General features: G+C 72.7%; 107 protein-coding genes (2 of these 107 running past the window's edge). 53 read left to right on the forward strand and 54 right to left on the reverse strand.

The window, feature by feature from the left end; translation table 11 throughout:
• On the reverse strand, positions 1-605 hold the 5' portion of the coding sequence (locus QC283_RS09840; protein ID WP_279561012.1) for a response regulator transcription factor. It extends 85 nt beyond the left edge of the window; only the first 605 of its 690 coding nucleotides appear in the window; its start codon is at positions 603-605; its stop codon lies beyond the left edge, outside the window.
• Positions 606-658: 53 nt separating this feature from the next.
• The gene (locus QC283_RS09845) at positions 659-997 is read right to left on the reverse strand and encodes a hypothetical protein (protein WP_279561013.1); all 339 of its coding nucleotides are present in this window, start codon (positions 995-997) and stop codon (positions 659-661) included.
• On the opposite strand from QC283_RS09845, the gene QC283_RS09850 reads away from it, so the two are divergent.
• Complete coding sequence (locus QC283_RS09850) at positions 990-1,211, forward strand: hypothetical protein (RefSeq protein ID WP_279561014.1); 222 nt, start codon at positions 990-992, stop codon at positions 1,209-1,211. The genes QC283_RS09845 and QC283_RS09850 overlap by 8 nt on opposite strands.
• Before the next feature lie 15 nt (positions 1,212-1,226).
• On the opposite strand, the gene QC283_RS09855 is transcribed toward QC283_RS09850, so the two are convergent.
• From QC283_RS09855 to QC283_RS09875, 5 genes are all read right to left on the reverse strand, one after another.
• On the reverse strand, positions 1,227-2,903 hold the full coding sequence (locus QC283_RS09855; RefSeq protein ID WP_279561015.1) for a cellulase family glycosylhydrolase: 1,677 nt from the start codon (positions 2,901-2,903) through the stop codon (positions 1,227-1,229).
• A 171-nt stretch (positions 2,904-3,074) separates the two neighbouring features.
• Positions 3,075-4,856 (reverse strand): ThuA domain-containing protein, encoded by a 1,782-nt coding sequence (locus QC283_RS09860; protein WP_279561016.1) that lies wholly within the window; start codon positions 4,854-4,856, stop codon positions 3,075-3,077.
• A gap of 17 nt (positions 4,857-4,873) precedes the next feature.
• The gene (locus tag QC283_RS09865) at positions 4,874-7,750 is read right to left on the reverse strand and encodes a PQQ-dependent sugar dehydrogenase (RefSeq protein WP_279561017.1); all 2,877 of its coding nucleotides are present in this window, start codon (positions 7,748-7,750) and stop codon (positions 4,874-4,876) included.
• Between the two features lie 442 nt (positions 7,751-8,192).
• Positions 8,193-9,785 (reverse strand): sulfite oxidase, encoded by a 1,593-nt coding sequence (locus tag QC283_RS09870; RefSeq protein ID WP_279561018.1) that lies wholly within the window; start codon positions 9,783-9,785, stop codon positions 8,193-8,195.
• A gap of 85 nt (positions 9,786-9,870) precedes the next feature.
• Positions 9,871-11,403, reverse strand: a complete 1,533-nt coding sequence (locus QC283_RS09875; protein WP_279561019.1) for an alpha/beta hydrolase — start codon at positions 11,401-11,403, stop codon at positions 9,871-9,873.
• Between the two features lie 65 nt (positions 11,404-11,468).
• Between QC283_RS09875 and QC283_RS09880 the strand changes: the two genes are divergently transcribed.
• Positions 11,469-12,455 (forward strand): MerR family transcriptional regulator, encoded by a 987-nt coding sequence (locus tag QC283_RS09880; RefSeq protein ID WP_279561020.1) that lies wholly within the window; start codon positions 11,469-11,471, stop codon positions 12,453-12,455.
• A gap of 22 nt (positions 12,456-12,477) precedes the next feature.
• Here QC283_RS09880 and QC283_RS09885 read toward each other — a convergent pair whose 3' ends face one another.
• From QC283_RS09885 to QC283_RS09895, 3 genes are read right to left on the reverse strand one after another with little or no spacing between them, the layout of a single operon-like run.
• A complete protein-coding gene (locus QC283_RS09885; RefSeq protein ID WP_279561021.1) occupies positions 12,478-12,744 on the reverse strand; it encodes a hypothetical protein in 267 nt (88 codons plus the stop codon).
• Positions 12,745-12,780: 36 nt separating this feature from the next.
• The gene (locus QC283_RS09890; RefSeq protein ID WP_279561022.1) at positions 12,781-13,782 is read right to left on the reverse strand and encodes a phosphotransferase; all 1,002 of its coding nucleotides are present in this window, start codon (positions 13,780-13,782) and stop codon (positions 12,781-12,783) included.
• Between the two features lie 9 nt (positions 13,783-13,791).
• Positions 13,792-15,111: an MFS transporter gene (locus QC283_RS09895; RefSeq protein ID WP_279561023.1), complete on the reverse strand. Its 1,320-nt coding sequence runs from the start codon at positions 15,109-15,111 to the stop codon at positions 13,792-13,794.
• Positions 15,112-15,182: 71 nt separating this feature from the next.
• Between QC283_RS09895 and QC283_RS09900 the strand changes: the two genes are divergently transcribed.
• A complete protein-coding gene (locus tag QC283_RS09900) occupies positions 15,183-16,196 on the forward strand; it encodes a GlxA family transcriptional regulator (RefSeq protein ID WP_279561024.1) in 1,014 nt (337 codons plus the stop codon).
• A gap of 357 nt (positions 16,197-16,553) precedes the next feature.
• On the opposite strand, the gene QC283_RS09910 is transcribed toward QC283_RS09900, so the two are convergent.
• On the reverse strand, positions 16,554-18,707 hold the full coding sequence (locus QC283_RS09910) for an MMPL family transporter (RefSeq protein WP_279561025.1): 2,154 nt from the start codon (positions 18,705-18,707) through the stop codon (positions 16,554-16,556).
• Between the two features lie 504 nt (positions 18,708-19,211).
• On the opposite strand from QC283_RS09910, the gene QC283_RS09915 reads away from it, so the two are divergent.
• The 3 genes from QC283_RS09915 (at position 19,212) to QC283_RS09925 (ending at position 28,852) form a co-directional block, all read left to right on the forward strand.
• On the forward strand, positions 19,212-20,255 hold the full coding sequence (locus QC283_RS09915) for an SDR family oxidoreductase (RefSeq protein ID WP_279561026.1): 1,044 nt from the start codon (positions 19,212-19,214) through the stop codon (positions 20,253-20,255).
• A 62-nt stretch (positions 20,256-20,317) separates the two neighbouring features.
• Entirely contained in the window at positions 20,318-27,886 is a 7,569-nt protein-coding gene (locus tag QC283_RS09920; RefSeq protein ID WP_279561027.1) for a type I polyketide synthase, read from the forward strand.
• A 183-nt stretch (positions 27,887-28,069) separates the two neighbouring features.
• Positions 28,070-28,852, forward strand: a complete 783-nt coding sequence (locus QC283_RS09925; RefSeq protein WP_279561028.1) for a thioesterase II family protein — start codon at positions 28,070-28,072, stop codon at positions 28,850-28,852.
• Positions 28,853-28,920: 68 nt separating this feature from the next.
• Here QC283_RS09925 and QC283_RS09930 read toward each other — a convergent pair whose 3' ends face one another.
• The 3 genes from QC283_RS09930 to QC283_RS09940 all read right to left on the reverse strand — a co-directional run bounded on the left by QC283_RS09930 (position 28,921) and on the right by QC283_RS09940 (position 30,898).
• A complete protein-coding gene (locus QC283_RS09930) occupies positions 28,921-29,862 on the reverse strand; it encodes an acyl-ACP desaturase (protein WP_279561029.1) in 942 nt (313 codons plus the stop codon).
• A gap of 134 nt (positions 29,863-29,996) precedes the next feature.
• Complete coding sequence (locus QC283_RS09935; protein ID WP_279561030.1) at positions 29,997-30,518, reverse strand: hypothetical protein; 522 nt, start codon at positions 30,516-30,518, stop codon at positions 29,997-29,999.
• A complete protein-coding gene (locus QC283_RS09940) occupies positions 30,515-30,898 on the reverse strand; it encodes an undecaprenyl diphosphate synthase family protein (protein ID WP_336620637.1) in 384 nt (127 codons plus the stop codon). The genes QC283_RS09935 and QC283_RS09940 overlap by 4 nt, the downstream gene beginning before the upstream one ends.
• 580 nt (positions 30,899-31,478) lie before the next feature.
• On the opposite strand from QC283_RS09940, the gene QC283_RS09945 reads away from it, so the two are divergent.
• Both QC283_RS09945 and QC283_RS09950 read left to right on the forward strand, forming a co-directional pair.
• Positions 31,479-32,579 carry a DUF475 domain-containing protein gene (locus tag QC283_RS09945; RefSeq protein WP_279561032.1) on the forward strand — a complete coding sequence of 367 codons (1,101 nt, stop codon included), beginning with the start codon at positions 31,479-31,481 and terminating at the stop codon, positions 32,577-32,579.
• A 128-nt stretch (positions 32,580-32,707) separates the two neighbouring features.
• Positions 32,708-33,130: a DUF350 domain-containing protein gene (locus tag QC283_RS09950; protein WP_279561033.1), complete on the forward strand. Its 423-nt coding sequence runs from the start codon at positions 32,708-32,710 to the stop codon at positions 33,128-33,130.
• Positions 33,131-33,162: 32 nt separating this feature from the next.
• Here the strand turns inward: QC283_RS09950 and QC283_RS09955 are convergent, their stop codons facing one another.
• The 4 genes from QC283_RS09955 to QC283_RS09970 all read right to left on the reverse strand — a co-directional run bounded on the left by QC283_RS09955 (position 33,163) and on the right by QC283_RS09970 (position 36,038).
• Positions 33,163-34,323: an oxygenase MpaB family protein gene (locus QC283_RS09955; protein WP_279561155.1), complete on the reverse strand. Its 1,161-nt coding sequence runs from the start codon at positions 34,321-34,323 to the stop codon at positions 33,163-33,165.
• 46 nt (positions 34,324-34,369) lie between these two features.
• Complete coding sequence (locus QC283_RS09960) at positions 34,370-35,428, reverse strand: polyprenyl synthetase family protein (protein WP_279561034.1); 1,059 nt, start codon at positions 35,426-35,428, stop codon at positions 34,370-34,372.
• Entirely contained in the window at positions 35,421-35,705 is a 285-nt protein-coding gene (locus QC283_RS09965) for a polyprenyl synthetase (RefSeq protein WP_279561035.1), read from the reverse strand. The genes QC283_RS09960 and QC283_RS09965 overlap by 8 nt, the downstream gene beginning before the upstream one ends.
• Before the next feature lie 150 nt (positions 35,706-35,855).
• Positions 35,856-36,038 carry a hypothetical protein gene (locus QC283_RS09970; protein ID WP_279561036.1) on the reverse strand — a complete coding sequence of 61 codons (183 nt, stop codon included), beginning with the start codon at positions 36,036-36,038 and terminating at the stop codon, positions 35,856-35,858.
• Positions 36,039-36,241: 203 nt separating this feature from the next.
• On the opposite strand from QC283_RS09970, the gene QC283_RS09975 reads away from it, so the two are divergent.
• From QC283_RS09975 to QC283_RS10000, 6 genes are all read left to right on the forward strand, one after another.
• Positions 36,242-36,544 carry an urease subunit gamma gene (locus QC283_RS09975; RefSeq protein ID WP_279561037.1) on the forward strand — a complete coding sequence of 101 codons (303 nt, stop codon included), beginning with the start codon at positions 36,242-36,244 and terminating at the stop codon, positions 36,542-36,544.
• A gap of 125 nt (positions 36,545-36,669) precedes the next feature.
• Positions 36,670-36,963: an urease subunit beta gene (gene ureB / locus QC283_RS09980; RefSeq protein WP_279561156.1), complete on the forward strand. Its 294-nt coding sequence runs from the start codon at positions 36,670-36,672 to the stop codon at positions 36,961-36,963.
• Complete coding sequence (locus tag QC283_RS09985; protein WP_279561038.1) at positions 36,956-38,665, forward strand: urease subunit alpha; 1,710 nt, start codon at positions 36,956-36,958, stop codon at positions 38,663-38,665. The genes ureB and QC283_RS09985 overlap by 8 nt, the downstream gene beginning before the upstream one ends.
• A gap of 59 nt (positions 38,666-38,724) precedes the next feature.
• Complete coding sequence (locus tag QC283_RS09990; RefSeq protein WP_279561157.1) at positions 38,725-39,408, forward strand: urease accessory protein UreF; 684 nt, start codon at positions 38,725-38,727, stop codon at positions 39,406-39,408.
• Positions 39,409-39,571: 163 nt separating this feature from the next.
• On the forward strand, positions 39,572-40,168 hold the full coding sequence (ureG, locus tag QC283_RS09995; protein ID WP_443032582.1) for an urease accessory protein UreG: 597 nt from the start codon (positions 39,572-39,574) through the stop codon (positions 40,166-40,168).
• Between the two features lie 10 nt (positions 40,169-40,178).
• A complete protein-coding gene (locus tag QC283_RS10000; protein WP_279561039.1) occupies positions 40,179-41,015 on the forward strand; it encodes an urease accessory protein UreD in 837 nt (278 codons plus the stop codon).
• 29 nt (positions 41,016-41,044) lie between these two features.
• On the opposite strand, the gene QC283_RS10005 is transcribed toward QC283_RS10000, so the two are convergent.
• Positions 41,045-42,118, reverse strand: coding sequence for a polyprenyl synthetase family protein (locus QC283_RS10005; protein WP_279561040.1), 1,074 nt, complete (start codon positions 42,116-42,118; stop codon positions 41,045-41,047).
• Positions 42,119-42,278: 160 nt separating this feature from the next.
• Between QC283_RS10005 and QC283_RS10010 the strand changes: the two genes are divergently transcribed.
• The gene (locus QC283_RS10010) at positions 42,279-44,270 is read left to right on the forward strand and encodes a TerD family protein (RefSeq protein WP_279561041.1); all 1,992 of its coding nucleotides are present in this window, start codon (positions 42,279-42,281) and stop codon (positions 44,268-44,270) included.
• Between the two features lie 25 nt (positions 44,271-44,295).
• Here the strand turns inward: QC283_RS10010 and QC283_RS10015 are convergent, their stop codons facing one another.
• Genes QC283_RS10015 through QC283_RS10025 form a run of 3 tightly spaced genes read right to left on the reverse strand, consistent with a single transcriptional unit; the run spans position 44,296 to position 47,965 of the window.
• Positions 44,296-45,615 carry a M20/M25/M40 family metallo-hydrolase gene (locus QC283_RS10015; RefSeq protein WP_279561042.1) on the reverse strand — a complete coding sequence of 440 codons (1,320 nt, stop codon included), beginning with the start codon at positions 45,613-45,615 and terminating at the stop codon, positions 44,296-44,298.
• Complete coding sequence (locus QC283_RS10020; RefSeq protein ID WP_279561043.1) at positions 45,612-47,009, reverse strand: cytosine permease; 1,398 nt, start codon at positions 47,007-47,009, stop codon at positions 45,612-45,614. Before QC283_RS10020 ends, QC283_RS10015 begins: the two co-directional genes overlap by 4 nt.
• 2 nt (positions 47,010-47,011) lie before the next feature.
• Complete coding sequence (locus QC283_RS10025; RefSeq protein WP_279561044.1) at positions 47,012-47,965, reverse strand: DUF1177 domain-containing protein; 954 nt, start codon at positions 47,963-47,965, stop codon at positions 47,012-47,014.
• 155 nt (positions 47,966-48,120) lie between these two features.
• On the opposite strand from QC283_RS10025, the gene QC283_RS10030 reads away from it, so the two are divergent.
• Both QC283_RS10030 and pepE read left to right on the forward strand, forming a co-directional pair.
• Positions 48,121-48,954, forward strand: a complete 834-nt coding sequence (locus QC283_RS10030; protein ID WP_279561045.1) for an IclR family transcriptional regulator — start codon at positions 48,121-48,123, stop codon at positions 48,952-48,954.
• A gap of 35 nt (positions 48,955-48,989) precedes the next feature.
• Positions 48,990-49,715 carry a dipeptidase PepE gene (gene pepE / locus QC283_RS10035; protein ID WP_279561046.1) on the forward strand — a complete coding sequence of 242 codons (726 nt, stop codon included), beginning with the start codon at positions 48,990-48,992 and terminating at the stop codon, positions 49,713-49,715.
• Positions 49,716-49,769: 54 nt separating this feature from the next.
• Here pepE and QC283_RS10040 read toward each other — a convergent pair whose 3' ends face one another.
• From QC283_RS10040 to QC283_RS10065, 6 genes are read right to left on the reverse strand one after another with little or no spacing between them, the layout of a single operon-like run.
• Complete coding sequence (locus QC283_RS10040) at positions 49,770-50,645, reverse strand: phosphogluconate dehydrogenase C-terminal domain-containing protein (RefSeq protein WP_279561047.1); 876 nt, start codon at positions 50,643-50,645, stop codon at positions 49,770-49,772.
• Entirely contained in the window at positions 50,645-51,454 is an 810-nt protein-coding gene (locus tag QC283_RS10045) for a sugar phosphate isomerase/epimerase family protein (RefSeq protein ID WP_279561048.1), read from the reverse strand. The genes QC283_RS10040 and QC283_RS10045 overlap by 1 nt, the downstream gene beginning before the upstream one ends.
• Positions 51,454-52,233, reverse strand: coding sequence for a triose-phosphate isomerase (locus tag QC283_RS10050; protein ID WP_279561049.1), 780 nt, complete (start codon positions 52,231-52,233; stop codon positions 51,454-51,456). The genes QC283_RS10045 and QC283_RS10050 overlap by 1 nt, the downstream gene beginning before the upstream one ends.
• Complete coding sequence (locus QC283_RS10055) at positions 52,233-52,715, reverse strand: ribose-5-phosphate isomerase (RefSeq protein WP_279561050.1); 483 nt, start codon at positions 52,713-52,715, stop codon at positions 52,233-52,235. Before QC283_RS10055 ends, QC283_RS10050 begins: the two co-directional genes overlap by 1 nt.
• Positions 52,716-52,726: 11 nt before the next feature.
• Positions 52,727-54,499: a dihydroxyacetone kinase family protein gene (locus QC283_RS10060; protein ID WP_279561051.1), complete on the reverse strand. Its 1,773-nt coding sequence runs from the start codon at positions 54,497-54,499 to the stop codon at positions 52,727-52,729.
• Complete coding sequence (locus QC283_RS10065; RefSeq protein ID WP_279561052.1) at positions 54,496-55,863, reverse strand: MFS transporter; 1,368 nt, start codon at positions 55,861-55,863, stop codon at positions 54,496-54,498. The genes QC283_RS10060 and QC283_RS10065 overlap by 4 nt, the downstream gene beginning before the upstream one ends.
• Positions 55,864-56,097: 234 nt before the next feature.
• Here QC283_RS10065 and QC283_RS10070 point away from each other — a divergent pair, with 234 nt between their 5' ends.
• The gene (locus QC283_RS10070) at positions 56,098-56,853 is read left to right on the forward strand and encodes a FadR/GntR family transcriptional regulator (RefSeq protein ID WP_279561053.1); all 756 of its coding nucleotides are present in this window, start codon (positions 56,098-56,100) and stop codon (positions 56,851-56,853) included.
• Between the two features lie 201 nt (positions 56,854-57,054).
• Positions 57,055-58,281, forward strand: a complete 1,227-nt coding sequence (locus QC283_RS10075) for a cytochrome P450 (RefSeq protein ID WP_279561054.1) — start codon at positions 57,055-57,057, stop codon at positions 58,279-58,281.
• 16 nt (positions 58,282-58,297) lie between these two features.
• Here the strand turns inward: QC283_RS10075 and QC283_RS10080 are convergent, their stop codons facing one another.
• The 6 genes from QC283_RS10080 to QC283_RS10105 all read right to left on the reverse strand — a co-directional run bounded on the left by QC283_RS10080 (position 58,298) and on the right by QC283_RS10105 (position 63,966).
• On the reverse strand, positions 58,298-59,560 hold the full coding sequence (locus tag QC283_RS10080; protein ID WP_279561055.1) for a cytochrome P450: 1,263 nt from the start codon (positions 59,558-59,560) through the stop codon (positions 58,298-58,300).
• Positions 59,557-60,192 (reverse strand): GTP-binding protein, encoded by a 636-nt coding sequence (locus tag QC283_RS10085; protein ID WP_279561056.1) that lies wholly within the window; start codon positions 60,190-60,192, stop codon positions 59,557-59,559. The genes QC283_RS10080 and QC283_RS10085 overlap by 4 nt, the downstream gene beginning before the upstream one ends.
• On the reverse strand, positions 60,173-60,529 hold the full coding sequence (locus tag QC283_RS10090) for a DUF742 domain-containing protein (RefSeq protein ID WP_279561057.1): 357 nt from the start codon (positions 60,527-60,529) through the stop codon (positions 60,173-60,175). The genes QC283_RS10085 and QC283_RS10090 overlap by 20 nt, the downstream gene beginning before the upstream one ends.
• Entirely contained in the window at positions 60,526-60,945 is a 420-nt protein-coding gene (locus QC283_RS10095; protein ID WP_279561158.1) for a roadblock/LC7 domain-containing protein, read from the reverse strand. The genes QC283_RS10090 and QC283_RS10095 overlap by 4 nt, the downstream gene beginning before the upstream one ends.
• A gap of 125 nt (positions 60,946-61,070) precedes the next feature.
• Entirely contained in the window at positions 61,071-62,819 is a 1,749-nt protein-coding gene (locus tag QC283_RS10100; protein WP_279561058.1) for an ATP-binding protein, read from the reverse strand.
• A gap of 259 nt (positions 62,820-63,078) precedes the next feature.
• The gene (locus QC283_RS10105; RefSeq protein WP_279561059.1) at positions 63,079-63,966 is read right to left on the reverse strand and encodes a LysR family transcriptional regulator; all 888 of its coding nucleotides are present in this window, start codon (positions 63,964-63,966) and stop codon (positions 63,079-63,081) included.
• Between the two features lie 85 nt (positions 63,967-64,051).
• Between QC283_RS10105 and QC283_RS10110 the strand changes: the two genes are divergently transcribed.
• Genes QC283_RS10110 through QC283_RS10130 form a run of 5 tightly spaced genes read left to right on the forward strand, consistent with a single transcriptional unit; the run spans position 64,052 to position 67,754 of the window.
• Positions 64,052-64,987 (forward strand): PhzF family phenazine biosynthesis isomerase, encoded by a 936-nt coding sequence (locus QC283_RS10110; RefSeq protein WP_279561060.1) that lies wholly within the window; start codon positions 64,052-64,054, stop codon positions 64,985-64,987.
• A gap of 52 nt (positions 64,988-65,039) precedes the next feature.
• Entirely contained in the window at positions 65,040-65,498 is a 459-nt protein-coding gene (locus QC283_RS10115) for a hypothetical protein (RefSeq protein ID WP_279561061.1), read from the forward strand.
• Positions 65,499-65,553: 55 nt separating this feature from the next.
• Entirely contained in the window at positions 65,554-66,051 is a 498-nt protein-coding gene (locus tag QC283_RS10120) for a hypothetical protein (protein WP_279561062.1), read from the forward strand.
• A gap of 58 nt (positions 66,052-66,109) precedes the next feature.
• Complete coding sequence (locus QC283_RS10125) at positions 66,110-66,916, forward strand: DsbA family protein (RefSeq protein WP_279561063.1); 807 nt, start codon at positions 66,110-66,112, stop codon at positions 66,914-66,916.
• Entirely contained in the window at positions 66,909-67,754 is an 846-nt protein-coding gene (locus tag QC283_RS10130; RefSeq protein ID WP_279561064.1) for a cytochrome c biogenesis CcdA family protein, read from the forward strand. The genes QC283_RS10125 and QC283_RS10130 overlap by 8 nt, the downstream gene beginning before the upstream one ends.
• A 113-nt stretch (positions 67,755-67,867) precedes the next feature.
• On the opposite strand, the gene QC283_RS10135 is transcribed toward QC283_RS10130, so the two are convergent.
• Positions 67,868-68,812: a TIGR01777 family oxidoreductase gene (locus QC283_RS10135; RefSeq protein ID WP_279561065.1), complete on the reverse strand. Its 945-nt coding sequence runs from the start codon at positions 68,810-68,812 to the stop codon at positions 67,868-67,870.
• 169 nt (positions 68,813-68,981) lie between these two features.
• Here QC283_RS10135 and QC283_RS10140 point away from each other — a divergent pair, with 169 nt between their 5' ends.
• On the forward strand, positions 68,982-69,818 hold the full coding sequence (locus QC283_RS10140; protein WP_279561066.1) for a lysozyme: 837 nt from the start codon (positions 68,982-68,984) through the stop codon (positions 69,816-69,818).
• A 33-nt stretch (positions 69,819-69,851) separates the two neighbouring features.
• Here the strand turns inward: QC283_RS10140 and QC283_RS10145 are convergent, their stop codons facing one another.
• The 5 genes from QC283_RS10145 to QC283_RS10165 form a co-directional block, all read right to left on the reverse strand.
• A complete protein-coding gene (locus QC283_RS10145; protein WP_279561067.1) occupies positions 69,852-70,574 on the reverse strand; it encodes an FAD binding domain-containing protein in 723 nt (240 codons plus the stop codon).
• 115 nt (positions 70,575-70,689) lie between these two features.
• Positions 70,690-71,280, reverse strand: a complete 591-nt coding sequence (locus tag QC283_RS10150) for a hypothetical protein (RefSeq protein WP_279561068.1) — start codon at positions 71,278-71,280, stop codon at positions 70,690-70,692.
• Entirely contained in the window at positions 71,277-71,576 is a 300-nt protein-coding gene (locus QC283_RS10155) for a hypothetical protein (protein WP_279561069.1), read from the reverse strand. The genes QC283_RS10150 and QC283_RS10155 overlap by 4 nt, the downstream gene beginning before the upstream one ends.
• 71 nt (positions 71,577-71,647) lie before the next feature.
• The gene (locus tag QC283_RS10160) at positions 71,648-72,451 is read right to left on the reverse strand and encodes an alpha/beta fold hydrolase (RefSeq protein WP_279561070.1); all 804 of its coding nucleotides are present in this window, start codon (positions 72,449-72,451) and stop codon (positions 71,648-71,650) included.
• Positions 72,452-72,505: 54 nt separating this feature from the next.
• Positions 72,506-72,943 carry a hypothetical protein gene (locus QC283_RS10165; protein WP_279561071.1) on the reverse strand — a complete coding sequence of 146 codons (438 nt, stop codon included), beginning with the start codon at positions 72,941-72,943 and terminating at the stop codon, positions 72,506-72,508.
• Between the two features lie 111 nt (positions 72,944-73,054).
• On the opposite strand from QC283_RS10165, the gene QC283_RS10170 reads away from it, so the two are divergent.
• Entirely contained in the window at positions 73,055-73,774 is a 720-nt protein-coding gene (locus QC283_RS10170) for a hypothetical protein (protein ID WP_279561072.1), read from the forward strand.
• A 114-nt stretch (positions 73,775-73,888) separates the two neighbouring features.
• Here QC283_RS10170 and QC283_RS10175 read toward each other — a convergent pair whose 3' ends face one another.
• The gene (locus tag QC283_RS10175) at positions 73,889-74,506 is read right to left on the reverse strand and encodes a sigma-70 family RNA polymerase sigma factor (protein WP_383529782.1); all 618 of its coding nucleotides are present in this window, start codon (positions 74,504-74,506) and stop codon (positions 73,889-73,891) included.
• A gap of 236 nt (positions 74,507-74,742) precedes the next feature.
• Positions 74,743-75,489, reverse strand: coding sequence for a hypothetical protein (locus tag QC283_RS10180; RefSeq protein ID WP_279561073.1), 747 nt, complete (start codon positions 75,487-75,489; stop codon positions 74,743-74,745).
• 233 nt (positions 75,490-75,722) lie between these two features.
• On the opposite strand from QC283_RS10180, the gene QC283_RS10185 reads away from it, so the two are divergent.
• Complete coding sequence (locus QC283_RS10185) at positions 75,723-76,328, forward strand: flavodoxin family protein (RefSeq protein WP_279561074.1); 606 nt, start codon at positions 75,723-75,725, stop codon at positions 76,326-76,328.
• Positions 76,329-76,415: 87 nt separating this feature from the next.
• Here QC283_RS10185 and QC283_RS10190 read toward each other — a convergent pair whose 3' ends face one another.
• On the reverse strand, positions 76,416-76,979 hold the full coding sequence (locus QC283_RS10190; RefSeq protein WP_279561075.1) for a hypothetical protein: 564 nt from the start codon (positions 76,977-76,979) through the stop codon (positions 76,416-76,418).
• A gap of 213 nt (positions 76,980-77,192) precedes the next feature.
• On the opposite strand from QC283_RS10190, the gene QC283_RS10195 reads away from it, so the two are divergent.
• Complete coding sequence (locus QC283_RS10195; protein ID WP_279561076.1) at positions 77,193-77,756, forward strand: Dps family protein; 564 nt, start codon at positions 77,193-77,195, stop codon at positions 77,754-77,756.
• A 125-nt stretch (positions 77,757-77,881) separates the two neighbouring features.
• Here QC283_RS10195 and QC283_RS10200 read toward each other — a convergent pair whose 3' ends face one another.
• Entirely contained in the window at positions 77,882-78,238 is a 357-nt protein-coding gene (locus QC283_RS10200; RefSeq protein ID WP_279561077.1) for a PRC-barrel domain-containing protein, read from the reverse strand.
• 173 nt (positions 78,239-78,411) lie between these two features.
• Between QC283_RS10200 and QC283_RS10205 the strand changes: the two genes are divergently transcribed.
• The 3 genes from QC283_RS10205 (at position 78,412) to QC283_RS10215 (ending at position 80,669) form a co-directional block, all read left to right on the forward strand.
• Positions 78,412-78,765 carry an STAS domain-containing protein gene (locus QC283_RS10205; protein WP_279561078.1) on the forward strand — a complete coding sequence of 118 codons (354 nt, stop codon included), beginning with the start codon at positions 78,412-78,414 and terminating at the stop codon, positions 78,763-78,765.
• Positions 78,762-79,691, forward strand: a complete 930-nt coding sequence (locus QC283_RS10210) for an anti-sigma factor RsbA family regulatory protein (RefSeq protein WP_279561079.1) — start codon at positions 78,762-78,764, stop codon at positions 79,689-79,691. Before QC283_RS10205 ends, QC283_RS10210 begins: the two co-directional genes overlap by 4 nt.
• Positions 79,692-79,823: 132 nt before the next feature.
• Positions 79,824-80,669: an RNA polymerase sigma factor SigF gene (locus QC283_RS10215; protein ID WP_279561080.1), complete on the forward strand. Its 846-nt coding sequence runs from the start codon at positions 79,824-79,826 to the stop codon at positions 80,667-80,669.
• A 26-nt stretch (positions 80,670-80,695) separates the two neighbouring features.
• Here the strand turns inward: QC283_RS10215 and ku are convergent, their stop codons facing one another.
• Entirely contained in the window at positions 80,696-81,838 is a 1,143-nt protein-coding gene (gene ku / locus QC283_RS10220) for a non-homologous end joining protein Ku (protein ID WP_279561081.1), read from the reverse strand.
• Between the two features lie 218 nt (positions 81,839-82,056).
• On the opposite strand from ku, the gene QC283_RS10225 reads away from it, so the two are divergent.
• On the forward strand, positions 82,057-83,178 hold the full coding sequence (locus QC283_RS10225; protein ID WP_279561082.1) for a lipid II:glycine glycyltransferase FemX: 1,122 nt from the start codon (positions 82,057-82,059) through the stop codon (positions 83,176-83,178).
• Positions 83,179-83,238: 60 nt separating this feature from the next.
• On the opposite strand, the gene QC283_RS10230 is transcribed toward QC283_RS10225, so the two are convergent.
• Entirely contained in the window at positions 83,239-83,979 is a 741-nt protein-coding gene (locus QC283_RS10230; RefSeq protein ID WP_279561083.1) for a class I SAM-dependent DNA methyltransferase, read from the reverse strand.
• A gap of 124 nt (positions 83,980-84,103) precedes the next feature.
• Between QC283_RS10230 and QC283_RS10235 the strand changes: the two genes are divergently transcribed.
• Positions 84,104-84,802: a type 1 glutamine amidotransferase gene (locus QC283_RS10235; RefSeq protein ID WP_279561160.1), complete on the forward strand. Its 699-nt coding sequence runs from the start codon at positions 84,104-84,106 to the stop codon at positions 84,800-84,802.
• Positions 84,803-84,805: 3 nt separating this feature from the next.
• On the opposite strand, the gene QC283_RS10240 is transcribed toward QC283_RS10235, so the two are convergent.
• Positions 84,806-85,996, reverse strand: a complete 1,191-nt coding sequence (locus QC283_RS10240) for a GDSL-type esterase/lipase family protein (RefSeq protein WP_279561084.1) — start codon at positions 85,994-85,996, stop codon at positions 84,806-84,808.
• Positions 85,997-86,056: 60 nt separating this feature from the next.
• A complete protein-coding gene (locus tag QC283_RS10245; protein WP_279561085.1) occupies positions 86,057-86,626 on the reverse strand; it encodes a TetR/AcrR family transcriptional regulator in 570 nt (189 codons plus the stop codon).
• A 71-nt stretch (positions 86,627-86,697) separates the two neighbouring features.
• Between QC283_RS10245 and QC283_RS10250 the strand changes: the two genes are divergently transcribed.
• The 10 genes from QC283_RS10250 (at position 86,698) to QC283_RS10295 (ending at position 96,021) form a co-directional block, all read left to right on the forward strand.
• Positions 86,698-87,189 carry an FBP domain-containing protein gene (locus tag QC283_RS10250; protein WP_279561086.1) on the forward strand — a complete coding sequence of 164 codons (492 nt, stop codon included), beginning with the start codon at positions 86,698-86,700 and terminating at the stop codon, positions 87,187-87,189.
• Positions 87,190-87,354: 165 nt separating this feature from the next.
• Complete coding sequence (locus tag QC283_RS10255) at positions 87,355-87,936, forward strand: DUF488 domain-containing protein (RefSeq protein WP_279561087.1); 582 nt, start codon at positions 87,355-87,357, stop codon at positions 87,934-87,936.
• 24 nt (positions 87,937-87,960) lie between these two features.
• Complete coding sequence (locus tag QC283_RS10260) at positions 87,961-88,929, forward strand: hypothetical protein (protein ID WP_279561088.1); 969 nt, start codon at positions 87,961-87,963, stop codon at positions 88,927-88,929.
• A gap of 90 nt (positions 88,930-89,019) precedes the next feature.
• Positions 89,020-89,358, forward strand: a complete 339-nt coding sequence (locus QC283_RS10265; RefSeq protein WP_443032578.1) for an SCO0607 family lipoprotein — start codon at positions 89,020-89,022, stop codon at positions 89,356-89,358.
• 278 nt (positions 89,359-89,636) lie between these two features.
• Entirely contained in the window at positions 89,637-90,434 is a 798-nt protein-coding gene (locus QC283_RS10270) for a hypothetical protein (RefSeq protein ID WP_279561089.1), read from the forward strand.
• 94 nt (positions 90,435-90,528) lie between these two features.
• The gene (locus QC283_RS10275; RefSeq protein ID WP_279561090.1) at positions 90,529-91,392 is read left to right on the forward strand and encodes a DMT family transporter; all 864 of its coding nucleotides are present in this window, start codon (positions 90,529-90,531) and stop codon (positions 91,390-91,392) included.
• A gap of 124 nt (positions 91,393-91,516) precedes the next feature.
• Positions 91,517-92,266, forward strand: a complete 750-nt coding sequence (locus tag QC283_RS10280; RefSeq protein WP_279561091.1) for a GntR family transcriptional regulator — start codon at positions 91,517-91,519, stop codon at positions 92,264-92,266.
• A 42-nt stretch (positions 92,267-92,308) separates the two neighbouring features.
• Complete coding sequence (locus tag QC283_RS10285; RefSeq protein WP_279561092.1) at positions 92,309-93,073, forward strand: sulfite exporter TauE/SafE family protein; 765 nt, start codon at positions 92,309-92,311, stop codon at positions 93,071-93,073.
• Positions 93,074-93,251: 178 nt separating this feature from the next.
• On the forward strand, positions 93,252-94,706 hold the full coding sequence (locus QC283_RS10290; RefSeq protein WP_279561162.1) for a basic amino acid/polyamine antiporter: 1,455 nt from the start codon (positions 93,252-93,254) through the stop codon (positions 94,704-94,706).
• A gap of 76 nt (positions 94,707-94,782) precedes the next feature.
• The gene (locus tag QC283_RS10295) at positions 94,783-96,021 is read left to right on the forward strand and encodes an arginine deiminase (protein ID WP_279561163.1); all 1,239 of its coding nucleotides are present in this window, start codon (positions 94,783-94,785) and stop codon (positions 96,019-96,021) included.
• Positions 96,022-96,082: 61 nt separating this feature from the next.
• Here QC283_RS10295 and QC283_RS10300 read toward each other — a convergent pair whose 3' ends face one another.
• The gene (locus QC283_RS10300) at positions 96,083-96,367 is read right to left on the reverse strand and encodes a hypothetical protein (RefSeq protein WP_279561093.1); all 285 of its coding nucleotides are present in this window, start codon (positions 96,365-96,367) and stop codon (positions 96,083-96,085) included.
• 300 nt (positions 96,368-96,667) lie between these two features.
• On the opposite strand from QC283_RS10300, the gene QC283_RS10305 reads away from it, so the two are divergent.
• Positions 96,668-97,132: a hypothetical protein gene (locus QC283_RS10305; protein WP_279561094.1), complete on the forward strand. Its 465-nt coding sequence runs from the start codon at positions 96,668-96,670 to the stop codon at positions 97,130-97,132.
• Between the two features lie 12 nt (positions 97,133-97,144).
• Here the strand turns inward: QC283_RS10305 and QC283_RS10310 are convergent, their stop codons facing one another.
• Complete coding sequence (locus QC283_RS10310) at positions 97,145-99,520, reverse strand: glycoside hydrolase family 65 protein (RefSeq protein WP_279561095.1); 2,376 nt, start codon at positions 99,518-99,520, stop codon at positions 97,145-97,147.
• On the reverse strand, positions 99,517-101,907 hold the full coding sequence (locus QC283_RS10315; RefSeq protein ID WP_279561096.1) for a phosphoketolase family protein: 2,391 nt from the start codon (positions 101,905-101,907) through the stop codon (positions 99,517-99,519). Before QC283_RS10315 ends, QC283_RS10310 begins: the two co-directional genes overlap by 4 nt.
• Before the next feature lie 427 nt (positions 101,908-102,334).
• Here QC283_RS10315 and QC283_RS10320 point away from each other — a divergent pair, with 427 nt between their 5' ends.
• Entirely contained in the window at positions 102,335-103,717 is a 1,383-nt protein-coding gene (locus QC283_RS10320; RefSeq protein ID WP_279561097.1) for an MBL fold metallo-hydrolase, read from the forward strand.
• Complete coding sequence (locus QC283_RS10325; RefSeq protein ID WP_279561098.1) at positions 103,714-104,457, forward strand: sulfite exporter TauE/SafE family protein; 744 nt, start codon at positions 103,714-103,716, stop codon at positions 104,455-104,457. Before QC283_RS10320 ends, QC283_RS10325 begins: the two co-directional genes overlap by 4 nt.
• A gap of 13 nt (positions 104,458-104,470) precedes the next feature.
• On the opposite strand, the gene QC283_RS10330 is transcribed toward QC283_RS10325, so the two are convergent.
• Positions 104,471-104,749 carry a metal-sensitive transcriptional regulator gene (locus tag QC283_RS10330; RefSeq protein WP_102930309.1) on the reverse strand — a complete coding sequence of 93 codons (279 nt, stop codon included), beginning with the start codon at positions 104,747-104,749 and terminating at the stop codon, positions 104,471-104,473.
• A gap of 75 nt (positions 104,750-104,824) precedes the next feature.
• Here QC283_RS10330 and QC283_RS10335 point away from each other — a divergent pair, with 75 nt between their 5' ends.
• The 3 genes from QC283_RS10335 (at position 104,825) to QC283_RS10345 (ending at position 107,814) form a co-directional block, all read left to right on the forward strand.
• On the forward strand, positions 104,825-105,409 hold the full coding sequence (locus QC283_RS10335; RefSeq protein ID WP_279561099.1) for a rhodanese-like domain-containing protein: 585 nt from the start codon (positions 104,825-104,827) through the stop codon (positions 105,407-105,409).
• A gap of 112 nt (positions 105,410-105,521) precedes the next feature.
• Positions 105,522-106,145, forward strand: a complete 624-nt coding sequence (locus QC283_RS10340; RefSeq protein WP_279561100.1) for a TetR/AcrR family transcriptional regulator — start codon at positions 105,522-105,524, stop codon at positions 106,143-106,145.
• Between the two features lie 94 nt (positions 106,146-106,239).
• Positions 106,240-107,814, forward strand: coding sequence for an MDR family MFS transporter (locus QC283_RS10345; protein WP_443032583.1), 1,575 nt, complete (start codon positions 106,240-106,242; stop codon positions 107,812-107,814).
• Between the two features lie 153 nt (positions 107,815-107,967).
• Here QC283_RS10345 and QC283_RS10350 read toward each other — a convergent pair whose 3' ends face one another.
• A complete protein-coding gene (locus QC283_RS10350; RefSeq protein ID WP_279561102.1) occupies positions 107,968-108,495 on the reverse strand; it encodes a copper chaperone PCu(A)C in 528 nt (175 codons plus the stop codon).
• Positions 108,496-108,744: 249 nt separating this feature from the next.
• Here QC283_RS10350 and QC283_RS10355 point away from each other — a divergent pair, with 249 nt between their 5' ends.
• The 3 genes from QC283_RS10355 (at position 108,745) to QC283_RS10365 (ending at position 110,301) form a co-directional block, all read left to right on the forward strand.
• Positions 108,745-109,329, forward strand: a complete 585-nt coding sequence (locus QC283_RS10355; protein ID WP_279561103.1) for a sigma-70 family RNA polymerase sigma factor — start codon at positions 108,745-108,747, stop codon at positions 109,327-109,329.
• Positions 109,326-110,081 carry an anti-sigma factor gene (locus QC283_RS10360; protein WP_279561104.1) on the forward strand — a complete coding sequence of 252 codons (756 nt, stop codon included), beginning with the start codon at positions 109,326-109,328 and terminating at the stop codon, positions 110,079-110,081. The genes QC283_RS10355 and QC283_RS10360 overlap by 4 nt, the downstream gene beginning before the upstream one ends.
• An 85-nt stretch (positions 110,082-110,166) precedes the next feature.
• A complete protein-coding gene (locus QC283_RS10365) occupies positions 110,167-110,301 on the forward strand; it encodes a hypothetical protein (protein WP_279561105.1) in 135 nt (44 codons plus the stop codon).
• A gap of 84 nt (positions 110,302-110,385) precedes the next feature.
• Here the strand turns inward: QC283_RS10365 and QC283_RS10370 are convergent, their stop codons facing one another.
• On the reverse strand, positions 110,386-111,615 hold the full coding sequence (locus tag QC283_RS10370) for a phospholipase D-like domain-containing protein (protein WP_279561106.1): 1,230 nt from the start codon (positions 111,613-111,615) through the stop codon (positions 110,386-110,388).
• A gap of 196 nt (positions 111,616-111,811) precedes the next feature.
• Here QC283_RS10370 and QC283_RS10375 point away from each other — a divergent pair, with 196 nt between their 5' ends.
• On the forward strand, positions 111,812-111,868 hold the start of the coding sequence (locus tag QC283_RS10375; protein WP_279561107.1) for a flavodoxin family protein. It continues 396 nt past the right edge of the window; the window shows 57 of its 453 coding nt (coding positions 1-57); its start codon is at positions 111,812-111,814; its stop codon lies off the right edge, out of view.

Genomic DNA, 111,868 nt, shown 5'->3' on the forward strand with positions numbered 1-111,868 from the left:
CGGAGCGCGGAGAGGTGGACGTCCACCGTCTGGTCCTCCACGTACGGCTGCTGCCACACCTCCGTGAGTATCCGTTGCCTGGATATGACCTGGTCGGCGTTGGCGGCCAGGTAGGCGAGCAGATCGAACTCGCGACGGGTGAGGGCCAGTTCCCGGCCGGCGAGGTGCGCGGTGCGCGCGGTGGGGTCGATGCGCAGGTCGGCGACCTGGAGGACGGGACGCCGCGCCGCCCGGACGTCGGCGGGCACGGAGCGGCGCAGCACGGCGGCGAGCCGGGCCGCGAGCTGACCGCCGGAGAAGGGCTTGACCATGTAGTCGTCGGCGCCGGCGTTGAGCAGCCGGATGATCTCCGTGTCGTCGTCGCGGGCGGTGGCGACCAGCACCGGGACACGGGAGATGCCCCGGATCATGCGCAGCACGTCGAGACCGTCGAGGTCGGGCAGCCCGAGGTCGAGGACCACGATGTCCGGCGGGCTCTGGGTGATGTCGCGCAACGCCTCGAAACCCTGGTGAGCGGTCTTCACCGCGTAGCCGTGTCCGGTCAGGACCTCGATCAGCGCGGCCCGGATCACGGGGTCGTCCTCGACGACAAGTACGGAGGCCATGAGCAGGCACGTTAGCCGGTCCGTCACTATGGTGTCGTGTCCCGCCTCCTTCGCTACCTGATCATCTGGCTGTCGTGCACGGCGGCCAGTGTCACGGCTGTCATCATCACGATCCATTTCGTGGTGGGCTCGACCCGGCCGACCGCGCCGGTCGCGCAGTCGGCGCCGAAGGAGCCGCCGGTGTCCGCCCGGCCCGCACCGTCGAAGACCGCGAAGCCCTCCCCCAGCCCGTCTGCGACCAGCCGGAAGCCCAGCCCGACACCGTCCCGTACGAGCGAGCAACCGCCCGAGCCGAGGCCGACGCCGACGCCGACCGCCGGCACCACGCCCCCGCCCTCTCCGACGGGCGGGGACGCCCCGGGGTGCGAGGAGGGCGGGGCCGGTGTGTTCACGGTGCCGTCCGAGGGCGGCAAGGTGACCGTGCGGTTCGGCGACAGTGGGGTGTGCCTGGTCTCGGCGGTGCCGAACAGGGGCTTCACGGTGAGTACGGAGCAGAGCGCGCCGCAGACGCTGACGGTGACCTTCTCGGCGAGCCGTCACCGGTCGGAGGTCACCGCGACGACGCGGCCGCAGAGCCGGGCCGACGTCCGCGAGGTGTCGTGGTGAGGTCCCTCACTCCGTTCACTTCGTGGTGGTACAGGCGGCCCCGTTGAGGCTGAACCCGGTCGGGGCGGTGTTGGCGGCGCCCTTCCCGCCGGTGAACCCGAGGGTGACCGTGCCGCCGGCGGGGATGGTGGAGGTGTAGGAGGCGGGGGCGACTCGCACGGCGCCGGCGTCCTGGGTCGCGGTGCCTCCCCACATGTTCGTGATCGTCTGGCCGTCGGTGAAGGCGAAGGCCAGCGTCCACGGGCTGATGGGCGCGGTGCCGGTGTTGCGGACGGCGATCTCGCCCTGGAAGCCGCCCGGCCATTCGCCCACGACGCGGTATCCGACGGAACACGAGGCGCCGGGGGTGCTGCCGCCGTCGCGGGTGGTGACGTCCGCGGTGGCGGAACGGGCCGAGCGGTTGCCCGCCGCGTCGCGCGCGTAGACGGCGAAGGTGTAGGTGGTGTCGGCGGTGAGGCCCGTCACGGTGGCGGTGTTGGTGGCGGAGGCGGCGACCTCGGTCTCGGCGCCGTCACCGACCCGGACGACGTCGTACCCGGCGACACCCACGTCGTCGGTGGCGGCGGTCCAGCCGAGGGTGACGGAGCTGTCCGTGGTGGCGGTGGCGGTCGGGGTGCCGGGCGTCGTCGGGGCCTGGGTGTCGTCCGGGCCGCCGCCGTAGACCGTGGCCTCCTTCGAGGTCCGGGCGATGCCGTCGGCGCCGTGGAAGATGCGCTCGCCCCAGGCGCTGAGCCGGCTGGGGTCGAAGTCGAGGGCGAGGTCGAGGACCGGGTCGGTGTTACCGCTCCAGGACCAGGCCAGGTAGCCGAGGCCGAGCTGTTCGGCGGTGGCCATCATGGTGTCCTCGTCCGGGTCGCCCCACTGGTCGGCGGGGCCGCCGAACTCGCCGATGAGGATCGGCAGCCCGGCGGCGACGAAGGCGTTCAGGTAGTCGGTGATCTCCTGGGCGGTGTCGTACACGCTGTACATGTGGATCGAGAAGATCAGGTTGCCCGTGGGGTCGGCGTCGTACACGGACCGCGCGTCGGCCCGCATGATCCCCTGCCAGTCCTGACCCCAGTTGGGCGCGTCGATCATGATCGTGTGCTGGAAGCCGGCGGCGCGCAGCTTCTCGACCGCCGCGATGGTCGGCTCGGTCCAGCCGGCGGGGTCGGTGTTGCCCCAGGGCTCGTTGCCGATGTTGACGACGACGTAGTCCTCCTCGCCGGCCAGCACGTCCTTGAGGCCGATCCAGTAGTCGGCGGCGTGGTCGAGCGTGCCGGCGGCGGCGTCCTCGCCGTAGCCGGTGGTGTCGTGCACCTCCAGTACGCAGATCAGGCGGTTCGCCTTGCACTGGTCGACGACGGCGGCCACGTCCTCGGGGCTGTTCTCGCTCCAGCGGTGACCGTCGGACAGGACGACCCGGACGGTGTTGGCGCCCAGTGCCTTGACGTCCGCCAGCGACTGCGTCTCGCCGGGGTACCAGGTGTGGGCGTGGTTGACCCCGCGCATGACGAAGTCGTTGCCGTTGCCCTCCAGCAGCCGGCCGTCGCCGATGTGCAGGCCGATGGCGGCCTGGGCGCCGAGCGGCTGGGCCAGGGCCACGGCCGGGGAGAGGGCCCCGAGGACGGCCAGACCGATCAGGGCGGCCAGCGCCGTGAGCAGGCGGGCTGATAAGGGGCGCTGCCGGGATGCGCGTGGTGTCGTGTGCACGGGGCCTCCAGTGGGTGGGGGTGGGAAGCGCTTACTGCGTGGGAGCGCTCCCATGAACCCATGACGGCGCGTACACGTCAAGATGGAGGACGGAATCGAAGTCGCGGGAAACGGGTACGTCCCGCTCACGGATGAGCGGGACGTACCGGGTCTGCTGCCCTCCGGGCTCGGTCAGGGCAGGGTCCACTTCTGGTTGGCGCCGGTGTGGCAGGTCCACAGGTGGACGGGCGTCCCGTCGTTCCAGGTACCGCCCGACGCGTCCAGGCACTTGCCCGACTGCGGATTGCGCACGGTCCCGTCCGACTGCGCCGCCCACTTCTGCGCACCCGTGCCGTTGCACGTCCACAGCTGGATCCGCGTACCGTCCGCGCTGCCGCCACCGGAGACGTCCAGACACTTGCCCAGCGCCTTCAGCGTCCCGTCACCGCCGACCGTCCACTCCTGCGCCGCACTCCCGTTGCACGACCAGAGCTGCACCTCCGTACCGTCGGCCGTGCCCGCGTTGTCCACGTCAAGGCACTTGCCGGCGACGCCCTTCACCGGACCCGTTCGCGGGCCGGTCGGCGGCGTCCCGTCCTGCTTGACGCGAATGTTGCGGAAGGCCACCTCGTCGCCGTCGCCGTGGTTCTGGAGCCCGATGTGCCCCTGCCGCAGGCTGCGCGCCGGGTCGGTGTTGGTGAAGTCGTTGATCTTCACGCCGTTGAGGAAGATCTCCAGCCGCTCTCCGGTGACGCGGAGTTCGTACGTGTTCCACTCCCCCGGCGGGTTCAGCGCGGCGTCGCGTGCGGGGAGGTCCGCCGACTTGAAGCCGTAGACGGCGCCCGTCGTGCGGTCGGCCGCGTCCGTGGCGTCGATCTGGATCTCGTAGCCGTTGTTCACCGCGGACCAGGGGTCGTCGGAGGCCGGGAAGCCCACGAGGACACCGGAGTTGTCGTCCCCGGACGCCTTCCAGTCCAGCTTGAGGGAGTAGTCGCCGGTGAACTCCTCGGCGGCGTACCAGAGCATGCCCAGCCCACCGTGGGAGGTGAGGGTGCCGTCGGCGAGGGTGAACCCGCCGGGGCCGGCCTGCTGCCAGCCGGTGGTCCCGGAGCCGTCGAACAGGGACGTGTAGCCGCTCTCCGGGCGGCAGTCGGCGTTGGTCATCCCGGCCGCCCAGCGGACGCCGCCGAGCAGGTGCCGGCGGAAGGCCGGGTCGGTGTAGGACTCGTCGGTGTGGCCGCCGCCGGTGTAGAAGGCCCGGCCGCCCTCGTAGTCCTTGCACCAGGCGATGGGGTGGTCGCCGTTCATGTTCCCGCCCGCGTAGCTGGACTCGTCGAGCGAGGCCAGGACATGGGCGGTGGTGCGCGGGTTGGTGCGGTAGTTGTACCACTCGTCGGTCCGCTGCCAGGTGCCGCCCAGGTGCGCGGTGGCGTCGTGCGCCCGGTCCTCGATCTCGACGGTGGCGGACTGGATGGCCGGGTGGGAGTGGAAGAGGGCGCCGGCCAGTCCCTCGTAGAAGGGCCAGTCGTACTCGGTGTCGGCGGCCGCGTGGATGCCGACGTATCCGCCGCCGTCGTTGACGTAACTCTCGAACGCGGCCTGCTGGGCGTCACCCAGCACGTCGCCCGTGGTCGACAGGAAGACGACCGCCTTGTACTGGGCGAGATTCCCGGTGGTGAAGGTGCCCGGGTCCTCGGTGGCGTCCACGGTGAAGTTGTTCGCCGTGCCGAGGTCGCGCAGCGCCGCGATGCCGTCGTCGATCGAGGAGTGGCGGAAGCCCGCCGTACGGGAGAAGACGAGGATCTTGTACGCCGGGTCCGCCGCGGCCCGTGCCGCGGTGTCCGGTCCGCCCGCCTGGGCGGTGGTGGGGACGGTGTCGCCGGCGGCGGCACCGGGGAAGGCCGCGGCCTGCGGGGCCACGCACAGCATGGCGCCGGCGAACAGGCCGAGGGCCGCTTTCAGATGGTTGCGCATGTACGGTCGCCTCCTCTCTACGGAAGGTTCCACTTCTGGTTCTGGCCGGTGTGGCAGGTCCACAGGTGGACGGGCGTCCCGTCGTTCCAGGTGCCACCGGACGCGTCCAGGCACTTGCCCGACTGCGGATTGCGCACGGTCCCGTCCGACTGCGCCGCCCACTTCTGCGCACCCGTGCCGTTGCACGTCCACAGCTGGATCCGCGTACCGTCCGCGCTGCCGCCACCGGAGACGTCCAGACACTTGCCCAGCGCCTTCAGCGTCCCGTCACCGCCGACCGTCCACTCCTGCGCCGCACTCCCGTTGCACGTCCAGACCTGCACCTCCGTACCGTCGGCCGTACCCGCGTTGTCCACGTCAAGACACTTGCCGTCGACCCCGGTGACCGGACCCGTGCGGGTGCCGCCTCCCGTCGTGCCGAACGAGAACTCGTCCACGTCGAACAGCGATCCGGCGCCGCCCTTGAAGACGAGGTGGAGGGTCGTGGAGCCGGCCGGCTGGTTGCTCAGTGCGGCCGTCACGTCCTGGAAGGTCTCCCAGCCGCCGGTCACCGGCACCGTCGCCGTGCCGAGCAGGGTGCCGGTCGGGGATCCGGCACGCACCTCGATCGTCCCGCCGGTGCCCGCCGAGGAGACCCGGGCGGTGAAGACCGTGGTGTTGTCGAGGGCGTACGGCTGGAAGGAGATCCAGTCGCCGTTCTCGATGTGGCCGACCGTCCTGCCGCCGTGCGCGGGGGCGTGGGTGACGACCTGGACGCCCGCGGAGTCGCCGTAGTGCTCGGCCTGCCGGTGGCTGGGCTGGGTGATGTGCTGGTCGTGGGTGGTGAGGGCGGGCTGGCCGTTCGCGCCGTTGTCGGTGTACTCGGCGTCGATGACGCCGAAGATGTTGGCGTTCGGGTCGTGTTCGCCGTCCGCCAGGGTCTGGAGGGTGCCGGTGCAGCCGGTGGCGGAGGTCTGCGGGTGCCCGTGGCTGTCGTGTCCGATGATGAAGGTGACCTTCACCTTGGCGCAGTCGACGGCGCCGTCCTCGGGATCGGTCACCGTCACCTTGAACGGGATCGCGGCGCCGAAGTCGTAGACGCGTCCGTCGGTGGGCAGGTCGATCCGCACGGTGGGCGCGGTGTTGCCGACGGTGACCTGCACGGAGGCGGTGGCGGACTTGCCGGTCGTGTCCGTGACCTTGAGCGTGGCCGTGTACTGGCCGTTGGCGGTGTACGTGTGGGAGGGGTCGGCCGCGGTGGAGGTGGCGCCGTCGCCGAAGTCCCAGGCGTGGGTGAGGGCGTCGCCGTCCGCGTCGGAGCTGCCGGCGGAGGAGAAGGTCACCGCGAGGGGCGCGGTGCCGGAGGTCTTGTTCGCCTTGGCCTGGGCGACCGGGGCGTGGCCGCCGGTGACGTGCTCGATGCGGTACAGGGCGGAGTTGGCGTCGCCGTTGAAGTAGCCGGTGCCGTAGTCGAGGACGTAGAGGGCGCCGTCCGGGCCGAAGGCCATGTCCATCACCTGGGTGCCGCTCCAGGGGAAGGCGTTGATGGACTGCACGGTTCCGTCGCCGCCGGTCTCTATGCGCTTGATCCAGCGGCGGCCGAACTCGCCGGCGAAGAAGTCGCCGTCGTACGCCTCGGGGAACTTCACGTCGGAGGTGGAGTTCGCGTCGTAGCGGTAGACGGGGCCGCCCATGGGTGACTCGGAGCCGCCGCCGAACTCGGGTACGGAGCCGCCGTCGTAGGGGATCCATGCGGGCTGGGCCGGCGGCAGTTCGGTCAGGCCGGTGTTGCGCGGCGAGGTGTTCCTGGGTGCGGCGCAGTCGAACGCGGCGCCCGTGCCGCCGGTGGCGAAGTCGTGGTCGACGTAGGCGTCGTTGTCGCCGGTGCAGTAGGGCCAGCCGAAGTTGCCGGCCTTGGTGATCCGGTTGAACTCGACCTGCCCGGCAGGGCCCCGGGAGGCGCCCGCGGTACCCGCGTCGGGGCCGTAGTCACCGACGTAGACGGTGCCGGTGGCCTTGTCGACGCTCATCCGGAAGGGGTTGCGGAAACCCATGGCGTAGATCTCGGGGCGGGTCTTCGCGGTGCCGGGCGCGAAGAGGTTGCCCGACGGGATGCCGTACGAACCGTCGGCGTTCACCTTGACGCGCAGGATCTTGCCGCGCAGGTCGTTGGTGTTGCCGGACGAACGCTGGGCGTCGTAGGCGGGGTTGCGCGAGGCGCGCTCGTCGATGGGGGTGTAGCCGTCCGAGGCGAAGGGGTTGGTGTCGTCGCCCGTGGACAGGTACAGGTTGCCCGCCGCGTCGAAGTCGATGTCGCCGCCGACATGGCAGCACAGACCGCGGGAGGCGGGCACGTCGAGGATCTTCCTCTCGCTGCCCGGGTCCAGGGTGCCGTCGGTCCTCAGGACGAACCGGGAGAGGCGGTTCACCCCGTCGAACGGGGCGAAGTCGGACGCCGAGCCGTCGGCCGGCGCGTCACCGGCCGGTGTGCCGAGCTGGGGGGCGTAGTAGAGGTACACGAACCGGTTGGTGGAGAAGCCCGGGTCCGCTGCGACGCCCTGCAGTCCCTCCTCGTCGTGGCTGTAGACGTCGAGCTTGCCCGCCACCTTGGTGGTGCCCGCCGCGTCGGTCAGCCGGAGGGTGCCGTCGCGCGAGGTGTGCAGCACCGAGCGGCCCGGCAGCACCGCCATCGTCATGGGCTCGCCCGTCTCGGCCACGCCCTTGGCGAGGGTGACCTGCTGGAACTCCTCCGCGGCCGCGGCCTCGGCCCCGCCGCCCGGGTCGGCCGGGACGGCGGCGGCCGGGTCCGCCGGTGCGGCGGCGGCCGGGCTCATCGGCAGCGCCAGGGCGATGGCGCATGCCAGGGCCGGCAGTAGGGAGCGGACACGTCTGTGTCCGAGCGGTCTCGTGCGCACAGAGTTCTCCCGGGGAGTGTGGGGTGGCGGCAGGCGTGCGAGGCCTGCCGTGAGGGAGTACGGGCGCGCGCCGTCGCGCCGTCGAGCCCGGTCCGGAGAGGTCTATGACCGGTTCATTTCAAGGAAGTTAGCGGCCTTGGTCCGCACCTGTAACCCCTTTCGCGCAAGATCTCGATTCTTCTTCCGCCAGGGGGACAAAGTGTCGTGTGCATCGGTTCGGCCGGCGCGGGCGTCGTGCCGCGCGCACGCGAGCCGTTCGAAGCAGTCCGGCGACGCGGTGCATCGCCGCCCGCGGGACGCCGGGAAGTCGGCCCTACTCGGCGTGGGGGAGCGTCGCGTACACGACGATGGCGTCGGCGTACCGGCGCTCGGCGGCGGAGTGGTCACCCGCGCAGGTGATGAGCCGGCGATGACGGCGGGGCCGCGCTGGCCGGTCCGTCGCTCACTCGACCGTCACCACGACGGAGTGCCATCCGCTGGCGCCGTCGGGGACGGTGCGGGTGCGCTTCTCGGTCTGTGTCTCGCCGGTGCGGTCGGTCGCCCGCACGGTGAGGGTGTGGCCGCCCTTGGTGGCCTGCCAGGCGTAGGACCACTGGCGCCAGGTGTCCCGTGAGTCCTCGGCCGCGAGAGTGGCCTCCTGCCAGGGCCCGTCGTCCACGCGGACCTCGACCCTGTCGATGCCGCGGTGCTGGGCCCAGGCGACGCCGGCCACCATCACCGTGCCCGCCTTCGGCCGGGCGAACGGCTTCGGCGTGTCGATCCGGGACTGGGTCTTGATCGGGGCCTCGCGCGCCCAGTCGCGCTTGACCCAGTACGAGTCGTACGCGTCGAACGTGGTCAGCTCGATGTCCTCGATCCACTTGCAGGCGGACACGTAGCCGTACAGTCCGGGCACCAGCATGCGGACGGGGAAGCCGTGGTCGAACGGCAGGGGCCGGCCGTTCATGCCGACGACGAGCATCGCGTCGCGGCCGTCCATGACGTCCTCGACCGGGCTGCCGATGGTCATGCCGTCCACGGAGCGGGCCACCAGCTGATCGGCCGGTCCGCCCGCCGAGGGCGGCCGGACGCCGCACTCCTCGAGCAGGTCGGCCAGCCGGACGCCGATCCAGCGGGCGTTGCCCACGTAGGGGCCGCCGACCTCGTTGGACACGCAGGTGAGCGTGATGTCCCGCTCGATCAGCTCGCGGCGCAGCAGGTCCTCGAAGGTCAGGGTCTTCTCACGGGTGACTCCCTCGCCGTGGACGCGCAGCCGCCAGGCCGTGGCGTCCACCTTGGGGACCACCAGGGCTGTGTCCACCCGGTAGAAGTCACTGTTGGGCGTGAGGAACGGGCTGACGCCGGCCACTCGGAGCTGTGCGTTCCGGGGGATCGCGGGGGCACGTGAGTCGGGCGGCGGAAGGTCGATGTTCTTCCGGGAGGCGACGGCCTCCTGACCACTGGAACCGCGCAGGACCCGGCCCAGTACGCCGGCCCCGGCCGAGGAGGCGGCGGCGGCCGTCGCCGCGATCACGAATCCGCGCCGGTCCCAGCCGTCGCCGGGCCCCTCCGGCACGTCCCGGGGTGGCGCCGGGAGACGGCCGACCAGGACGTACAGGAGCCCCGCGCCGACGATCGCGCCCAGCACGGAGGGGAGGGCGTCGGTGACACTCGTGGAGTCGGGCCGGCTGGTGGCCGCCGCCGCGCCCACGGCCCCGAAGAGCAGTACTCCCGCGGCGCCGGCGCGCCGGTGACGGAGGGCCAGGACGCCCAGGGCCAGGGCGAACAGCGCCAGGACGGCGAGGATGCCGAGCTGGAGGATCAGCTTGTCGTTGGTGCCGAAGTTGCGGATCGCCCAGTCCTTCACGGCGATCGGCGTACGGTCGATGGCGGCCCCGCCGACCGCGACGACCGGGCCGGCCTGCGGACGTACCGCCGCCGCCACCAGCTCGGCGACGGCGAGCGCGGCGCAGGCCGCCAGGAGACCGCTCAGCGCACCGAGCCCGCCCCGTGTCACGGTCCCCGGATTCCGCGGTTTCTTCTCTTCGTCGCTCACGTTGGTGATCCGAGGCCGGGAGGCGGGCGGATTGGTCGCCCCGCCGCCCGGCCGGGCCGGGTATGTCAGGCGGGCCTTCGCGTCTTCACGGCACGTCGCGCCCGCTGACGCGCTCCAGTACCGAACGCATCGCCCGGTGCACGGCGTCGCGTGACTCGTCGGTCCGGTCGAGGGACTCGAAGCTGTGGTGGCCGTGCGGCACGTCGACCACCTCGACGTCCGCCCCGCAGTCCTCGGCCGCGGCCAGGAACTCCTCGACGGTGGCGGCGATCTCGGGCATCTCCAGTCCCACCCGGGTGAGTACGACGGGCAGCGCGCCGGCCTTGGCCACCGCGTGTGCCGGGTGGAAACGGGTGCCGGACAGCCCCCAGTTCGGCAGCGGAGCGAGGACCGGGTAGGTGGCGGCCAGGCAGCGCAGCCAGCGCGGAGGCGCCGCCAGCCAGTCGGCGGCGATGAGGCCACCGCCCGAGAAGAACCACAGCGCGATCCGGTCCGCGTCCACGCGTGGGTCGGCCCGGACCAGTTCCACGGCGGCGGCCACGTCCGCGGCGGCTCGCTCGTAGTCGGCCAGGTCGTGCAGGCGGTGGTCGAGGACCACGCCCACCGCCCCGTCGCCGGCCGCGTACCGGGCGTACCCCGTCAGGGCCGGCCAGTCCCTCGGGGTCGGCCGGGCGTCGGCGGGGACCGGGCCGCCGTGTACGAAGACGATCGCCGGCCTCGGCTCCTGGGCGTCGGGCAGGTAGAGGTCGACGTTCCCGTGCCGCTGACGGGGGACCTCGGGGACGTCCAGCAGGAACGGGCGCAGATGCGGGGGCGGTGCGGCGGCGTCGACGGGCTGGAGCCGGTGTCCCTCGCCTGCCGCGGCCCGAAGCAGGACGTCCGTGAGCTCGGCGGGGCAGGACAGCATCGGCCAGTGTCCGGTGGGGAGTTCGAAGAAGGTCACCCGGGGGTCGGTCAGGGCCCGCAAGGCGGGATCGCCGAAGCCCACCAGCATCTGGACCATCTCGATGCTCGTGCCGTTGCCGGTGCACAGCACGCCGGTGGTGGGCACCGAGGCCACCGCGCCGGTCAGCCGCAGGGGCTGGAGCAGGGTGCCCAGCGGTTGCGGTGCGGCGAGGGCGGTGAGCCGCTCCAGCGCCGCGCCCGGAACGCCCTCGGTGCTGCCCCAGAGCCGCCACTCGTCGTGGGCCGGGGGCGGCAGCACACCGTCGGCCGGCTCGTCCCGGGCCGCCCCGGCCAGCCGTTCGCGCAGGGACTGGTCGGGGACCGCGGCCAGGGCGGGGACGCCGTCCTGGGGCATGGCCGAGTCCAGGTGGACGACCCTGTCGACGCGCTCCGCCCGCCGGCCGGCGGCGCCGAGTGCCGGGTGGATGCCGTAGTCGTGTCCGACCAGCACGATCTTCCGGTCGGCCGCCGTGCCGACCGAGTCGATCACCGCGAGCACGTCCGCGATGTGGGTCTCCAGGTCGATGCCGCTCGCCGAAGTGCCGCGCGGGCCGTCGAGTCCGGTGAGGGCGACGGCGTGCGCCTCGGCGCCCGCCTCGGTCAGCCGCGCGGCTGTGTCCTGCCAGATGTGTGTGCCGGTGAACATGCCGGACACCAGGATGAACGCGGTCATGGCTTCTCCTCCGTACGCCGTTCGGTCCGCCGGTACGGTAGGAACTCCCCCTGAGGGAGGTTCAAGTGATCACGTCCCGCGACGGTCTGTGCGGCATCGGGGAACTCGCGGAGCGGGCGGGTGTCACCGTCAAGACCGTCCGTTTCTACTCCGACCGCGGCCTGCTGCCGGAGGCGTCCCGCAGCGACGGCGGGCACCGGCGGTACGGCCCCGGGGCGCTCGACCGGCTGCGTCTGATCCGCTCCCTGCGAGCCCTCGGACTGTCCGTTCCCGAGGTGCGCCGCGTTCTCGACGAGGAGGACGAGACCCGGGAGGCGGGTGGCGAGGGCGCGCCCGGCGGTGGCGCGCTGGAGGCCGCGGTCGCCGGCCGGCTGCGCGAACTCGGCTCCGAGCTGAGGGCGTTGCGCTGGCGTGAGGCGGCGCTGCGCCTGGTGCAGGAGTGTCCGCCCGGGGAGCGGGCCGGCCGGTTGCGGCTGATCGGCGCCGTGCCCGCCCCGCCCAGCACGGCCCCCCTGGTCCGGTTCTGGCGCGGCTGGCTGCCGCCGCGGATGCCGGCCCGGGCGGCCGGCGCCTTCCTGGACGTCGCGGTGCCGCAGCCGCCGGACGATCCGGCCCCGGACCAGGTCCTCGCCTTCGCCCGGCTGAACGCGCTCACGCTCGCCCCGTGCCCCGGCACCGCACAGCCCCAGCCCGAGGCGCACAGGACCGCCGGGGCCCAGGGGTCCGCCGTGCTGTACGCGGGGCTGGCGGAGGCGTACGAGCTGGCGGGCGCGCACCTGCGCCGGGGCCGGGACCCGCAGCCGGGTGAGGCGTTGGACGGCTTCGTCGCCGCGTACACGAGCGCGTACGGCGTCCGGGACACCCCGGACTTCCGTCGGCGACTGGCCGGGCAGCTCGCGGCCGACCCCCGGATCGACCGCTACTGGGAACTGGTGGCCGAGGTGCTCACCCCGCCGGGGCGGCGGCCGGAACCGACTCCCGGCTCCGCGCACGACTGGCTGCTCGCGGCCCTGGTCGCGCAGACGGGGGCGCCCCCGGTTCCCATGACGTGACGTGACGTGACGTGACGTGACGTCAGGGCACGTCACCCCGCCAGTCGAAGCGACGGGGGTCCGAGGGCCTCGGGCCGTACGCGCAGTGGCCGCCCGGGCCGTAGCGGCCCATCTCCGTCGCCAGTGACACTCCCCGGCCGCGCTCTCGCTCGGTCAGGTCGGTGATGTCGAGCAGCAGACCGTCCAGGGGGCCGCCGACCAGTTGCGCGTAGACGCGTCCGGCCCTCGGCCCGGGGTTGTCGTGGTCGGCGCCGTAGACCCTGCCCCGCATGAACTCCACCTCATCCATGACTCGCAGCCTCCCATCCGCCACTGACAACGGCGGCTAGACGGGCGGGTCGTCGAGGAGTTCCAGCAGGCAGCGGGCGCCCTCCCCGGCCACCGCGGCACCGGTGGCGCCGGACGCGCCGGGGAACAGCCTGCCGTAGGCGCCGGCACGGCTCAGGGCGCTCAGCCGCCAGGCGAGGCTCACCGCACGTCGTAGTTCCGCCGTCGTCCGGCCGGCGCCCGTCCACGGCTCCAGGTAGGCGTCACGCAGCCGCGGCAGTACGTGCGGCCCGTACCGCTCGCGGGCCCTGCGGGCGGGGACCGGCAGACTGCAGAAGGGGTGGGAGACGACCGCGTCCCCCCAGTCGAAGAACGTGTACCTGCCCGGTGCGGGGTGGAACAGCTGGCCGTCGTGCAGGTCCGCGTGGTCGAGGGAGTCCGGCACGCCCACGGCCGCGAGTTCCGCGCACCAGTCCAGGAGGCGGGGGCGGAGTTTCCTCAATCCGTCCCGTTCCTGGGGCCGCAGCGCGCTGTCGTCGAGCCGGTCGAAGACGTCGGGCAGCGCCGTGGGCCGTGCGTCGGGGACTCCCAGCCGTGCGATCTCCCGTGCGCGCGGAGTCAGGGCGTGCTGCATGGCGGCGTACTGGCGCAGGAGTTCCTCCCACGCCTTCGGGCCCACGGACTCCCGGGCGAGTACGTCCCGGAAGAGCGGCCCCCCGTCGGGCAGCAGCGACCAGCCGCGGTCGGCGTCCACCGCCAGCGGCTCCAGTACGTGTTCCGGCACCCAGCGGGCGAGCGCCGCGGTCAGCGGGCCCTCGAAGGCGCCGGCCGGCGGATTCGCCTTGAACCAGAGCGCGTCGTGCCCCTCGACGGGCAGCCGCACCAGGACGGACCACGGCCTCAGCCGCACCCGCCACTTCCCCGCCGGCCGCAGACCGCGTGCGGCGAGCCGGTCCCGTACCCAGGCGTGGACCGCGGCCCGCCAGGCCTCGTCCTCCCACGGAGTCACCGCCTCCGGGTACCGGCCCCGGTCCACGACCGCCGACGTCTCACCGCGCATCACGCCATCTCAGCATCGCGCGCCACGGGTGACCACCGCTTTTCCGCACGGCGGGGACGCCGCCGTCGTACGGGGCCCGGCACGGCGGACGGTGAGGGCGAGGAGGGCCGCGGCGGCGCATGCCGCGCCGAGGACCACCCACACCGGGTCGTATCCGGCGAAGGTGTCGCGGGCGACGCCGCCGAGGAAGGCGGCCAGGGCCGCGCCGACCTGGTGGGCCGCGCTGGTCCAGCCGAAGACGACGGCGCTGTCGGCACCGTGGAACCGGCGGCACAGGGCGATGACCGGCGGCACCGTGGCGAGGTCGAGGAGGCCGAAGAGGACGACGAAGGCCAGCATGGGCGGCGTGACGGTCGAGCTCATGATCAGGGGCAGCGCGACCAGCAGGAGGCCGCGCAGGGCGAAGACGACGGCGAGCAGCCTGCGGGCGTCGACACGGTCGGTGAGCCATCCGGCGGCGACGGTGCCGACGACGTTGAACACGCCGATCAGCGCGAGCAGGGTCGAGGCGGTGGTGACCGGCATGCCGTGGTCGTGCGCGGCGGGGGCGAAGTGGGTCCACATGATGCCGTTGGTGGAGGCGCCGCAGATCGCGAACGCGGCGGCGAGCAGCCAGAACGGGGCGGTGCGCGCGGCGGCGCTCAGGACGGTGAGGGCACGGCGCGCGGCACCGGGGACGGGTGGGGGCCTGGGGACGAACACGGGGCTGCCGTAGGGGCGTTCGCCGGTGTCGGCGGGGTGGTCGCCGAGCGCGAGCCGGACGAGGAGGGCGGTGGCCAGTGCGGCGAGCGCGAGGGTGACCAGGGCGGGGCGCCAGTCGTGGTGGTCGACGGTCCAGGACAGGGCGGGCAGGAAGACCATCTGGCCGAGGACGCCGGCCGAGGCGAGGATGCCGGTGACCAGGCCGCGTCGTTCGGTGAACCAGCGGTTGGCGACGGTGGTGGCGAGGGTCATGGCCAGGCAGCCGGTGCCCAGGCCGACGAGGAGGCCCCAGAAGAGGGTGAACTGCCAGGCCGCGTCCATGACGGTGGTGAGCAGCGCTCCCCCGGCGACGACGCCCAGTGCGGCAAGGACGACGCGCCGGACGCCGAAGCGGTCCATCAGCGCCGCGGCGAAGGGGGCGGTGAGGCCGTACAGGACCATGTTCACCGACGCGGCGAGGCCGATGGAGCCCCGGGACCAGTGGAAGTCGCGTTGCAGCGGCCCCTGGAGGACGCCGGGCATGGTGGAGAAGGCACCGGCGACGACGATCGTGGTTGCGGTGACGGCCGCCACCCACCAGGCGCGGTGTCCGGGGCGGGAGCGGGGGTTCGCGGTCGTGTGGGGCATGGACACCACTCTTCGCCGGATGCGTGGCCCGGACTACTGACCAGATGGACTACGAGTGAAAGAATCTGGCCATGAGGGTCACGGCGGGTGAGGCGGAAGAGGCGGCGGGCGCACAGGCGCCGCACCGTGTGGTGGTGTTCGTGCGTCCCGGGCTGCTGCCGATGGAACTGGGCATCGTGCACCGCCTGTTCACCACGGCCGCCGACGACAGCGGGCGACCGTTGTACTCGGTGCTGACGTGCGCGTCCGCGCCGGGCGAGGTCGCCACCGACACGGACTTCAGCGTCAACGTCCCCCACGGGCCGCAGGTTCTGCGAAGCGCCGACACGGTGGTCGTGCCGGCGGCCCTGGAGGACTACGGGCCGCAGGAACGCGGGCGGCTCGCCGCCCCGGTGCGCGCTGCCCTGGAGCTGATCCCCCCGACCGCCCGGCTGGCGTCCATCTGCACCGGCTCGTTCGTGCTGGCCGCGGCCGGCGTGCTGGAGGGGCGGCGGGCCACGACGCACTGGAAGTCCTGCGCCGAACTGGCCTCGCTCTACCCGGAGGTCGACGTCGATCCCGACGTGCTCTACACCGACGACCGGGGCGTGCTCACCTCGGCGGGTGTCGCCGCCGGGATCGACCTCTGCCTGCACATGATCCGTGACGACCACGGCGCGGACGTGGCGAACACGGTGGCGCGCGGCACGGTGGTGCCGCCGCATCGCGACGGCGGCCAGGCGCAGTACATCGACCGGCCCGTCCAGCGGGTGGACGGCTCCTCGACCGCCGCCGCACGTGCGTACGCGCTCCAGCGGCTGGGCGACTCCCTCACCCTCGAGGAACTGGCGGGCCAGGCCGCGATGAGCGTGCGGACCCTCAACCGGAGATTCCGGCAGGAGACCGGGACGACACCCATGCAGTGGCTCGCCCGGCAGCGTCTCGACTACGCCCGGCGGCTGCTGGAGCGCGGTGACGAACCGGTCGACCGCGTCGCCGCCCGCGCCGGCTTCGGCACCGGGACCGCGATGCGCCAGCACTTCCGCGAGGTCCTCGGTGTGTCACCGCGCGCGTACCGCAACACCTTCCGCGGCGGCCCGGCGTAGAACTCGGACGTAGCGTACGGGTCCCGCCGCGGTGAGCGCGTGCTGGGCCTCGTGAGCGGCCGGGACCGAGACGTGGCCGAGGCTCCGGCGAACCCCGGACGCGAGCGCCTCGGCACCGAGGTGATCGCCCTGCCGGACGGTCTCCAGCCGTGCTGGAACACGGACGGCACCGGCTACGTGCTCGAACTCGCCGCGCGGCGAACCGGGACACCGGGGGGAATCGAACGGGGTGCGGCCCAGCGTCCTGGTCAGCCACCGGCGGGTACCGCGCCGCAGTGGACCAACGCCGTCCGGGCCGGGTCGGTGGGTGAGGTACGGCGTCGGGTGCCGGGTGGAGGGCGTCCGATGCCGTACGTGTCACACCCGGGGCCGGTCGGCTGTGGGGGCGGCACCCGCCTGTGCGGGAAGACGCACCTTGGCGTCGCGGGCGGGGAGCACGCGTCCGAGCCCGCCGGGCAGCCACCAGTTGGCGCACCCCATGAGCCGCATCAGGGCGGGCGCCAGCACCATGCGGACGACGGTGGCGTCCAGCACCACGGCGGCCATCACCACGAAGCCGATCTGACGCAGGTCCTGGCGGTGGGTGCCGAGAAGACCGGTGAGGCTCACCACGAGCACGCCCGCGGCCAGGCTGATGGGCAGCGCGGTGCGGCGCAGGCCGTGCAGGACGGCCGCGGCGTTGTCGCCGTGGGCCCGGTAGTGCTCGGCGATGCGGTGGACGAGGAAGACCTCGTAGTCCATGGACAGACCGAACACCAGGGTGAGCGCGATCAGCGGGAGCAGCGGGTTGACGGCGGGGTGGCCGAGGGCGGGCGCGGCCAAGGCGAGCATCCCGAAGGCGGCGGCGACGCAGAGCAGGTTCATCGCGATCGCCTTGAGCGGCACGACGACGGACCGGAAGACCAGGAAGGTCAGCACGAAGGTGCCGCAGCAGATCACCACCAGCACCAGCCCCACCTGGTCGTCGACCTCGGCCGTCAGGTCGTGGACGGTCGCGGCCGGACCCGCGATCAGCACGGGCTGCCCGGCGGGCAGCAGGCGGGGCACCAGGTCGTCCCGCAGCTCTCGCTGCAGGGCCGCCGCGTCGGCGGTGTCCGGGGCCTGGCGCTCGCCGATCAGCACCAGTGTCAGATCGCGGCCGTTGTCGAGCGCAGTGGTGAGGAACACCCGCGGATCCCCACGCAGTTCGGCGGTCAGGGGCTGCGTGTCGACCGATCCGACGTTCCCCGGGCGGGGCAGCGCGACCAGCGTCAGGCTCGCGATTCGGTCGTCCTCCATCCGGGCCAGCCCCTCGCCGAGCGTGGTGCCCGACAGGACCGCCCGGTCGAAGTGCAGCGCCGTGCGCAGCCCGAGCACCGGGGCCGCGGCCAGCAGCAGGAGTAGCACCGCGGCCGTCGCGTAGCGGCCCGGGTGGCGCAGCAGGTGGCCGGTCCAGCGTTCCCAAGCGGTGGGACCAGCCTTCGGACGGCGCCGTCCCGGCCGTGCCCAGGGCATCGGGCCCCATTCCAGGACTCGGTCGCAGGAGGCGAGCAGCGCCGGCATCAAGGTGAGCGAGGCGAGGGTGGCGGTCGAGGCGGCCAGCACCGCGGCGAACGCCAGGGCCCGCATGTAGGCGATGTCGGTCAGCAGCAGGCCGACGGCGGTCGTGACGACGGCCGTGCCCGCCAGGACGACCGTGGCCCCGGCGGTGACGGTGGCCTGCTCGGCTGCCCGTTCCGGGGGCAGGCCGGTGGCGCGGCGCCGACGGTGACGCAGCGTCATCAGCAGGGCGTAGTCCAGGCCCACGCCGAGGCCGACGGTGGCGACCACGGTCACCGCGGTGGCGTCCACCCCGTGGGGCGGCCCGGTCAGCGTCAGGACGCCGAGGCTGAGCACGATCGCGGTGCCGGCGAGCAGCAGGACCAGCGCGGCGGCCCCCACGGAGCCGAGCCCCACCGCCAGCAGCAGGGCCGCCGCGGGCACGGCGTACGCCTCGGCGGAACGCAGGTCCTCGGTGGTGGCACGGGCCAGTTCGGACAGGACCGGGTCCAGGCCGACCAGCGCGACGGACACCGCGCCGTCCGAGTGGTCGCGGGCGGCCTCCTCGGCCCGTGCGTCCAGTTCCGGCAGCACACGGCGGGCGCTGTCCGTCGCACCGGTCACGCCGAGCATCACGTAGGCGTGGCGAGGGTGCTGGTCCTCGGTGCGGGGAACCGGCAGGGCGGCCCCCACCCTCGCGTGTTCCGACACCGCGGAGGTGACGGCCCGGGTGGTGCGCCGGTACGCCGGGGCGTCGGCGGGCAGCGTGCGGGACGTGAAGGCCAGCATCACCTGCCGACCGCCGATGTCCGGGAACCGCTCGGCGATCAGCTCGGACGCTGCGGCCGAGGCGGACCGGTCGACCGTGATGTCCGGTGGCTGCAGCATCCGGGACAGGGAGGGGAGCACGGCGAGACTCGCGACGACCAGCACCAGCCACCCGGCCATCACGGCGTACCGGTAGCGCACCACGAGGGCTCCGATTCGGCGCACCCGCGCCTCCTTTCCGCGTCGCTGTCGAGGGTCACTGGCTACCACAGGCGAACCGGGACGTTCGGGGCGCCCGGACCCTTCGCCCGGTGGCGGCAGGGGCTACGGGCCAGGGGGGAACAGGCCCATGGGGTACGCCGGGGCACTCCGCGGGGACGACTCGAAGGGGTGATGCGGCACAGCGCGCGCGTTGACGAAGGACCCGACGCGTGGGAGTGGGTCCGGGGGCGTGGGTGGCGAGCCGCGGGCACCTGCGGGCCCGTCGGCCCAGTGGCCTTTCGGGGATGTGCCGTTGGCGGCGGGGACTCCGGTGGGACCGGCGACGAGGGATCACCCCGGAGGGTGAACACCTGCGACCGGCGTCACGGTGTGCACCAGCTCGGATACTGTCCGACGCGTGATTCGTGCGATGTCCTTGGCGGCACCCCGTTCGCGTCCGGCCCGGGGCCCGACGGCCTGGGCGGTCCCCGTCTCCGGCCGGACGGGTGCCGGAACGCGGGAGCGTGTGTGCTGACCGCCGTCACCGGTGCCACCGGGCTCCTCGGCCTGCACCTGGTGCGTGAAGCGCTGGCGCGTGGCAGGCGGCTGCTGCTGCTCGCGCGTCGGCATCCGCTGCCGGCCGCCGTGCGCGTGGAACGGTTTCTGCGGGCGTGCGGCGCGGGCGCGGAAGAACTGCGGATGGCGCGTACGCGCGTGGAGACGCTGGAAATCGTGCTGGAGGACGGTCTTCTCGGGCTGGGACGCGAGGGCTTCCTGCGGCTGGCGGACCGGATCGACGTCCTGTGGCACTGCGCCGGTGACATCTCCTTCGCCGCGGACCTGCCACGGGCGCGGCGTACGAACGTCGACGGGACACGGCACGTACTGCGCCTCCTGACGGCCGGCGAGCGGGCTCCCCTGCTGTGCCACGTCAGCACGGTCGCCGTGGCTGGGGCCCGGCCCGACGGAGTCGTCGAGGAGAAGCAGCTGGACGCCTCGTTCGGCTTCAACACCCCGTATGAGCAGTCGAAGTTCGAGGGCGAGCAACTCGTGCACCGCTGGGTGTCCGAGCACGGCGGCCGGGCAGTCGTCTTCCGCCCGAGCTGCCTGGCCACCCTGCGTCCCGCGCACCCCGACCGTCCCAGCCATCCTCTTCAGGTGCTGGCGGAGCGGGTGGGCGCCGTGCTCCGTCGGCATCCCGGGCCGGTGACGCTGCCGGTGCCCGAGGACGCCAGTACCAACGTCCTGCCGGTCGAGCACGCCGCGTACGTGATGACGGAGGTCGCCGGACGGCAGTGCGGGGACCGGCCGCGCGTCTGCCACGTCGTCAACCCGCGCGACCTGCCCGTGACCGAGGTGATCGCGGCCCTCGGTGACCACTTCGGCGTCCCCGTGAACACCGACTGGCGTTCCGCGCCGGGCTCGATCGACGTGCGGCTCGCGCTGCCCGCGTACGCGTGCTGGCTGTCGTTCTCCCGCACCTACGAGGACCGCGGTCTGGCCCGGCTCGGCCTCGCCTGCCCCGGCCGGCCCGTCGTCGACCGGAACTACGTCGCGGCAGCCCTGCGCTGACCGTGCCCGCGACCGGAAACGGCCGGCCCCCACTCCTGCCCAACGACCTCAAGGAGACCGATTTGCCCACGTCCCCCGTCCCCGACCCCGTCCGCGCTCCCGGGCACGACACGCCGATCGCCCTCGTCGGCGCCGCCTGCCGCCTTCCCGGGGGCATCACCTCCCTGGACGGCCTGTGGACGGCCCTGAGCGAGGGCCGGGACCTGGTCACCGAGGTCCCCGCGGACCGCTTCGACACGTCCCGGTTCCTCGACCGGGACCCCCGCCGCCCCGGCAAGACGTACACCGTCGCGGGCGGGTTCCTCCCGGACTACGACCGGTTCGACGCCTCCTACTTCGGCATCTCGCCGCGCGAGGCCGCCCACATGGACCCGCAGCAACGGCTGCTGCTGGAGATGGCGGTCGAGGCGCTGGACGACGCCGGGCTGGACGCCGACCGGCTCGCGGGGACGGACACCGCCGCCTTCGTCGGCTGCGCCGGGTCGTCGGCGCTGGCCCTGATGGGTACCGTCCCGGACGGAACCGGCCCCTACACCATGACCGGCGGAGCCAACTCCATCGTCTCCAACCGGTTGTCGCACGTCTTCGACCTGCGGGGCCCGAGCATGACGGTCGACACCGCCTGTTCGTCGGCCCTGACGGCGGTGCACCAGGCGTGCGAGACGCTGCGCACCGGCCGCAGCCGCACGGCCTTCGCGGGTGGCATCGGTCTGCTGCTCGATCCCCACCCCTACGTCGGGTTCTCCAAGGCGTCGATGCTGTCCCCGACCGGCCGGTGCCGGACCTTCTCCGCCGACGCCGACGGCTTCGTACGGGCGGAGGGCGGGGCACTGGTCGTCCTCAAGCCGCTCGCCGACGCGCTCGCCGACGGCGACCGGGTGCACGCGGTGATCCGGGCCTCCGGTGTCAACAGCGACGGGCACACCCAGGGGATGGCCCTGCCCAGCAGCGAGGCGCAGGAGGAACTGCTGCGCACGCTCTACCGCGACGCCGGGGTGTCCCCGGACGAACTGGTGTACTTCGAGGCGCACGGCACCGGAACGCGGGCCGGGGACCGCGCCGAGTGCCGGGCGGTCGGACGGGCCCTCGCCACGGCCCGCACCAGGGGGCCGCTGCCCATCGGCTCGGTCAAGAGCAACCTGGGGCACCTGGAGGCGGCGTCGGGCATGCCGGGGCTGCTCAAGGCGTGCCTGGTGCTGCGCCACGGGCACATCCCCGCCAGCTTGCACGCCGAACCGCTCGCCACCGATATCGACTTCGCCGGGCTCGGGCTGGAACCGGCCGTGACCGCCAGGCCGGTGCCGCCCTGTGAGGGCCGGGGGGCGGTCGGGGTCAGCTCCGCCGGGTTCGGCGGCGCGAACGCGCACGTCCTGCTCGGAGCGGCACCCGCTCCCGCCCCCACGCGGGCGGAGGCCGCCCGGCCGCGGGGCGGGGCGCTGCCCGTGCTGGTCTCGGCCCGTACCGAGGAAGCCCTGACGTCCGCCCTGCACGGGACGGCCGACCACCTGGAGACCGTCGGGCCCGACGCGTTCTACGACACCGCCTGGACCGCCTGCCGCCGACGGCACGCGCACCCGCACCGCGCGGTGGTACTGGCCCGCACACCGGAAGAGGCCACCGACCGGCTGCGGGACCGGGCCGCCTCCCCGGCCGTACCGCCGCCGCCCGTCACCGGGCAACCCGGAAGCGCGAAGGTGGTGTTCGCGTTCTCCGGGAACGGGTCGCAGTGGCACGGGATGGGCGCCGACCTGATGGCCGCGGTGCCCGCCTTCCGCGCCGCCGTCACGGAGGCGGACGCCGCGCTGACCCCGCTGCTCGGCTGGTCGGTGGCCCGCGAACTGGCCGCGCCGGGCGGGAACTCGCGCATGGAGCGCACGGAGGTCGCCCAGCCCGCGCTGTTCGCCCTGCAATGGGGGCTCGTGGCCGCGCTGGCCGAACAGGGGGTGTGCCCCGACGTGGTCCTCGGGCACAGCGTCGGCGAGATCGCCGCCGCCTGCGCCGCGGGAGCGCTGGACCTGCCCGCCGCCGCGCGGGTGGTGGCCGAGCGCAGCCGGTTGCAGGCCACCACCGCCGGCAGCGGCCGCATGGCGGCGGTGGGGTTGCCCGAGGGGGAGGCCCGCGCGCTGCTGCTGCCGTACCGCGGGAAGCTGGAGATCGCCGCCGTCAACAGCGTCCGCGACGTGACCGTCAGCGGTGACGAGACGGCCCTGAAGGAGCTGGGGCAGCACCTCGCGGAGCGGGACGTGTTCTTCCGGCCGCTGGACCTCGACTACGCCTTCCACAGCCGGCACATGGACCCGCTCGCCGAGCCCATGAAGGCGGCACTGGCCGATCTGTGCCCCGGAGCGCTGCGGCTGCCGTTCGCCTCGACCGTCACCGGCCGGCTCCGGCACGCCGAGGAGGGCACCGGTCTGGACGCCGGGTACTGGTGGCGGAACCTGCGGCGGCCCGTACTGTTCGCCGACGCGGTCGCCGCCGTGCTGGAGGAGGGCTGCGGGGCGCTCGTCGAGGTCGGCCCGCACCCGGTGCTGACGGCGTACCTGCGCCGCGCCGCCGAGTCGGCGGGCGTCCCGGCCGCGGTCCTGCCCACCCTGCGTCGCCACGGCCGGGGCGCGGACGCCTTGGAGGAGACGGTCGGAGGTGTCCTGGCCGCCGGAGCCGGGGACTGGTCGGCGTTCTTCCCCGTACCCGGGAAGGTCACCGACCTGCCGCCGTACGCCTGGCAACGTGAGACGCACCCGTTGCCGCCCGCCACGTCGTGGACCCGCACCTGCGGGAGCGGCGTCCTGGACCACCCGCTGCTCGGCGAACGGGCCGCGGCCCTGGAACCGGGCTGGCACCAGCGTCTCGACCCGGTCCGGCTGCCGTGGCTCGCCGACCACAAGGTGTCCGGCGCGGTGCTGATGCCGGCGGCCGGGTACGTCGAGGCCGTCCTGGCGGCCGGGAGCCGGGTCCTCGACGGCCCCCTGGAGGTCACGGGGCTGACCTTCCAGCCGCTCACCCTGCCCTGGGACGACCCGCACCTGGACATCTGGCTGCACACCTCCGTTTGCGACGAGGACGGCGTGGTGCGCGTGGCGAGCCGGTCCGGTGGCCCCGGGCAGCCGTGGCGGGCACACGCCCGCGGCCGGGTCCGGCGCCTGCTCGGCCGCGCCCCCGGGGGACTCGACGGCGGGCGGCACGGCGACCTGCCCCGGGGCGCCGAGGCGGACGAGGTCTACCGCCGGGCCCGTCGCGGGGGACTGGACTACGGCCCCTCCTTCCGCGTCCTCGAGTACGTCCGCACCGACGGCCGCGAGTCGTCGGCCCGCTACCGGGCCGACCACCTCGACACCGCCGGCTACCTCGCGCACCCGGCGATCCTCGACGGCGCCCTGCAGGCCGGCGCCGTACTGCTGGACGGCGCCGACGAGACGGCCTTCCTGCCCGCTGCCGTCGACACCGTCCGCCTCTGGCGGCCACCGACCGCAACCGGTCACGTCCGGGTGCGCGCGCGGTCCGCCACCGCCGCCGAGGCCGTCTGGGACGTCACCGTCGCCGACGAGGACGGCACGATCTGCGTGGAACTGCTCGGCTGCCGGCTGCGCCGCTTCGACACCGGGGTCCGGCCGGCGGTCAGCGAGTGCGTCACCGAACTGCGTTCCGCTCCGCGTCCCGAGCACGGCGCGGCCTCCGTCCCGCTCCCCAACCCACGAGCCGGGGAGACCGCGACCGCCGCGCCGGTCGACGTGGTCCTGTCCGAGTCCGAGACGCGCCGGGCCCTGGACCTCACGGAGGCGCTCAAACGCGTGACGGCGCACTTCGCGGTCCGCGCCGTCGAGAGGATCCTGCCGGGCGAGGCGTGCCCCACCTGGGCCGGGCTGAGCGCCGCCGGCGTGCTGCCCGAGTACGAGCCCCTGCTCGGCGTCCTGCTGGAGGTGGCCGAGGAGTACGGTCTCGTGGCGGACGCGGACGCATTCCGCACCGGAGGCGCCTGCCGGGTCCTGTCTCCCGGCCGCCCCGAGGAGACGGTACGCGCGCTGGCGGCCGGCCCGCTGCGGCGTGGCCCGGAGCTGACCGCGTACGGCATGTGCGGTCGGCGGCTGCCGGACGTCCTGACGGGGCGCTGTGATCCGTTGGAGCTGCTGTTCTCGGAGTCCGGCCGGTACCTGACCGAGGAGCTGTACACCTCCTCGCTCCAGTCGGAGGCCGCGCACCGCGCCCTGCGGTCCGCGGTGCGCGCCCTGGCCGGGACCTGGCCCGCCCACCGCCCGCTGCGTGTACTGGAGGTAGGTGCCGGCACCGGCGCCACCAGTCGGGTGGTGGCGCCCGACCTGCCGCGCGAACGTACCCGTTACGCCTTCACGGACGTCTCCGAGTCCTTCTTCCCCCGCGCACGGGGGCGGCTCGCCGCCCACGACTTCATCGAGTACCGGACGCTGGACCTCAACCGCGACCCGCGGGAGCAGGACTGGGCCGAGGGGTCCTTCGACGTCGTCATCGCCTCCAACGTCCTGCACGCCACCGAGGACGTGCGCGGCGCCCTGGGCAGGCTGTCGTTCCTCCTCACGGACGATGGCCACCTGCTGCTGCAGGAGATGCACGACACGGCGGCCTGCGCCCTGGTCTTCGGGCTCCTGAAGAGCTTCTGGGGCCGCACCGACCTCGCCGAACGCCCCCGCACCCCGCTGCTGCCGCGTGAGCGCTGGCGGGAACTGCTCAGGGAGACCGGCTTCGGCGACGTCGCACACACCGATGTGGGGGGTGGGCTGGAGCGGGTCGCCTCCGTCATCAGCGCGCGGCGCGTGCCCCGTCCCCGGGCCGTCGTGGTGCCGCCGCCGCTGCCCCGGGCGGGTGAGGAGTCCGCCTGGATCATCGTCGGGGAGCCGGACTGCGGCATCTCGGCCGGGCTGGCCTCGTCACTCGAGTCGGCCGGCGGCACGGTGCTCCGGACCGGGCCGGACGTCGGCCCCGGAGACTGGACGGTCCTGTCGGCCGGCGGCGGCCCGGCCCCGTCCGCCGTCACCGTCGTCCTGGTCACCGACTCGGACGCGCCGCCTCCGGGTGTCGCGGCGCCCACCGCGCGTGAGGTCACCGACCGCTGCGTGCGGTACACGGCGACGCTGCGGAACGCGTCGGCCCTGCTGTCCCGCCTGCCCTCGGACGTCTCCCGCGCGCTGTGGCTGGTGGCGCCGACGGCCGGTGCCACGCCCGCGCCGGAGCCCGCCTCCGTCCCCGCCGCCGCGGCCTGGGGCGCGGCACGCTCCCTTGCCAACGAGCACGCCCGGACCGCCGTACGGCGGCTGGCGGCGGACTACGACGGCGGCGCGGATGCCGTGCGGCGGATCGCGGCCGAACTGCTGGACCCGGGGGACGACGACGAGATCGTCACCACGGGGCACGGCCGGTTCGTGACGCGTGTGACCGACCGCCCTGCCGGGCCCGCGCCGTGTGCCCCGCCCGAGCCGGGCGGCTACGCCCTGCACGTGCGACGGCCGGGCCCGGCCTACGACCTGGTGTGGCGCCCGGCCCCGCCGTCCGCACCGCCCGGCCCCGGCGAGGTGTCCCTCGATGTCCGCGCGGCCGGTCTCAACTACCGCGACGTCCTCCAGGCGCAGGCGGTGCTCCCGCCGCAGCCCGCGGCCGACGGAGGCCACGAACACCCTGTCGGCTACGAGTGCGCCGGGATCGTCACCGCCGTCGGCGACCAGGTGTCCTCGTTCGCCCCCGGCGACCGCGTGTGCGCCCTGTTCCGAGGCGCTCTGCGCTCGCACCTGACCGTCGACGCGCGTGCCGTGTGCCGGGTCCCCGACGGGATGGACCTCACCGCTGCGGCCACGGTCCCGCTGGTCTCCCTCACCGCCCAGTACGGCCTCGGTCACGTCGCCCGGCTGAGCAGGGGGCAGACCGTCCTCGTGCACGCGGCGGCCGGTGGCGTGGGCCTGGCCGCCGTCCAGTACGCACGCCGGGTCGGCGCCCGAGTCTTCGCCACCGCGGGCACGGAGCACAAGAGGAACCTGCTGCGCCTGCTCGGAGTCGACCTCGTCGCCGACTCGCGCACCCTCGACTTCGCCGAGCAGGTACTCGAGGCCACCGGCGGGCGCGGTGTGGACGTGGTCCTGAACTCGCTCAGCGGGGAGGCCGTCACCCGCAGCCTGGAACTGCTGAAGTCCGGCGGCCACTTCGTGGAACTCGGCAAGCGGGACCTCGCCGCCAACGAGCGCCTGCTGCTGGGCCCGTTCCAGCGGGCACTGTCCTTCTGCGCCGTCGACCTCAACGAGATGGTGCTGGAGGACCCGGACCGGGCGGGACAGTACGTCGGTCCGCTCGCCGAGGGCATCGCCGACGGCACGTTCCAGCCGGTGCCGCACTGGGTGCGACCCGCCGCCGAGGCCGCGGAGGCCTTCCGGTTGCTCCAGCACTCGCACCACATCGGCAAGCTCGTCATCGCCTTCGACGAGGCCCCGCCCCTCGCCCCTCGTCCGGCGCGACACTCGCCCGACCCGGAGGGCACCTACCTGGTGACCGGCGGACTCGGCGGATTCGGCGCGGCCACCGCGCGCTGGCTGGCCGAGCGCGGCGCCCGGCACCTCGCCCTGGTCGGGCGCCGGGGCGAACAAACGCCCGGGGCCCCGGAGATGCTGCGGGACCTGCGCGGCCGAGGGGTGCGGGTCACGGCGCACGCCGCCGACGCGACCGACATCGAGGCGATGCGCGCCGTCTTCGACCGCGCCGACCGTGACGGGCATCCGGTGCGCGGTGTCGTGCACGCCGCGATGCACCTGGACGACGCCCCGCTCACCGACCTGGACGACGCGCGCCTGTCGGCGGTGCTCGCCCCGAAGGTCGGCGGGGCGCTGGTCCTCGACGAGCTGACCCGTGGCAAGCGGCTCGACCTGTTCGTCCTGTACTCGTCGGCCGCCGCGCTCATCGGCAATCCACACCAGGCCGCCTACGTCGGTGCCAACGTCGCCTTGGAGTCCCTCGCCCGGGCCCGTCGCCGCCGCGGGGAGACCGCACTGGCCGTACAGTGGGGCGGCATCGACGAGGCCGGTTACGTGGCCCGGCTGGAACTGACCAGGATGCTGGAAGGCAAGGGCATGGGCCTGCTGACGCCGCGTGAGGCGCACTCCCGTCTGGGCCGGCTCCTGGCGGAACCGGCGGAGGTCGTCGCGGTGGGCCGGATGACGTGGGAGGCGCTGCGCTCGTTCTGCCCGGCCGCGGGCTCCCCGCGGCTGAGCCTGGTCCTGGCGCCGGCGCAGGACGTGGCCGGGCACAGTGGCGGCGACCTGCGCGAGCAGTTGGCGTCCCTGCCCCCCGGGGAGGCCCGCGAACTGGCGCTGCGGGCACTGGCCGAACTGGCCGCCACCGTCCTGCAGACGGTACCGGAGCGGGTCCCGATGGAACGGCCGCTGGGCGACCTGGGGATGGACTCCCTGATGGCGGCCGAGCTCGCTGTCCTGGTGCAGCGCCACTTCGACTGCCAGATCCCCACCATCGAGGCGATCGCCAATCCGACCCTGACGGCGCTGGCCGACCTGGTCCTCAGGCAGCAGTCCGCGCGGAGCGTCACCGGGTCCCTGCCGGCCCAGCAGACGAGCCCCGGGCAAACGGGTTCCCGACAGGTGGCGGCCCCGGCCGCACGACCGTGACCGAGGCCCGGCGCCCGCACCGCCGCGGGCGGCGGCCGCGGGCGGCGGGCCGTCGCCCGTCGAACCGCGTCCGTCTACGGGCTTTCCCCTTCAGGCCGTCCGTCGACCGTCGACAGGCCTTCATCCGTGAACCGGCCTTCGCGCCGGGGGCCTGCCCCACCCACCGCACTCGAGGACTGTCCGGTGACCTCACACGGCGGCATCCGCCCCACCACGCCCCCCTCTCCCTGGACCGCCGCTGCCGTACCCCGACCACGCGCCGAGGTACGCCTGTACTGCCTGCCCTTCCTGGGCGGGCCCGCCTCCTTCTTCCTGCCGCTGGTGCCCGAGCTGCCCGACTGGGTGGAGCCGTACCCCGTCGAGTTGCCCGGTCACGGACGGCGCCTGCGCGAACCCGCGGTGCGCGACGTGCCGGAGCTGGCCCGCAGGCTGGCGGACGAGGTCGACCGGGAGGCGGCCGGCCGCCCCTTCGCGTTCTTCGGTCACTGCGGCGGAGGGCTGCTCGCCTTCGAGGCGACCCGTCACCTCAGACGCCGGGGTCTGGCCCAGCCGGCGCTGCTCGGGGTCTCCGCCACTCCGCCACCGCACGGGTGGCACCTGCTGGTCGCCGAACTGAGGACGCGTCCGCTCCACAGCCTGATGCCCTTGTTCCGGGAACTGGCCGCGCAGCAGGCCTTGCACGTGTCCAGCGCGAACGCGGTCCTCAAACGAGAGGTGAGCGTGTACCTGCGATACCGGTACCGGGAGGAGGCCCCGCTGGACTGCCCGATCAGCGTGTTCGGCGGACGCGAGGACTCCGTCGTCCCCCAGGACGCCTCCCGTACGTGGTCCGAGCTGAGCCGGGGCCGCGTCCGCCACCGTGTCTATCCCGGGCGGCACTTCTACATCGACGACCGATGGCCGGAGGTCGCTCAGAGCCTCGCACGAGATCTGCGCGGTGCGCTCGAGCCGGTCGGCTTCCCCTGAGCGGACCGGCCGGGCCCCGGGAGCCGCCCTCGCCGAATGCGGGCTCCCGGCACCGCCCAGGGCGCCGGTCACGCGCCGACGACGCCGTCCGGGTCCAGCCGAGCGAAGACCGAGCGGAACCGTGCGGCGTTCCGCTGCACCTGCTCCAGGTGCAGCCCGATGCGTTCGCGCGCCTGGTCACCGACGGCCGTGAGGTCGGTGCGCCCCCACACACCGAGGGTGCGCAGCAAGGGCAGCAGGACGTGCTCACGGTGGATGTCGAGGTTGTAGATTCCGGCGGCGGCGATCCGCAGGGACCGTTCCTGGAACCCGGGCAGGGTCGCTCCGGGCATCCGGAAGTCGCAGATGACGTCGGCCAGCGCGGTGAGCGCGGCGTCCGGGTCGAGGTCGATCGCCGCCCGGTACAGGTCGCGGTAGAAGAGCATGTGCAGGTTCTCGTCGGCCGCGATCCGGGCGGTCAGCTGCTCACCGAGGGGGTCTCCGCAGGCCTTGCCGGTGTTGCGGTGCGCTTCACGGGTGGCCATCTCCTGCACGGTGACGTAGGCCAGGCTGTGCAGTACGCCGGGCCGGCCGCTTTCGAAGCCCCGCGACAGGTGAGCCATGCGCTGCTCCTCCAGATGGACCGGGTCGAGGGCACGGCGGGCGTGCAGGTAGCCGCGCAGGGCGTAGGCGTGCCGGTCCTCCTCCGCGGTCCACCGGTGCACCCAGGTGCCCCAGGCGCCGTCCCGGCCGAAGACGGTGGCGATCTCGTGGTGGTAACTGGGGAGGTTGTCCTCCGTCAGCAGGCTGACGGTGAAGGAGTCCTGGACGGCGGCCGACATCAGGGACTGGCCGGGCCGCCACGGCTCGCCGTCCAGGGGGCCGTCGTAGTCGGTGGCTTCGCTCCACGGGACGTAGGCGTGCGGGGACCAGGGTTTGGCGGCGGCGAGGTGACGGTCGATCAGGCGGGCAACGACCGGTTCCAGAGCCGCGAGGACGCCGACCGTCGTGGGAGCGGGTTCATCAGACACAGGGACCTCACAGTGCGGTTTCCGCCGAGCGGCGGGCCGCGGCCGGACCGGCGGAGGCGGTGGGTGCGTGAGCCGGCCCGGCCACGGGTGCGCGACGGAGGAGCGACACGCACGCCGCTCCGGGAGACGGTGCGCTACCAGCCGGCCTTCACACTGCCGTACGACTGCCGGCAGGTGGCGTTGGTCGCCTCGACGGAGAGTGTCTGCATGGCGTTGCCCCAGACCTTCTTGGCCACGGTCTCCAGGCCCCGGGTCTCCGCGGGGATGGTCGGCGCGTACTTCTTGAACGCTCCGATCGCCGCGGTGGTGAACTTGGTGCACGCCAGGCCGTCGGTGTTCTGGTAGCGGGTGTCCAGGTTCCGGGCCACGGCCGCCCCGTTCGCGGTGGCCCACCCGTTCCACGCCGCGCACGCGGTCTCGGTGAGCGCCTTCTGGTCGGTCTCACCGAGCACGGCCAGCTCGTCGAAGAGGGCGGTCTTCACCTTGTCGGGGACCGTGAACTGCTGGACGGGGAACTTGTCCTGGGCTTCCGTGAGGGCTGCCAGACACGCGGGAGGCAGTTCAACCGCCTGGGCGGGTGTGTGGCCGACCAGCAGCGCGGCGGGGATCAGGGTGGCGGCGACGGCAGCGCGCCGGAATGCACGACGAACGGTCATGACAGGAGCTGCTCCTTGCGAGTGGGTGTTCGGACCGGGCTCGGACAGCACAGCCCACACAGACAAACGGCCGATGCCCCTCGCAGGTCACGGCGGGTCGCCCGGACCGGCGTGTTCCTCCGGCGTACGGGATGACGACTGCGCTGCTCGCCGCCGGCCCGGACGAGCAGATCCACCTCCGGCAGGCCCGGCTGGTGCAGGCGGGCGGCGAGGCGCCGTGAGGTCATGGCGTCGGCGTCCACCGTCACTGCGGCCACCTGGCGGGCCAGTGGGCGGGCAGCCCGGGTGGTCGCGGTGCGCCCGCCGTGGTTGACGCACGTGTTCGGCGTCAGGGCGGTGCGGTTGCGGGTGGCGTGCTCGGTTCGGCGCACTGACTGCACCGGATGCGGTGCGTCCCGTCAGGGATGCCCGACCACCGCAGCCGGACATCGCGCGCTTCCAGACCTCCTCGGCCTCCGTGTCAAGGCCGTCCTGAAGGCTGCGGGGGCACTTGCTCACCGCCCCTGATCACTGGCTGGGGTGGCTCGGCGATGATCCCGCGGCCGCCGTCCGGAAGGGCATCGAAGAGTACTCGCGCGCCCAGGTGGCGGACACGGTGGTCCAGGAGCACCGCGTCCACCACCGTCCTGCCGCAGCCGGGTCCGGACCGCCACGCCCCGACGGGCCCAGCGCGACGAACGGCGCCGCAGGGTCCCGCAGACCACCCGTCCCCACGCCCCCGGACCACACCCCGCACCACTCACTCAGGCACGCCAGAACACACTCACGCGCACTCGGACGCGAGCGGCTCCCCACCTCTCGAGGAAACGGACCGACCCATTCTGGTGACCGCCGGGTGCCGCGCCCGGCCTGCCCGGGCGACGGCGGACGGTCGTGGTAGACAACGTTGAAGATGGGCACTGGCAAGGAAGGAATGCCCCGTCCCGGCGCAGCCCGACCACAGGAGTGAGTGAGTAGCCCGTGCTGTTGAAGACGTTCCGTTGGGCCTTCGCCGTCACCGCCCTGGGCCTGGCCGCCGGGGTCCTGTACGACGGGTGGACCGCCTTCGGTCTCGTGGCCATCCTCGCCGTGCTGGAGATCTCCCTGTCCTTCGACAACGCGGTGATCAACGCCGGGATCCTGAAGAAGATGAGCGCCTTCTGGCAGAAGATCTTCCTGACCGTCGGCATCCTCATCGCCGTCTTCGGTATGCGCCTGGTCTTCCCGGTCGTGATCGTGGCGATCAGCGCCCGGTTGAGCCCGTGGGCCGCGGTCGATCTGGCGCTCACCGACAAGCAGCGCTACCAGGAGCTGGTGACGGACGCCCATCCGTCGATCGCCGCCTTCGGCGGCATGTTCCTCCTGATGATCTTCCTCGACTTCGTCCTCACGGACCGGGACATCAAGTGGCTGGGCCCGCTGGAGCGCCCGCTGGCCAAACTCGGCAGGGTCGACATGCTGTCGGTCTGCGTCGCGCTGATCGCGCTGCTGATCTCCGCGGTCACCGTAGGCGCCCACGCCCACCAGCACGGCGGCACCCATGTCGACAAGGCGGAGACGGTGCTGCTCGCCGGTATCGGCGGCCTGATCACTTACATGGTCGTCGGCGGTCTCTCCGGCTTCTTCGAGGACAAACTCGAACAGGAGGAGGAGCGCGAGCACGCGGCCGAGGCAGAGGCCGAGCGCGCGGGCAGGCCCGGTTCCGTCGTCGCTCTCACCGGCAAGGCCGCGTTCTTCATGTTCCTCTACCTCGAGGTCCTGGACGCCTCCTTCTCCTTCGACGGCGTCATCGGCGCCTTCGCCATCACCAACGACATCGTCCTGATGGCGATCGGCCTGGGCATCGGCGCCATGTACGTCCGGTCGCTCACCGTCTACCTGGTCCGCCAGGGCACCCTGGACGACTACGTCTACCTGGAGCACGGCGCCCACTACGCCATCGGCGCCCTCGCCACCATCCTCCTGGTGACCATCCAGTACCAGATCAACGAGATCATCACCGGCCTCATCGGCGTGGTCCTGATCGGCTCCGCCTTCTGGTCCTCGGTGCGGCACAACCGCGCGCTCGCGGCGTCGTCCTGACGCCGTGTCCGGCCAATCCACCGGATTGCCGGACCGCGGGAGCCGGAGGACCGACCGGGTGCGCTACATTTTGCAGCGCCTTGACCACGATCACTCACGATCTCTCACGCTACGGAGCCGGCAACCCCATGAGCGACATAGTCAACGGACTCGGCCGTGCCACCGCCTACGGCGGTCTGGGCCTGGTTCTCCTGGTTCTCGGCATCGTCCTGGTCGACGTGCTGACGCCCGGAAAGCTCGGCCGGCAGATCTGGGAGCAGCGCAACCGCAACGCGGCCATGGTGCTCAGCTCCGCGCTGCTCGGTATCGGCGGCATCGTCTTCACGTCCATCTGGACGACGTACGAGGACTTCGGCAAGGGGCTGGTGTCGACCGCGGTGTTCGGTCTGCTCGGCCTCGTGATGATGGCCGTGGCCTTCCTGATCGTCGACCTGATCACCCCTGGCCGGCTGGGCGCGACGCTGGTCGAACCGGAGCCCCACCCGGCGGTGTGGGTGACGGCGTCCTGCAACCTGGCCGTCTCCGCGGTCATCTCGGCCTCCATCGCCTGACGCGCCTTCCCGGGCCTCGCCCGCGCCGTGGCTCAGGAGACGGTCGCGGGCGGCGGGGACCAGCGGTGGGCGCGGGAAGCGGCGCCGGAGACGCCGTACTCCTTCCTCAGCTGTTCGGGGATGGCGTAGTGCATGACGCGTCCGCGGGTGAGGGAGGAGAGTTCGAGGGCAGTGGTGAGGTGGCCGAGCCGGTCGAGCGCCCACGCGCCGAGCGGGGAGCGGTCCTCGATCGTCTCCAGGACGCCGAGGAGGTGCGGGGCGGCCTTCACGACGGTGTCCCAGCCGGTGCGGGGCACCTCCAGCCAGTCGGCGCACGTGTCGCCGACGAGGTAGCGGATCAGGGCGGACACGACCGGGTCGAAGAGAGTTCCCGGGACGACTTCCTCGTACAGGTCGATCAACTGCCTCGTCAGGTGGGCCCCCTCCTCGGACGGGCCCATGTGCCGCAGCATGTACAGGTCGAGGAACCGCCGTGCCTCGTCGAGCGTGGTGGGCACGGCCGCCTGGTCGACGCCGAGCATGGCACCGACCACGCGCCAGGCGTAGAAGTAGGCGTCCGCCCCTTCCGCGGACATGTGGACACCGAGACGGTGCAGGCTGTCCAGAACGGTCAGGGAGAAGAACATCTGCCCGCCGATCATGTCCTCCTGACAGATCGGTACGCCGAGGGCGCCGGTGTCCCAGCGGTTCTCCCGCTTCAGGTGGTGACGGATGGCGGCGTGCAGCAGGCGTACCTTCTGGGCGGCCGGGATGAAGCGTCCGCCGGCTTCGAACGCGTCCGGCCGCATGAGGTAGACGGTGAACTGACCGGTCTCCGCCATCCGTTTGGACGGGTAGCTCAGCCCGTGGGTGGCCGACAGCAGCCTGGCCACGTGCGGAACGACGTAGCAGGCGGGCATCGACGCGAACGACAGGGCGGTGGAGATGTGCACGTTGTTGTCGATGAAGAAGAGGCGGGCCTTCTCCATCTCGGCCCAGTCCACCCAGTCCGGAGGGGTGCCGGTCGTCCGCAGGTACTCCCGGGCCACTCCGGGAAGGCCGTCCGGGAGTTCCTGGCCGGTGGTGGAGACGTAGCGCATCAGGGAGTTGAACTTGCCGACCTCGCCCCGCTCGAAGAGGGTGGCGACGACAGCGTCGGCCAGTTCGTCGCCGTCGCGGCGCAGGGCGTCCATCGACGTCTCCGTGTAGGTCATCACGGTCATCACGGTCTCCTCGTCGGTTCGTCGGTTCGTCGGTTCGTCAGTGGATGCGGTCGGTGGCCTGCTGGGCGAGTTCGCGCAGCGCCCGGCGCGCCGGTGCGGGCGTCCCGGCGTCGTCCAGGGCGCGGGTGGCCCGTTCCACGCGGTCGTGGATCATCCGCTCGACCCGTTGCGGCGCCTTCAGTTCGACCATGAGGTCGCGCACCTCGCGCAGGTGGGTTCCGTCCAGGTCGCCGCGGCCCAGCACACCGCGCAGCCGCTGCCGCTGGGAGGCGTCGGCGGCCTGCCAGGTCTCGGCCAGCAGTGCGGTGGGCCGCTGGGCGCGCAGGTCGTCCAGGCCGGCCTTGCCGGTGCGTTCCGGGTCGCCGAAGAGGCCGAGCAGGTCGTCGCGGAGCTGGAACGCCTCGCCGAGCGGCAGGCCGTAGGCGGTGTAGGTGTCGCGCAGCGTGGTGGGGGCACCGGCGAGCAGGCCGCCGATGAGCAGGGGGTGCTCGACGGTGTACTTGGCGGTCTTGTACCGGACGACCTTCAGGGAGGTCGCGGTGTCCGGCCGTCCGCCGGTGTGCAGGATCTCCAGGCACTCGCCGGCGATGAGTTCGCGGGCGAGCGCGGCCCACAGGTCCCGGGCGCGGGCGAGGTAGGCGGCGGGGAGACCGCTGGTGGTGAACAGCTGCCCCGCGAGGGCCATGAGGTGATCGCCCACCAGCATGGCCAGGGACCGGGCCGCCGTACCGGCCTGCCGGCGGCCGTCCCGGGCCAGTACGGCTTCCAGGGCCACGTGGGTGGTGGGCAGGCCGTGACGCAGGGCGCTGTCGTCGATGAGGTCGTCGTGGACGATGGCCGCGGCGTGCACCAGCTCCATGGCGGCCGCCGCCCGTACCAGGGCGTCGCTGTCGGGCTGTCCGGCCGCCCGCCAGCCCCAGTAGCAGAAAGCCGCCCGCAGCCTTTTGCCGTGCCCGGCCGCGTTCCGCAGTTGCCCGGCCACGGGTGCGAGGGCGGTGTCCACGGCCACGAGGTGGCCGGCCTCCTCGTCCAGGAAGTTCCGCAGGACGCCGTCGACCCGTGCTTTGAAGGCGGCCGGGTCCCAGCGGTCAGACATCGACACCGTCGGCCGCACGCCGTGCCCTCACGTGCTGGGCGAGTACCTCCAAGTGGGCGGGGGGCACGTTCGCGCAGCGGTCCAGGGCCAGCCTGCCCCGGGCCTGGAGATCCTGTTCCGCCTCGCGCACCAGGTCGGCGGTGTCCGAGCGGCTCAGGAGCCCGCGCAGCCCGCCCACCGCGGTGCCGATCGTGCTCACCGCCAGATCGGCGAGTCCGGCGGCCAGCAGCACGGCCTGGCCGTCCAGGCCGCCGCCCCGTCGCGTCGAGTGCGTCATGCTTCTCCCCCAGGGTCGGGTCGTCACGGATGCGCCTGGTCAACGGCGCATCCGGTCAGAGCATGACCGGGCAAGCGGGGCGGAAGATCCCGAATACCCCATCGAGCGACATGGGGAACAGGTGTCAGACGGGGTCCGTTTCGGTCGCCCTCAGTCGTCTCCCCCGCTCCCGCGCCGGCCGGAACTCTTCGAAGCACGCGCCAGTTCGCCCGCCGCCAGGGTCACGGCGGACACCGCACGCACCCAGCGCGGACCGCCCCGCGCCGCCCACACGACGCAGACGCATCCTCCGACGACGAGCACGAGGACACCGGACAGGACCAGTACGGCCATTTTCCTCTCCCCTCTCTTTCCTGCTTGCGTTCCCGAGATCCGCCCCCATCCTGTCAGCCGACGGCGGGTCCGAAGCCGGGCGGGCTGGTGCCCCGGCCGGCCCAACATCTCTCCTGCCTCCGCCGGTGTCCGTGCCAGGCTGGCTCCTGACACCGGATACCGGCCGGTCCCTGGCGACCAGCACGGACAGAGCGGAGACAGTGATGCTGCTCAGTCTTCAGGAGCGGGAGCGCCTGATGATCTACACGGCTGCCAAGCTGGCGCAGGAACGCCGGGAGCGCGGTCTCAAGCTCAACCTCCCGGAAGCCACGGCGGTCATCTCGGCGTTCCTCCTCGAAGGGGCCCGCGACGGACGCACCAAGGCCGACCTCCAGGACGCGGGCCGGGGTGTGCTGCGCCGGGACGAGGTGATGGACGGCGTGGCCGACATGCTCGCCCAGGTCCAGGTGGAGGCCACCTTCCTCGACGGCACGAAGCTGATCGCGGTGCAGGGGCCGATCCAGTGAGCGAGCGCCAGCAGCGTCCGGGCAGCGGCAAGTCCCTCGTCCCCGGGTCCGGGAAGGGCGAGTCGACCGGACTGGTACAGCCCGGGGCGGAGTCGGCCGACGAGCCCGGCGCGCCCGGCCAGATCATGTACGGTCCCGGCCCGGTGACCATCAACGCGGGCCGTCCGGTGATCAGCGTCTCGGTCGTCAACACGGCCGACCGTCCGGTCAGCGTCGGCTCGCACTATCACTTCGCCGAGGTCAACCCAGCGCTGAGCTTCGACCGGGAGCATGCCTGGGGGCACCGGCTGAACATCCTGGCAGGCGGCATGCGGCGCTTCGACCCGGGTGCGACCGTCGAGGTCGAACTGGTCCCCCTCGGCGGCCGGCGCATCGTACGCGGGCTGCGCGGCGCATGTGGAGGAGCCCTCGATGGCTGAGATCGACCGGCGTACCTACGTCGCCTCGCTGGGGCCCACCAAGGGTGACCGGATCCGGCTCGCCGACACCGACATCCTCATCGAGGTGGAGGAGGACCGGTGCGTCGGCGGCGACGAGACCGTCTTCGGCGGCGGCAAGTCGGGGCGGGAGTCGCAGGGGCAGTCGCACGCCACCCGGGCCGAGGGCACGCCGGACCTGGTGATCGGCGGCGTCGTCGTGCTGGACCACTGGGGCGTCGTCAAAACCGACGTGGGAATCCGCGACGGGCGGATCGTCGCGCTCGGCAAGTGCGGGAACCCCGACATCATGGACGGTGTCCACCCGGACCTGGTCATCGGACCCTCCACCGAGATGGTCAACGGCAGCGGACTGCTCATGACGGCCGGCACGGTCGACACCCATGTCCACTTCGTCTCCCCCGACATGTCGATCGTCGCCCTGGAGGCCGGCACCACGACCGTCGCCGGCGGTGGCACCGGCCCGACCGACGGCTCCAAGGCGGCCCTGGCGACACCGGGCGGCTGGTGGATGGAACGGATGCTGGAGGGGTTCGAGCCGTGGCCCGTCAACGTGCTCTTCCTCGGCCGGGGCAGCACGGTCAACGAGGAGTCCCTCTGGGAGCAACTGCGTTCCGGGATGGGCGGCTTCAAGGTGCACGAGGACTGGGGCGCCACCCCGGCCGTCATCGACGCCGCGCTGCGCGTCGCCGACGCGGCCGGGGTCCAGGTGGCGATCCACAGCGACACCCTCAACGAGGCCGGATTCGTCGAGGACATGCTGCGCGCGGTCGACGGCCGCACCTTCCACGCCTTCCATACCGAGGGCGCCGGCGGCGGACACGCGCCGGACATCATCCGGATCGCGGGCGAGTCCTGTGTACTGCCGTCCTCGACCACGCCGACCCGTCCCTTCACGGTCAACACCGCCGACGAACAGCTCGACATCTGCCTGATCGCCCATCATCTGAACCCGCAGGTCCCGGCCGAACTCGCCTTCGCCGAGAGCCGGGTACGCGCGTCCACGATGGCGGCGGAGGACATCCTGCAGGACATGGGCGCCATCTCCGCGATGAGCTCCGACGCCCAGGCGATGGGCCGGCTCGGCGAGGTGGTGCGGCGGACCTGGCAGACCGCGCACGTGATGAAGAGACTGCGTGGCTCCCTGCCCGGTGACGGCCGGGCCGACAACCACCGCGCCCGCCGCTACGTCGCCAAGTACACGATCGTCCCCGCGATGATCCACGGCCTCGAACGCGAGGTCGGTTCCGTCGAACCGGGCAAGCTCGCCGACCTCGTCCTGTGGGAACCCGCGCTGTTCGGGGTGCGTCCGACGGCGGTCTACAAGTCGGGCATGGCCGCGATGGCGCTGCTCGGCGACCCCAACGCCGCCGTCCCCACCCCGCAGCCGGTGCTGCCGAGGCTGGGCTACAACGTCCACACCAGGGCCGCCGGGGCGACCAGCGTGGCGTTCGTTGCGCCGGCCGCGATCGAGGACGGCCTGGCCGACCGGCTCGGCCTCGCCCGCAGACTCGTCCCGGTGGAGAACACGCGTCACCGGACCAAGGCCGACCTGCCGGAGAACGACGCGCTGCCGGCCATCGAGGTCGACCCGGACACGTTCACCGTACGCATCGACGGAGAGGTGGTCGACCACGAGCCTGCCACCGAACTGCCGATGAACCACCGTTACTTCCTGTTTTGACCGGGGCTCAGGTCTCGACCGCCGGGGCCGTCGAGACCGCCGGGACCGCCGCCCTGCTGATGCTGGCGGACGGGCGCTTCCCCGCGGGCGGTCACGCCCACTCCGGCGGTCTGGAGGCGGCGGTCGCGGCGGGGCGGGTGTCGGACCCCGACACGCTGGAGGCGTTCCTGCGGGGGCGCGTCGCCACCAGCGGGGCCATGGCCGCCGCCTTCGCCGCGGCGGCCTGCTCGGCGTTCGGCGGCGGTCCGCCGGAAACGGGCGGAGCGGACCGGGAGGCCCGGATCACCGCGCTGGACACCGAGTTGGAGGCGCGCACCCCGGCGCCCGCGCTGCGCGCCACCTCTCGCAAGCTCGGCCGGCAACTGCTGCGCGCCGCCCGGGCGATCGGTTCGCACCCGGGGCTCGACGCACTCGCCACCGTGCTGCCGGGCGGCCCGCACCAACCCGTCGCCCTCGGCGCGGCGGCCCGGGCGCTCGGTCTCACCCCGCACGCGGCGGCGGCCGCCGCGCTGCACGACGCCGCGACCGGCCCGGCCACGGCGGCGGTCCGGCTGCTGGGGCTCGATCCCTTCGCGGTACACGCCGTCCTCGCCCGGCTCGCACCGGACCTGGACCGGCTGGCCGCCGGGGCCGCCGGCCGCGCGGACGCGCCCGCCGGCGAACTGCCCGCGTACGGCGCCCCGCTGCTCGACATCTCCGCCGAACTCCACGCCACCTGGGAGGTGCGTCTCTTTGCGTCCTGACCGACACGAATCCGAAAGCCCTGGCCGGCACGGCCCCGGGGGTCCTGACCGGCACGAACCCGAGCGTCCTGACCGGCACGAACCCGAGGAAAGGCACACACACGGCCGCCCGCCGCGTCCCGGCCCCGCCTCGGGGCGGCTCCCCCGGACCCCGGGGCGGCCGCTGCGGATCGGCCTCGGTGGTCCGGTGGGGTCCGGCAAGACCGCACTGGTGGCGGCGCTGTGCCGGTCGCTGGCCGACGAGCTGCGAGTGGCCGTGGTCACCAACGACATCTACACCACCGAGGACGCCGACTTCCTGCTGCGCAACGGCGTACTGCCCGCCGAGCGCCTCCGGGCGGTCGAGACCGGCTGCTGCCCGCACACCGCCATCCGTGACGACATCTCCGCCAACCTCGAGGCCGTCGAGGACCTGGAGCGCGAGCTGCCGCCACTGGACCTGGTCCTGATCGAGAGCGGCGGTGACAACCTCACCGCCACCTTCAGCCACGGTCTGATCCACCACCAGATCTTCGTGATCGACGTGTCCGGGGGTGACAAGGTGCCCCGCAAGGGCGGGCCCGGGGTGACCGTGTCCGACCTGCTGGTCATCAACAAGACGGACCTCGCCGGCCAGGTGAACGCCGATCTGTCGGTGATGGCCCGCGACGCCAAGGAGAAACGCGGCGACCTTCCCGTACGCTTCCTGTCCCTCGTCGAGGACCCCGCGGCCCGCGAGGTCACCGCATGGGTGCGCGGGCTGCTGGCCGACGGCGGGTGAGGAAGGAGCCATGACCCGGGCAACGGCCCGGCTGGCCACCGAGCTCGCCTGCCACGGACCAGGGCGGGCCCACACCCGTGTCCCGGTGTTGCGATCCGGGTGGCCGCTGATGCTGCGCACCACGGCACCGCTCGCCCGCACTCCGGTCACCGAGTGGGCCTGTCGCACGGCCGACGCCGCCCGCGTCCATCTGGCCGCCGGTGCCGCGGGACCGCTCGGCGGAGACCGGCTGCGCCTCGAGGTCCGGGTGGGGCCCGGCAGTGCCCTCGTGTTCGGCGAGATCGCCTCCACCCTTCTGCTGCCGGGAGCGTACGGCGAGGAGTCCCGCCTGGACGTCCGCGTCCACGTGGGCGCGGGCGCGGCCCTGGCCTGGCTCCCGGAGCTGGTGATCACCACGCACGGCTGCCGGCACGTCAGCGACACCCGGATCGTGCTGGAGACCGGCGCCCGGCTGGTACTGCGGGAGGAGGTGCTGTTCGGCCGGCACGGCGAGCCCTCCGGCCGGTACCGCCAGCGGGTGCGCGTCGAGACCGAGGACGGCCCGCTCTACGACCAGGAACTCGGCGCGGGTCCCGCGGCACCCGGATGGGACGGTCCCGCCGTCACCGCCGGGTGCCGTACGGCCGGCACGCTGCTGCTCGTGGATCCGGGCCTGGCGGCCGACGACGGCGCGCCCACCGCGCTCCGCGGTCCCGACACGGCCCTCATGGAGCTGCCCGGCGGGGCGAGGCTGCTGAGCACGCTGGCTCCCGACACGGCCGGCCTGCGGCGGCGGCTCGACCGGGCCATGGCCCGTCTGCTCACCGGAGCGGAGGAGACCACGGCCTCCCAGCCGGCCGGTGAGTGAGCCGTTCACCCGGTCGGCGGGTGAGCCGTTCACCCGGCCCGCTCGACGCTCCACCGCGGCAGACGCTCGAAGAAGGAGACCGCCTCCTCGCGCCACCTCGGGCGCCAGCCCTCGGCCACCAGGCGGGCCTGCTCGGCGTACTCCCGCATGTCCGCCCGCATCCGGTCGGCCACCCCTCGGCGCTCACCGATCTCGCGGACCGCGGCGACGGTCCGCGGCGTGCAGGAGGGGTTTCCCAGTGCCTCCGCCACGACGGCGCGCTCGGCACCGCTCACGACGGACAGCAGACGCGCGACGGTGTAACTGTGCCTGCCCTCGCGGATGTCGGTGCCCGTCGGCTTGCCCATCGCGGCCTCGTCGCCGAACAGGTCCAGGTAGTCGTCGCGCATCTGGCCGCAGATGCCGACCAGTCGAGCGTAGCGGCGCAACTCCTTGTCGTGGGCGCCCGGTTGTTCGCCCGCGGCCAGGAGTCCGAGGCGCAGCGGGGCGAGGACCGAGTAGCGGGCCGACTTGTGGTCGGCCACGTCGTGCAGGACCTCGTCGTCCGGCACCTCGGTGGCGAAGTCGCGCTCCAGGTCGACGATCTGGCCCACGAACGTGTCGGTCGCGGCCCGGGTCTGCACCTCGACCATGGCCTGACGCACCTCGGCGGGAAGCCCGGCGTCCAGGAGCACGCGCAGCGAGAGGGCGAGCGCGAGGTCGCCCGCTAGTACGGTGAGCCCGAGCGCCGCCCGTGGATGCCGGGGGAACCGCTCCAGGTAGGCGTGGTAGGTGGAGGGTCCGCCCCGGCGGGTGGCACTGTCGTCGATGAGGTCGTCGTGCACCAGGCCGTGGGTCTGCAGCAGTTCGATGCTCAGCGCGGCGGCGTCCAGTCCTTCGACCGGCTCGTCGCTCACCAGGCGCGCGGCCTCGTGGAGCAGCACGACCCGCATCCGCTTGCCGCCGCGCAGGGACAGGTCGCGCAGCAGCTCAAGGCAGTCCGGGGTGAAGCGGCTGAACGACGGCGCCTCCAAGGTCGCGCCCAGCGTGTCGAAGTACTCCGCGAAGAGCGTGTTGAACCGTCGCTCGTACCGGGCGACACGGTCCAGCGGCTGCTCGGTCATGACGAAGTCCTCCTGATGGCGGGGCGGGTGACACGCCAGCAGTGTGTCAGGGGGCGTCCGCCCCACGAGCGGCACGGCCGAGTCTGCGGAAGACGCCGCAAAACGGGATCAGTCGGCGTTCGAGTTGAAGGAACCGAGGACATACCTCCATCATTCCTCCATGTCTCTCACGTCTGCCGCCACCGATCCCTCCGTCCTGCGCGACTACGCCTTCGAATGGGCGCTGGTCGACGTGGAGACCTCCGGTCTGGTACCGCGCCGTGACCGGGTGCTGTCCGTGGCCGTGGTGACGCTGGGCCCGGACGGCGAGCAGACCGGCGAGTTCTCGACACTGCTGGATCCCGGTTGCGACCCGGGGCCGGTGCACGTGCACGGTCTGACGGCCGAGCGGTTGCGCGGAGCGCCGGCCTTCGAGCAGGTGGCCGAACGGATCGGCGCGCTCCTCGAGGGCCGGGTGCTGGTCGCCCACAACGCCCAGTTCGACTACGACTTCCTCGCCCACGAGTTCGCGCGGGCGGGGCTGCGGCTGCCCGTCGCGAGGCGGCTGTGCACGCTGGCCCTGAACCGCCGTGTGGACCCGCCGACCGACGACCTGAGGCTCGGCACGCTCGCCGCGCACTACGGCGTCCCTCAGATGAAGGCGCACGACGCGCTGGACGACACCCGAGTGCTGGCCGGCGTGTTGCGCGCCTCACTGCGGGAGGCGGCGCAGCTGGACCTGTCGTTGCCGCTGGTGGCCTGCCCGCCCCGGCAGGACGCGCGGTTCGCGCCGAAGCCGCCCAAGACGCCGTGCGCCTTCCGCAACCCGGGACGGCTCACCGCGGGCGGGCCGCTGGTGCAGGGCATGAAGGTCGCCGTCACCGGGGAGACGGTGACCGCACGGGCGGATCTGCTGCTGCGGGCCGCCGCCGCGGGGCTGAACATGGTGTCCTCCGTCAGCCGGCACACCAGCGCCCTGGTCACCAATGACCCCGAGGCCGGCTCCGCCAAGGCCCGGCGGGCCCGCACCGAGGGAGTTCCCGTCATCGACGAGGCGGCCTTCCTTCGGCTGCTCGGCGACGTCCGGCCCGGCGTCCCGCACGAGGGAGCGCAGCCGGAGTCCGCCGCCGTCCCCTCCCCCGGCTCGGCCGCGCTGCCGGCCGTCCCGACGCCGCGCGGGCCCGAGGCAGTCGTGGCGGCCGAGGCAGTCATGGCGGCCGAGGCAGTCATGGCGGCCGAGGCAGTCATGGCGGCCGAGGCGGCCGACACGGAGGTCGCCGCCCCCGCCCTCCCCGACTCTGCCGCGCGAACGGAACCGGCCCCGCCGGCCGCCGGCCCGAAGCCCGGCAGGCGCCCCGGGAAACCGCGCGGCCCGCTGAGCGGAAGGCGGGTGCTCGTGCTCGGCGGCACGCACCCGGACGCGGTGGCCGCCCGTACGCGCGTCGTCGAGCTCGGCGGGGCCGCGGCCATCAACCTGTCCGCCGGCGTCACCGACGTGGTCGTCCTCGACGGCGGCGACAGTGATCGCAGGCTGCCGCGCATCTCCGCGCTGCTGCTGCCCGTCCACGACGCCGCGTGGCTGGTCGCGCCGGTCGTGACGGCGACTGAGCGGGCGGACGAGCGGCGTACGGCCGCGCATGTGCTGCCGCGCGGCGGCGTCGTCGATCTGCCGCTCCAGCGGGGGCGGGGACCGGCGCACCGCTGGACGGTCACCGCGTCCTGGGCGCAGCAGACGGCGTGCGAGATCGACGTGGTCGCGTTCGTGCTGGACGAGGACGAGCAGGTCTCCTTCGACGAGGACTTCGTGTTCTACGGAGCCCCGGAGAACCCGGGCGGGACGGTGCGGCTGCTGAGCGACGGTCCGACCGAGCAGACCGTCAGCGTGGACCTCGCCACTCTGCCGCCGTCGGCGCGCAAGGTCGTCATCGCCGCCGCCATCGACGGCTCCCCCGCCTTCGGCGACGTCGGCGCGCTGCACATCGTCTCCGGCCCCGGCAGCAGCGCGGCGGCCCTCGCGCAGGCCACGCTGGACGCGGCCACCACCGAGCGCACCATGCTGCTCGCGGAGATCTACCGGCGTGAGCGGAGCTGGCGGCTGCGGGCCGTCGGCCAGGGCTACGACCACGGTCTCGGCGTCCTCGCCCGAGGCTATGGCGTCGAGGTCGCCGACTGACCGCCGCCGGTCCCCGCGGCGCGTCTCAGCAGTCCTGCCACAGCCGGGTCATCACCCGTACCCCGAAGCGCAGTCCCTCCAGCGGCACCCGTTCGTCGACGCCGTGGAAGAGACGGCCGTAGTCGAGGTCGTGTGGCAGTTGCAGGCCCTTGAAGCCGAAGCAGCGGATGTCCAGCTTGGTGAAGGCCTTCGCGTCCGTGCCACCCGGGTTGCAGTACGGCACCGGGTGGCCGTCGGGGTCCTCGGCGCGCACGGCGGCGCACATGGCGTCGACCAGTGGGCCGTCGAAGGTGGTCTCCATCGCGATGTCGTGGTTGACCCACTGCCGGGAGACCGAGGGCAGCAGTAGGGCGTCGATGGTGTCGATCAGCTCCTGCTCGTGGCCGGGCAGGAAGCGGCCGTCGACGCGGGCCGTGGCCTTCCCCGGAATGACGTTGGTCTGGTAGCCGGCCGAGAACATCGTCGGGTTGGCCGAGTTGCGCAGCACGACCTGCGTGAAGTCGGCCACGTGTCCCAGCTTGGCCAGTTCGGCGTCCAGGTCCTGAGCGTCGAAGTCGATGTCGACGCCCGCCAGGCGGGCGGCCTCGGCGAGCAGGGCGCGCACCGGCTCGATCAGGCGGACCGGGAAGGTGTGCCGGCCGATGCGGGTGAGGGACTCGGCGAGGTCGGTGACGGCGTTCTCGTCGTTGGGTGACGAGCCGTGCCCGGCGCGGCCGGTGGCGGTCAGCTCCATCCAGGCCATGCCGCGCTGGGCGTTCTCGATCGGGTACAGCCTCCGGGTGTCGTCGAGGGCGTAGCTGAAGCCGCCGCCCTCGCCGATCGCCTCGGTGACGCCCGTGAACAGATCGGGCCGGTGCTCGACCAGCCAGTGGGCGCCGTACCTGCCGCCCGCCTCCTCGTCGGCGAGGAAGGCGAGGACGATCTCGCGGGCGGGCCGGGTGCCGGTGCGGGCGAAGTGCCGGGCGGTGGCCAGCATGACGGCCACCGTGTCCTTCATGTCGATGGCGCCGCGGCCCCACAGGTAGCCGTCGCGGATCTCTCCGGAGAACGGCGGCACCTGCCACTCGGCCGGGTCTGCCGGGACGACGTCCAGGTGGCCGTGGACCAGCAGGGCGCCGCGTGACGGGTCGGTGCCCGGGATGCGGGCGACGACGTTGGCGCGGCCCGGGGCGCTCTCCACCAGTTCCGAGGTGATGCCGGCCTCGATGAGGCGGGCCACGACCCAGTCGGCGCAGGCCCGCTCGTCGCTGGTCGGGTTGGAGGTGTCGAAGCGGATCAGTTCCGCGCAGAGGTCGACGACTTCGCGCTGCGCTTCCTCGGAGGCGGGGACAGGGGTGGTGCTCATGGTGCTCCTACGGGTGCCGTGCCGGTGGCGGACGTCGACGGGGCGGCGGCCTGGGTGTCGTCGTCGAGGGTGGTGGTGCCGTACGTCCTGATCCAGCCGGCGAGGCCGAGGACGCAGTAGAGGACGAACGCGGTCAGCAGGGAGTTCAGGGCGGGGATGCCGCCGTCGTAGAACTTGCCGACGCAGAAGGCGAGCGCCCAGATGACCAGGGACATCGGTACCCAGGTCGGTGAGGTGGCGGGCAGGGTCCCGGCCTCGCGGGTGGCGTCCAGGGGTGCGCGCATGCGGCGCACCACCCAGTACTCGGCGACGATGATGCCGCCCACCGGCGGGATGGCGACGCCCAGCACGGACAGGAAGTCGGTGAAGTGGGTCATGATGCCGACGGCGGACAGGACGGTGCCGGCGACGCCGAGGACGATGGTGACCGCGCCGCGGTGCACGCGCTTGCCGAAGACGACCTGGAAGAAGTTGACGACGCCGAGCGAGGAGCCGTACAGGTTCCAGTCGTTGATCTTCGCCGTGGACATCAGGACGACGAGCACGCCGAAGACGCCGGAGGTGGAGAGCACGATCTGGGAGACCTGGCCGCTGCCGACCATGTGGCCGAGCAGGACACCGGTCATGCCGACGATGTACTCGGAGAGGATCATCGACGAGGCGCTCTGCAGGAAGACGTGGCTGCCCTTGCGGTTGTAGCGGGTCATCTCCGGGGAGACGATCGCGCCGGTCATGAATCCGCCGGCGATCGCGGTCGCGGCGACGGCGAGCGGGATGGTCTCGCCGGGCGGCGGGGAGTTGACCAGCTCGGACAGCGAGTGGTCGCTGAGCGCGTCGGTGACCGACCAGGCGACCATCGCGAAGAACAGCGGGGTGACGATCTTGGCGAAGACGGCCATGTACCGGAATCCGAAGATCACCAGGACGGTGATGGCGAAACCGGCGACCATGCACCACAGCCAGGACGGACCGCCGACGAGCGCGGACACGCTGTCGCCGAAGATCGTGTTCTGGACGCCGAACCAGCCGACGAGACTGACGGAGATGACCAGGCTCACCAGGGCCGAGCCGTTGCGGCCGAAGCCGGCCCAGCGGGTGAGCAGCGGGGTCGCCAGGCCTTCGCGCATGCCGGCCAGGCCGATCGCGAAGATCACGACTTCGAGGATCACCGCGCCGAGGGTGAACGCGAGGAACGCGTCGCCGAAGGTCATTCCCACGCCGATGGTGGCGCCGAGGGTGAACTGCGAGATGGAGCCCGACTGCGCGAGCCACTGCAGCAGCATGGTCCAGAAGCCGAGCCGCTTGTCGCGCGGGACGCGGGACAGTGAGTAGTCGTCGCTGCCCACGGCTTTGGTGGCGCCCGCCTCCTGGGCGGTGTTCTTGTGCGCGGCCATGATCACGACTCCCCGGGTTCGCGGCCGAAGGTCTGCAGGTGGGTCAGGGAGCCGTAACGGGACACGAGCGCGTCGAACTCCTGGTCGTCGTGGAAGTCGATGCGTCCGCCGCCGTAGGCCTTCGCGGTCTCGACGGCGAACCGGGCCGCCGCCGCGATGTCGGTCTCGTGGCTCGCGCCCGTCTGGCAGCCGGGCACGGCCGCCGCGGAGGTGATCGCGAGGCCGACGACCGGAGCGGCCGTCGCCGTGGCCGGCTGCAGGATCGAATTGATGTGGTGTACACCGTTACCGTACGGGGTGATGTCCTGGGTGGTCACCGGGTACGTGACCAACGGCTCACCGGTCACCACGGCCAGCAGCTCCCCCAGCTGCTCGCTCACCTTGAGCACCCAGCCCGCCTTGACGGTGGGCGACAGCGCGAGGCCCTTGTGGTTGATGATCCGGTTGCCCTTGGTGGTGTCGACGGAGAGCACGGCCTCCATCTCGCCGGTGACCTCGTGCCGGTTCATGGTCGCGATGTCGACCGGCGAGTCCATGAACGGCACCGGGTCGTGCGGCGCGGTCGGGGCGTCGGGGCAGATGTGCGTGGCGATGACCACGTCGCCTTCGAGTACGTCGCCGCGGCGGCGCATGTCGAGGAGCTTGGCGGCCGTGGCCAGGGCCGCGACCGCGCCGTCGGCGTCGGAGACCAGGCCGGTCATCTCCGGGCGCGCCCCGATGCCGCCGAGGCGGCCCACGACACCGAGCGTGCGCGCCGAGCCGCCGCGCGTGCGGCCGCCTCGGCCCGGTATCCGCACCAGCACGAAGTCCGTGGATCCGCGCTCGCCGGTGACGGTGGTGACCTCGGCGCCGGAGCCCCCGGGACCCGCCACGGAATCGAGGTGGGCGGCGACGCGCTTGCCGTCGACGTCGGGATCGTCCAGCAGATCCACGAGGTCCAGGACGTACTTCAACATGGGCAGTTCTCCTGATCCGCACCTGGGGCGGTGCTGACAAGCAGGTTCCGGATCGACTAACGTTCTCCGCAACTGTTTCCCGTTATCTGCAATTCAGGTCTGAATGGTGAGATGCCCGGGAAGCGGCGACCGACTGACGAGTGAGGGGAGCCGCCGTGGCCGATCGGCCCGTTCAGCCCGGGGACCGGAAGACCCCGGCCGGGGCGCTGCAGACCGTCGACCGCGCCCTGCTGGTGCTGCTGGCGTTCGAGCGCAACCGGCCCGACTGGGGGGTGACGGAGATCGCCGCCGAGTTCGGCTGGGACACCTCGGTCGCCCAGCGTCTGCTGTCCACGCTCGCGGGCCGTGGCTTCCTGGTCTCCGACCCGGCGACCCGCCGCTACCGGATCGGTCCGGCCGCCCTGCGCCTGGGCCGTCTCTGGGAGCGCTCGGGCTCCCTGGAGCTGCTCGCGGAACCGGTCCTGCAGGAGCTTCGGGCGGCGACCGGGGACACGGTGCTCTTCTGCCTGCCCGACAGCTTCCACATGCGCTGTGTCGCGGCCGTCGAGGGCGAGGAGGGTCCGCTGCGCTACTACCCGCTGGTCGGTGAGCTGTATCCGGCGCACGCGGGCGCCACCAGCAAGTCGTTCTACGCCTTCCTGCCCGACGACCAGCGCCACCGGCTCTTCCGCGGGCGCCCCATGGCGCGCTTCACCGAGCGCACGGTCACCGACCCCGACCAGCTGGAGCGCGAGTTCCGCCAGGTGCGTGCGCAGGGCCACGCCTGGACGGTCGGCGAGTACGACGCCGGCATCGGCACGGTCGCGATGCCGGTGTTCCTCGGCTCGGAGCCCTACGGCAGCCTCAGTCTCGGTGCCGCCAAGGACCGCTTCCCGCAGGGGCCCGAGGACCGGCTGGAGGTGCTGCGCCGCGCCGTCCGCTCGCTGGAGCAGCGCCTGACGCATCCGCCGCAGCACCACCGGCGCCCGCGCTCACCCCGTACGACCTGACGTACCGTTCCACCCCCGTCGATGAGGACCGACCCGTGAATCTGCTGCTCCTGTCCAACTCCACCCAGTACGGCCGCGGCTACCTGGAACACGCCCTCGACACCGTGACCGGCTTCCTGCCCGCCGGGGCGCGGCTGGCCTTCGTCCCGTACGCGCTCGCCGACCACGACGCCTACACCGCCAAGGTGCGCGGCGCGCTCGCCGGGGCGGGGATCGACGTGCGGGGCGTCCACGAGGGCGGCGACCCGCTCGCGCGGCTCGGCGAGGCGGACGCCGTGTTCGTCGGCGGCGGCAACTCCTTCCGGCTGCTGAGCGCGCTGTACCGCACCGGGCTGCGAAAGGCGCTGATCAAGGCGGTCGTCGACGGGCTGCCCTACATGGGGGCCAGCGCCGGCACCAACATGGCGGCGCCCTCGCTGCGCACCACCAACGACATGCCGATCGTCGAGCCGCCGTCCTTCGATGCGCTCGGGCTGGTCCCGTTCCAGATCAACCCGCACTACCTCGACCCGGACCCGGCGTCGACGCACAAGGGCGAGACCCGCGAGGAGCGGCTGACGGAGTTCCTCGAGGAGAACGACGTACCCGTGCTCGGCCTGAGGGAGGGCTCCTGGCTGCGGGTCGAGGGCGCCCGCGCCGCGGTCGGGGGCGAGCGGGACGCCCGGCTGTTCCGGCGGGGCACGGCTCCCCGCGAGATCGCCGTGGGCTCGGACGTGTCCGAACTGCTGCGCGTCACGGTCGCGTTCGACACCCGGGCGTAGGCGCGACGGCGCCGGAGGCCCTCAAGGGCCTCCGGCGCCACAGCCGACAGCAGGTCAGCGCTTGATCTCCTTGATCTTCAGCATGCGCGTGATGACCTTGTCCAGTTCCGCGTCGTCGAAGACCTTCTTCCAGTCGTCGCGCACGATGGACTCGCGACCGTAGTCCATGGCGATCAGGCAGGCGTCCGAGAACGGGTTGGAGCCCTTGAGGGTGTTGGCCAGGGCGACCTGGGTGTGGCCCAGCAGCATCGCGCGGGCGGCCTTCTCCGGGACGCCGACGGTGTGGACCGTCTCGTGCAGGGCCTCTGTCAGCAGGGCTCCGACCATGCAGGCGATGGTCTCGACGAGGGTGGGCTCCAGCACGGCGAGCTGCTTGACGGTGACCCAGTGCACGTCGACGACCGGGGCGTACATCACGCGGATGACCGCGTCGGCGAGTTCCTGCTTGGCGGCGTCCCCGCCCTCGTAGGCGGCGACGACCTCCTGCGGTGCGGCGATGCCGCCGAAGGTGTCCTGCCACTCCTCCTTGGTGGTGCGCTCCAGGAAGACCGAGGGGTGGCAGGGGTGGGCGCAGGCGTAGTGGATGTCCTCGCGGTTGAGGAGCAGGCCGGCGTAGGCGGCTGCCGGGTCGAGGGTGAGGACGACCGTGCCCGGCCTCATCAGCGGCACGAGTTCCTCGGAGACCTTGCCGAGGACCACGTCGGGCACGGCGAGGATGACGACGTCGGCCTCGGCGGCGGCGTCCTTCGACTCGGTCAGTTCGCGGCCCAGGTCGCGGATCAGCTCCTGACCGTTGGGGGACGCCTCGCTGAAGAGGACCCGGAAGTCGCTCTTCACCAGGTTGTTGGAGACGCGCTGGCCCATCTTGCCGGCGGCCCCGATGACGGCGACGGTCTTCACGTCGGCCTGGTTCTGGATCTCGGTGGCCATTACTTGCTCCTCAGGAGGGTGTTGATGCTGTGCTGCGTCCACTGGTGTTCGAGCCGGGCTGTGGCGTCGTAGCCCTCGTCCTGCCACGGGAGCCAGTGCTCCACGATCTGGTTGATGCCGCGGTCCCCCGGCCGGGCCGCGCGGACGGCGGCGATCATGCCGTCGTGGTCGAGGAGGCCCTCGCCGAGCGGGCAGCCGGCGTAGGTGAAGCCGACCCAGCCGTCGCGGCGGGTGAAGGCGAAGTCCTTGACGTGGATGTTGACCACGTACGGCGCGGTGGCGGCCACGACGTCCACGGGCCGCTCCAGGCGGGCGACGCTGTTGCCGGGGTCGAGCACGATGCCGAGGTGCGGACTGTCGACGGCGCGTACGACGGCCACCAGGTCGTCCGTGGCGACCTGCTCGTAGGTCTCCAGGCCGAGGGTGACGCCCGCGTCGGCGTAGCGGGGCACCGCTTCCTTCAGCAGGGCGACCGCCTCGGTGGTGCCGGGTCGGTGGTCGGCCGTGTTGAGCATGGAGCGGACCAGCGTGACGCCCAGCTCGCCCGCCATGTCGAGGTACTTCAGCAGGTGTTCGGGGCGGATGCCGCGGGTGCCGAGTTCCAGGGTCAGACCGAGGTCGTCGGCGAAGGCGCGGACGTCGTCGAGCCGAGCGGCGTCGTAGGACTCGATGGGTGCGTAGTCGCAGATCTGGAAGACCTCGCCGCCGAGCTCCGCCGTGTCGCGGAGCATCGCGGGCAGGCTCATCGGCTGGGGAGCCCGGTCGGAGATACGCCAGAAGTACGCGTAGGTGCTGATGCCGTATGCCATCACGCCACCGCCGCCCGGGCCGGGGAGCGGATCTCGTCGAGGATGGCTCCGACGTTCGCCGGGTCGTGGGCGAAGCGGCCGAGGAAGAGGCCCTCGGCGGTGCCGGCCAGGCGGGTCAGCAGGCCGGGTCCCGCGCTGCCGCCGTAGATGACGGTGGAGCCGGCGTGCCGTGGATGAGTGGCGAGCCAGCCGCGCAGGGCGGTGCACACGGTCGCGATGTGGTCGGCGGAGGCGGGCTCGGGGGCGCCGATGGCCCACTGGGGTTCGTAGGCGAGGACGACCGCGCCGTCCAGGCCGTGCAGCAGGCGCTCCGCCTCGGCGACCGTGCGGGCCGCGGCCTCGGCCGGGTCGACCCGGTCTCGTTCGCCCACGCACAGGACGGGGGTGAGGCCGTTGCGCAGGGCGGCGGCGGTCTTGGCGGCGACGACCGTGTCGCCCTCGCCGTACAGGCGGCGGCGCTCGGCGTGGCCCACCTCGGCGTAGCGGCAGCCGATCTCCTTCAGGAGGGGGCCTCCGACCTCGCCGGTGTACGGGCCGCTGTCCTCTGCGGCGATGTCCTGGGCGCCGATGGCGACGCCGTACGGGGCGAGGATGCCGGTGGCGGGGACCAGGGTCGGGAAGGCGGGGAGGACGAAGAGGCGGGCGGCGCCGGAGGTGACCGCGGGGTGCCGTTCGGCCAGGGCCGCGATCCTGCGGGACCAGTTCAGGGTCTGGTGGTGGCCGAAGTACATCTTCAGGCTCACCCCCAGCAGGACGGATGACGGTGCCGTGGCGGACATCAGGCGGCTGCCCCGTCGCCCGCGACGCTCTCGTAGTCGCACATCAGCTGGACCTTGGCCGCCGACGCGGAGCTCTCGTCGAAGCGGTAGGTGAGCCACTCGGCGGCCAGGCGGCGGGCGAGTTCGAGCCCGACGACGCGCTGGCCGAAGGTGAGGACCTGCGCGTTGTTGGAGAGGACCGCCCGCTCGACGGAGAAGGAGTCGTGGGCGGTGACGGCCCGGACGCCCTTGACCTTGTTGGCGGCGATGGCGACACCCAGCCCGGTGCCGCACACCAGCAGGGCGCGGTCGGCCTCACCCCGGGCGACCATCTCGGCGGCGGCGATGGCGACCTTGGGATAGGCGGTGTGGCCGTCCGCGTCGACGCCCACGTCGGTGACATGGGCGACCAGGGCGCTGGTGCGCAGGTCCTGCTTGAGTGCTTCCTTGTACTGGTAACCGGCGTCGTCGGACCCGACGACTATGCGGAGCTTGTCGGTCATGTCGGCTTTCCTCAGTGGTGGTCGTGCAAGAGGGCTTCGCGGGCGTGGTCTTCGCGGGCGTGGTCGAGCAGGGCGCCGTGGACGGCGCGGGTGATCAGGGCCAGGGAGTGCGCGCCCGCGTCGGGAGTGCCGAGGGACTTCTCGGCGTGCGGGCGGGCCCGGCCCTTGCGGGGCAGCAGGCCGGCGGTCGCGGCGGCCGCCTCCGTGGCGGCGGTGGCGGCGCGGTCCCAGGCGTCGGTGAGGCCCAGACCCGCGGCCACGGCGTCGGCGAGCGTGTCGGCGAAGGGAACGAGGACGTCGACCATGGTCTTGTCGCCCACCTCGGCCCCGCCCAGCCGGCGTACGGCTGCGGAGGCCTCCGTGATCCCGGCGGCGGCCCGGGCGGCGTCGGGGGCGTCCTGATCGCCGAGGGCGGTGCCGAGGGAGCGCAGGATGGTGCCCCACAGGGCACCGGAGGTGCCGCCCGCCTTGTCCGCCCAGGCGTCACCGGCCCGGGCCAGCACGGTGCCGGCGCCCGCGCCGAGCCCGTGGGCGTCGGTGGCGGCCCGCAGGGCGGCGGTGGAGCCGCGCAGCATGCCGATGCCGTGGTCGCCGTCGCCGGCGACGGCGTCGATGCGGCCGAGTTCGTCGGCGTGCGTGCCGACGGTGGCGGCCACCGCGTCCAGCGCGGCGAGCGCGGTGCCAACGGCATGCCGGGAGGCCGCGGAAGCAGGGGGTACGGCGGTGTCCTCGGGGTCTTCCGCCAGAGGGGTTCGGCCATCCTGCTCAGGTGCGTCGAGCGCGCCCTTGCGGAAGGCCGGGGTGTCGGCCGGCGCCCGCCACAACTCCTCCAGTCGGTCGTCCAGCCACGTCAGGGTGAGGGAGACACCGGCCATGTCGAAGCTGGTGACGAGTTCGCCGACCTCGGGGTCCACGATCTCCACGCCGGCCTCGCCGAGGAGGGCCGCGACCTTGCGGTAGACGACGAACAGCTCCTCGTACTTGACCGATCCCAGGCCGTTGAGGATGACGGCGGCGCGCTGTCCGGCCGGACGCTCGACGTCCTCGGGGAGTTCCTTCAGCAGGGTGCCGACCAGGAGCCGTGCCGCCTCGTCCGCGGTGGGCAGCGCCTCTTCGCCGATGCCGGGCTCCCCGTGGATGCCGAGGCCGACGGCCATGCGGGCCTCGGGGACGGTGAACAGGGGACTGTCGGCGCCCGGCAGGGTGCAGCCGGAGAAGGCTATGCCGAAGGAGCGGGTGCGGGAGCCCGTCCGTTCGGCGACGCGTACCACCTCGTCCAGGGGCAGGCCCTGCTCGGCCGCGACGGCCGCGGCCTTGAAGACGGGCAGGTCACCCGCGATACCGCGCCGCTTGGCGGACTCGTCCACAGCCGCGCTGGAGATGTCGTCCGCGACCGCGAACGTCCGGGCGTCGATGCCGTCGGCGGCGAGCCGCTCGGCGGCCTGGCCGAAGTGCAGGACGTCTCCCGCGTAGTTCCCGTACATCAGCAGCACCCCGGCGCCGCCGTGCGCGGCCCTGGCCACGGAGCGGATCTGCTGGGCGGAGGGCGAGGCGAAGACGTTGCCGACCGCGGCTCCGTGCGCCAGGCCCCGGCCCACCAGGCCGGAGAAGGCGGGGTAGTGGCCGGAGCCGCCGCCGATCACCACCGCTACCTGACCGGCCGGGGTGGCGGTGGCCCGGACGACGCCGCCGGTGACGGGCCGGACCCAGCGCCGGTGGGCGGCGGCGAAGCCTTCCAGCGCCTCGTCGGCGAAGGCGGCGGGGTCGTTGAACAGGCGGGTCATCGGAGGGCCTCCATGGCATCGTGCTCGGGGTCGGCGGCCGGTTCGTCGGTGCGGTGACGGGTGGCGAGCCAGATCATCAGGGCGGCGGAGAGCAGCATGAAGAAGCCGACGAGGTACAGCGGTACGTAGTAGGAGCCCGTCCAGTCCTTGAGCCAGCCGGTGATGTAGCTGGAGGCGAAGCCCGCGACGTTCCCGGCGGTGTTGATCAGGGCGATGCCCGCCGCGGCGGCGGCTCCGGTCAGGAAGCGGGACGGAACGGACCAGAAGACCGGCAGGGCGGCGAAGATGGCGCAGGCGGTCACGGTGATCACGGCGACCGTGGCGGCCGGGGAGCCCATGTAGAGGGCCAGGGGGATGGACACGCCGCCGACGACGGCCGGGCCGGCCACGTGCCAGGTTCGAGTGCCGTGGCGGGTGGCGTGCCGGCTCCAGAAGAAGAGGACGACGGCGGCCGGCAGGTACGGAATGGCCGTGATCCATGCCTTGTCCATCACGCTGAACGTGGTGTCGTACTGCTCCTGGAAGCCGTTGATGATCGTCGGCAGGAAGAAGGCGAGGGCGTACAGGCCGTAGACGAAGCCGAAGTAGACCGCGGCGAGGGTCCAGACCCGGCCGCTGGTGAAGGCCTTCTTCAGGTCGCCCTTGGCGTGCTTGCTCTCGTGCCCGGTCTTCTGGGCGTTCTCGGCGGCGAGCTCGGTGGTCAGCCAGTCGCGCTCGGCCGGGGTGAGCCACTTGGCGTCGGCGGGCTTGTCGATCAGGTAGAACCAGGCGACGACGCCGAGGATGATCGCGGGCAGCGACACGAACAGGAACATCACCCGCCAGCCCTCGAGACCGAGCAGGCCGTGGCGGCCGATCAGCCAGCCGGCCAGCGGGGCACCGAACACGGTGGTCAGCGGCTGGGCGAGGTAGAACAGGCCGAGGATCTTGGTGCGGTGGCGTGAGGGCACCCACTGGCTGAGGAAGAGGATCGCCCCGGGGAAGAACCCGGCCTCCGCGACGCCGAGCAGGAAGCGCAGGGCGTAGAGCCCGCCGCTGCTGCTGACCCAGGTGAACAGCAGGGACACGATGCCCCAGGTCACCATGATCCGGGCCAGCCAGCGGCGGGCTCCGAAGCGGTGCAGGGCCATGTTGCTGGGGACCTCGAGCACGATGTAGCCGAGGAAGAAGATCCCGGACGCGAAGCCGAACTGGGCGGCGGTCAGGGCCAGGTCCTGCCCCATGCCGTTCGGTTCGGCGAACGAGACGGCCGTACGGTCCAGATAGTTCACGAAGAACATCAGCGCCACGAACGGCACAAGGCGGACTGAGACCTTCTTGATGGCAGTTCTCTCGACTGCCGCGGATGGCGCTTGGGCACCCATGGCGACTCCTCGGCTTGCCCGGACAGCTCTGTCCGGGGTGGTCGTGCCGGGCGGCCGTCACGAGGGTGGCCGACCGGTTCGACCTCACGGTATGCCCGGGGTCGCAAATTGGTCACCAATTTACCGGTGTGGCGACGGTCATAGATTTCCCCGCGCCCCAACCCTTGACAAACTTCACCCATGGGACGGGTTCACTGTCTCGTCATTCGGGTGAGCGAGGCATCTGGTTCACTGGTGACCGTGACCAGTCAGCCTGATCAGCAGAGCTCCGCCGCCGCGCCCGATCTCGCGCAGCTACTGCGCCCCGTGGTGCGCGAGTCGTCCGTGAGCGAGGTCGCCAAGCGGCTCCTCGACCACCTCTCGGCCGGCGACATCCGGCCCGGCACCCGCCTGCCCGCCGAGCGGCAGTTGGCCGAGGCCCTCGGTGTCGCGCGCTCCAGCGTGCGCGGTGCGCTGTCCGCACTGGACGTCCTCGGGATCATCGAGATCCGTCCCGGCTCCGGCTCCTACGTGCGCGAGGGCACCTCGGAGTTCCTGCCCCGGGCGATCAACTGGGGGCTCATGCTGGGCCAGCGGCGCACCAAGGACCTGGTCGAGGTACGCACGTACATGGAGGGAGTCTCGGCCCGACTCGCGGCCGAGCGCGCGTCCGACGAGGACGTGGCCGTGCTGGAGGAACACCTACAGCACATGCGTGACGCGGGCGGCGACGTCACTGCGTTCATCGACGCCGACATCGCCTTCCACCTGGAGACGGCCCGCGTCGCGGGCAACACCGTCCTCAGCGACATCCTGCACAGCATCCGGGCACTGCTCCAGGTCTGGATGGAACGCGTCAGCGACATCGAGGGCACCATCAGCGGCGCGCTGTGTGAACACGACGCGGTGCTCCAGGCGATCCGTGCGCGCGATCCGGAGGCCGCGGACCGCGCGATGGCCGAGCACATGCGAATGGCCAGCGCACGGCTGCGCGCGTCCGTGGACGGCTGAGAGCGTGATCGGCGGACGGTCCCGGGCCTGATCCCGACGTCGAACCGTCCGGTGCCACCGCCTCTCACTCGTCCGGCCGCGCGCCCCCGTCGTCGACGACGGACGTCGTTGCCGGCCGACGACGACGTCCGCGCGGTCTGTCGGGGGCGCCGTGTCGTCAATAGCCTGGTGCGGTCCGGCCGTTGTCGACCGAGGAGCCTCATGTCCACCGCTCAGCAGGTCCCCGACATCCTCTCCCCCGAGTTCGCGGCGAACCCCTATCCGGCCTACCGGGTGATGCGGGAGAGCGCGCCCCTCATCCGGCACGAGGCCACCGAGAGCTGGATCGTCTCGCGCTACGAGGACGTGGAACGCGTCTTCAAGGACCGGAACACACAGTTCACGACCGAGAACTACGACTGGCAGATCGAGCCCGTGCACGGCAGGACGATCCTTCAGCTGAGCGGTCGCGAACACGCGGTCCGGCGCGCGCTGGTCGCCCCGGCGTTCCGCGGAGCCGATCTGCGGGAGAGGTTCCTGCCGGTGATCGAGCGCAACTCCCGTGAGCTCATCGACGCGTTCCGGCACACCGGGCGCGCCGACCTGGTGACCGACTACGCGACCCGCTTCCCCGTCAACGTCATCGCGGACATGCTGGGCCTGGACAAGGCCGACCACGCCCGGTTCCACGGCTGGTACACGTCGGTCATCGCCTTCCTGGGCAACCTCGCCGGCGACCCCGAGGTCGCGGCGGCGGGTGCGCGCACCCGGGTCGAGTTCGCCGAGTACATGTTCCCGGTCATCCGGGAGCGCCGCGAGAACCCGGGCGACGACCTGCTGTCCACCCTGTGTGCCGCGGAGGTCGACGGGGTCCGGATGAGCGACGAGGACATCAAGGCGTTCTGCAGTCTGCTGCTCGCGGCGGGCGGCGAGACGACCGACAAGGCGATCGCGAGCATCTTCGCCAACCTGCTGGCGCACCCCGACCAGCTGGCGGCCGTGCGCGAGGACCGGAGCCTGATCGACCGGGCCTTCGCCGAGACGCTGCGCTACACGCCGCCCGTCCACATGATCATGCGGCAGACGGCGTCCGAGGTCACGCTCAGCGGCGGCACCATACCGGCGGGAGCCACCGTCACCTGTCTGATAGGCGCGGCCAACCGGGACGGGAACCGCTACCGCGACCCGGACCGTTTCGACATCCTCCGCGACGACCTGACGACGACGACCGCCTTCTCGGCCGCCGCCGACCATCTCGCCTTCGCCCTCGGCCGGCACTTCTGCGTCGGGGCGCTGCTGGCGAAGGCCGAGGTCGAGACCGGCGTCGGCCAGCTGCTGGACGCCATGCCCGACCTTCGGCCGGCCGAGGGATTCGACGTGGTGGAGCGTGGCGTGTTCACCCGGGGTCCGCAGTCGCTGCCGGTGCGGTTCACACCTCGCGGAGCCTGACGGAAGGTGCCGAGGGTCAGGGGACCACGGGCGTGAAGAGCGCCGGCAGAGCCGTCAGTCCCCGCATCCAGATGGACGGACGCCAGGTCAACTCCTCGGGTTCCACCGCGAGTACCAGGTCGGGAAGGCGTTCCAGCAGGGTCTCGACCGCCGTGCGGGCGATGACGTCGGCGAGCAGCGGGGCCGGGTACGGGCACCGGTGCTCGCCGTTGCTGAAGGACAGGTGCGCGGAGTTCTCGGCGCCGGCGTGTGCCTCGGGCCAGAGCTGCGGGTCGGTGTTGGCCGCGGCGAGGCCGAGGACGAGACAGTCGCCGGCGCGGATCTGCCGGCCGCCCAGCTGGATGTCGTTCACGGCCCAGCGGCCGATGAAGTTCTGCGTCGGTGTGTCCAGCCACAGCACCTCGTTGAGGGCCTCTCCGACGCTGAGGCGGCCGCCCGAGACGTTGAGCGCGAAGCGCTCGTCGGTGAGGAGCAGTCTGAGGGTGTTGCCGATCCAGTTGGCGGTGGGCTGCTGGGCGGCGGCGATGACGGAGATCAGATCCTGGACCGTCTCCTCGTCGGTGAGTCCCGCCGGGTGCGTCAGCATCCGCGAGGTGACGTCGGGGCCGGGCCGCTCCCGCTTGTGGCGGACCAGCCGGTGGATGCGCTCGCCCACCCGCGCGTACGCCGCGACCGGGTCGTCGCCCTCCGCCGCGTCGAGGGAGATCCGCAGGTCCTCCACCAGCTGCTGGGTCTCCGCGCCGCTGTGCGGCATCCCGCACATACGCACCGCGGCGCGCATCGGCAGGGCGTGCGCGTAGCCGCTCATCAGCTCGGCGCGGCCGCTGCCGGCGAAGGTGGCGATGAGCCGGTCGGCGAGCTGCCGGCAGTCCCGGGCCAGCTCGAACTGGTCGACGCCGGCCAGCGCCTGCGTGATCACGCCGGCCCGCCGCCGGTGCTCCTCGCCCTCGGTGAACAGGACCGACGGCTGGTGGCCGACGTAGGGCAGGAGCGGCCAGTCGGGCGGGATGCGCTCCCACTGGTTCCAGCGGCGCGAGTCACGGGCGAACAGCTCGTCGTGGCCGGTCACGTAGCTGACCTCGGGGTAGCCGAGGACCAGCCAGGCGGGGACGCCGCCGTCGAGGAGCACCGGCGCGACGGCCCCGTGCTCGCCCCGCAGGCCGCGGTACAGATCCGACGGCGTCTGCTGGTACTCGAGACCGGCCAGTGGTACGGCGTCCGGGTGCGCGGGGCAGCCGGGTACGCCGGTGCGGTCGGGCGTGGGGTCGGTGTGGGTCACGATGCGCTCTCCTGGGCCAGGGCCAGTTGGTAGAGGTGGTCCACGAGGGTGACCAGCACGTTCTTGCCCGACTTCCGCACCCGTGCGTCGCAGTCGATGAGCGGCACCCGGTCGGGCAGGGCGAGTGCCTGGCGGATCTCGTCCAGGGAGTGCCTGGCCAAGTCGTCGTCGAAGCGGTTGACGGCCACCACGAACGGGGTGCCGTGGTGTTCCAGCCGGTCTATCGCGTACCAGGAGTCGTCCATCCGGCGGGTGTCGACGAGAACGACCGCGCCGAGTGTTCCGGAGAACAGCCGGTCCCAGAGGAACCAGAAGCGTTCCTGGCCCGGGGCGCCGAACAGGTACAGGACCATGCGGTCGTTGAGGCTGATCCGGCCGAAGTCGAAGGCGACGGTCGTGGTGGTCTTGGCGGTGACCTCGCCGGTCTCGTCGACGCCGACACCCGCCTGGGTCATCACCTCCTCGGTGTTCAGCGGCCGGATCTCGCTGACCGAGCGGACCAGGGTGGTCTTGCCGACGCCGAAGCCGCCCACGACGACGATCTTCAGTCCGGTCTCGGCGGCGTCGGTCAGGGGCGTACGACCCCAGGCCGCGGCGAGGTCGGGCGTGGTCTCAGAGGTTGCGGAGCCCATGGAGCACCTCCTGGAGAAGGGCGGTATCGGGGTGCGACGCGACGGACTGCCCCAGGCGCGGATGGCGGGCGGTGATCCGGCCGGTGGCGAGCAGGTCGCCGAGCAGGATCCGGACCACCGTGATCGGCAGTCCCAGCTCCGCGGCGAGTTCGACCACGGCCGTCGGATGCCGGCACAGCTCGAGGATCCGGACGTGTTCCGACTGCAGGCCGGCCGCCGGCTCGCATTCGCTGACCACCAGGGTGACGAGGTCGAACGAGTCGTCGGCGCGGCTGCGTCCGCCCGTGACCGTGTAGAGCCGGTCGGGATCGCCGGTGTCCACGGGCCGGCGCGTCACGACGAACGGCTCCCGGGGGCGGCGTGGCGCGGCTCGGCCCGCAGGTGGTCGCCGATCTGCTCGACCATCTCGGTCATCTGGTGGCCGACCACTCCGGGGTCGGCGTCCTCCGCGGCCACGACGGCCAGGTGCGCGCCCTCGCCGGCCTCCACGATGAACAGCAGCCCCCCGTGGAACTCCGTCATGGAGTGCCGGACGCCACCGGTTCCGTCGCCGAACTCCACGGAGGCGCCCTGCGCCAGGGCCTGGATGCCCGAGCAGATCGCGGCGAGCTGGTCGGCCCGGTCCAGGGTGAGGTGTTCGGTCCAGCAGAGCTTGAGACCGTCGCGGGAGAGGACGAGGGCGTGGCGGGTGCCGGGGGTGCGGTCGAGGAGGTTCTGCAGGAGCCAGGTGAGGCTGTTGTCGGTGGTCTGCATGATGGGTGCGGGGACGGTGGTTCCTGAGTCTGCGGTCACCGGCCCGTTCCTCCAATCTCACGAGCTCAAAGGGCGAGGGGCGCCGATACGCGCCGTGCGGTGGGGTGGGTGTGGCGCGGCGTGGTCTACCCCGGCGCGGGCGGTTCCGTCTCCGGGGCTCCGCCGGCGCCCCCGGACCGGCGTCCGCGGTGGAAGGCTCCGAAGCTGGCCCCGGCGTCCCGGGGCACCGCCGTCTCCCGGTCGGACGACTGCCTGTGCCGCTCCCGGCGTTCACGCTGGGCGTCGGCCTCGGCCATGGTGCGGCCCGGGGAGCGGACGGGCAGGCCACCGGGCGTCGCGGGCGCCGGGCGGGACCGCGCCGGCTGCCCGGGGAGTTCGGTGAGCCCGGGTAGGCCTCTGGGATCGGGGCGGACGTCCGGCACGCGCCGTGCGAGTGCCGGGGTTTTCGCGGCGGGGGCGGGGCCGGGGAACGGGACGGCGGAGGCGCCGCCGGACGTACGGTCCGCGGTGACGGACGGTCCCGGGTCCCGCTGCTGGGCGAGCAACTGCGGAGGTACCAGGACGACCACGCCCGTGCCACCGCGCGACGAGGGCCGGTAGCTCACTCCGATCCGGTACTTGGCGGCCAGCCGTCCGACCACGGCGAGGCCGAGCCGCGTGCCCTGCAGTGAGGCCAGGTCGGTGGTCCGCCCCGACACCGCCTGCTCGGCGTGGCGCATGGCCGCGTCGGCCATCTTCAGTCCGCTGTCCTCGATGGTGACGACGACTCCGGCGGTACGTTCCTCCACATAGACGTGGACCTCGTCGATGGGCGGCGAGAAGTTGGCGGCGTTGTCCATCAGTTCGGCGAGCAGGTGCATGACGCCCTCGGCCGCGTACCCGGAGATCGCGGCGCTGGTGGAGCAGTGCATCCGGACCCGCCGGTACGCGGCGATGCGGCCGACGGCACCGCGCAGGATGCTCTCCATCACGATCGGTTTGTTCCAGGCCCGGCTGGAGCGGCCGCCCATCAGGAGGGCCAGGCGGTCGGTGATGAGGCCGAGCTGCGAGGTGCTGTGGTCCAGGCGGAGCAGGTCACCGAGGACCTCCTCGCCGTGGCGGTCCTGCATGTCCCTGAGGTCGGCGAGTATGCCGACGGCTTTGGCCTGGACGCGGCTGAGGGACTTGGCGGAGGCGGCCTGAGCCGCGGCGGTGCGCCGTTCGCTGTGCGCCAGCTCCCGGACGAACAGCTCGGCGCAGGTGCGCAGTCGCGGGCTCTGCGGCCACTCCAGTTCGGCGAGGACGACGTCCGCGGAGGTGCCGTCCCGCAGTTTTTCCACGGCGGAGGGCAGGGTGCTGGTCGTCAGGTGTTCCAGCTCCGCGGCCATGTGCCGGGTCTGCCCCACCGCCTGCCGGTGGCGGGACTCGGCGTCCGCGGCGTGCCGTGCGGCGTCCTCCGTCAGGGAGGCGAAGCTCTGTAGGAGCCGGCGCAGGTGCGGGCCGGAGACGGGCGCGGTGCCGGCGACGGCCTCGTCCGCGCCCGTGCCGTCGCGCACCTGTCGCGCGATTGCGGGCAGGGCGACGTCGACCAGGTACAGAAGGCCGGCTTTCTCCTGCGCGAGGTGGGCCTTGAGGGCACTGATCTCCGTTCTCCGGTCCGTCGCGGCCCGGCGTGCCCGCTGGACCAGGTGGGAGCCGAGGACGACGGCCACGGCGACGCACAGCCAGGACGTCACGGCGAGGGTCGCGGTCCAGCCTCGGGCGGCCTCGGGCGCCGCCGCCCAGGCGGCGCCGGCGGCAGCGGCGGCCGCCGGGAGCACGAGCAGCGGGACGGCGGGGGTGGAGCGGCGGGCTTTCTGCGTCCGGGGCGGGGTGGGGGGTGCAGACACTGACATTCCGCGGTCCCTCTGGTTCTCGAGAGCGGGGAAAAGGCCGGTCGACTTGCGTCGTCCGCGGCCGGAGCCGTCCCACCCAGGACGTGGTGATCGCCTCCGGCGGGCTTGCGGCTCATGCTAGTCACCGCTTCGGGCACGGATGCCGGACCGACCGCGGACCCCACCGAGGAGCGAACTTGCCCGACATCGCGCCGATCGAACGCACCGATGTGATACAGGCGTTCTGGTCGAGACGGGTGCTCCGACCCGGGGGGGCCGCTCAGTCGCCGAGGTGCCCCACCAGTGCCCGCGCGACCTCCTGGGCGGCCGGTGCCGCCCACCGCCGGCGATGCCTGGCCAGCCGTACCGGTACATCGGGGAAACCCGGTCCGTCGACCCGTACCAGCCGCCCCCGCCGCAGCTCCTCCGCCACGGTGGTCAGCGGCAGCAGGGTCAGCCCCAGACCGGCCGCCACGCAGTTGCGCGCCGCGTCCACGCTCCCGAACCGGGTCAGCCTCGGCCGTCCGCCCGGCACGTCGAGCAGCCGCCGTGCCAGCGCGTCGCTGTAGGAGCAGCCCTCCTCCAGCAGGAAGAAGCTCTCCGCCGCCAGTTCCGGCCAGCTCACCTCGTGTGCCCGTGCGGCGAGGGGGTGTCCGGGCGCGGAGACGAGGGCGAGCGGCTCGAAGGCCACGCGTTCGCCCGTGACGTCGTGGAACTCCGTCTCCTCCTCCAGCAGCAGGGCCAAATCGAGCCGTCCCGACCGCAGTCCTTCCAGGCACTGAGCGGTCCCGGCCGCGTACAGGTGGACGTCCACCTCCGGGTGGGTCGCGCGCAGGGCGGCGACGACGCCGGGCAGTCGGCTCGCGCACAGGGACTCGGGGCTGCCGACCACCACCCGCCCCGACACGACTCCGGCGTCGTCACAGGCGGCGCGCAACCGCGCCAGGCTGTCGAGTACCTCCTCGGCCCGTTCCAGGAGCCGGTGGCCGGCGTCGGTGAGCAGCGCGCCGGTGGGCAGACGGTCGAAGAGGCGGACACCGAGGTCCCGTTCCAGGGTGCGGATGTGCACGGTGACCGTGGACTGGGCCAGGTGCAGTTCGGCGGCGGCGGCGGTGAAGCCGCCCGTGCGGGCGAGTGTGGTGAAGGTCGTCAGCAGTCTGGTGTCCACCTGGCTCAGCCTATGCGGTTTCTCGATGGGAGGTATCGGGAGCGATCGTTGGACACGATCGGTACCGGGTGGCAGCGTGGTGGTCATGAGCACCGACGTGACGGGAACGAGCGACGTGGCAGACCGTTCCGAGCAGCCGAACGAGACCGAGATCCTGCGCTACGCCGCCTTCACCGGCGATGTGGCGGGCGGCAATCCGGCCGGAGTGGTCCTCGACGCCTCCGGGCTCGACGGCACGGCGATGCGGGCGGTCGCCGCCGATGTGGGGTACTCCGAGACCGTCTTCGTCACCGGCGGCGACGCGGCGACGCGCCGGTTCCGGGTCCGCTACTTCAGTCCCCTCGCAGAGGTGCCGTTCTGCGGGCACGCGACCGTCGCGCTGGCTGTCGCCCTCGCCGAGCGGACGGGGCCCGGCGAGATCGTCCTCGACACGGCCGCCGGTGAGGTTCCCGTGTCCACCGCGGCCGACGACTCCGGCGCGGTGCGGGCCACCCTCACCAGCGTGCCGACGCGTTCCCGCCCGGCTCTCGCCACCGAGTCGGACGCGGCGCTCCGGGCGCTCGGCTGGGCTCCGGACGACCTGGACCCCGACCTGCCCGCGCACGTGGCGTTCGGGGGCGCCGAGCACCTGGTGCTCGCCGCGGCCTCGCGGGCCCGGCTGGCCGACCTCGACTACGACTTCGACGGGCTCGCCGAGGTCATGCGGCGTCACGGCTGGACGACGGTGGACCTGGTGTGGCGCGAGTCGCCGGAGCGCTTCCACGCCCGCAACCCGTTTCCCGTAGGCGGCGTCGTGGAGGACCCGGCGACGGGAGCGGCGGCCGCCGCGTTCGGCGGGTACCTCCGCGAGCTGGGCCTGGTGACCCGGCGCGGCACGATCGCGATCCGCCAGGGCGAGGACATGGGGCGCCCCAGCGACCTGCTCATCGACGTGGACCCCGAGGACCCCCGCACACGGGTCACGGGACAGGCGGTGCCGATCCCCCAGGCAGGTCGGCCGGCCCGGATCCGGGGTATGTAGGGTGGCTTCCGCATACGTCCCCGAGCGGTCCGAGCGGTAGGAGCCGTCCCCGATGTCCCAGCGCGGCAGGCACACCCGAGCGGTGTCGCTGCTGCGTTGTGTGCTGGCGATGGTCACCTTGACCGTCGCCGTGCTGTGCGTGACGGCGGCGGGCCGCGGCTCGCCGGCCGCGGGCGCCGGGGACACGAGCGCCGCGACCGCCTCGTCGTATCCGGCCGTCGTGCTCTCCGCCGACCTGGCCGCCGGGGACGAGGCGGGCCCCACCGCCGACCTGGCCGCCAGGGACCAGGCGGGCCCCACCGCCCCTCGCCCGTGTGAGAAGAAGGGCCTGGCCGAGCCGACTTCGACGCGCGGGGATCTGCGCGTCGGCGAACCGTCGGCCGCGGGGGCGGCGGACACGACCGCACAGCGCGGAACGCCGCTGTCGTCGGCGCCCGCCCACGCGCCCGCGGGACCCGCCCCGCCGACGAGCTGTGCCAGTGGCGTCTCGACCACCGTTCTGAGGATCTAGACCGGCCGCCTTTCGTGCCGCGTCCGTCTCATCCTCTCGAACGGAGCCTTTCCCCATGCCTTCCTCCTCCCGGTCGCCGCGCCGGGCGGGAGCGGCACTCGCGTCCTGGCGGCCCGCCCAGTGGGCCGCCGCCGGAGCCGGTGCCGCTCTGACCGCCGTCCTCGTGGGGGTCCCCACCGCGGTCGTGCCCTCCCCCTTCTTCGGCCGGAGCGTCCCCGTCCAGTGGTGGAACTACCCGGTACTGGCCGCCACCGCCGTGCTGGCGGGCGTCGTCCTGGCCACCTTCGTCCGCCTCCCGGGGGCGGCGGACCCGCCCCCGGCCGACGGCCCCGGCAGCAGGCTGGGCCCACTCGGCGGCCTGCTGTCCTTCCTCGCCGTGGGCTGCCCCGTCTGCAACAAGCTCGTCCTGCTGCTGCTCGGCAGCTCCGGCGCGCTGACCTACTGGGCTCCGCTCCAGCCGGTCGTCGCCGTGGCCTCCCTGGCGCTGCTGGCGGAAGCGGCGCTGCGCAGGCTGTCGACGGCCGAGGCCTGCCCGCTGCCGGCCCGCGCCTGAGCCCGGCCGCGGCCCTCCCCCGCACTTCTCACTCTTCCTCCTCCCGTGGAGTCGACCCATGAACGCTGAATCACGCCTGCCCCAGAAGTCCCGCCCGGGCTCCACCGCCGGGGGTGGCCCGGTGCCGCGCCGCCGGCTGCGGCCGGTGCTCGCCGCCTCCGTCCTCGTGGTCTCCGTCGTCGTCGCCGTCGTCGCCCTGGTCCCGGGCGGCGAGTCCGCCGACCGTCCCGCCACCGCGTCGGCCTCCGACTCGCCGTCCGCGGCTCCTCCCGCCGACCCCGCGCTGCTCGCCCTCGCCCGGCGGGAGTCCGGTGATCCGTACGCCCTGGGCAGGCGGGACGCGCCCGTCGTGCTGATCGAGTACTCGGACTTCCAGTGCCCCTTCTGCGGCCGGTTCGCCCGCGAGACCAAACCCGAACTGCTGCGCGAGTACGTCGAGAAGGGCGTGCTGCGGATCGAGTGGCGCCACTTCCCGGTCTTCGGCGCGGAGTCGGAGCAGGCGGCCCGGGCCGCGTGGGCCGCGGGCCGGCAGAACCGGTTCTGGGAGTTCCACGACACCGCCTACGCGCATCCGCGTGAGCGCGACAAGGGCGACTTCGCCGAGAAGGCGCTGGTCGCCATGGCCGAGGAGGCGGGGGTCGAGGACCTCGACCGCTTCCGCGCCGACCTGGCCTCCCCGGCGGCCGACGAGGCCGTGACCCGGGACGTCGAGGAGGGCTACGCACTCGGCGTCAGCAGCACCCCGGCCTTCCTCGTCAACGGCCGGCCGATCCTGGGCGCCCAGCCCACGGACGTGTTCGCCGAAGCCGTCGAGGCGGCGGCCGTCTCCGAAGAGGCACGCGCACAGGACGGCACCGATGAGTGACCCGGGTTTCGTAGTCGCCTTCCTCGGTGGATTGCTGGCGCTGCTCAGCCCGTGCTCGGCACTTCTGCTGCCCGCGTTCTTCGCCTACTCGTTCACCAGCCGCACCCGGCTGCTGGGACGCACCGCGCTGTTCTACGCCGGACTGTGCCTGACCATGGTGCCGCTGGGTGTGGCGGGCTCGCTGGCCGGACGCCTCTTCTACGGACACCGTGACCTGCTGGTGACGGTGGGCGGCTGGCTCGTCATCGCCCTCGGGGTGGCACAACTGCTGGGCCTGGGGTTCGGTTCGCGCCGGCTCCAGCAGTCCGCGGGCACGCGCCGGTCGGGTTCGGCGCTTTCCGTCACGGCCCTGGGCGCGGTGTACGGGCTGGCCGGCTTCTGCGCGGGCCCCATCCTCGGCAGCGTCCTCACGGTGGCCGCGATCGGCGGCGATCCCTGGCGGGGCGGTGCGCTGCTCGCGGTGTACGCCCTGGGCATGGCCGTGCCGATGTTCGTGCTGGCGGCCCTGTGGGACCGGTTCGACCTGGGTGGGCGACGCTGGCTGCGTGGCCGGCCGGTGCGCCTGGGCAGGTTGCGGCTGCACTCCACGTCACTGCTCGGCGGGGCGATGTTCATCGCCCTGGGCGCGCTGTTCCTGCTCTTCGACGGAACCTCGGCGCTGCCGTCGCTGATGGGGGTGGACACGGAGTTCACCTGGGAGCAACGCCTGTCCCGCCTCGGGGACGCCGTCTCCGACCGTGCCCTGCTGGGCGTGCTCGCCCTCGCCGTGGCCGCGGGGGCCCTGACCGTCCTGGTGCGCGGGGCCCGCGAGGCACGCCGCGGTGAAGGGGGCCGCTGAGGGCGGGACCGGCACGGAGGGGTGCCCTGCGGGGCTCCCCTCTCCCCAGGGCGTCGACCGACGGCTTCCGGCAGCGCTGTGCGCCGGTCCGGCCGTCCGGGACGCCGCCCTTCTCACCGGCCTCCGCGCACCCGCCGTACGAGGTCGTCGGCGGCCCGGGGCCACTCGGGGTGGTCGAACGCGAACCCCGCCTCGCGCAGTCGGCCGGGGACGACGCGCCGGCTCTTGAGGAGCAGCTCGGTGTCCGAACGCAGGACGAGGGCGCCGAGTTCGGCCATCCACCGCGTCGCCGGCAGACCCACCGGCATGCCCCACGCCTTGCGCAGCGCGCGCATGAACGCGCGCTGGGGCAGCGGAGCCGGCGCGGCGAGGTTCACGGGGCCGCTGAAGTCGTCGCGGCCGACGAGGAAGTCGACCGCGCGGACGAAGTCCTGGTCGTGGATCCAGGACACGTACTGCGCCCCGCCCGCGACGGAGCCGCCGAGGCCCAGTCGCGCCAGCCGCAGCAGGACGTCCAGGACGCCGCCCCGGTCCGGGCTCATCACCATGGCGGATCGCAGGGCCACCTTGCGGGTGTGCGGGGTGTCCGCCCGCTCCTGCTCCCGCTCCCAGGCCCTGGCGATGTCGACGCTGTACGACCAGTAGTCCGGGACTCCCGGTTCGGCTCCGCCGAGCAGGCCGGTTGCCTCGTCGTTGGGCGCGTCGAAGCGGTGGGCGTAGACGGTGGCGGTGCTCATCTGCAGCCAGACCCGGGGCGGCTCGGCGGCTGCCGAGATCGCCTCGCCGACGACACGCGCGGACTCCACGCGTGAGTCCATCATCGCCTTCAGGTTGCCGGGGGTGTAGCGACAGCTCACGCTGCGACCGGCCAGGTTGACGACCGCGTCGCTGCCGTCGACCTCCTCGACCCACTTCCCCGGCGTCCGGCCGTCCCATCCGACCTCACCCGGCCGCTCCGGCCGCCGGGTGAGCACCACGACGTCGTGGCCGGCGGCGGTCCACGCACGCTTCAGCACCGTACCGACCTGCCCGGTTCCCCCGGGGATCACGATCTTCATCGGACGCTCCCTCCCCCGCCTCATGTGTTCGTGCGATCGACCCTATCCCACATTTGAACACGTTCAAATACATGGGTCGGCGACGCCCCGCCCCTCAGGGGCCCACCGGCAACACCGTCTGGGCGCCCGTGGGATGCGGTCGGGCGTGACAGCGGATCGGATGGGTGCCATGCGCAGACCCATAGCCGTGGCGTCCAGCCACTCACGCCGCCTGCTCACGTCAGGCGTCCTCCTCGCCTCCCAGTCGCTCCTCCTCGGCCTGGCCGCGGTCCCCGCGTCGGCCGACGACGTGCGGACTCCCGTCCGCGGCACCGCGTACATGGGCAGCGGTGTCCTCGCCCACGAAGGGGTCCAGGGCCGGCCCACCGGGACCCGCGCCGCCCAGACGGAGGGCGTGGACGTCTCCAGTCATCAGGGCGACGTCGCCTGGCCGACCCTGTGGAACAGCGGGGTGAGGTGGGCCTACGCGAAGGCCACCGAGGGAACGTCCTACCGCAATCCCTACTACGCCCAGCAGTACGGCGGTTCGTACGACGTCGGCATGATCCGCGGTGCCTACCACTTCGCCATCCCGGACGGCGCCGGCGGCGCGGCCCAGGCCGACTACTTCGTCGACCACGGCGGCGGCTGGTCCAAGGACGGCAGGACGCTGCCCGGCGTGCTCGACATCGAGTACAACCCGTACGGGGACACCTGCTACGGCAGGACGGCGAGTCAGATGGTCGGCTGGATCCGGGACTTCCTCGAACGGTACAAGGAGCGCACCGGCCGCCAGGCCGTCATCTACACCTCCACCAACTGGTGGAAGCAGTGCACCGGGGACTACAGCGGCTTCGGCGCCACCAACCCGTTGTGGGTCGCCCGGTACGCCTCGACCGTGGGCCCCCTCCCGGCCGGCTGGGACGTCCACACGATGTGGCAGTACACCTCCTCGGGGCCGACCGTCGGGGACCACGACAAGTTCAACGGGGCGCTCGATCGCGTCAAGGCGCTGGCCAACGGCTGACGCGACCGCCGGGCCCCGGCGCCGGCCGCTTCGTCAGCGACCGGCGAGGGGGCCCAGGATGTCGGCGACCTGCTCACGCACCACGTCCCGGGCACCGGGAGGCAGGGCGCCGACGTCCGTACGCTCCAGCGCGGCGAGGGCTTCGTCGGCGCCCGCGTCGCACGGTGCGGTCTCGCTGACGACCTCGTAACCGTCGCGGACGGCGATCCGCAGGCGGTGCCGCCCCTCGCCGTCGGTATGCACGGCGGTGGCGACCACCAGGGGCGGCGGTCCGCCGGCTTCGGCGGGCTGCTTGCGGTAGCCGCTGGCTATCGGGGTGCGCCAGCCGAGGCCGAGCAGCAGATGACGCTTCGCCATGACCTCGGCCAGGTCGGTCTCGTAGGCCCGGTCCGGCCCCAGGACGGTGGCGCGGGCGTCCAGGACCAGGGCCGCCGGCAGCAGGCAGCGCAGACTGCTGCCGACGAGGTTGCCGCCGACCGTGGCCGTCCGGCGCACGGCTCCGGTGCCCACCGTGCCGGCCGCGCTTCGCAGCACCTCGGGAACGCGGTCGTCGATGCGGTGCAGCACCACGGCCGCTCCCAGCCCCTCGGGTTCGACCGCGGTCGCCTCGGGCAGGTTCCGCAGCGACATGGCCAGTTCCGGGAAACCGTCCCGTTGCCAGGTGGCCCACACGAGGGTGGCACCGCCGATGGGCACCGCTCCCTCGGCCATGCACTCCTGCGCTTCGGACACGGATGTGGGCAGACGCAACAGCACGGCGCTCGACCTGCTTTCCCCGGAAGGCGGCGGTGGACGACCCCGCGCCTACCGCCGCGTGATCACGGCCACTGCGCATTGTCCGTACCGCCGCGGGGGCGCGTACAGGGCTCACTCATTCATCATGTGCGCCCTTCGCGCGCCGGACAGGACGCTTGTAGTACCGCCACGGGAACGCCCCGGAGCCGACCTGCGTCCACCCCTGCTCCTCCATCCGTCGGTGCCGGGTGCCGACCGCGAAGGAAACCCTGCGGTGTTCCCAGGGGCGGCCGGACTTCTCGACGACATGGAAGAACGGGCCGAAGTCGACCATGTGCCAGCCGTCCGCGCCGGCTTCGGCGAGCGCCTGCATCTCGTTGAACGCGGTCAGCGGGGTCAGCACCCGCCGTTCCGCCGGTCCGGACGCGTCCGGACCGGGCCGCCCCCGGTCGGCGAATCTCTGCTGTGCGGCCTGCCGGCTCACGCCGAGGACACCGCCCACGGTGTCCCAGCTCTGCCCCGCGGCTCGCGCTCCCTGGACCGCCTCGCGCAGCAGCCTGCTCGTCTCCTCGGCGCCGACGCGACTGGCCGCCACCAGGCGGAGATAGCCTTCGGGGTCGTGCTCCAGCGACTCGACCAGTCCGTCCGGGGCGTCCAGGACGGCGGCCGCGACGCCCTCCCGGATACGCAGGACCTCTTCCTCGGTGAGCGGTTCCGTCCCGCTCACCGCCCGGCGTCCTTCGTCTCGTCGCCGCGCAGCGGCTCCAGAGCGTCGAGCCTCTCCAGATCCCGCTCCAGTCGCACGGCGTCGGTGCCGGCCGGGGCGTTCCCCGGCCGGGAGGCGGCGAGCAGTACTCCGATGACGAGGACGACCAGGAGGTCCGCGGCCACCAGGACGACGTAGGCCGGAGTGCCGAGGTCGTCGACGAGTGAGATCGCCAGAGCGATCAGGGCGGTGACCACGGCGAGCAGACCGGTGGCGGCCACCGGTATGGCTGGAGCGGAGCGCGTCGAAGTGTGCATGCCGTCAAGGTTTCCTTGACAGCATGCACTTTGTCAAGGAAACCTTGACAGCTCCTGCGAGCGGCACGCGGTCACACGCGCTGGGCCAGGAACTCCAGCAACACGGCGTTGAAGCGCTCGGGTTGCTCGGCGCCGGGGAGGTGGCCGGCCTTCTCGACGACGGCCAGGGTGGAGTGCGGGACGAGGCGGTGGAGGGACTCCGCCTCCGCGACGGGGGTGTATACGTCGTCCGCGCCGACGACGACCAGTACCGGAACCCGTACGGCGGCCAGGACCTCCCGGTAGTCGGGGCGTTCGGCCCGCCCGCGCAGCGCCGCCGCCGCGCCCCGCGGGTCGGTGGCGCACATCATCTCCAGGACGCGGGCTGCCACGTCCGGCATCGTGGTGACGTTGTAGGCGGCGAGCATCTTGTCGATGACCTCGTGCGCGTAACCGTCCATGCCCTCGGCGAGGAGCCTGTCGGCCAGCCGGTTGCGGAACTCCTTGCCCTCCTGGGTCTCGGCGGGCGCGGAGGTGTCGGACAGGACGAGTGCCCGTACCCGCTCCGGATGCCGCAGCTGGACCTCCATGGTGATCTGGCCGCCCATGGAGACGCCGCCGACGACCGCGCGCTCGATGCCCAGGTGGTCCAGGAGTTCGGCGAGGTCGTCGGCGAAGTCGGCGAGCAGCACCTTGCCCGGCGTCACGCCGCTGCGGCCGTAGCCGCGCAGGTCGGGAGTGACGACTCGGTGGCCGGCTTCCACGAGGGCCGCCACCTGGGGTGCCCACAGGGTGCGGTTGAAGGGGTGCCCGTGAATCAGCAGGACCGGGAGTCCGCTCGAGGGACCGGAGTCGTCGTAGTCGATCGTGGCGCCGCGCACTGTTGTGAAGTTCATTCCGGGCACCCTAACGGGGTGTCGTCCGGTGGGAGACAGGTGGCAGGGGACGTCTCAAGGTGCGAGCAGCGCGTCGGTCAACTCCGCGCGCGGTTCCTCCCCTTGCTTGCGGACCAGCTCGGGCAGCCGCGCGTTCCACTGCCGCGCGGCGCCGTCCAGCGACTCGGCGAAGGCCCTGCGCGCGCGGCGCCCCATGACGGCCGTCACGACGGGGAGCAGCGGACGGGCGAAGGAGCGGCCCTCGACCCGCGCCTTCACGGTCACCCGCCAGTGCAGCCCGTCCTCCTCGCGCACGGGCCGGTAACGGGCGCCCGGTCGCAGGTGACTTCCCTCGGCCAGGACCAGGCCGGGCAGGGGTCGTCCGTCGGGCAGTCCCAGGCGCGCTCCGTCGGCGTCCAGGCTCTCCGCCAGGTCGTGGAGCGTGGTGACGCACGACTCGAACCAGCGGCGGGGCACGGGGACGAGGGTCACGGTGTGCTGAAAGCGGGCCATGGGGCAAGGATGGAGGCTCAGGGGTGTCGGGTCACGGGTGTGGCCGAGCGGTGGGAGGACGAAGCCGAAAACGACTGGTGCGGCTGAACGCCTCCGGTCGATCATGTGTGCGTGACGAATCAGCCGGCCATCAGCACCCTGACCCTGCTGCACAGGATTCCGGACTCCTGGGACGCCGATCCCTGGGCCGAGGTGCGGCCGTTGATCGACGGCGTGGACGTCCTGCAGAGGTTCCACCCGGCAGGAAGAGCTGACAGTTGCCGTTACTGGAGGGGTCCGGCGGAGAGCTGGCCGCTGGCGGTCACGGAAGAACCCCGCAGGGTCATGATCACAGAACCGACCTGCACGGCCGGCTGCTGCGGCGCCCTGTACGTCACCATGCGCCGCGAGGGCGACCAGGTGATCTGGGACGCCTGGGAGAACACCAGTGACCGGACCGCGGTGCCCCCGGACTTCCGCTTCGACACCGCCCAGTACGAAGCCGAACTCGCGCGGGCCGCGGCGAACCGCGGTTGGGAGGAGCCGCTGGACACCATCGCCCGGTTCCTGGAACAGACCCTCGCGGACAGCGGGTGGTTCGAGCGGTGGGGCTGCGTCCTCACGGGCGTCTCGCCACGACGTGCGGAGCCGGACCTTCCCGAGGAGATCACCAGCCCCGAGGGCGTCGACGTCGAGTTCCGTCAGGACCGGGGGCCCCGCGAGGCTCCTGGGTTCTACCAGTGCGAGTTGCCCGTCATCGGCGACCGGTCCGTGGCGGAGCACGTACGGCTGCTCGCGGATCACATCCTGGCGGACGACCCGCGCAAGGCCGCCGATGCCCTAGGAGGGTGAGGACGGCCACAGGGAAGGCCAGGGGCGCGGTAGGAACCCCGGAGGCGGTTCTCGAGCCGCTGCGGCGGGACCGGTCACCCGGTGATCCGGGCCCGCCGCGGTGAGCGCCGGCCGTCACGCGGCGGCGGCCACCGGCACGGTGCGCTCGGCGTCGTTCAGCCACTCGATCAGAGAGGTGCGGGCGCGGGCGACCCGTGAACGCACCGTCCCTATCGGGCACTCGCTGACATCGGCCGCCTCCGCGTAGGGCAGCCCGAGCAGTTGGGTGAGGACGAACGCCTCACGGCGTTCGTCGGGGAGCGTGGCCAGCAGTTCGGCGAGGGCCACGCCGTCGTCGAAGCCGGGCAGACCGCGCGGCTGGGTTCGCTCGGCGGCCGACTCCCAGTCGTCCGTGGCCGCCAGGCGCGGCCGGGCGGAGTCGTGGCGGATGCTGTCGGCCACCGCTCGGCGGGCGATGGCGAGCAGCCAGGTGCGGGCCGACGAACGTCCTTCGAAGTGGTGCAGGCTGCCGAGGGCCCGCAGGAAGGTGTCCTGGGTCAGGTCGTCGGCGCTCTGCGGATCGGCGCCGAGGAAGGTCACGTAGCGGCGGACGTCCCGGTGCAGGGCGCGTACGAAGTGGTCGACGGCGTCGGGGTCGCCGGTGCGCGCGGCGAGTGCCCAGGCCGTGATCGACGCCTCCTTCGCGTCCGTACCCGGTTGCCTGCGTGAGGGGGGCGGTGCGGGAGTGATCACCTGTGTCTGTCCTTCTCGGAAGCGGGGGTCCGGTCTCCCGGGCCGGGGCGGCCGGTGCGGGACGGGCCGGCGGCGCGGTGGGACCGGTGACGGGGTGACGGCCGGGCGCGTCGGCGCACGGCCGGTGCCCGAGGCGCGACGCCGGCGGATCGGCGGCTCTGCGGCCCTGTCGCTCGACGGCATGACGGCATGACGGCTCGGCCGGTTCGTCGGGGGCCTCGGGAAACCTGCTGTCGTCAGACGACAGCGACCCCGGCGGGCGGGCCCCGCGTGGTGATCGCGTGGGCGAGGAGGAGGCGGCGCGGGGAGCGGATGGAGGCGGCTCGGCGGGCCCGGACGCGCGGCCGGTGCGGCGGCGCGGGGAGCGGGACCAGCAGCAGGCGCAGCGGCGCGACCAGCCGGGCGGCGAGGGAGCGCACGATGCGGAACGCGGCGCGTTCGCCGTGGGCCAGCCAGAGTCCGCACAGCAGCGCGGCCACCAGGTGGGCGGCGAGCATACCGGTCGAGGACATGTCACCCATGGCATGGCCCCCGGGGTCGACGGGGCCCAGGGCGTTCACGCCGTGCGCGGAGGGCGCGGAGTGAACGGCATGGGTGCTGTGGTCCGCGGCGCTCATGGGTATCGACATGGCGCCCTGCTCCGCGCCCGAGTCCGACGGCATCCGGCACAGCAGGACGTCCAGCCACCGGCGCGCGAGGGACGCGCCGCCCGAGGGCCGCGGCCGTACCGTCGCCTGGGCGAGCGAGAAGGACGCGTGCAGCGCGGTCTGGGCGGCCAGCGCGGCACAGACGACGGCGAGCCGTCCGCGTTCCCGGGCGGCGAGCCACCAGGCGGCGGCGCCCGTCGCCGACGCGCCCGCGACAACGGCCCACCAGGGCACCGCGGTGGTGGACATCAGGGTGTGGCCCAGGGCGGCGAGCAGCACACAGACGGCCGCGAACACCGCGGCCCGCACCGTGCGAGAGCACCACCCTGCAGTCATGGCGGCCTCATCCTCGCATCCGGACTTCCGTGATCACCGGTGAGTACGGATTTCGGCCCGGCACCCCACTCGTCCGACACGCGTGATCCACGCCACACTTCGCGCGCGAACGGTCGAAGCCGACGGCCGAAGTCGTGACCGGCCGGCGGCGCTCCGGGCGGCCCGCGTCCGGACGGGTGAACGGTCTCCCGGTGCGACGATCGGAGCCCACCGCCCGGGGAAGAGGGGTAGGCATGCGCGCACTCGTCATCAACTGCACCCTCAAGCCCTCCCCGCAGCCGTCGAACACCGAGGCCCTCGCCGCCACGGTCATCGCGGCGCTGAAAGGCCACGGGGCGGAGGTGGACGTCGTACGGGCCGTCGACCTGAACCTGAAACCCGGGGTCGAGACCGACATGGGCGACGGCGACGACTGGCCGGGCGTGCACGAGAAGCTGCTGTCGTCGCAGATCCTGATCATCGCGTCGCCGACCTGGCTCGGCCGACCGTCCTCGGTCGCCCAGCGGGTGCTCGAACGGATGGACGCCATGCTCAGCGAGACCGACGACGAGGAGCGCCCCGTCGCCTACAACCGCGTCGCCGGGGTCCTGGTCACCGGCAACGAGGACGGCGCCCACCACGTCATCAGCGAGATCAGCGGCGGGCTCGCGGACATCGGCTACACCATTCCAGGGCAGGCCTGGACCTACTGGCACCTCGGCCCCGGGCCCGGCCCCGACTACCTCGACGACGACCGCGGCCACGACTGGTCGACCTCCACCGGCCGGGCCATGGCGTCCAACCTCGTCCACGCGGCGCGTGCGCTCAGCGCGATGCCGCTGCCGGCTCCGCCGTCCTGACGTCTCCGGCGCCCGTCCGGCGCACCTGCGGGGAGGGCGGGGCCGAGGGGCGTCCTTCACGGGCTGCACGGGCTGCACGGCCAGGCTCTAGCAGTGCTCCCTGATCGGCGCGCGTCGCGAACCGGCCACCGCGGGACGGCGCCGGCGGTAGTAGGAGACGGTGACGGCGCCGAGCAACGGCCCCCAGGCGACCAGGGGCAGGTAGGCGAAGCCGAGGAGCGTCTCGCCGAGCGGGGTCATGTCGGGGTGGGGGGTGGCCCACCACCAGGCGAACGGGGTCCACAATGCGGTCAGCGCGACGGCGCCCACGCCGGCCGGGACGACCGCCGCCAGTACCGGCACCGGCCGCCCGCCGACCAGCGGGAGCCGGCGCGGGAACACCTCGCCCCACGGCCGGACCAGGCCGAGGGTGAGCAGGGCGAGCGCCTCGCTCACCACGCTCAGCGCGACGACGTACACCACGCCCCATCCGGTCACGCCCAGCGCCTCGTACCCCGCGCCGGTGTACCCGGCCGGCTGCCCCGCCGCCAGCAGGAGGCGCCAGAGTCCGGTCGGCAGGGTGAGCAGCGCGGTGATGTGAGCGGCCCGGACCGCCCAGCGGGCGGGGACGGGCGCGAAGCCGGGATCGGAGCGCCGTGGGGTCGTGGTCATGCCGATCATCCTGTCGGCGGGCCGCCGCCCCGGCGTCGCTCCCGGGGACGGTCCGGAAGGCGGCGCCGGCAGGAGGTCCCGACGGTTGACTCACCCGTTCGGGGGAGACCCGTCCTCCTCAGGCACAGCGCCCGGGCATGTCTGCCGTCGCCGATGCGGGGCAGTCGTGCTCGTGCAACGACGTACGAAACGCATGAGGAGCTGAGGTCCGCCATGACGCACGACCTGACCCCGAAGTACACGGTCCCCGGTATCGAGCGCGAGGCCGCCGGCCGGCTGATCGGCGTGCTGCGACTGCGCCTGCACGCCTTCAACGACCTCCATCTCACCCTCAAGCACGTGCACTGGAACGTCGTGGGACCGCACTTCATCGCCGTGCACGAGATGATCGATCCCCAGGTCGACCAGGTCCGCGAGATGGCCGACGACGTCGCGGAGCGCATCGCCGCGCTCGGCGGGGTCGCCCAGGGCACCCCCGGGGCGCTGGTGGCCGAGCGGCCCTGGGACGACTACTCCATCGGACGGGCCGACGCCATCGCCCACCTCGGCGCGCTCGACGTCGTGTACACCGGCGTCATCGAGGGGATGCGCGCGGCGGTGAAGGAGTCCGGTGAGATCGACCCGGCCACGGAGGACCTCCTGATCGGCCAGCTCAGGGACCTGGAGCAGTTCCAGTGGTTCGTACGGGCCCATCTGGAGAGCTCCGGAGGCACCCTGGCCACGGGAAGCGCGTCCTCCGAGACGGAGGCGGCGGAACGCGGCGCGGAGCTCGCCTAGCCAGGGTCTGCCGGGTGGTGGAGCGGGACGGGGCCGACCGTGTGCCGGTGACGGCGCGGTCGGCCCCTCGTGCGCGCCCGGTGCGCTCGTGGTGCCTGCCCGGTGTGCTTGTCGTCTCCGCCCGGTCAGCGCCGGCCGAGCCGGCGTTCGCCGCGGCTGCCCTGCTCGTAGGGCAGGTGGTAGTGGGCGAAGACGGCACCCTCGTCCTCGGCGGCGAGTTCACCGTCCGGGTCGATCCCGGGCGCGTCCTTGACCAGGCTCTTGTCGTAGGTCACCTTCAGGTAGCCCGGTCCGACGGTGGCTCTGTCCACCGGGACGAACACGATCCGCCGACGGGTCGGCAGACCGATCAGGACCGCGGCGAACGCCGGCCGGTCGGTGAGGGTGTCGACGTAGATGGACTCCAGGGTCCCGATTTTGCGGCCGTCGCCGTCGACGACGTCATGGTCACGCCAGTCACGAATGTTGTCGGCTTCAAACATGCCCAGTCTTCCCTTCCGGAGGACGCGCTCACTGTCTAGTTCCCCGCTTCGTGCCCGCGTCGCATGATTTGTCCCCACTGCGCGTACGGCACCCGATCGCGGTAGGCTGCCTGGCCGGACGAGGCGCTCCGGGACGCGGACGGACACCGGGGTATTTCCGAAGGAGATCGAGTGTGGATGCCACAGGCCCCACGGGCGGCCCGCCCCGCTTGCGGAGCGGGGCTGTACTGGAGGTGGGCCCGCTGTCCGGTCGTCCCGGCATCCGCGCCAGCGGAGAGATCAGCGTGACCACCCGGGTCTCCTGGGAGAAGGCCCTCACGGAGCTCTCCCGACGGCACGCGGACGTGTCCTACGTGGAACTGTCCGGCGTGCGCTTCGTCGACGTGGCCGGGGTCACGGCGCTCGCCGTCACCGCGATGAACCTGCCCGGCGGGCGGGTCGTGGTGGAACAGCCGCCGCCGCAACTCCCCCGGGTGCTCGAGCTGTTCTGGCCGTCCCTGCACCGGATCGAGGTGGCGCCGCGATGAACACGGTGACCACCGACGAGACCTTCGCGCATCCGGCGCTGTTCTACCGCTCGGAGGGCGAGTACGCCGACCGGACGGTGACGTTCGTCCGGGAGGGCCTCGCCTCGGGTGAACCGGTGGCGGTGGCCGTGCCCGCCCCCAACCTGGAGCTGATCAGGGCGGGGCTGGGAACGGACGCGCGGGACGTCTCCTTCCTCGACATGGCGGAGGCCGGACGGAATCCGGGACGGATCATCCCCGGCGTACTCAGGGCGTTCGCCGACGCGCACGCGCACGAACACGTGCGCATCATCGGTGAGCCGGTCTGGGCCGGGCGCAGCGCGGCGGAGTACCCGGCGTGCGCCCAGCACGAGGCGTTGATCAACGCGGCCTTCGCGGGCCGCTCCGCGACGATCCTGTGCCCGTACGACGAGACCCGGCTGGACGCGGACGTCCTGGCCGACGCGCTGATCACCCATCCCACGGTCATCTCCGAGGGGCGTCAGCGGGCCAGCGAGGCCTACGACTGGCGCGCGGTCGTCGCCCGCTACAACGAGCCGCTGGAGCCCGCGCCGGACGCCGACGTCTTCGCCTTCGGTGCCGGGGAGCTGCCGGACGCACGCCGCTTCGTCGTCGGCCGGGCCACCTCGCTCGGACTGGCCGAGCGGCGGCTGCAGGACGCGGAACTGGCGGTGGCGGAGCTGACCACCAACAGCGTGATCCACGGCGGCGGTCACGGGACGCTGGCGGTCTGGGCCGAGGCGGGGCAAGTGGTGTGCGAGGTCCGCGACTCGGGCCGGCTCACCGATCCGCTCGCCGGCCGCCGGCCGCCGGAGCACGGGCAGATCGGCGGCCGCGGCCTGCTGCTCGTCCACTACGTCGCGGATCTGGTGCGGGTGCACACGACGGACGACGGCACCACCGTCCGCTTCTACCTCGGCCTCTGACACGGCGTCGGAACCCTTCGCCGCAACGCCGTCCGCGGATTCATGCATGAGGGTCTTGGCCCGGGGTAGGCGCTCAGTCGTTGGCCGACAAGCCGACGATGACGGGGGCCGATCGACCTGGGAGGGCACATCATGGCGACGACGACCGCACAGACCACCGAGCACACCACCACGGAGATGCCGGAGATCGCGGACCCGTCCAAGGTGGCGCCCAAGGACGCGCGGGAGTTGTCGAAGCTGTTCTTCCAGCAGCTGACGGTGCTCGAAGAGGGCACGCCCGAATACCAGTACGCCCGTAACACGCTGATCGAGATGAACATGTCCCTGGTCCGCTTCGCGGCCGGCCGGTTCCGCAGCCGCGGGCCGGAGGAGATGGAGGACATCGTCCAGGTCGGCATGATCGGCCTCATCAAGGCCATCGACCGGTTCGAACTGACCCGTGAGGTCGAGTTCACCTCCTTCGCCGTGCCGTACATCGTCGGCGAGATCAAGCGGTTCTTCCGCGACACCTCGTGGGCCGTGCACGTGCCCCGGCGGCTTCAGGAGGCCCGTGTCCAGCTGGCCCGCGCCACCGAGGAGCTGCGCAGCCGGCTGGGCCGCAACCCCACCACCGCGGAACTGTCCGAGCTGATGTGCCTCCCGGAGGACGAGGTCGTCGAGGCCCGTCTGGCTGCCAACGGCTACAACTCCGCCTCGCTGGACGCGGCCATCAACGGCAGCGAGGACGGCGAGTCGGCGCTGGCCGACTTCATCGGCGCGGACGACTCCGCGCTGGCGCTCGTGGACGACTTCCACGCGCTGGCCCCGATGATCGCCGAGCTGGACGAACGCGACCGGCAGATCATCCACTGGCGGTTCGTCGAGGAGCTCACCCAGAAGGACATCGGCGAGCGCCTCGGGGTCTCGCAGATGCATGTGTCCCGGCTGATCTCGCGTCTGCTGGCCCGTCTGCGGGAAGGCATGCTCAGCACCCACTGAGCCGGGTGTCGCCCGCTGGGCGGGGTTCAGGCGGCGGCCGTCTTCTTCTTCCGGCCGCTTCCGCCACCGGTGAGGGCGTCGATGAGCTGTTCGCGGCTCATCTTCGACCGTCCGGGGACGTCCTGGTCGGTGGCCCGCTGGTAGAGCTCCGTCTTGCTCAGCTCCCGCAGCTCGCCCCGCTTCGGCGGCGCCTTCCGGGAGGGGGCGGCGGCCTTCTTCCGCCGCTCGGCGCTCTGCTCCCGCGGGCCGGTGCCCTCCTTCCGCGGCTCGGCGCTCCCCTTCCGCGGCTCGGCGCTCTGCTTCTGCCGGCCGGTGTCGCTCTTCCGCGGTGCCGAGGGCTGCTTGCCGCCGGCGCTCCCCGCCTTCGCGGGTGACCGCTTGCCGCCGGTCCCGCTCGCCTGCTCCAGGCTGCCCCGTAGAACCTCCATCAGGTCGACGACGTCGGTGGCCCGGGGCGCTTCCTCCGCGACGGCGACCTCCTCGCCCTCGGCCTTGGCCCGGACCAGCTCGCGGACCCTCTCCTGGTACGTGTCGTGGTAATGGGCCGGGTCCCAGGGGCCGCTGAGCGCGTCGACGAGCCGCATCGCCATGTCCAGTTCCTTGCCGCGGTCCGCCCGGCCCGAGGGCAGCTCGGGAAGCTCCTCGACCGGGTCGCGGACCTCGTCGGCCCAGTGCAGCGTCTGGAGCACCAGGACCTCGTCGTCGGCGCGGAGCGCGGTCAGGTACTGCCGGCTGCGCATGACGAAGGTGGCGACGCCGACCTTGCCGGCCTCGGCGAGGGCGGTGCGGAGCAGCTCGTAGACCTTGAGGTACTCCTTGCCGCGCGGGGCGACGTAGTAGGTGCGGCCGAAGTAGACCGGTGCGATGCGGTCCAGGTCGACGAAGTCCGTGATCTCGAGGGTCTGGGAGCGGCCCGGCGCGATCTCGTCCAGTTCCTCCGGCTCCACGACGACGTACTCGCCCTCGCCCACCTCGTAGCCCTTGACGATGTCACCGGAGGCGACCTCCTCGCCGGTGCGCTCGTTGACCCGCCGGTTGCGGACGCGGTCCGAGGTGCCGCGCTGCAGCTGGTGGAAGTGGATCGTGTGGTCCTGCGTCGCCGTGAACAGACCGACGGGGACCGAGACCAGCCCGAACGTGATGACACCTGTCCAGATCGCCCGCGCCATGGCCGTCCACTCCGTCCGTCCTGCCCGCACCGCCCAACCCGGCCACGCTCGCACCCCGGCCACGATCGCGCGCGCCGGGCGGGGCACGCGGGTGAGCGGCCGGCCGACAGCGCGCGCATCGGCCGCCGCCGGTATTCCCTGTGAGGTGCGGGACCGCGACCGCGGCCCGCGCACCGGACGTCTCCCGTCCGACGACGTCGAACAAAGGGGCACCGCCCATGAGCTGTCATCTGAAGGCGATCACCCGCGAGGAACATCTGCGCTTCGTCGCGTCCCGGCCCTCCGTGAGTCACCTGCAGACACCCTCGTGGGGTGACGTGAAACCGGACTGGCGAGCGGAGAGCCTGGGCTGGTTCGACGGGGGCGGCGACCTCGTGGGGGCCGGGCTGGTGCTGCTGCGGCCGTTGCCGAAGCTGAAACGGTACCTGGCCTACCTGCCCGAGGGCCCGGTCATCGACTGGGGCTCGGCGGATCTGGAGCGGTGGCTGGAGCCGATGCTCGCGTACCTGAAGGAGCGGGGTGCCTTCTCGGTGAGGATGGGGCCGCCGGTGGTGGCGCGGCGCTGGAGTGCCGAGGCGGTCAAGGCGGCGATCGCGGACCCGGGAGCCCGGCGTCTGGGAGACGTCGAGGCCACCGTGCGCGAATCCGGGGCCGACGGTGTGGCCGAGCGGCTGCGCCGGATGGGCTGGCGGCAGAACGAGTCCGGGGGCGAGGACGGCTTCGCGGCGGGACAGCCGCGCCATGTGTGCCAGGTACCGCTCGCCGGCCGGTCACTGGAGCAGATCCAGAGCGGCTTCAACCAGCAGTGGCGCCGCAACATCAAGAAGTCCGAGAAGGCCGGTGTGAAAGTCGTCCGGGGCGACCACGAGGACCTCCCGGCGTTCTACGAGCTCTACGTCGAGACCGCGGAACGGGACGGCTTCGTTCCGCGCCCCCTCGCCTACTTCCGGCGCATGTGGACCGCGCTGACGGCCGAGGACCCCGACCGTATGCGTCTCTACCTCGCCCATCACGACGGTGAGGTACTCGCCGCGGCCACGATGCTGACCGTCGGGGAGCACGTCTGGTACTCGTACGGCGCGTCCACCAGCCGCCGGCGCGAGGTGCAGCCCAACAACGCGCTCCAGTGGCGGATGATCTGCGACGCCCATGAACTCGGCGCGGCCGTCTACGACTTCCGCGGCATCACCGACACCCTGGACGAGGACAACCAGCTGCTGGGGCTGCTCCGGTTCAAGGTCGGCGCCGGCGGCGAGGCCGTCGAGTACCTCGGCGAGTGGGACTATCCGCTCAACAGGGTGCTGCACAAGGCCCTGGGACTGTACATGGCCCGGCGCTGAGCCCTCCGCGGACCGGCCGGGACGGGGACAGGACGACCCGGCCCCGTCGGGCCGCTCACGTCAGACGACGGGCTTCTCCCAGACCGAGACGTGGCCGCGGCTCTCGTGGGTGAACGGCTTCCGGGTCCACCCCTCCCACCGGTCACGCAGCCGCAGGCCGGCGAGCCGGGCCATCAGGTCGAGTTCGGAGGGCCAGACGTACCGGAAGGGGTAGTACGCGTACTCGGGACGTCCGTCCACGAGGGTGACGTAGTTCGAACTCATCGCCTGGGTGGCGGTGTCGTAGGTGTCGAACGCCCAGCCGGCCGGGCCGACGCGGAACGGCACGGCGGTCTGCCCCGGCGGCAGCAGGCGCAGTTCCGGGACACCCACCTCGATGACGAAGCAGCCGCCGGGTTCCAGGTGCGCGGCCGCGTTGCGGAAGCAGTCGACCTGGGCGTCCTGTGTCGTCAGGTTGTTGATGGTGTTGAAGACGAGGTAGGCCACCGCGAACGTGCCCGGCACCCGGGTCGTCGCGAAGTCGCCGATGGTCACTCCGACGGCGTCGCCCCCTGGCTTGGCACTCAGCCGGGAGGTCATGGCCCGGGACATGTCGATGCCGTGCACCGGGACTCCGCGGTCCGCCAGCGGCAGCGCGAGCCGGCCGGTGCCGATGCCGAACTCGAGTGCGCGGCCGTCACCGGCCAGCCCGGCCAGCAGGTCGACCGCGGGATCCACCGCGTCGGGGGTGAACATGTCCGCCGACGACTCGTCGTATCGCGCGGCGACGGTTTCTCCGAAGTACCCGTCATCATCAGACATGCGGGGACGGTACCTGCCGACGGGCCGCCGGCGCCTGCGATTTTCCGCCGCGGTGGAGGCCGTCGTGGAGCAGGATGTCCTGGAGCAGGATGTCGTCCGAAGGGCGCCGGACAAGGGGTGGTCGATGGCGCGGCTGTTGGTGGTGCAGAACGGCCCGGACGGCGGGCCGGGCCGGTTCGGTGACTGGCTGGTCTCGGACGGACTGTCGCTGGACGTGGTGCACGCGTACGCCGGTGCGCCGCTCCCCCGGCGTCCGGCGCACGAGGGCGTCATGGTGCTGGGCGGTGGCTACCTGCCCGACGACGACGTCCGCGCGGCCTGGCTCGCGCCCACCCGCGCCCTGGTCGCCGAGGCGGTGGAGCGGGGCGCTCCCGTGTTCGGTATCTGCCTCGGCGGGCAGCTCCTCGCCCGCGTCGCGGGCGGCACGGTGGAGGGCGACCACGGCGAACCGGAGTTCGGCAGTACGCCGCTCAGTCTGCGGCCGGAGGCGGCGGGTGATCCCCTCTTCGGGGGACTGCCGGAGCGGGTCACGGCGGTCGAGCACCACGTGGACGCCGTGACCGCCCTGCCGCCGGGCGCCGCCTGGCTGATGGAGAGCGAACGGTGCCCGTACCAGGCGTTCCGGGTCGGCGACCGGGCGTGGGGAGTGCAGTTCCATCCCGAGGCGGGCGCGGACCGGGTCCGGTCGTGGGCCCCGGAGCGGATCCGGGCCAGGGGTCTGGACCCGGCGGAGGTCTTCGGCCGGGCGGAACGCGACGAGCCCGCGGCCGAGGCCGTCTGGCGCGAGGTCGCCCGGCGGTTCGCCGCGCTCGTCGGGGGGTGAGGGTCAGCGGGAGAAGGCGCCGCGGTCGGTGAACGCCAGACGGGCGAAGCGTTCGCCGATACGGCGGTGGGTGGCCGCGTCCGGGTGGAGGTCGTCGGGCAGGGGCAGCTCCGCGGCGTCGGCCTCGCCATAGAGGTCGCGGCCGTCGAGGTAGTGCAGGTTGGGGTCGTCGGCGGTCCGCTGGGCCACGATGCGGGCCAGCTCGTCCCGGACGACGTTCAGAGTCAGTTTCCCGCTCGCGCGTTCCCCCGGGTCGCCCATGGCCACGAACCGCAGTCGTCCCTCGCGGAGGCCGGAGACGTCGGGAGCGAGAGGGCCTGGGGTGTCCTCCTGGATGGGGCACAGGATGGGCGAGACGACCAGCAGCGGGGCCGTGGGGTGCCCTTCGCGGACGGTGTCGAGGAAGCCGTGCACGGCGGGGCCGAAGGCACGCAGCCGCATCGCGTCGTGGTTGACCACGTTGATGCCGATCTTGACGCTGATCAGGTCGGCGGGGGTGTCGCGCATGGCCCGCGCGGTGAACGGGTCGAGCAGGGCGCTGCCGGCCAGGCCCAGGTTGACGAGTTCGACGCCGCCGAGCCAGGCGGCGAGCGCGGGCCACGTGGTGGTGGGGCTCGCGGCGTCGGAGCCGTGGCTGATCGAGCTGCCGTGGTGCAGCCAGACCCTGCGGCCGGGGTCCGGGGCGGGCTCGACGGGAGCGTCGGTGCGCAGGGCGACGAGTTCGGTTCTCTCGTTGTGCGGCAGCCAGATCTCGATGTCCTTGCTGCCCTCGGGCAGGCCGGCGAAGCGCAGGGTGCCGACGGGACCGGACTCGAAGCCCGCCGTACCGGTGGTCATGTCGACGGTGAGGGTGTTGCCGCCCGCGACACTGCCCTGACCGGCCGGCCGGCCGTCGACGAGCAGGTCGTACAGGCCGTCCGGGCGGGGCGGGGCGCCGACGTGGACCCGCTTGGTGGGCAGGGTGTCCAGTTCGAGAGTGGTGGCCCGGGTGCGCAGGGCCAGGCGTATACCGGAGGGCTGGGACTCGGCCATGGCCAGCTGCCCGTCGGTGTTCTGGGCGCGGGCCCGGGCGGGCAGCCGGTGCGGCAGCAGTCCGCGCTCGGTGCGCTCCAGGTCGAGGGCGCCGCGCAGGAGGTCCCGGGTGATCGGCGTGGTGATCCAGTCGATCCGGTCGTCGTCGGTGTGCGTGCTCATGCCGCCTCCGGCTGATGTGGTGGTGTCGGTGTGTCCGGTACGTGCTTCACCGAGCGGGGTTCATCGCGCGGGCCAGTTGCGGAGCAGGGCGTCGAGGGCGTCCACGATCCGCGTCCAGGTCTCCTGGGTGTCGGGGGCGCTGTGGCTGAAGCCGCCTCCCATCTCCAGGCTGACGTAGCCGTGGAAGACGCTGCCCAGCAGCCGGACCGCGTGGGTCTGGTCGGGTTCCGCCAGGTCGTAGCCGCGCAGGATGGCCCGGGTCATCTGTGCGTGGCGGACGCCCGCGCTGGCCGCCGCCGTCTCCGGGTCCAGCCGGAGTTGGGCCGCGGTGTAGCGGCCGGGGTGTTCCCGGGCGTAGTCGCGGTAGACGTTCGCGAAGGCGGCCAGGGCGTCCTTGCCCGCCCGCCCGGCCAGTGCGGTGGCGCCCCGGTCGGCGAGTTCGGCGAGGGCGAGCAGGGCGATCCGGGTCTTGAGGTCATGGGAGTTGCGCACGTGCGAGTACAGACTCGCGACCTTGACGTCGAAGTGTCTGGCCAGCGCGGAGACCGTCACCTGCTCGAAGCCGACCTCGTCGGCCAGTTCCGCGCCCGCCCGCACCAGACGCTCCGTGGTCAGCCCGACACGCACCATAACCACCCTCTCGTTGACCTGTACTGATTATTCATTTGCCTAAGGCTTTTAGGCAAATTACGCTGCGCTACATGAAGCCACTGACCGAAAGAGAGATCCGCGCCGCCTTCGTGAACTGCACCAAGGGCGCGGCCAAGCGCCTGTCCGTGCCGCACGACCTCGCGGACCGCCCTTGGGACGACCTGGACTACTTCGGCTGGCGAGACCCCCAGGCGCCGGACCGCGCCTACCTCGTGACCGAGCTGGGCGGCCGTCCGACCGCACTCGCGCTGAGGTCCTCAAGCGCCGCCTTGGGGCAGGCGCGCCGCAGCATGTGCTCGATGTGCCTGACCACGCATTCCGGCGGCGTCTGCCTCATGGTCGCGCCGAAGGCCGGCAAGGCCGGGCAGCAGGGCAACTCGGTGGGCGCGTACATGTGCGGCGACCTGGCCTGCTCGCTGTACATCCGGGGCAAGCGGGAAGCGGGCGCCGGCGCGCGGCTGCCCGAGACGATCACGCTGGAGGAGAAGATCCGGCGGACCGTGGTGAACCTCGCGGCGTTCGTCGACAAGGTGGTCGCGTGACGGGCACTCCGCGACAGCCCCCGGCTGGGGGCCCGCGGTGACCGGAGCGGGGTGACCGGAGCGGTCCGACCAGGTCGCGCGCGCCGCGGTCCGAGGACGCGGCACACCGTCTCCGCGTCCGCGGTCAGGAGGTATGAGGGCGGGCAGCGGGGGGACTCCGACCACATGTCCCAGCCTCACCTGGTCACCTTCGGCCACGGCACCGCGGACCGCGCGGCGCTGGCCGCACTGCTGCGCGGTGCCGATGTCAGCGCCGTGGTCGACGTCAGGACGGCGCCCGGCAGCCGCCGCGATCCCGACCTGCTGCGGGAGCGGCTCGCCGGATGGCTGCCCGAGGAGGGGCTCACCTACCGGTGGGAGCAGCGTCTGGGCGGCTTCCGCAAGCCGGCTCCGGACTCACCCGACGTCGTCTGGCGCAACACCTCGTTCAGGGGGTACGCCGGCCACACCCGCTCGCGGGAGTTCGTCACCGCCATGGACGGGTTGCTGGCACAGGTGGCGCGGGAACGCACCGCGGTGATGTGCGGTGAAGCGGTGTGGTGGCGATGCCATCGACGCCTCATCGCCGACTTCGCCGTGCTGGCCCGTGACACCCCCGTGGACCACCTCATGCACGACGGCCGTCTGACACCCCACTCCCCCACCCCGGGTGCGCGGCTGCGCACGGACGGCCTTCTCGTCTACGACGACGAGGAGGAGGCGGCGGCGGCGGCGAAACCTGCCGCGTCCGGGTCGGGGCGTTCGTAGAGGTCGAGGCGGAGGCGGAGGACCATGCAGCGCGGACGCGGCGGGCACGGCCGGGAGACCGACGACCGGGACTTGGAGCCGGTCGAGTCCATCGAGTCGGTCGAGTCGGTCCTCGACCGGCTCTACACGGCGTCGCCGTCCGACTTCGTCTCCCGCCGGGGAGAACTCGCCGCGGTCGCCAGAACGGCCGGCCGGCCGGAGGACGCCCGACGTATCCGCGCCGCCCGCCGGCCAACGCTCGCGGCCTGGGCGGCGAACCTGCTGAGGCACTCCCGGCCGGAGGAGAGCGGTCGGTTCGTCGAACTGGGGCGGGCACTGCGCGAGGCACACCGCACGCTGGACGCCGACGGGCTCAGGGAACTCTCCGCGCAGCGCCGGCACATCGTCTCCGCCCTGTCCCGGCAGGCCGTCCAGCTCGCCCGCGAGGCCGGACACCAACTGTCACAAGGGGCACAGCGGGAGGTCGAGTCGACGCTGCGCGCGGTTCTCGCGGACCCGGACGCGTCCGAACAGTGGGCCGGCGGACGCCTGGAGAGCTCCCTCACCCCGCCGTCGGACTTCCCCTCGGGCACCGCCCCGGCCGAGCCCGCGCCGCGCGAACGGCCGACCCGGTCGCGATCTCCCCGCCCCTCGGGCACAACCGGGGCGGAGGACGAACTCGCCGAACGGCGCCGCAGGCGGCAGGAGGAACTCTCCCGGGCCGAGCAGGCGGCGGAGAGGGCCGCGCGGCGACTGCGTGACAGCCGCGCGGAGCAGGCGGACGCCGACGCGTCACTGCGGCGGGCCGAAGAGGAGCACGACCGGGCCCGCGAGGAGGTGTCCGGCGCGGAGCAGCGGCTGCGGCAGGCACACGAGGACCTCGACCGGACCGAGCGGGCACGGCGGGAAGCCGAGGAGCGGGGGCGTACCGCGGCGGACGCGCTGGCCCGGGCGGAGCGGGAGGCCGAGGAGACCTCACGCCAGGTGGCCCGTTCGACCGCCCGTGTCAGGTAGCACGGCCCATCCTCATGAGTACCCGTACTCATGAGGCGCTTCACTCGTCGGGGGAGGCTTGCCGTACCGCAGACACAGAGGGAGCCAACCGTGCGTATCACCAGCCGAGTTCACCGACCGTCGCCCGTGGGAGTCAACCGCGCGACACGGTCCGCGCTGGGCCTCGCCCTGACCTGTACGACGGCCGCCGCGGTCCTGGCCGGTTGCTCCATGGAGGAGGCGAGCTGCGGCGGAGGCGAGTACCCGGTCATGACCGTCGGCGGCACCGGCAGCGCGTGCGTACCGAACGGCGAGGAGCCGCCCGAGGGATACACCCGCTACCCGCGGGGCAAGGTCCCGGAGCATGTCGGCGACAAGTGGGACACCTACTGGCAGACACACACCGTCGACAAGGACGGAAAGGTCGTCGAGGTGCCCGACGGCGAGTGAGCGCGGGTGCGGGCGCGGAATGCGGGCGCTCCGAACACGCGCGCGAGGAACCCGCCGCGCATACCACGTTGACGGCCATACGTGGTATACCGGCCCGGCAGCAAACAGGGGAACAACAGGCGCCGTCCGTCCGTAGTATCTGTGTGTCAGCACAGCCGGTGGCAGTCTCGCATTCCCCGCTGCCGGGCGCCGTTCGGGCATGGTCCCCATGCCGCGCGCCTGATGTCCCGTAGTTCCTCACGAGCCTTCACGGCCGCGAATCGAGGAGAGTCAACACCATGTCCGAGAGCACGACGCAGACCGCCACCCAACTGGCGTCGCAGTACAGCGCCCAGGTGACCGATGACCTGGAGCGCAATGTCAAGGAGCAGGAGCGCATCAGCGCGGAGATCACCTCCGCGCAGCAGCAGTTGGCCGCGCTGCAGCACGACCACGCCCTGCTGGTGAACATGCAGCAGGCTCTCGGCATCGCCTCGCCGCCGGCCCAGCCCGCGACCGCGCCGGAGTCCGCCGCCACCGACGCGGCCACGGTGCCCGCTCCCCGTGAGGGCACCACCACGGAGCCGGCCGCCGGGAAGCGGACGCGGAGCAGGAAGACCGCCACCGCGTCCAAGCGCACCGCCGCCGCGAAGCCGGGCGCCAAGGCTGCCGCGAAGGCCGGTGCCAAGCCCGCCGCCGAGCCGGCCGCGAAGCCGTCCGCCAAGGCCGCCAAGACCGTCAAGGCCACCAAGAAGCCGACGGCGAAGAAGGAGTCGGCGCAGGCCACGTCCGCGGCCGACGCCTCGCCCGCGAAGCAGGCCGCCGACCGGCCCACGCTGGTCGAGTTGGTCCGGACCCACCTCGTCGAGCAGAGCGAGCCGCGCTCCGCCGCCGAGGTCACCACGGCGCTCGGTCAGGCCCACTCCGGACGCACCATCAAGACCACGGTCGTCCGCACCACACTCGAGGGCCTCGTCGCGAAGAACCAGGCCCAGCGCACCAAGCAGGGCACCTCGGTCTACTACACCGCCACCGACGCACCGGAGGCGAAGCAGGACGCCGGGACCCGGACGTCGTCCGCCCAGAGCGACAGCTGACGGCTGCCGCACCCGGCGCCACCGGTGGGTGACCTCGCCTTCCCTCGTCGCGGTACGGCGCGCGGTCGGAGGGAAACGGGGTGAGGATCGGTGGATGGGTGTTGTACTGCCGGTGCTCTTCGCACTCCTCGCCGCGTTCAGCAACGCGCTCGCCACCGTGCTCCAGCGGCGTGCCGCGCTGAGTGTGCCGCAGACCCAGGGCTTTCGCCCGGGGTTGATCCTCGATCTGTTGCGGCGGCCGGTCTGGATCGGCGGCATGCTGGCCGTGGTCGTGGCCGGTGTGGGGCAGGCGGTGGCTCTGGCGACGGGGCCGCTGTCACTCGTACAGCCGTTGTTCGTGCTGGAGCTTCCGCTGGCTCTGTTGCTGGCCTCGCTGATGACCGGCCGTCACCTGCCCCGCGGCATGTGGCTCGCCGTGGGCGGGGTGGTCGTCGGACTCGGTGTCGCGCTGGCGTCGGCCGCTCCGGACGCGGGCGAGGCCGACGTGCCACTCGATCGCTGGGTGCCCGCGCTGGCGGCAAGCGCCGGAGCGGCCGTACTGCTGGCCGCGGCCGGTCTGAAACGCCCCGTCGGCAAGGCCCGCGCCGGGTGCCTCGGCGCGTCCACCGCGGTGTGCTACGCCCTGACGGCCGCGCTGATGAAGGACTCCATGCGGGTGCTGGACACGGACGGCGTGGTCGGCTTCCTGACCGCCTGGCAGACCTACGGTTTCGCCGCGGCCGGCGTGTGTGCCGTGCTCCTGCTGGAGCACGCCATGCAGGGCGGTCCGCTCATCGCCTCCCAGCCCGCCCTCACCCTGGGGGACGCCACGGTGAGCCTCCTGCTCGGCGTCGTCCTCTACCGCGAGGACGTGCGCACCGGCTGGTGGGTCGTGCCGGAGTTGCTCGGCGTCGCCCTGATCGTCATGGGTGTCCTCACGCTCGCCCGGCGCGGCATCGACCTGCGCGACGGGCACTGAGCGCCGGGCGGGCCGGGTGGCGAAGCTCGCCGCACTCCCCATGACGTCGCAGGTCAGACGTTTCCGCAGGTCAAGCAAGGTGGCGTAACTTCGGCGAAACACGGGCCGGGTTAACGTGAGCGGCATGGACCACCACGTGGGACGGCCCCGCGCCGAGCGTGCCCGGCAACTGGCCGATGTGCTGCGTCAGCAGATCACCGACGACGGCTTCGCGGACGGCACCCTGCCGGACGAGCGGACCCTCGGCCGTCGGTTCGGCGCCTCCCGCAACGCCGTTCGGGACGCCCTGGCGCTGCTGCGCCGGGAAGGGCTGATCACCCGGCGGCGCGGGGTGGGGACCATGGTGGTGCTGTCGAAGTACGGTCACGGGCTGGACCGGCTGACCGGGCTGGCCGAGGAGCTGACCGGTCGCGGCACCGTGACCAACGAGGTGCGGGCCGCCGAGGAGGTGCCCGTACTGCCCGCCGCGATCGCCACCCGTCTGGACGTGCCGGCCGAATCGGGCGGTGTGTACGTGGAGCGGCTGCGATGGCTGGACGGGCTGCCGTTGTCGCTGGACACCAGCTATCTGACCGCCGACGTCGGCCGTGCCGTGCTCGCCGGCGACCTGGTGCGACGCGACGTGTTCGGTCTGATCGAGGAGGCCGCGGGCTCCCCTCTCGGACGTGCCGAGGTGGCGGTGCACGCGGTCACCGCCGACCCGGACACCGCGGCGCTGCTGCGGATCGAGCCGGGGGCGGCGGTCTTCGCCCTGGAACGGCTGACCCGGCTGGCGGACGGGCGGCCGGTGGACGCGGAGTCGATCCGCGTCCGCGCGGACCGCATGACCCTGCGCGCCACCCTGCACCGCGCCGGGACACGGACCACCGTCTGACCCGTTCCCGTCCGTACCGCGACATGTGAGAGGAGGCTTGTGGTGGCCGGGTCGAGCCTGCCCGTGCTGATCGCGCTCGGCCTGTTGGGACTGGTCGGCGGCATCGGCATCACGGCCGTCGGGCCGGGCGGTGTCCTGCCCACGATCGGTCTGTTCGCCCTGACCGGTCTGACGCCCGCGGAAGTGGCCGGGACGGCCATCGTCACCCATGTCGCCACCGGTGCGCTCGCCACCGCCGCCTACACCCGGTCCGGGCAGCTGCGCGAGCCCGGGACCCGGCACACGGCGCTGGTCCTGGCCGCGAGTGCCGTCGTCGGCACACCCCTGGGCGTCATGCTCAACTCGTTCGTGTCCGAGCGGGCGTTCGGTCTGGTGCTCGCGGTGTTCGTGGCGGGCGTGGCGGGACTGGTGTGGTTCCGGGAGCGGCACGGCCGGGACACGCCCAAGGCACATCCCCCGACGGCCCTCGTGGCCGTGCTGGGCTTCGCGGTGGCCGTCGCGGCCGGGGTCGTCGGCATCGGCGGACCGATGCTCACCGTGCCCCTGCTGGTCGCCCTCGGCGTGCCCGTACTGGAGTCCCTCGCCTCGGCCCAGGCCCAGTCCGTCGTCATCGCCGGCGTGGGGACGCTGGGGTACGTGGCGCACGGGGCCGTCGACTGGCCGCTGGCCGTGCTGGTCGGCGTGCCGGAGCTGGCCGGGGTGCTGCTCGGCTGGCGCATCGCGCACGCGCTGCCCACCCGGCACCTGAAGTTCGCCCTGATAGCGACGCTGTTCGCGCTCGCCCCGTACCTCGCTCTGCACGGCTGACCGGCCACCCGTCCGAGACCGCGAAAGGCGAAGGACGCAGGACGCAGGACGCAGGACGCAGGACGCAGGACGCAGGGCGCAGGGCGCAGGGCGCAGGGCGCGTCAAAGCGAACAAGATGCCTCAGGTCACCACATGATGCACAGTGGTCGCAATCGACCGGCGATCCAGAGGGACGGCATGCCGCAGGCCGCTACTTCCGACACCGGCGGGGAGTCCCCGCCGGCCGCCAAGCTGCCGCTGCTCACCCTGACGGCCATGGTCGTCGGGTCGATGGTGGGCGCCGGGGTGTTCTCGCTGCCGGGGCGGTTCGCCGAGGAGACCGGCGTCGCGGGGGCGCTGATCGCCTGGGCGATCGCCGGCACGGGCATGCTGATGCTGGCCTTCGTCTTCCAGTCCCTCGCCGTACGCAGGCCCGACCTCGACGCCGGTGTGTACGCGTACGCCAAGGCCGGCTTCGGTGAGTACCTGGGCTTCTTCGCCGCCTTCGGTTACTGGGCCAGCACGTGCGTGGGGAACGTGACGTACTGGGTCCTCATCATGTCGACCATCGGCTCGATCTGGCCGGAGCTCGGCGACGGCGACACCGCCCTGGCGGTCGTCCTGTCCTCGATCGGACTGTGGGCGTTCTTCTGGTTGATCCGGCGCGGTGTGAAGGAAGCGACGGCCATCAACAAGGCCGTCACGGTGGCCAAGCTCGTCCCCATCGTCATCTTCGTCGTCCTGGCCCTGGTGTACTTCCGGCCGAGTGTGTTCGCCGACAACTTCGGCGGCGCGGACTACGCCGGCTCCCTGTTCTCGCAGGTACGCGGCACCATGCTGGCCACCGTGTTCGTCTTCCTCGGTGTCGAGGGCGCCAGCGTCTACTCGCGGCACGCCAAGCGCCGGTCCGACGTGGGCAGGGCGACGGTGCTCGGCTTCCTCAGCGTGTTCGCCGTCTTCGCGTCGGTGACCATCGTGTCGTACGGCATCATGCCGATGGCGGAGATCGCCGGCCTGCGCCAGCCCTCCATGGCCGGCGCCCTGGAGGAGGCCGTCGGCACCTGGGGCAGGGTGTTCATCAGCGTCGGCCTGATCGTGTCGGTGCTGGGCGCCTATCTGGCCTGGACGCTGATGGCGGCGGAGGTGCTCTTCGTCGCGGCCAAGGACGACGACATGCCGCGCTTCCTGCGCCGTGCCAACGCGGTCGACGTGCCCGTGCCGGCGCTGCTGATGACCTCGCTGCTCACCCAGGTGGTCCTGATCGCCACCAGTTTCTCGGACGACGCCTTCAACTTCGCGCTCAACCTGACCAGCGCCCTCTCCCTGATCCCGTATCTGCTGGCGGCCGGGTTCGCGGTCCGGATCGGTGCCCGTGCCGACCCGCTGACGGCGGGCGGCCGGACTACCCGGCGCGAGCTGGCCGTCGGCGTCGTCGCGACGCTCTACACCGCGTTCCTGCTGTACGCGGCCGGTCTGAAGTTCGTTCTGGTCTCCTTCATCCTCTACGCCCCGGCGACCGTCCTGTTCGTGATGGCCCGCCGCGAGCAGGGCCGGCGGCTGTTCTCGCCCGGAGAACTCGTCGTCCTGGCCGTCTCGGTGGTCGGCGCGGTGGTCGGCCTCGTGGCCCTGGCGGCCGGCTGGATCAGCCTGTGAGCCGCGCCCTCTCTCGTTTCCAGACTCGTCCCGCATCGTCCAAGGAGGCCGTGTGAACAGCAACGAAAGCGCCGCGATGCCCGCGCTCGGCGTCCACTCGGAGGTCGGCAGACTGCGCAAGGTCCTGGTGTGTTCCCCCGGTCTCGCGCACCGGCGGCTCACCCCCACCAACTCCGACGACCTGCTCTTCGACGACGTGATGTGGGTGGAGAACGCCCAGCGCGACCACGCGGCGTTCGTCGGCGAGTTGCGCCGGCGCGGGGTGGAGGTGGTCGAGCTGCACGACCTGCTGGCGCGGATCATGGCGATCCCGGAGGCGAAGTCATGGCTCCTGGACCGGAAGATCGTCGCCAACCAGGTCGGTGTCGGTCTCATCGACGCGACCCGCGCCTACCTGGAGACCCTGTCGCCCAGGGAGCTCGCCGAGTACCTCGTCGGCGGGCTCGCCACCGGCGACCTGCCCGAGGACTTCCGCTCCCCGCACCTCACGCTCGCCCGCGAATCCACCGGTGCCCGCGAGTACCTGATGCCTCCGCTGCCCAACACCCTGTACACCCGGGACACCACCTGCTGGCTGTACGGCGGGCTCACCCTCAACCCGCTGTACTGGCCCGCGCGGCACGACGAGACCCTGCTGATGAAGGCGATCTACACCTTCCACCCCGACTTCAAGGGCTCGACGGTGTGGTGGGGCGACCCCGAACTCGACTGGGGCCAGGCCACCTTCGAGGGCGGTGACATCATGCCGGTGGGCAACGGTGTCGTGCTGATGGGCATGAGCGAGCGGACCTCGCGGCAGGCCATCACGCAGGTCGCCGCCGCGCTGTTCCGCAGCGGCGCCGCCGAGCACGTCGTCGTCGCCGGGATGCCGAAGCTGCGGTCCGCCATGCACCTGGACACGGTCTTCACCTTCGCCGACCGGGACGTGGTCACCCTCTACCCACGGATCATGGACGGGGTGCACACCTTCTCACTGCGCCCCGGCGACCGGGCACCCGGCTTCGACATCGTCGACGAGGGCACGACCCCCTTCGTCGACGTCGTCGCCAAGGCGCTCGGGCTGAACGCACTGCGGGTGGTGGAGACGGGCGGCGACGTCTACGCCTCCGAGCGCCAGCAGTGGGACAGCGGCAACAACGCCGTCGCGGTGGAACCCGGCGTGGTGTTCACGTACGACCGCAACACGCTCACCAACGCCCTGCTGCGCGAGGCCCGCGTCGAGGTCGTGACCATCGTGGGCGCGGAGCTGGGCCGGGGCCGGGGCGGAGGGCACTGCATGACCTGCCCTCTGGTGCGCGATCCCGTCGACTTCTGAGCAACCGGTGGTCACCCGATCGGACCGGTCGCGCCGATCGACCCGGCCGCCCCGCCACACGTCACCGGCAGAAGCCGTACGCCTGCTCCAGCCACCGGCGCAGTGCCGTGTGCACGCTGCCGGGGAGCTCGCTGAGCCGTTCGATGGCGTCCCGGTCGCCTGCGGAGGGCGCGATGCCCGCCGCGGTCAGGAGGGCGAGCAGGTCCAGGCGGCGCAGGTCGACGGGGTCGATACGGCGGGGGAGGCGTTCGGCGGGGTTGGGCGGCTGGAGCAGGAAGTCGCCCTGGACGTCGCGGGAACGCGAGCGCGTCGGGTCGGCGGCGGTCGGGGCAGTCATGGTGTGCATACCGCGGTCCTCCATGTGATGGGTCGCCGTTCTCGACGGCATGAGACACCGGGGCGGCGACGGCGGTTGCGGACCGGCCCGGCGACCACTCGGTGGATGCAATCGGCGTCTTGTCGCACGAACCGGCCCGGTACGGGCGCCGGCCGGCGGGCCTCCCCGTGCCGGCGCACCGGAACAGCGCCTGTCGAAGCTCCCCGACTCCGTGCGCTGCTCCGTACGAGTGGTGGGTTCCCGGACACGGCCGTACGGTCGGTACGGGGAAAGCGGAGCCAAGCGACCCCGAGACGGCCGGGAGCAGACATGGGCAGAAACCCGATGAGGGCAGCGGTCACGCTCTGTGCCGCCGCCGCGCTCGCGATACCTTTGGGCACGGCCTGGGCCGCACCGTCGGCGGAACAACCGACACAGCCCCCCGTCCAGCGGACACAGGACCCCGTGCTGGTCGACTGCGCCTGGCAGCCGGAGGTACGGCCCGGGTCGTTCCTGCTCGCCTGCGGGGACGGCAACAGCCGACTGGTCTCACTGCACTGGCTGCGCTGGGACGCGAACGCCGCGGTGGGCCGGGGCACCAACGCCATCAACGACTGCGACCCCTACTGCGCCGCGGGCACGTTCCACTCGTATCCCGTGACCGTCCGGCTGGACCAGCCGCGGACCTGGGAGAAGGACCCGGGAGAGCGGCACTACACCCGGATGACCCTGACCTACACCGACGGCAGGCCGGACGGGTCCCCCCGCGTGGTGACCTATCCGCTGTGGGCCTGACGGCCCCGGCGGTCAGTCCGTGAGGGCCAGCCGGCAGGCGTCGCCCGGCTGGAGTCGCACCGTGCGGTCCGGCAGCCGGACGTCGATCGGCAGGGGGCCGGACGAGGGCACGGCGATCTCCAGCCGGCCGTGCTCCAGCCGGACCCGCACGCCCCAGTGGCCCTGGTAGCGGATGGAGAACCCGTACGACGACAGTTCCGGCAACGGCACCGGGTCCAGCCACAGGGCGCCCGCGCGGGTCTCCAGTCCGGTCAGCCCGCGCTGGACGAGGTCGAGGGTGCCCGCCATGGCACCGAGGTGGATGCCCTCGCCGGTGGTGCCGCCCTGGAGATCGGCGACATCGCCCTTGAGCGCCTCCTGGCAGAACGCCCAGGCCTCGGCGCGGCGGGCCCGGGCCAGGATCCAGCCGTGGACGAGCCCGCTGAGGGTGGAGCCGTGGCTGGTGCGGGCCAGGTAGTGGTCGACGGTGCGCTGCCAGGTCCGCTCGTCCAGGTCGTAGCCCAGCCGCTCGAAGAGCGAGCGGAGTTCGGCCGGGGAGAAGAGGTAGCCCAGCATCAGCACGTCGGCCTGCTTGGAGGCCTGGTAGTTGTTGACACTGTCGTCCTCGGCCTCCAGGACACGGTCCAGGCGCCGGATGTCGCCGTACCGCTCGCGGTAGCCGGCCCAGTCGAGTTCGGCGAGGTCGCCGTACCCCTCGAACTGGCTGACGACACCGTCGTGGAAGGGGACGTGGAGGGTGCGTGAGACGCTCTCCCACTGTTCCAGTTCGCCGTCGTCCAGGGCGGTGCGCTCGACGAGTTCGCGGCGGCGTGGTTCGGGCAGGTCGGCCAGCACCTCCAGGGTGCGGGTCAGGACCCAGGCGGCGGTGACGTTGGTGTAGGCGTTGTCGTCGAGGCCCGGCTTCTCGGCGCCGGGGTAGGCCTCGTGGTACTCGTCGGGGCCGACGACGCCGCGGATGCGGTGACGTCCCAGGTGCTCGTCCCAGGTCGCGGAGTCCGCCCAGAAGCGCGCGATCTGCAGCAGCGTCTCGGCGCCCTTGGTGTGCAGGAACTCGGCGTCCCCGCTCGCCTCGCAGTACTGCCACACGTTGTACGCGATCGCCGACCCCACATGGTGCTGGAGGTGCGAGTGGTCCGGGAGCCAGCGGCCCGAGCGCGGGTTGAGGTGCAGTTGCTGGGTCTCCTCGCGTCCGTCGCTGCCGCTCTGCCACGGATACAGCGCGCCGCGCCTGCCGATCGCGCGGGCCGCGGCGCGGGCCCGGTCCAGGCGGCGGTGCCGGTAGTGGAGCAGCGCCCGGGACACCTCGGGGAAGTGCAGGTTGAGGTAGGGCAGGACGAACAGTTCGTCCCAGAAGACGTGTCCGCGGTAGGCCTCCCCGTGCAGTCCGCGCGCCGGTACGCCCACGTCGAGGTCGGCGGTGTGCGGGGAGAGGGTCTGCAGCACGTGGAAGAGGTGCAGGCGCAGGATGTCGCCCGCCTCACCGGGTACGTCGAGTTCGGCGCGGCGCCACAGCTGGCCCCAGGCCGTGCGCTGCGACACCAGCAGTTCGTCGAAGCCGGGGGCGTCGGCCACCCGGTCGACGGCGGCCTGCAGGGGGTCGCTGATCGCCGGGTCGCGTGAGGTGTGCAGGGCCACGATCTTGTCGACGGTGACGGTACGGCCCGGTTCCGCGCGCAGGGTCGTGCGCTGGGTGACGCGCAGATGTTCCCGGGCCGGGATGACGGGCGCGCCGGCCGTCGTGCGGGCCGCCATGCCGATCCGGATGTCCGAGGTGCGGGTGCGGCAGCGCAGCCACACCGTGCCGTCGTCGGCGTCACCGGTGTGCACGTGGGTCAGGTGGCGGCCCTCCAGGTCCCGGTAGCGCGGCACCCCGGAGTTGGTGACGCCGCCGTCCAGGGCCGCCTCCACGTCGAGGTCGGCCGCACCGGACTCGACCGTCAACTCCGTGCGCAGCGCGGCGAGGTGGGGATCGGCCATGTGCACCATGCGCAGTTGGCGCACGGACAGCACGCGTCCTTGGCCGATCCCGAAGTGGGTGCGGCGCTCCAGCACGCCCGAGTCCAGGTGGACGGTCTGCCGGTGGTCGAGCACCTCTGCGGTGTCCGGCGTGAGCCAGTCCCCTCCGTCGACTCTGAAGCGCAGCGGCAGCCAGTTGGGGAGGTTGACCATGTCCTCGTTCTCGACCTCGCGGCCGGCGACGGTGGAGGTGAGCCGGTTGTAGCAGCCGGCCACGTAGGTGCCCGGGTAGTGCACGTCGTCCGCGGCGCACTCGGGCAGCGCGCCGCGGGTGGCGAAGTAGCCGTTGCCGAGTGCGCACAGGGACTCGCGCAGCCGCTCGTCCGCGGGGTCGTAGTGGTCGTAGTCCCAGGTCGAGGGTGTCGCGGTCACTTCGAGCCCTCCCACGACCAGTCGGCGACCTCGGGCAGGTCCACTCCGTGTTCGCGGATCCAGTCGTGGTGGCGCAGCCGGGCGTCCTCCATCCGCTGCCGTACGGCCGCCGCGCGCACGGCGAGGCCGGGCACCCGGTCGATGACGTCCATGACCAGGCGGTAGCGGTCCATGTCGTTGCCCACCACCATGTCGAAGGGTGTGGTGGTGGTCCCGATCTCCTTGTAGCCGCGCACGTGCAGATGGGCGTGGCCGGTGCGCCGGTAGGCGAGCCGGTGGATCAGCCAGGGGTACCCGTGGTAGGCGAAGACGACCGGCCTGTCGGCGGTGAACAGGCCGTCGTACTCGAAGTCGCTCATGCCGTGCGGGTGTTCCCCGCTGGGCAGCAGCCGGGCGATGTCGACGACGTTGACGACACGTACGGCGAGTTCGGGCAGGTGGCGGCGGACGAGCTGGGCGGCGGCCAGCACCTCCTGGGTCGGGACGTCGCCCGCGCAGGCGAGCACCACGTCGGGTTCGCGGGTGCCGTCCTCGGTGCCGGCCCAGTCCCAGATGCCGGCGCCGCGCGCGCAGTGCGTCCTCGCCTGTTCCATGGACAGCCAGTCGAAGCAGGGCTGCTTGCCGGCGACGATCACGTTGACGTAGTCGCGGCTGCGCAGGGCGTGGTCGGCGACGGAGAGCAGGGTGTTGGCGTCCGGCGGCAGGTAGACCCGTACGGCCTCGGGGCTCTTGTTGAGGATGTGGTCGACGAAGCCGGGGTCCTGGTGGGAGAAGCCGTTGTGGTCCTGGCGCCACACGTGTGAGGTGAGCAGGTAGTTGAGGGAGGCGATGGGGGCGCGCCAGGGCAGTCGGCGGGTCACCCGCAGCCATTTGACGTGCTGGTTGACCATCGAGTCGACGATGTGGACGAAGGCCTCGTAGCAGGAGAACAGTCCGTGCCGGCCGGTGAGGAGGTAGCCCTCCAGCCAGCCCTGGCAGGTGTGTTCGGAGAGGATCTCCATCACGCGGCCGTGCCGGTCGAGGTTCTCGTCGACGGGCAGCGTCCGTTCCTGCCAGGCCTTGCCGCTGGCGGCGTAGACGGCCTGGAGGCGGTTGGAGGCGGTCTCGTCGGGGCCGACGAGGCGGAAGTCGCGCCGTTCGGCGGTGGCGTCCATGACATCGCGGAGCAGGTCGCCGAGGACCCGGGTGGGTTCGTGCATGCTCGCGCCGGGTTCGTCGACGGGGACGGCGTACTTTTCCAGTGGCGGCAGCGGCAGCTCGCGCAGCAGGAGTCCGCCGTTGGCGAAGGGGCTGGCCCCCAGGCGGCGCGGACCCTCGGGGACGGCGGCCAGGACGGCGGGACGCGGTGCTCCGGCGTCGTCGAACAGTTCCCCGGGGCGATACGAGCGCAGCCACCGCTCCAGCTGCCTCAGGTGTTCCGGGTCGGTCCGTACGGCAGACAGCGGGACCTGGTGGGCGCGCCAGGTGTTCTCCACGGGCAGGCCGTCGACCTCGGCCGGGCCGGTCCAGCCCTTGGGGGTGCGCAGTACGATCATCGGCCAGCGGGGGCGGTCGGTGGCACCCTCCTCGCGGGCGGCCCGCTGGATCGTGGCGATGCGGTCCAGGGCGGTGTCCATGGCGTGGGCCATCGCGCGGTGGACGGCGGCCGGCTCGTCGCCGGTGACGTGGATCGGGTCGTGACCGTAGCCCCGCAGAAGTTCGTCGAGTTCCGCCTCGGGGAGGCGGGCGAGCACCGTCGGGTTGGCGATCTTGTAGCCGTTGAGGTGCAGGACCGGCAGGACGGCGCCGTCGCCCACGGGGTCGAGGAACTTGTTGGAGTGCCAGGACGTCGCCAGCGGCCCCGTCTCCGCCTCTCCGTCGCCGATCACGCAGGCGACCACCAGGCCGGGGTGGTCGAAGGCGGCTCCGTAGGCGTGCGAGAGCGCGTAGCCGAGCTCGCCGCCCTCGTGGATGGAGCCCGGCGTCTCGGGCGCGACATGGCTCGGCACGCCGCCGGGGAACGAGAACTGCTTGAACAGCCGGGCCATCCCGGCCCCGTCCCGGGTGATGTCCGGATAGGTCTCGGTGTACGAGCCCTCCAGCCACGAGTTCGCCAGCACGGCGGGCCCTCCGTGGCCGGGGCCCCAGACGCACAGGGCGTCGAGGTCACGGGCCTTGATGACCCGGTTGAGGTGGGTGTGCACCAGGTTGAGGCCGGGAGAGGTGCCCCAGTGGCCGAGCAGGCGGGGCTTGACGTGCTCGGGGCGCAGCGGCTCGGTCAGCAGGGGGTTGGCCATCAGGTAGATCTGGCCGACGGAGAGGTAGTTCGCGGCGCGCCAGTGGGCGTCCAGGCCGGCGAGCTCATCGTCCGTGAGCCCGGGGGGCGCCTGCTGGGTGTCGACGGACATCGGGGGTCCTTTCCGTGTCGGGACAGCGGTCGGGCCGCGCGGGCACAGGGGTACCCGTACACATCCCAACCCTGCGCGGACCGGTCGGGTACCCGACAGGACCGTTCGGGTCACGTCGGTCTCCGCACGGAGGCGATGCCGAAGACGGAGGCGATGCCGGAGAGGGGTGCTGCCCGAGGGGCGAGCGACGGCGAGCAGCACGGCCGCCACCGGCGCCGACCCCGGTGCCGACCGTGCTGCCGCACCGTGTACCCCAACTTCCGGCCGACACGCAGGAGTTGCCCAACCCCTCGCCCGGCCTCTCCCCGGTGGGGCGGAACGGTCCCGTGCGGTAGCGCCCCACCCCCCTGACAGGAATACCCCCCTGGGTATATCTGTTACGGTGGGAAGAAATACCCTGGGGGGTAATTGGGAAGGAGAGTGCGCCGTGTTCTTTGTCGACGTCCTGGAGACCGAGGGACTGGGCAACCGCAGCTATCTGGCGGGCGGCACCCGCTCGGCCGTGGTCGTGGACCCGCCGCGGGACATCGACCGCGTCATCGCCGAGGCCGCGCGGCGCGGGGTGCGGATCACCGCCGTCGCCGAGACCCATGTGCACAACGACTACGTCACCGGCGGTCTGGAGCTCGCCCGTCTCACCGGCGCGCGCTACCTGGTGCCGGCCGGGGCGGAGGTGGCGTACGCGCGCGTGGCGGTGGCCGACGGGGACGTGGAGCCTCTCGACGAGGAGCTGGAGCTGCGCGCGGTGGCCACGCCCGGCCACACCCCGCACCACACCTCGTACGTCCTCCAGGAGGCGGGGCGGGCGGTGGCCGCCTTCACCGGCGGCTCGCTGCTGATCGGCACCGTGGGCCGCCCCGACCTCGTGGAGCCGCGGCTGACCGAGGAGCTCGCCCGCGCGCAGCACGCCTCCGCGCACCGTCTCGCGGACCAGCTGGAGGACCGGGTGGCCGTACTGCCCACGCACGGTTTCGGCAGTTTCTGCTCCTCCGCCGCGTCCGGTGGCGAGCAGAGCACCATCGGCGCCGAGAAGGCGGCCAATCCGGCGCTCGTCCAGGACGCGGAGACCTTCGTCCGGGAACTGCTGGCGGGACTGGACGACGTGCCCGCCTACTACGCGCACATGGGCCCGGTGAACGCCGACGGCCCCGCTCCGGTGGACCTGACCGAGCCCCGGCGGGCCGACGCGGACCAGATCGCCCGGCGGCTGGCCGCCGGTGAGTGGGTCGTGGACCTGCGCGGGCGGGTGGCCTTCGCCGCCGGTCACGTCGCCGGATCGTTCAACTTCGAGGTCGACGGACAGCTCGCGACCTATCTGGCGTGGATGATCCCGTGGGGCAAGCCGGTGACACTGCTCGCGCACAGTGCACAGGACCTCGCCCGCGCCCAGCGGGAGCTGGCCCGGGTGGGCATCGACCGGCCGGCCGCGGCGGCGGTCGGCTCCCCCGCCGACTGGGTCACGGACGGGCACCGCCCGGCCTCGTTCCGGCGCGCCACCTTCGCCGAGCTGGCCACGGCGCGCCACGGCGGTGAGGACCCGGTGGTCCTCGACGTACGCCGGGACAGCGAGCGCGCGGAAGGCTGGGTCGAGGGCAGCGTGCACCTTCCGGTCCACGAGATCCACCGGCGGCTGGACGAGGTTCCGCCGGGCACCGTGTGGGTGCACTGCGCGGGCGGCATGCGCGCGGCCGTCGCCGCGTCCGTGCTGGACGCCGCCGGACGCGAGGTGGTCGCGGTCGACGACGGTTTCACGGCGGCGGCCGACGCCGGTCTGCCGCTCGTCACCCCCTCGGGCGGCGCCGCAGCATGACTCCGCTGGTCCTCGCCCTGCTCGCCGGTGCCGCGGCCGGTCTGTCCCTGGGCGCGCTGGGGGCGGGCGGCAGCATCCTCACCGTGCCCGCGCTCATCTATCTGCTGGGTTTCACCCCGGCCGCGGCGACCACCGCGAGCCTGGTCGTCGTGATCGTCACTTCGGTCACCGCGCTGGTGGCCCATGCCCGGGCCGGGGCGGTGCGCTGGCGGGCCGGGCTGCTGTTCGCGGCGGCCGGTCTGCTGCCCGCCGCAGCGGCCGGCGCCCTGTCCGCGCGCGTCCCCGAGGCGGTGCTGACGCTGGTGTTCGCGGCGCTGGCCGCGCTGGCGGGCCTGCACATGCTGCGCCGCCGGGCGCCGCGCGAGGGCGGCACGGTGTCGGGTGTCCGGGCCGCGGGGGCCGGAGCCGGGCTGGGTGCGGTGACCGGGTTCCTGGGGGTCGGCGGCGGCTTCCTGGCGGTCCCCGCGCTGGTGACGGTGCTGGCCGTGCCGATGGGCGCGGCGGTGGGCACGAGCCTGCTGGTCGTCATGGCCAACGCGCTGGTGGCCCTCGCGGCCCGGGCGTACACCGCCGTACACCTGGACCTCACGCTGCTCCTGCCGTTCCTGGCCACCGCCGTCCTGGGCGCGTGGGACGGCAGGCGACTGGCGGCGAAGGTCTCCGCCGCCACGCTGCGGCGCGTCTTCGGCTCCGTACTGCTCGCCGTCGCCGTGGCGATGGGCGCCACGGCGCTGCTGTGAGCGGCCCGGCCGGTCAGGCCAGCGAGAGGAACAGCTTCTCGAGTCGGGCCCGCATCTGCGCGGAGTCCCGCACCTCGGGGTCCTCGCTGGTCATGCACTGCTGCAGCCCCGTGGCGATGATCGAGAAACCGGCCCGGTCCAGGGCCCGGGAGACGGCGGCGAGCTGCGTGACCACGTCCTCGCAGTCGCGCCCCTCCTCGATCATCCGGATGACTCCCGCGAGCTGTCCCTGAGCGCGCCGCAGCCGGTTGAGCGCCGACTTCAGCTCGTCGGCCGACATGTCGAGTTCCACGCCTGCTCCTCCACATAGCCCACATTGTCCCGGATACCCCTGTGGGTATCTTACCAACGAGAAAGGTTCCCTTCCGTGATCACCTCCACCGCTCCGGCCACCACCCTGAGCACCGACCAGGCCGTGGGCCGCCTCGGCGAGTTCACCGTCGTCGACGTCCGCTCCCCCAGCGAGTACGCCGGCGGGCATCTCCCCGGCGCGCACAACGTTCCCCTGGACCGGCTCGACGAGGCCATCGGCGCCCTGACGGCGGCCGCCGCGCGCGGGCCGCTGCTGCTGGTGTGCGCCTCCGGGGCCAGGTCCGCCAAGGGCCGCGCGCGACTCGCGGCGCGCGGCGTCGAGGCGGCCACTCTCGAGGGCGGCACGGGCGCCTGGGCGGCGGCCGGTCATCCGGTCGAGCGTCAGGCCGGCGCCCGCACTCCGTGGCCCATGGACCGGCAGGTGCGCCTGGCCGCCGGGTCGCTCGTCGCCGCCGGGTTCCTGGCGGGCCGCGTCTGGCGCCGCGCGCACTGGCTGTCCGGCGCGGTCGGCGCGGGCCTGGTCTTCTCCGGGGTGACCAACACCTGCGGCATGGCCGCCGTACTGGCGAGGCTCCCGCACAACCGGCCCGCCGGGGACGCCGTCCCGTTCGAGGAGACGCTGGCGCGGCTGGCGGCCTGAGCCGGGCCACCGTGTGACGGCGGGCGCCGAACCCTTCGAGGATCGGCGCCCGCCGCCGGTTCCGGAACCGGCGGCGGGCGCGGATTTTGCACGGCGTGCATCTTTGCATACCATGCAACTTATGTTGGAGAAGGGCGCCGCGGGGGGCGGCTTGCGGGAGCGGAAGAAGCGGGCCACGCGTGCCGCTCTCGCCGAGGCCGCGGTACGTCTCGCCGCGGAACACGGGGCGGAGAAGGTCACCGTCGAGGCGATCAGCGCCGCGGCCGGGGTGTCGGTGCGAACCTTCTTCAACTACTTCGACACCCGCGACGACGCGTTCGTCGTCATCGACGCGGACGCGGGCGCACGCATCCGGTGTGCCGTACTCGAGGCACCGGCCGATCTCTCGCCGCTGGAAGCCCTGCGCGGGGCCCTCGCGGCGGAATTCGCCGAGGCGGAGCAGGACCACGAACTGTGGCGGCTGCACGCCGAAGTGCTGCACGCCTCACCCCACCTTCTGGCGCGCGGCGTCGGGGCGCACATGGCGGCGGAGGCCAACCTGGCCGAAGCCATCGCCGAACGCCTCCACGGCGCCGGCGGCGGCCTCTACCCGCGACTGCTGGCCTCGGTGGCTCACGCCGCGGTGCGCACCAGCATGGACCACTGGTCCGCCCACCAGGATGAAGCCGCCTTCCTCGACATCTTCCACGAGGCGTTCACCCTCCTCGTCGCCGGCCTTCCGGCACCTCCCGCGTAGCCTCCGCGCCGGGCTCTCGCGACCACATCAGACCACCACCGAAAGAGATGCCGTGACCGCATCCCAGGCGCCCGCCGACGCGCCTCCCACCGCCATGAACCAACGGCAGATACTCCAGGCCATGTCCGGCCTGATGGCCGGCATGTTCGTCGCCATCCTGGCCGGCACCGTCGTCTCCAACGCGCTGCCCACGATCATCGCCGACCTGGGCGCCAGCCAGTCCTCCTACACCTGGGTCGTCACCTCCGAACTGCTGGCGATGACCGCGACGGTGCCCCTGTGGGGCAAGCTGTCCGACCTCTTCAACAAGAAGCTGCTGCTGCAGCTCTCGCTGGCCATGTTCGTGGTCGGCTCGCTGCTGGCCGGCTTCTCCCAGGGCGTCGAACTGCTGATCTTCAGCCGGGTCGTGCAGGGCATCGGCGCGGGTGGTCTGACCGCCCTCGCACAGGTCGTGATGGCCTCCGTCATCCCGCCCCGCCAGCTGGGCAAGTACGCCGGCATCTTCGGTGCCGTCTTCGCCGTGGGCACCGTGGCCGGTCCGCTCATCGGCGGTGTCCTGGTGGACACCTCGTGGCTGGGCTGGCGCTGGTGCTTCTTCATCGGCGTGCCGTTCGCGCTGCTCGCCATCGCGCTGCTGCAGCGCACGCTGCGACTGCCGTCGACCAAGCGCCAGGTGCGGATCGACTGGCTCGGCGCCTTCCTGATCGTCGCCGGTGTCTGCGCGCTGCTCATCTGGGTGTCGCTGGCCGGCAACGAGTTCGACTGGGCGTCCTGGCAGACCGGTGCCCTCGCGGGCGGCGGCGTGCTGCTGCTGGTCGCCGCGGTCTTCGTCGAGGCCCGTACCCCCGAGCCGGTCATCCCGCTCGACATCTTCCGCAACCGCACGGTCACGCTGACCACCGTCGCCAGCCTCCTGGTCGGTGTCGCCATGTTCGGCGGGACCGTCTTCCTCTCGCAGTACTTCCAGATCTCCCTGGGCAAGTCGCCGACCATCGCGGGGCTGATGAGCCTGCCGATGATCCTCGGCCTGCTGGTGTCGTCCACCGTCGCCGGACAGGTGATCAGCCGGACCGGCAAGTGGAAGCGGTACCTGGTGGCGGGTGCGGCCCTGATGGCCATCGGTCTCGCGCTGCTCGCCACGATCGACGCGAAGACGCACTTCGGTCTGCTCAGCCTCTACATGGCGATCATGGGCGTCGGCGTCGGCATGCTGATGCAGAACCTGGTGCTGGCCGCCCAGAACGACGTGGCCGCCGCGGACCTGGGCGCCGCGACCTCCGTGCTGTCCTTCTTCCGCAGCATGGGCGGCACCATCGGTGTCAGCGTCCTCGGCGCGATCCTCGCCAACCGGGTCGCCAGTGAGACGGCCAAGGGGCTCAGCGACGCGGGCGTCACCGTGCCCGGCGGTGAGGGCTCGGGCGGACACAGCGTCCCGGACATGTCCACGCTGCCCGCACCGATGCGGACCATCGTCGAGCACGCCTACGGTGTCGCCACGGCCGATCTGTTCCTCGTCGCCACGCCGTTCGCGCTGCTGGCGGTGGTGGCCGTCGTGTTCATCAAGGAGAAGCCGCTGAAGACCACCAGCGGCATGGAGCGCCTCGCCGAGGAGTCCGGCGAAGCCGCCGCGGCGCCGGCCGACAAGGGCCCGGCCGCGCCGGTCGGCTGAGCCACCGGCGTACACCACGCGCACACCCCGAAGGGGCTGCCCACCATCCTCGGTGGGCAGCCCCTTCGGGGTCTCGCGCACCGCCTCGGCCGCGGACCACCACGATCGAACCGGCCAGGCGTCATACACACACCCGTGCGAGGGACGGCGGGGTCACTCGCTGGGGGAAGGGCTGGAGTCGTAGACGGGGACCTGCGACTGGATGTTGAACGTGACGGAACCGGCCTTCTCGAACTTCAGCGTGATCTTCATGAAGTCACCGCCGCGGACGACCTCCCGCACGTCCCGCAGGAGCAGGTGGTCGTCGGTCGGCTCCAGCTGACGGAGCTTGTTCGGCGGCAGTTCCACCCCGTCCGGCAGGGTCTTGCCGTCCGCGTTCACGATGCTCACGGATTCCGCGTCGGGGCTGCTCGCGCCCACCAGCCGGTCGGTCTTGTCACCTTCGTTCATCAGCCAGACGTAGGCCGGCACGTCGTCACCGGGTTGCCAAGGGTCCTCCTTGGGCTCCGCCACGTGGGCGTAGCGGATCAGGACGGGACCGACGCTCGCGTTCTGGCCCGGCGCGTGCCAGTCCTCGGTTTCGAAGCTGTCGTCCCCGCCGCATCCGCTCAGGGCCAGGGCGGCCGCGGCCAGCACGGCGGCGGCGGCGGAACGAGCGGTTCTCCCACGGATGAGCACCACGGCGCCTCCAGTGCAGGGTCCGGTGTCCGCGTCCGGGTTGCCCCGGCGCCGGGGAGCAAACAGACGGTGATACGGCAGGCCGGGCGGCGTGGGAGGGTGGGGCTCCGGCATGGCGTGCGAAAGCCCTGCCCGATCCCACGGGCGAGGCCACCCGCTCCTTCGGGCGGTGTCCCGACCAATCCGCGGGCCGCGCGGCCTCGGATTACGCGGGGACATCCCGGCCTGTCGCATTCTTTTGGAGAAACCGTCGTGAAGGAAGCCGTACACATCGGCAGAAATCCATCGGCCCAGCCAGACCTGCAAAAGCTCATCCATGAGGTGGCCCTGGGCGACCAGGACTCCTTCGCCGCGGTCTACGACGCGATGGCGGGGTCCGTGCTCGGAGTCGCCCGGGCGGTGCTGCGCGACCAAGCGCAGTCGGAGGAGGTCGCGCAGGAGGTGCTGGTGGAGGTGTGGCGCACGGCGCCCCGCTACCGCCCCGAGCGCGGCACGGTGGTCAACTGGATCCTCACCCTGGCCCACCGGCGGGCCGTGGACCGGGTGCGGTCGGTGGAAGCCGCCGCGGCCCGCGACCACAGGGCCGCCCTGCTCGACCGCACGCCCGAGTACGACGAGGTGACCGAACAGGTGGAGACACGGCTGGAGCGGGAGCAGGTGCGGCGCTGTCTGCGGACCCTGACCGAGATCCAGCGCCAGTCCGTCACCCTGGCCTACTACCGCGGCCTGACCTACCGGCAGGTCGCCGAGGCGCTCGCGCTGCCGCTCGGCACGGTGAAGACCCGGCTGCGCGACGGCCTCATCCGGCTCCGTGACTGCCTGGGGGTGAGCGCGTGACGCGCACCGAGGACCTGCACAGCCTGACGGGCGCCTACGCCCTGCACGCGCTGCACGACGACGAGCGGGCCGCCTTCGAACGCCATCTCGCGGACTGCGGCTCCTGCGAGCAGGAGAGCCGGGAGTTCGCCGCCGCGGCGGCCCGGCTGGGTCTGGCCGCCACTCTCTCGCCCGGTCCCGTGCTCAAGGACCGGGTGCTGCACCGCATCACCACCGTGCGCCAGGTGCCGCCGGGCGGCGGGACGGTGGAGCGGGCGCGGCGCGTCGTGCCCCGGGGACGTGGCCTGGCCCGGTGGGCGCTGGCGGCGTGTGTGGCCGTGGCGGCGGGGCTCGGTGGCACGGCGGTGTGGCAGTACGAGCGGGCACAGGACGCCGGGGACCGGGCCACGCAGGCACAGCGGCGGGCCGAGGAGCTCGCCGGTGTGCTGGCCGCGCCCGACGCCGCCTCGCGCACCGTGCGTCTGGCCGACGGGGCGAGCGGGACACTGGTCGTCTCCGACCGTCAGGACCGCGCCGTCTTCCTGGCCTCGGGCATGGCCGAGCCGCCGGCCGGCAAGGTGTACCAGCTCTGGTTCGACGACCACGGCACGATGCGGTCGGCGGGCCTGATGGACGCCGGTCGCGGCAGCCAGGCGGTGCTGATGGAGGGGGACGTGGACGGCGCGGCGGGCGTCGGCATCACCGTGGAGCCGGCGGGTGGCTCGGAGCAGCCGACCACCACGCCGATCGCGCTGATGAACATGCCGGCGTGAACCGGGTGGGGGCCCGCGCGGGCCCCCACCCTCCAGCGAGAGCCGCTACAGGTTCCGACGCGGCGGGCGCGGGACGAAGCCGCTGGTGCGCGCCGCGTCCTCGGCCGTCGCCCACCTGATCGCCCCGGACGCGGCCCCCTCCGAGCTCCTCACGCCGGCGACCACGGCCGCCGAGCCACCGGTCCTGCGCCGGGGACTCGTGCTCGTCGCTCGCGAGTGACCACGTCTGTCGAGTTGGCCGGAGGAGTGACGCCTTCCCGCGCTCGGACACGTACCCGCCGGGGAGGAACGCGGCGGGGGCCCGTCACAGGAACCGGCGGATGGGCCGGACGGCGGCCTCACGCGCCCGCTGGACGGCGGAGCGTCTCTTCCATCTGCCCGCCCGGATCGGGGTGCTGGCCGCGATGTCCGCCTCGAAGTGCTCGTCCAGGGTCGCGGTGAACTCCTGGTCCAGTACGGCGAGCATGACCTCCTCGTCGTGGTCGAGCGAGCGGCGGTTGAAGTTGGTCGAGCCGATCAGGGCGGCGACGCGGTCGACGGTGACGACCTTGGCGTGCATCATCGTCGGCTGGTACTGGTAGATCCTCACCCCGCACGCGGTGAGGTCCTCGTAGTAGTGCTGTCCGGCCAGCTGGCAGACCCGCTTGTCGGTGTGCGGCCCGGGCAGGACGATCTCCACCTCGACCCCGCGCCGTGCGGTGGCGCACAGCAGCTCGACGAAGTACGCGTCCGGTGAGAAGTACGCGGTGGCCAGTCGGACCCGTTCCTCGGCCGACTCCAGCATCACGCGGATCAGGGTCTGCATGTCCTGCCAGCCGAAGCTCGCCGAACCGCGCACCACCTGGACGACCGCGTCGCCCTGGGGCGGGTGTGTGATGAACCGGTCCCGGTCGTCGAAGAGTTCGTCATGACACTCCGCCCAGTTCTGCGCGAAGGCCGCGGCGACGCCGTCCACCGCGGGCCCCCGGACCTCGACGTGGGTGTCACGCCACTCCTGCGGGTTACGCGCGTTGCCGCACCACTCCTCGGCGATCCCCACCCCGCCGGTGAAGGCACTCTCCTCGTCGACGACGAGGACCTTGCGGTGGCAGCGGTGGTTCTGCTTGAACGGCGAGAGGTAGAGCGGTTTGCGGAACCACGCCACCTGCACCCCGGCCCGTTCCATCGTCCGCAGCTGCTCGGTCTCGATGAGCCGGCTGCCGAACCCGTCCAGCAGCAGCCGCACCCGTACCCCGGCACGGGCCCGCTCCGCGAGGGCCTCGGCGAAGCGGCGGGCGATGTCGCCCTTCCAGTACACGAACGTCATCATGTCCACCGTGTGCTCGGCACGGCGGATCCCGGCCAGCATCGCGGCGAAGATCTCGTCCCCGTTGCGCAGGACGGTCAGCGCGTTGCCCTCGGTCGCCGCGATCCCGATCAGCCGCTCCAGACGCCGCCGTATCCGTATGGCGCGGTCATCGCCGGCGGCGGCGAGCGTACCCGGCGCCTTCGGGGCCGCCGGGGTGAGTTCGGGCGGTTCCTGCGTACTGGTCATGGTGTTTCCCGGCCGGATCACGACGAGGAAACGTCGGGCCGCGGTGCCCGGTCCGGCACGGGCTGAGCGGCGAGCCGACTGTACCCCCGGCCGCCTGCCTGTGCGGCCCCCGCCCACTGGGCCGCGCCGCCGGCGGGGCGGGCACCGGGTGGCGTTTCTTGCGGTCGGAGGGTGCCGGACGGCAGGCTTCGGTTTTGTGGCCACTTTGCTGATCGTGCATCACACGCCGTCGCCGAACTGCCAGGCGATGCTG

Source organism: Streptomyces sp. DH41, assembly GCF_029813785.1.
GTDB lineage: Bacteria > Actinomycetota > Actinomycetes > Streptomycetales > Streptomycetaceae > Streptomyces.

Excerpts from the sequence above, each read along its gene's own strand:
- QC283_RS09900 (WP_279561024.1), top strand. The coding sequence starts at position 15,183 with ATGAGGGTCACGGCGGGTGAGGCGGAAGAGGCGGCGGGCGCACAGGCG.
- QC283_RS10260 (WP_279561088.1), top strand. The coding sequence starts at position 87,961 with ATGCAGCGCGGACGCGGCGGGCACGGCCGGGAGACCGACGACCGGGAC.
- QC283_RS10255 (WP_279561087.1), top strand. The coding sequence starts at position 87,355 with ATGTCCCAGCCTCACCTGGTCACCTTCGGCCACGGCACCGCGGACCGC.
- QC283_RS10180 (WP_279561073.1), bottom strand. The coding sequence starts at position 75,489 with ATGACTGCAGGGTGGTGCTCTCGCACGGTGCGGGCCGCGGTGTTCGCG.
- QC283_RS10100 (WP_279561058.1), bottom strand. The coding sequence starts at position 62,819 with ATGTCAGTGTCTGCACCCCCCACCCCGCCCCGGACGCAGAAAGCCCGC.
- QC283_RS10245 (WP_279561085.1), bottom strand. The coding sequence starts at position 86,626 with ATGGTGCGTGTCGGGCTGACCACGGAGCGTCTGGTGCGGGCGGGCGCG.
- QC283_RS10025 (WP_279561044.1), bottom strand. The coding sequence starts at position 47,965 with ATGTTGAAGTACGTCCTGGACCTCGTGGATCTGCTGGACGATCCCGAC.
- QC283_RS10340 (WP_279561100.1), top strand. The coding sequence starts at position 105,522 with ATGCAACTTATGTTGGAGAAGGGCGCCGCGGGGGGCGGCTTGCGGGAG.
- QC283_RS10040 (WP_279561047.1), bottom strand. The coding sequence starts at position 50,645 with ATGGCCACCGAGATCCAGAACCAGGCCGACGTGAAGACCGTCGCCGTC.
- QC283_RS10050 (WP_279561049.1), bottom strand. The coding sequence starts at position 52,233 with ATGTCCGCCACGGCACCGTCATCCGTCCTGCTGGGGGTGAGCCTGAAG.
- QC283_RS09985 (WP_279561038.1), top strand. The coding sequence starts at position 36,956 with ATGGCTGAGATCGACCGGCGTACCTACGTCGCCTCGCTGGGGCCCACC.
- QC283_RS09885 (WP_279561021.1), bottom strand. The coding sequence starts at position 12,744 with ATGGATGAGGTGGAGTTCATGCGGGGCAGGGTCTACGGCGCCGACCAC.
- QC283_RS10155 (WP_279561069.1), bottom strand. The coding sequence starts at position 71,576 with ATGCACACTTCGACGCGCTCCGCTCCAGCCATACCGGTGGCCGCCACC.
- QC283_RS10115 (WP_279561061.1), top strand. The coding sequence starts at position 65,040 with ATGTCCCAGCGCGGCAGGCACACCCGAGCGGTGTCGCTGCTGCGTTGT.
- QC283_RS10240 (WP_279561084.1), bottom strand. The coding sequence starts at position 85,996 with ATGAGCACGCACACCGACGACGACCGGATCGACTGGATCACCACGCCG.
- QC283_RS09860 (WP_279561016.1), bottom strand. The coding sequence starts at position 4,856 with ATGCGCAACCATCTGAAAGCGGCCCTCGGCCTGTTCGCCGGCGCCATG.
- QC283_RS10125 (WP_279561063.1), top strand. The coding sequence starts at position 66,110 with ATGAACGCTGAATCACGCCTGCCCCAGAAGTCCCGCCCGGGCTCCACC.
- QC283_RS10235 (WP_279561160.1), top strand. The coding sequence starts at position 84,104 with ATGGCGCGGCTGTTGGTGGTGCAGAACGGCCCGGACGGCGGGCCGGGC.
- QC283_RS09875 (WP_279561019.1), bottom strand. The coding sequence starts at position 11,403 with ATGACCGCGTTCATCCTGGTGTCCGGCATGTTCACCGGCACACACATC.
- QC283_RS09965 (WP_279561035.1), bottom strand. The coding sequence starts at position 35,705 with ATGACGCACTCGACGCGACGGGGCGGCGGCCTGGACGGCCAGGCCGTG.
- QC283_RS10185 (WP_279561074.1), top strand. The coding sequence starts at position 75,723 with ATGCGCGCACTCGTCATCAACTGCACCCTCAAGCCCTCCCCGCAGCCG.
- QC283_RS10280 (WP_279561091.1), top strand. The coding sequence starts at position 91,517 with ATGGACCACCACGTGGGACGGCCCCGCGCCGAGCGTGCCCGGCAACTG.
- QC283_RS10000 (WP_279561039.1), top strand. The coding sequence starts at position 40,179 with ATGACCCGGGCAACGGCCCGGCTGGCCACCGAGCTCGCCTGCCACGGA.
- QC283_RS10135 (WP_279561065.1), bottom strand. The coding sequence starts at position 68,812 with ATGAAGATCGTGATCCCCGGGGGAACCGGGCAGGTCGGTACGGTGCTG.
- QC283_RS10190 (WP_279561075.1), bottom strand. The coding sequence starts at position 76,979 with ATGACCACGACCCCACGGCGCTCCGATCCCGGCTTCGCGCCCGTCCCC.
- QC283_RS10195 (WP_279561076.1), top strand. The coding sequence starts at position 77,193 with ATGACGCACGACCTGACCCCGAAGTACACGGTCCCCGGTATCGAGCGC.
- QC283_RS09950 (WP_279561033.1), top strand. The coding sequence starts at position 32,708 with ATGAGCGACATAGTCAACGGACTCGGCCGTGCCACCGCCTACGGCGGT.
- QC283_RS10060 (WP_279561051.1), bottom strand. The coding sequence starts at position 54,499 with ATGACCCGCCTGTTCAACGACCCCGCCGCCTTCGCCGACGAGGCGCTG.
- ureB (WP_279561156.1), top strand. The coding sequence starts at position 36,670 with ATGTACGGTCCCGGCCCGGTGACCATCAACGCGGGCCGTCCGGTGATC.
- QC283_RS10200 (WP_279561077.1), bottom strand. The coding sequence starts at position 78,238 with ATGTTTGAAGCCGACAACATTCGTGACTGGCGTGACCATGACGTCGTC.
- QC283_RS10370 (WP_279561106.1), bottom strand. The coding sequence starts at position 111,615 with ATGACCAGTACGCAGGAACCGCCCGAACTCACCCCGGCGGCCCCGAAG.
- QC283_RS10010 (WP_279561041.1), top strand. The coding sequence starts at position 42,279 with ATGTCTCTCACGTCTGCCGCCACCGATCCCTCCGTCCTGCGCGACTAC.
- QC283_RS10295 (WP_279561163.1), top strand. The coding sequence starts at position 94,783 with ATGCCCGCGCTCGGCGTCCACTCGGAGGTCGGCAGACTGCGCAAGGTC.
- ku (WP_279561081.1), bottom strand. The coding sequence starts at position 81,838 with ATGGCGCGGGCGATCTGGACAGGTGTCATCACGTTCGGGCTGGTCTCG.
- QC283_RS09970 (WP_279561036.1), bottom strand. The coding sequence starts at position 36,038 with ATGGCCGTACTGGTCCTGTCCGGTGTCCTCGTGCTCGTCGTCGGAGGA.
- QC283_RS10215 (WP_279561080.1), top strand. The coding sequence starts at position 79,824 with ATGGCGACGACGACCGCACAGACCACCGAGCACACCACCACGGAGATG.
- QC283_RS10275 (WP_279561090.1), top strand. The coding sequence starts at position 90,529 with ATGGGTGTTGTACTGCCGGTGCTCTTCGCACTCCTCGCCGCGTTCAGC.
- QC283_RS10225 (WP_279561082.1), top strand. The coding sequence starts at position 82,057 with ATGAGCTGTCATCTGAAGGCGATCACCCGCGAGGAACATCTGCGCTTC.
- QC283_RS10250 (WP_279561086.1), top strand. The coding sequence starts at position 86,698 with ATGAAGCCACTGACCGAAAGAGAGATCCGCGCCGCCTTCGTGAACTGC.
- QC283_RS10325 (WP_279561098.1), top strand. The coding sequence starts at position 103,714 with ATGACTCCGCTGGTCCTCGCCCTGCTCGCCGGTGCCGCGGCCGGTCTG.
- QC283_RS10005 (WP_279561040.1), bottom strand. The coding sequence starts at position 42,118 with ATGACCGAGCAGCCGCTGGACCGTGTCGCCCGGTACGAGCGACGGTTC.
- QC283_RS10165 (WP_279561071.1), bottom strand. The coding sequence starts at position 72,943 with ATGGCCCGCTTTCAGCACACCGTGACCCTCGTCCCCGTGCCCCGCCGC.
- QC283_RS09890 (WP_279561022.1), bottom strand. The coding sequence starts at position 13,782 with ATGCGCGGTGAGACGTCGGCGGTCGTGGACCGGGGCCGGTACCCGGAG.
- QC283_RS09975 (WP_279561037.1), top strand. The coding sequence starts at position 36,242 with ATGCTGCTCAGTCTTCAGGAGCGGGAGCGCCTGATGATCTACACGGCT.
- QC283_RS10345 (WP_443032583.1), top strand. The coding sequence starts at position 106,240 with ATGAACCAACGGCAGATACTCCAGGCCATGTCCGGCCTGATGGCCGGC.
- QC283_RS10120 (WP_279561062.1), top strand. The coding sequence starts at position 65,554 with ATGCCTTCCTCCTCCCGGTCGCCGCGCCGGGCGGGAGCGGCACTCGCG.
- QC283_RS10290 (WP_279561162.1), top strand. The coding sequence starts at position 93,252 with ATGCCGCAGGCCGCTACTTCCGACACCGGCGGGGAGTCCCCGCCGGCC.
- QC283_RS10300 (WP_279561093.1), bottom strand. The coding sequence starts at position 96,367 with ATGCACACCATGACTGCCCCGACCGCCGCCGACCCGACGCGCTCGCGT.
- QC283_RS09895 (WP_279561023.1), bottom strand. The coding sequence starts at position 15,111 with ATGCCCCACACGACCGCGAACCCCCGCTCCCGCCCCGGACACCGCGCC.
- QC283_RS10085 (WP_279561056.1), bottom strand. The coding sequence starts at position 60,192 with ATGGGCTCCGCAACCTCTGAGACCACGCCCGACCTCGCCGCGGCCTGG.
- QC283_RS10075 (WP_279561054.1), top strand. The coding sequence starts at position 57,055 with ATGTCCACCGCTCAGCAGGTCCCCGACATCCTCTCCCCCGAGTTCGCG.
- QC283_RS10055 (WP_279561050.1), bottom strand. The coding sequence starts at position 52,715 with ATGACCGACAAGCTCCGCATAGTCGTCGGGTCCGACGACGCCGGTTAC.
- QC283_RS09960 (WP_279561034.1), bottom strand. The coding sequence starts at position 35,428 with ATGTCTGACCGCTGGGACCCGGCCGCCTTCAAAGCACGGGTCGACGGC.
- QC283_RS10045 (WP_279561048.1), bottom strand. The coding sequence starts at position 51,454 with ATGGCATACGGCATCAGCACCTACGCGTACTTCTGGCGTATCTCCGAC.
- QC283_RS09935 (WP_279561030.1), bottom strand. The coding sequence starts at position 30,518 with ATGACCGTTCGTCGTGCATTCCGGCGCGCTGCCGTCGCCGCCACCCTG.
- QC283_RS10130 (WP_279561064.1), top strand. The coding sequence starts at position 66,909 with ATGAGTGACCCGGGTTTCGTAGTCGCCTTCCTCGGTGGATTGCTGGCG.
- QC283_RS10110 (WP_279561060.1), top strand. The coding sequence starts at position 64,052 with ATGAGCACCGACGTGACGGGAACGAGCGACGTGGCAGACCGTTCCGAG.
- QC283_RS09990 (WP_279561157.1), top strand. The coding sequence starts at position 38,725 with ATGCTGGCGGACGGGCGCTTCCCCGCGGGCGGTCACGCCCACTCCGGC.
- QC283_RS10230 (WP_279561083.1), bottom strand. The coding sequence starts at position 83,979 with ATGTCTGATGATGACGGGTACTTCGGAGAAACCGTCGCCGCGCGATAC.
- QC283_RS10270 (WP_279561089.1), top strand. The coding sequence starts at position 89,637 with ATGTCCGAGAGCACGACGCAGACCGCCACCCAACTGGCGTCGCAGTAC.
- QC283_RS10315 (WP_279561096.1), bottom strand. The coding sequence starts at position 101,907 with ATGTCCGTCGACACCCAGCAGGCGCCCCCCGGGCTCACGGACGATGAG.
- QC283_RS09955 (WP_279561155.1), bottom strand. The coding sequence starts at position 34,323 with ATGACCTACACGGAGACGTCGATGGACGCCCTGCGCCGCGACGGCGAC.
- QC283_RS10210 (WP_279561079.1), top strand. The coding sequence starts at position 78,762 with ATGAACACGGTGACCACCGACGAGACCTTCGCGCATCCGGCGCTGTTC.
- QC283_RS10015 (WP_279561042.1), bottom strand. The coding sequence starts at position 45,615 with ATGAGCACCACCCCTGTCCCCGCCTCCGAGGAAGCGCAGCGCGAAGTC.
- QC283_RS10095 (WP_279561158.1), bottom strand. The coding sequence starts at position 60,945 with ATGCAGACCACCGACAACAGCCTCACCTGGCTCCTGCAGAACCTCCTC.
- QC283_RS10020 (WP_279561043.1), bottom strand. The coding sequence starts at position 47,009 with ATGGCCGCGCACAAGAACACCGCCCAGGAGGCGGGCGCCACCAAAGCC.
- QC283_RS10140 (WP_279561066.1), top strand. The coding sequence starts at position 68,982 with ATGCGCAGACCCATAGCCGTGGCGTCCAGCCACTCACGCCGCCTGCTC.
- QC283_RS10305 (WP_279561094.1), top strand. The coding sequence starts at position 96,668 with ATGGGCAGAAACCCGATGAGGGCAGCGGTCACGCTCTGTGCCGCCGCC.
- QC283_RS10065 (WP_279561052.1), bottom strand. The coding sequence starts at position 55,863 with ATGGGTGCCCAAGCGCCATCCGCGGCAGTCGAGAGAACTGCCATCAAG.
- QC283_RS10160 (WP_279561070.1), bottom strand. The coding sequence starts at position 72,451 with ATGAACTTCACAACAGTGCGCGGCGCCACGATCGACTACGACGACTCC.